This window comes from Ruegeria sp. A5 (assembly GCF_056543005.1).
The window spans coordinates 1-114,294 of sequence record NZ_JBQGAV010000002.1 but is presented as its reverse complement, the minus strand read 5'-3'; the positions used below and the strand labels follow the sequence as shown (position 1 = coordinate 114,294).

The 114,294-nt window shown below is 57.4% G+C and carries 104 protein-coding genes, 2 tRNA genes and 1 riboswitch (1 of these 107 only partly in view); of the genes, 49 read left to right on the top strand and 57 right to left on the bottom strand.

All coding sequences use genetic code 11. The features are described 5' to 3' along the window. Positions 1–71 carry the start of an acyl-CoA dehydrogenase family protein gene (locus ACR0AY_RS06320; RefSeq protein WP_170424353.1) on the bottom strand. 1,165 nt of this gene lie to the left of the window's left edge, so only the first 71 of its 1,236 coding nucleotides appear in the window; the start codon lies at positions 69–71; the stop codon falls past the left edge of the window. Positions 72–293: 222 nt separating this feature from the next. Continuing rightward, complete coding sequence (locus ACR0AY_RS06315; protein ID WP_170397453.1) at positions 294–650, bottom strand: hypothetical protein; 357 nt, start codon at positions 648–650, stop codon at positions 294–296. Positions 651–826: 176 nt separating this feature from the next. On the opposite strand from ACR0AY_RS06315, the gene ACR0AY_RS06310 reads away from it, so the two are divergent. From ACR0AY_RS06310 to ACR0AY_RS06300, 3 genes are all read left to right on the top strand, one after another. After that, positions 827–1,660: a bifunctional allantoicase/(S)-ureidoglycine aminohydrolase gene (locus ACR0AY_RS06310; RefSeq protein ID WP_170397455.1), complete on the top strand. Its 834-nt coding sequence runs from the start codon at positions 827–829 to the stop codon at positions 1,658–1,660. Positions 1,661–1,762: 102 nt separating this feature from the next. Continuing rightward, a complete protein-coding gene (locus tag ACR0AY_RS06305; protein ID WP_170511442.1) occupies positions 1,763–2,086 on the top strand; it encodes a hypothetical protein in 324 nt (107 codons plus the stop codon). 54 nt (positions 2,087–2,140) lie between these two features. Continuing rightward, positions 2,141–3,130, top strand: coding sequence for a glyceraldehyde 3-phosphate dehydrogenase NAD-binding domain-containing protein (locus tag ACR0AY_RS06300; protein ID WP_170511444.1), 990 nt, complete (start codon positions 2,141–2,143; stop codon positions 3,128–3,130). A 39-nt stretch (positions 3,131–3,169) separates the two neighbouring features. Here the strand turns inward: ACR0AY_RS06300 and ACR0AY_RS06295 are convergent, their stop codons facing one another. The 3 genes from ACR0AY_RS06295 to puuE all read right to left on the bottom strand — a co-directional run bounded on the left by ACR0AY_RS06295 (position 3,170) and on the right by puuE (position 6,565). Then, positions 3,170–4,597: a nucleobase:cation symporter-2 family protein gene (locus tag ACR0AY_RS06295; RefSeq protein ID WP_170424357.1), complete on the bottom strand. Its 1,428-nt coding sequence runs from the start codon at positions 4,595–4,597 to the stop codon at positions 3,170–3,172. A 67-nt stretch (positions 4,598–4,664) separates the two neighbouring features. Next, positions 4,665–5,150: an ureidoglycolate lyase gene (locus ACR0AY_RS06290; RefSeq protein WP_170511445.1), complete on the bottom strand. Its 486-nt coding sequence runs from the start codon at positions 5,148–5,150 to the stop codon at positions 4,665–4,667. Then, the gene (gene puuE / locus ACR0AY_RS06285) at positions 5,147–6,565 is read right to left on the bottom strand and encodes an allantoinase PuuE (RefSeq protein ID WP_170511447.1); all 1,419 of its coding nucleotides are present in this window, start codon (positions 6,563–6,565) and stop codon (positions 5,147–5,149) included. The genes ACR0AY_RS06290 and puuE overlap by 4 nt, the downstream gene beginning before the upstream one ends. A gap of 163 nt (positions 6,566–6,728) precedes the next feature. Here puuE and uraH point away from each other — a divergent pair, with 163 nt between their 5' ends. Beyond that, complete coding sequence (uraH, locus tag ACR0AY_RS06280) at positions 6,729–7,085, top strand: hydroxyisourate hydrolase (RefSeq protein ID WP_170404478.1); 357 nt, start codon at positions 6,729–6,731, stop codon at positions 7,083–7,085. Positions 7,086–7,087: 2 nt separating this feature from the next. Here uraH and ACR0AY_RS06275 read toward each other — a convergent pair whose 3' ends face one another. Continuing rightward, complete coding sequence (locus ACR0AY_RS06275; protein WP_170511345.1) at positions 7,088–8,002, bottom strand: LysR family transcriptional regulator; 915 nt, start codon at positions 8,000–8,002, stop codon at positions 7,088–7,090. Between the two features lie 95 nt (positions 8,003–8,097). Between ACR0AY_RS06275 and ACR0AY_RS06270 the strand changes: the two genes are divergently transcribed. The 3 genes from ACR0AY_RS06270 to ACR0AY_RS06260 all read left to right on the top strand — a co-directional run bounded on the left by ACR0AY_RS06270 (position 8,098) and on the right by ACR0AY_RS06260 (position 15,362). Next, the gene (locus ACR0AY_RS06270) at positions 8,098–9,321 is read left to right on the top strand and encodes a urate hydroxylase PuuD (RefSeq protein ID WP_170511449.1); all 1,224 of its coding nucleotides are present in this window, start codon (positions 8,098–8,100) and stop codon (positions 9,319–9,321) included. A 153-nt stretch (positions 9,322–9,474) separates the two neighbouring features. Continuing rightward, positions 9,475–11,280: an autotransporter assembly complex protein TamA gene (locus ACR0AY_RS06265; protein ID WP_170626495.1), complete on the top strand. Its 1,806-nt coding sequence runs from the start codon at positions 9,475–9,477 to the stop codon at positions 11,278–11,280. Next, positions 11,280–15,362, top strand: coding sequence for a translocation/assembly module TamB domain-containing protein (locus tag ACR0AY_RS06260; protein ID WP_170511453.1), 4,083 nt, complete (start codon positions 11,280–11,282; stop codon positions 15,360–15,362). The genes ACR0AY_RS06265 and ACR0AY_RS06260 overlap by 1 nt, the downstream gene beginning before the upstream one ends. A 47-nt stretch (positions 15,363–15,409) precedes the next feature. On the opposite strand, the gene fdhF is transcribed toward ACR0AY_RS06260, so the two are convergent. The 3 genes from fdhF to ACR0AY_RS06245 all read right to left on the bottom strand — a co-directional run bounded on the left by fdhF (position 15,410) and on the right by ACR0AY_RS06245 (position 20,878). Continuing rightward, positions 15,410–18,196: a formate dehydrogenase subunit alpha gene (gene fdhF / locus ACR0AY_RS06255; protein ID WP_170511454.1), complete on the bottom strand. Its 2,787-nt coding sequence runs from the start codon at positions 18,194–18,196 to the stop codon at positions 15,410–15,412. A gap of 11 nt (positions 18,197–18,207) precedes the next feature. Beyond that, positions 18,208–19,911 carry an NAD(P)H-dependent oxidoreductase subunit E gene (locus tag ACR0AY_RS06250; protein WP_170511456.1) on the bottom strand — a complete coding sequence of 568 codons (1,704 nt, stop codon included), beginning with the start codon at positions 19,909–19,911 and terminating at the stop codon, positions 18,208–18,210. Positions 19,912–19,996: 85 nt separating this feature from the next. Continuing rightward, positions 19,997–20,878, bottom strand: coding sequence for a LysR family transcriptional regulator (locus tag ACR0AY_RS06245; protein WP_170404498.1), 882 nt, complete (start codon positions 20,876–20,878; stop codon positions 19,997–19,999). Between the two features lie 269 nt (positions 20,879–21,147). Here ACR0AY_RS06245 and ACR0AY_RS06240 point away from each other — a divergent pair, with 269 nt between their 5' ends. Continuing rightward, positions 21,148–21,576 carry a DUF4275 family protein gene (locus ACR0AY_RS06240; RefSeq protein WP_170511458.1) on the top strand — a complete coding sequence of 143 codons (429 nt, stop codon included), beginning with the start codon at positions 21,148–21,150 and terminating at the stop codon, positions 21,574–21,576. A gap of 28 nt (positions 21,577–21,604) precedes the next feature. On the opposite strand, the gene ychF is transcribed toward ACR0AY_RS06240, so the two are convergent. Then, positions 21,605–22,702, bottom strand: a complete 1,098-nt coding sequence (gene ychF, locus ACR0AY_RS06235; RefSeq protein ID WP_170511460.1) for a redox-regulated ATPase YchF — start codon at positions 22,700–22,702, stop codon at positions 21,605–21,607. A 202-nt stretch (positions 22,703–22,904) separates the two neighbouring features. Here ychF and ACR0AY_RS06230 point away from each other — a divergent pair, with 202 nt between their 5' ends. The 7 genes from ACR0AY_RS06230 (at position 22,905) to ACR0AY_RS06200 (ending at position 28,939) form a co-directional block, all read left to right on the top strand. Continuing rightward, positions 22,905–23,390 carry an acyloxyacyl hydrolase gene (locus ACR0AY_RS06230; RefSeq protein WP_170511462.1) on the top strand — a complete coding sequence of 162 codons (486 nt, stop codon included), beginning with the start codon at positions 22,905–22,907 and terminating at the stop codon, positions 23,388–23,390. A 79-nt stretch (positions 23,391–23,469) separates the two neighbouring features. Further along, positions 23,470–24,261: a tryptophan synthase subunit alpha gene (gene trpA / locus ACR0AY_RS06225; protein WP_170511464.1), complete on the top strand. Its 792-nt coding sequence runs from the start codon at positions 23,470–23,472 to the stop codon at positions 24,259–24,261. A gap of 164 nt (positions 24,262–24,425) precedes the next feature. Then, positions 24,426–25,592, top strand: a complete 1,167-nt coding sequence (locus tag ACR0AY_RS06220; RefSeq protein WP_170511465.1) for an alpha-hydroxy acid oxidase — start codon at positions 24,426–24,428, stop codon at positions 25,590–25,592. Positions 25,593–25,846: 254 nt separating this feature from the next. Further along, on the top strand, positions 25,847–26,500 hold the full coding sequence (locus ACR0AY_RS06215) for a 50S ribosomal protein L25/general stress protein Ctc (protein WP_170397494.1): 654 nt from the start codon (positions 25,847–25,849) through the stop codon (positions 26,498–26,500). Between the two features lie 129 nt (positions 26,501–26,629). Next, a complete protein-coding gene (pth, locus tag ACR0AY_RS06210) occupies positions 26,630–27,313 on the top strand; it encodes an aminoacyl-tRNA hydrolase (RefSeq protein ID WP_170511466.1) in 684 nt (227 codons plus the stop codon). Positions 27,314–27,385: 72 nt separating this feature from the next. Continuing rightward, complete coding sequence (locus ACR0AY_RS06205; RefSeq protein ID WP_170511468.1) at positions 27,386–28,549, top strand: serine hydrolase domain-containing protein; 1,164 nt, start codon at positions 27,386–27,388, stop codon at positions 28,547–28,549. A 9-nt stretch (positions 28,550–28,558) separates the two neighbouring features. Beyond that, positions 28,559–28,939, top strand: coding sequence for a DUF2237 domain-containing protein (locus ACR0AY_RS06200; protein ID WP_170511469.1), 381 nt, complete (start codon positions 28,559–28,561; stop codon positions 28,937–28,939). Here the strand turns inward: ACR0AY_RS06200 and ACR0AY_RS06195 are convergent. The 9 genes from ACR0AY_RS06195 to ACR0AY_RS06155 form a co-directional block, all read right to left on the bottom strand. After that, positions 28,936–29,568: a class I SAM-dependent methyltransferase gene (locus ACR0AY_RS06195; RefSeq protein WP_170404514.1), complete on the bottom strand. Its 633-nt coding sequence runs from the start codon at positions 29,566–29,568 to the stop codon at positions 28,936–28,938. The two genes, ACR0AY_RS06200 and ACR0AY_RS06195, sit on opposite strands and share 4 nt — an antisense overlap. Before the next feature lie 51 nt (positions 29,569–29,619). After that, on the bottom strand, positions 29,620–30,867 hold the full coding sequence (gene trpB, locus ACR0AY_RS06190; protein WP_170397508.1) for a tryptophan synthase subunit beta: 1,248 nt from the start codon (positions 30,865–30,867) through the stop codon (positions 29,620–29,622). A 67-nt stretch (positions 30,868–30,934) separates the two neighbouring features. Continuing rightward, the gene (locus ACR0AY_RS06185; RefSeq protein WP_170397511.1) at positions 30,935–31,270 is read right to left on the bottom strand and encodes a hypothetical protein; all 336 of its coding nucleotides are present in this window, start codon (positions 31,268–31,270) and stop codon (positions 30,935–30,937) included. Positions 31,271–31,315: 45 nt separating this feature from the next. After that, positions 31,316–31,960, bottom strand: coding sequence for a phosphoribosylanthranilate isomerase (locus ACR0AY_RS06180; RefSeq protein ID WP_170424387.1), 645 nt, complete (start codon positions 31,958–31,960; stop codon positions 31,316–31,318). Positions 31,961–31,969: 9 nt separating this feature from the next. Then, positions 31,970–32,320, bottom strand: coding sequence for a LapA family protein (locus ACR0AY_RS06175; RefSeq protein ID WP_170397774.1), 351 nt, complete (start codon positions 32,318–32,320; stop codon positions 31,970–31,972). A 7-nt stretch (positions 32,321–32,327) separates the two neighbouring features. Then, the gene (gene ihfB / locus ACR0AY_RS06170; protein WP_050603110.1) at positions 32,328–32,612 is read right to left on the bottom strand and encodes an integration host factor subunit beta; all 285 of its coding nucleotides are present in this window, start codon (positions 32,610–32,612) and stop codon (positions 32,328–32,330) included. A 270-nt stretch (positions 32,613–32,882) separates the two neighbouring features. Continuing rightward, the gene (rpsA, locus tag ACR0AY_RS06165; RefSeq protein WP_039532111.1) at positions 32,883–34,559 is read right to left on the bottom strand and encodes a 30S ribosomal protein S1; all 1,677 of its coding nucleotides are present in this window, start codon (positions 34,557–34,559) and stop codon (positions 32,883–32,885) included. Between the two features lie 336 nt (positions 34,560–34,895). Then, positions 34,896–36,581 (bottom strand): tryptophan halogenase family protein, encoded by a 1,686-nt coding sequence (locus tag ACR0AY_RS06160; protein ID WP_170404526.1) that lies wholly within the window; start codon positions 36,579–36,581, stop codon positions 34,896–34,898. A gap of 200 nt (positions 36,582–36,781) precedes the next feature. After that, entirely contained in the window at positions 36,782–37,318 is a 537-nt protein-coding gene (locus tag ACR0AY_RS06155; RefSeq protein WP_170511471.1) for a hypothetical protein, read from the bottom strand. 219 nt (positions 37,319–37,537) lie between these two features. Here ACR0AY_RS06155 and ACR0AY_RS06150 point away from each other — a divergent pair, with 219 nt between their 5' ends. Further along, positions 37,538–38,014, top strand: a complete 477-nt coding sequence (locus tag ACR0AY_RS06150) for a YHS domain-containing (seleno)protein (RefSeq protein ID WP_170511473.1) — start codon at positions 37,538–37,540, stop codon at positions 38,012–38,014. Positions 38,015–38,040: 26 nt separating this feature from the next. Here ACR0AY_RS06150 and cmk read toward each other — a convergent pair whose 3' ends face one another. The 10 genes from cmk to miaB form a co-directional block, all read right to left on the bottom strand. Continuing rightward, a complete protein-coding gene (gene cmk / locus ACR0AY_RS06145; RefSeq protein WP_170404536.1) occupies positions 38,041–38,655 on the bottom strand; it encodes a (d)CMP kinase in 615 nt (204 codons plus the stop codon). Further along, positions 38,652–39,998: a 3-phosphoshikimate 1-carboxyvinyltransferase gene (gene aroA / locus ACR0AY_RS06140; protein ID WP_170511475.1), complete on the bottom strand. Its 1,347-nt coding sequence runs from the start codon at positions 39,996–39,998 to the stop codon at positions 38,652–38,654. Before aroA ends, cmk begins: the two co-directional genes overlap by 4 nt. A gap of 69 nt (positions 39,999–40,067) precedes the next feature. Beyond that, positions 40,068–40,778 carry a tRNA (guanosine(46)-N7)-methyltransferase TrmB gene (gene trmB / locus ACR0AY_RS06135; protein ID WP_170511477.1) on the bottom strand — a complete coding sequence of 237 codons (711 nt, stop codon included), beginning with the start codon at positions 40,776–40,778 and terminating at the stop codon, positions 40,068–40,070. 92 nt (positions 40,779–40,870) lie between these two features. Beyond that, a complete protein-coding gene (metK, locus tag ACR0AY_RS06130) occupies positions 40,871–42,052 on the bottom strand; it encodes a methionine adenosyltransferase (protein ID WP_170511479.1) in 1,182 nt (393 codons plus the stop codon). A 5-nt stretch (positions 42,053–42,057) separates the two neighbouring features. Next, a riboswitch (SAM-SAH riboswitch) is annotated at positions 42,058–42,106 on the bottom strand. Between the two features lie 15 nt (positions 42,107–42,121). After that, positions 42,122–43,654, bottom strand: coding sequence for an apolipoprotein N-acyltransferase (lnt, locus tag ACR0AY_RS06125; protein ID WP_170511481.1), 1,533 nt, complete (start codon positions 43,652–43,654; stop codon positions 42,122–42,124). Further along, entirely contained in the window at positions 43,651–44,535 is an 885-nt protein-coding gene (locus tag ACR0AY_RS06120) for a hemolysin family protein (protein WP_170397541.1), read from the bottom strand. Before ACR0AY_RS06120 ends, lnt begins: the two co-directional genes overlap by 4 nt. Positions 44,536–44,571: 36 nt before the next feature. After that, positions 44,572–45,066, bottom strand: coding sequence for an rRNA maturation RNase YbeY (gene ybeY / locus ACR0AY_RS06115; RefSeq protein ID WP_170511482.1), 495 nt, complete (start codon positions 45,064–45,066; stop codon positions 44,572–44,574). Positions 45,067–45,107: 41 nt separating this feature from the next. Then, a complete protein-coding gene (locus ACR0AY_RS06110) occupies positions 45,108–46,130 on the bottom strand; it encodes a PhoH family protein (protein ID WP_170404555.1) in 1,023 nt (340 codons plus the stop codon). Positions 46,131–46,276: 146 nt separating this feature from the next. Continuing rightward, the gene (locus ACR0AY_RS06105; protein WP_170511305.1) at positions 46,277–47,041 is read right to left on the bottom strand and encodes an outer membrane protein; all 765 of its coding nucleotides are present in this window, start codon (positions 47,039–47,041) and stop codon (positions 46,277–46,279) included. A gap of 165 nt (positions 47,042–47,206) precedes the next feature. Next, entirely contained in the window at positions 47,207–48,526 is a 1,320-nt protein-coding gene (miaB, locus tag ACR0AY_RS06100) for a tRNA (N6-isopentenyl adenosine(37)-C2)-methylthiotransferase MiaB (protein WP_170511484.1), read from the bottom strand. Positions 48,527–48,646: 120 nt separating this feature from the next. On the opposite strand from miaB, the gene ACR0AY_RS06095 reads away from it, so the two are divergent. Continuing rightward, on the top strand, positions 48,647–49,510 hold the full coding sequence (locus tag ACR0AY_RS06095) for a hypothetical protein (protein ID WP_170511486.1): 864 nt from the start codon (positions 48,647–48,649) through the stop codon (positions 49,508–49,510). Between the two features lie 3 nt (positions 49,511–49,513). On the opposite strand, the gene ACR0AY_RS06090 is transcribed toward ACR0AY_RS06095, so the two are convergent. After that, complete coding sequence (locus ACR0AY_RS06090; protein WP_170511488.1) at positions 49,514–50,311, bottom strand: phytanoyl-CoA dioxygenase family protein; 798 nt, start codon at positions 50,309–50,311, stop codon at positions 49,514–49,516. Positions 50,312–50,396: 85 nt separating this feature from the next. Here ACR0AY_RS06090 and ACR0AY_RS06085 point away from each other — a divergent pair, with 85 nt between their 5' ends. Then, positions 50,397–51,293 carry a LysR family transcriptional regulator gene (locus tag ACR0AY_RS06085; protein WP_170511490.1) on the top strand — a complete coding sequence of 299 codons (897 nt, stop codon included), beginning with the start codon at positions 50,397–50,399 and terminating at the stop codon, positions 51,291–51,293. A 3-nt stretch (positions 51,294–51,296) separates the two neighbouring features. Here the strand turns inward: ACR0AY_RS06085 and irrA are convergent, their stop codons facing one another. Next, entirely contained in the window at positions 51,297–51,713 is a 417-nt protein-coding gene (gene irrA, locus ACR0AY_RS06080; protein ID WP_170397577.1) for an iron response transcriptional regulator IrrA, read from the bottom strand. A gap of 187 nt (positions 51,714–51,900) precedes the next feature. Between irrA and fabA the strand changes: the two genes are divergently transcribed. The 4 genes from fabA to ACR0AY_RS06060 are packed head-to-tail and all read left to right on the top strand — an operon-like array spanning position 51,901 to position 54,715. Continuing rightward, positions 51,901–52,410, top strand: coding sequence for a bifunctional 3-hydroxydecanoyl-ACP dehydratase/trans-2-decenoyl-ACP isomerase (gene fabA, locus ACR0AY_RS06075; protein WP_170397581.1), 510 nt, complete (start codon positions 51,901–51,903; stop codon positions 52,408–52,410). Positions 52,411–52,440: 30 nt separating this feature from the next. Next, the gene (gene fabB / locus ACR0AY_RS06070) at positions 52,441–53,670 is read left to right on the top strand and encodes a beta-ketoacyl-ACP synthase I (protein WP_170397584.1); all 1,230 of its coding nucleotides are present in this window, start codon (positions 52,441–52,443) and stop codon (positions 53,668–53,670) included. A 5-nt stretch (positions 53,671–53,675) separates the two neighbouring features. Continuing rightward, positions 53,676–54,467: an enoyl-ACP reductase FabI gene (locus tag ACR0AY_RS06065; protein ID WP_170397587.1), complete on the top strand. Its 792-nt coding sequence runs from the start codon at positions 53,676–53,678 to the stop codon at positions 54,465–54,467. A 59-nt stretch (positions 54,468–54,526) separates the two neighbouring features. Further along, positions 54,527–54,715, top strand: a complete 189-nt coding sequence (locus ACR0AY_RS06060) for a hypothetical protein (RefSeq protein ID WP_170397589.1) — start codon at positions 54,527–54,529, stop codon at positions 54,713–54,715. Positions 54,716–54,726: 11 nt separating this feature from the next. Here the strand turns inward: ACR0AY_RS06060 and ACR0AY_RS06055 are convergent, their stop codons facing one another. Beyond that, positions 54,727–55,155, bottom strand: a complete 429-nt coding sequence (locus ACR0AY_RS06055; protein ID WP_170397592.1) for an FKBP-type peptidyl-prolyl cis-trans isomerase — start codon at positions 55,153–55,155, stop codon at positions 54,727–54,729. A 124-nt stretch (positions 55,156–55,279) separates the two neighbouring features. On the opposite strand from ACR0AY_RS06055, the gene ACR0AY_RS06050 reads away from it, so the two are divergent. The 7 genes from ACR0AY_RS06050 (at position 55,280) to ACR0AY_RS06020 (ending at position 61,915) form a co-directional block, all read left to right on the top strand. Then, a complete protein-coding gene (locus ACR0AY_RS06050; protein WP_170511492.1) occupies positions 55,280–55,966 on the top strand; it encodes a haloacid dehalogenase type II in 687 nt (228 codons plus the stop codon). Further along, positions 55,966–56,793 carry an alpha/beta fold hydrolase gene (locus ACR0AY_RS06045; protein ID WP_170511494.1) on the top strand — a complete coding sequence of 276 codons (828 nt, stop codon included), beginning with the start codon at positions 55,966–55,968 and terminating at the stop codon, positions 56,791–56,793. The genes ACR0AY_RS06050 and ACR0AY_RS06045 overlap by 1 nt, the downstream gene beginning before the upstream one ends. Continuing rightward, entirely contained in the window at positions 56,790–57,764 is a 975-nt protein-coding gene (locus ACR0AY_RS06040; RefSeq protein ID WP_170424423.1) for a threonine/serine dehydratase family protein, read from the top strand. The genes ACR0AY_RS06045 and ACR0AY_RS06040 overlap by 4 nt, the downstream gene beginning before the upstream one ends. A 75-nt stretch (positions 57,765–57,839) precedes the next feature. Next, positions 57,840–58,628: a 3-oxoadipate enol-lactonase gene (pcaD, locus tag ACR0AY_RS06035; protein WP_170511495.1), complete on the top strand. Its 789-nt coding sequence runs from the start codon at positions 57,840–57,842 to the stop codon at positions 58,626–58,628. A gap of 11 nt (positions 58,629–58,639) precedes the next feature. Continuing rightward, positions 58,640–59,353, top strand: coding sequence for an alpha/beta fold hydrolase (locus ACR0AY_RS06030; protein ID WP_480453861.1), 714 nt, complete (start codon positions 58,640–58,642; stop codon positions 59,351–59,353). Positions 59,354–59,567: 214 nt separating this feature from the next. After that, entirely contained in the window at positions 59,568–60,662 is a 1,095-nt protein-coding gene (locus tag ACR0AY_RS06025; RefSeq protein ID WP_170511497.1) for a Zn-dependent alcohol dehydrogenase, read from the top strand. Positions 60,663–60,682: 20 nt separating this feature from the next. Beyond that, positions 60,683–61,915, top strand: coding sequence for a mandelate racemase/muconate lactonizing enzyme family protein (locus ACR0AY_RS06020; protein ID WP_480453859.1), 1,233 nt, complete (start codon positions 60,683–60,685; stop codon positions 61,913–61,915). Between the two features lie 23 nt (positions 61,916–61,938). Here ACR0AY_RS06020 and ACR0AY_RS06015 read toward each other — a convergent pair whose 3' ends face one another. Further along, positions 61,939–64,980 (bottom strand): ABC transporter transmembrane domain-containing protein, encoded by a 3,042-nt coding sequence (locus tag ACR0AY_RS06015; RefSeq protein WP_170511501.1) that lies wholly within the window; start codon positions 64,978–64,980, stop codon positions 61,939–61,941. Between the two features lie 169 nt (positions 64,981–65,149). Between ACR0AY_RS06015 and ACR0AY_RS06010 the strand changes: the two genes are divergently transcribed. Next, on the top strand, positions 65,150–65,539 hold the full coding sequence (locus ACR0AY_RS06010) for a DUF3307 domain-containing protein (RefSeq protein ID WP_170397621.1): 390 nt from the start codon (positions 65,150–65,152) through the stop codon (positions 65,537–65,539). A 3-nt stretch (positions 65,540–65,542) separates the two neighbouring features. On the opposite strand, the gene ACR0AY_RS06005 is transcribed toward ACR0AY_RS06010, so the two are convergent. Further along, entirely contained in the window at positions 65,543–66,004 is a 462-nt protein-coding gene (locus tag ACR0AY_RS06005) for an Lrp/AsnC family transcriptional regulator (RefSeq protein WP_170511503.1), read from the bottom strand. A 146-nt stretch (positions 66,005–66,150) separates the two neighbouring features. On the opposite strand from ACR0AY_RS06005, the gene ACR0AY_RS06000 reads away from it, so the two are divergent. Next, positions 66,151–69,546 (top strand): indolepyruvate ferredoxin oxidoreductase family protein, encoded by a 3,396-nt coding sequence (locus tag ACR0AY_RS06000; protein ID WP_170511504.1) that lies wholly within the window; start codon positions 66,151–66,153, stop codon positions 69,544–69,546. Here the strand turns inward: ACR0AY_RS06000 and ACR0AY_RS05995 are convergent. The 6 genes from ACR0AY_RS05995 to ACR0AY_RS05970 all read right to left on the bottom strand — a co-directional run bounded on the left by ACR0AY_RS05995 (position 69,543) and on the right by ACR0AY_RS05970 (position 76,786). Further along, entirely contained in the window at positions 69,543–70,847 is a 1,305-nt protein-coding gene (locus tag ACR0AY_RS05995) for an FAD-dependent oxidoreductase (protein WP_170511506.1), read from the bottom strand. The genes ACR0AY_RS06000 and ACR0AY_RS05995 overlap by 4 nt on opposite strands. Beyond that, positions 70,834–71,517 carry a TetR/AcrR family transcriptional regulator gene (locus ACR0AY_RS05990; protein WP_170404600.1) on the bottom strand — a complete coding sequence of 228 codons (684 nt, stop codon included), beginning with the start codon at positions 71,515–71,517 and terminating at the stop codon, positions 70,834–70,836. Before ACR0AY_RS05990 ends, ACR0AY_RS05995 begins: the two co-directional genes overlap by 14 nt. Then, a complete protein-coding gene (locus tag ACR0AY_RS05985; protein ID WP_170511508.1) occupies positions 71,518–73,062 on the bottom strand; it encodes a trimethylamine methyltransferase family protein in 1,545 nt (514 codons plus the stop codon). Between the two features lie 2 nt (positions 73,063–73,064). Then, positions 73,065–75,467 (bottom strand): GcvT family protein, encoded by a 2,403-nt coding sequence (locus ACR0AY_RS05980; protein WP_170511510.1) that lies wholly within the window; start codon positions 75,465–75,467, stop codon positions 73,065–73,067. Between the two features lie 98 nt (positions 75,468–75,565). Continuing rightward, positions 75,566–76,195 (bottom strand): glutathione S-transferase, encoded by a 630-nt coding sequence (locus ACR0AY_RS05975; protein ID WP_170511511.1) that lies wholly within the window; start codon positions 76,193–76,195, stop codon positions 75,566–75,568. 93 nt (positions 76,196–76,288) lie between these two features. After that, the gene (locus ACR0AY_RS05970; RefSeq protein ID WP_170424445.1) at positions 76,289–76,786 is read right to left on the bottom strand and encodes a class I SAM-dependent methyltransferase; all 498 of its coding nucleotides are present in this window, start codon (positions 76,784–76,786) and stop codon (positions 76,289–76,291) included. Positions 76,787–77,014: 228 nt separating this feature from the next. On the opposite strand from ACR0AY_RS05970, the gene ACR0AY_RS05965 reads away from it, so the two are divergent. Genes ACR0AY_RS05965 through ACR0AY_RS05945 form a run of 5 tightly spaced genes read left to right on the top strand, consistent with a single transcriptional unit; the run spans position 77,015 to position 84,240 of the window. Continuing rightward, positions 77,015–78,787 carry an ABC transporter ATP-binding protein gene (locus tag ACR0AY_RS05965; protein ID WP_170397648.1) on the top strand — a complete coding sequence of 591 codons (1,773 nt, stop codon included), beginning with the start codon at positions 77,015–77,017 and terminating at the stop codon, positions 78,785–78,787. After that, positions 78,780–80,693, top strand: a complete 1,914-nt coding sequence (locus ACR0AY_RS05960; RefSeq protein ID WP_170511513.1) for an ABC transporter substrate-binding protein — start codon at positions 78,780–78,782, stop codon at positions 80,691–80,693. The genes ACR0AY_RS05965 and ACR0AY_RS05960 overlap by 8 nt, the downstream gene beginning before the upstream one ends. Positions 80,694–80,708: 15 nt before the next feature. After that, on the top strand, positions 80,709–81,737 hold the full coding sequence (locus tag ACR0AY_RS05955; RefSeq protein WP_170397654.1) for an ABC transporter permease: 1,029 nt from the start codon (positions 80,709–80,711) through the stop codon (positions 81,735–81,737). Beyond that, on the top strand, positions 81,734–82,888 hold the full coding sequence (locus ACR0AY_RS05950) for an ABC transporter permease (RefSeq protein ID WP_170397657.1): 1,155 nt from the start codon (positions 81,734–81,736) through the stop codon (positions 82,886–82,888). The genes ACR0AY_RS05955 and ACR0AY_RS05950 overlap by 4 nt, the downstream gene beginning before the upstream one ends. Next, complete coding sequence (locus ACR0AY_RS05945) at positions 82,885–84,240, top strand: CoA transferase (RefSeq protein ID WP_170511515.1); 1,356 nt, start codon at positions 82,885–82,887, stop codon at positions 84,238–84,240. Before ACR0AY_RS05950 ends, ACR0AY_RS05945 begins: the two co-directional genes overlap by 4 nt. A gap of 87 nt (positions 84,241–84,327) precedes the next feature. Here ACR0AY_RS05945 and ACR0AY_RS05940 read toward each other — a convergent pair whose 3' ends face one another. Then, positions 84,328–86,724: a mechanosensitive ion channel family protein gene (locus tag ACR0AY_RS05940; RefSeq protein WP_170397663.1), complete on the bottom strand. Its 2,397-nt coding sequence runs from the start codon at positions 86,722–86,724 to the stop codon at positions 84,328–84,330. Between the two features lie 382 nt (positions 86,725–87,106). On the opposite strand from ACR0AY_RS05940, the gene ACR0AY_RS05935 reads away from it, so the two are divergent. The 8 genes from ACR0AY_RS05935 (at position 87,107) to rpe (ending at position 94,421) form a co-directional block, all read left to right on the top strand. Beyond that, positions 87,107–88,321 (top strand): hypothetical protein, encoded by a 1,215-nt coding sequence (locus tag ACR0AY_RS05935; RefSeq protein WP_170424455.1) that lies wholly within the window; start codon positions 87,107–87,109, stop codon positions 88,319–88,321. Continuing rightward, positions 88,318–89,565: a glycosyltransferase gene (locus ACR0AY_RS05930; protein WP_170511516.1), complete on the top strand. Its 1,248-nt coding sequence runs from the start codon at positions 88,318–88,320 to the stop codon at positions 89,563–89,565. The genes ACR0AY_RS05935 and ACR0AY_RS05930 overlap by 4 nt, the downstream gene beginning before the upstream one ends. Continuing rightward, a complete protein-coding gene (locus tag ACR0AY_RS05925; protein WP_170511518.1) occupies positions 89,565–90,638 on the top strand; it encodes a glycosyltransferase in 1,074 nt (357 codons plus the stop codon). Before ACR0AY_RS05930 ends, ACR0AY_RS05925 begins: the two co-directional genes overlap by 1 nt. Then, positions 90,638–91,216 (top strand): histidine phosphatase family protein, encoded by a 579-nt coding sequence (locus ACR0AY_RS05920; protein ID WP_170511520.1) that lies wholly within the window; start codon positions 90,638–90,640, stop codon positions 91,214–91,216. The genes ACR0AY_RS05925 and ACR0AY_RS05920 overlap by 1 nt, the downstream gene beginning before the upstream one ends. Positions 91,217–91,218: 2 nt before the next feature. Further along, positions 91,219–92,361 carry a glycosyltransferase gene (locus tag ACR0AY_RS05915; RefSeq protein ID WP_170511522.1) on the top strand — a complete coding sequence of 381 codons (1,143 nt, stop codon included), beginning with the start codon at positions 91,219–91,221 and terminating at the stop codon, positions 92,359–92,361. After that, the gene (locus tag ACR0AY_RS05910; protein WP_170511524.1) at positions 92,358–93,110 is read left to right on the top strand and encodes a polysaccharide deacetylase family protein; all 753 of its coding nucleotides are present in this window, start codon (positions 92,358–92,360) and stop codon (positions 93,108–93,110) included. The genes ACR0AY_RS05915 and ACR0AY_RS05910 overlap by 4 nt, the downstream gene beginning before the upstream one ends. Before the next feature lie 19 nt (positions 93,111–93,129). Continuing rightward, entirely contained in the window at positions 93,130–93,606 is a 477-nt protein-coding gene (locus ACR0AY_RS05905; RefSeq protein WP_170397683.1) for a class I SAM-dependent methyltransferase, read from the top strand. Between the two features lie 125 nt (positions 93,607–93,731). Then, entirely contained in the window at positions 93,732–94,421 is a 690-nt protein-coding gene (rpe, locus tag ACR0AY_RS05900; RefSeq protein WP_480453853.1) for a ribulose-phosphate 3-epimerase, read from the top strand. A gap of 153 nt (positions 94,422–94,574) precedes the next feature. On the opposite strand, the gene ACR0AY_RS05895 is transcribed toward rpe, so the two are convergent. From ACR0AY_RS05895 to ACR0AY_RS05860, 8 genes are all read right to left on the bottom strand, one after another. Beyond that, positions 94,575–96,668, bottom strand: coding sequence for a 3-hydroxyacyl-CoA dehydrogenase NAD-binding domain-containing protein (locus ACR0AY_RS05895; RefSeq protein ID WP_170511526.1), 2,094 nt, complete (start codon positions 96,666–96,668; stop codon positions 94,575–94,577). A gap of 331 nt (positions 96,669–96,999) precedes the next feature. After that, a tRNA-Met gene (locus tag ACR0AY_RS05890) sits at positions 97,000–97,076 on the bottom strand. Positions 97,077–97,158: 82 nt separating this feature from the next. Continuing rightward, positions 97,159–98,130 (bottom strand): alpha/beta fold hydrolase, encoded by a 972-nt coding sequence (locus ACR0AY_RS05885; protein WP_480453850.1) that lies wholly within the window; start codon positions 98,128–98,130, stop codon positions 97,159–97,161. 202 nt (positions 98,131–98,332) lie between these two features. Then, positions 98,333–99,136, bottom strand: a complete 804-nt coding sequence (locus ACR0AY_RS05880) for a PaaX family transcriptional regulator C-terminal domain-containing protein (RefSeq protein WP_170511530.1) — start codon at positions 99,134–99,136, stop codon at positions 98,333–98,335. Positions 99,137–99,188: 52 nt separating this feature from the next. After that, on the bottom strand, positions 99,189–101,213 hold the full coding sequence (gene paaZ, locus ACR0AY_RS05875; RefSeq protein ID WP_170511532.1) for a phenylacetic acid degradation bifunctional protein PaaZ: 2,025 nt from the start codon (positions 101,211–101,213) through the stop codon (positions 99,189–99,191). A 27-nt stretch (positions 101,214–101,240) separates the two neighbouring features. After that, positions 101,241–102,593, bottom strand: coding sequence for a TRAP transporter large permease (locus ACR0AY_RS05870; RefSeq protein WP_170397698.1), 1,353 nt, complete (start codon positions 102,591–102,593; stop codon positions 101,241–101,243). After that, positions 102,593–103,096: a TRAP transporter small permease gene (locus ACR0AY_RS05865; protein WP_170397701.1), complete on the bottom strand. Its 504-nt coding sequence runs from the start codon at positions 103,094–103,096 to the stop codon at positions 102,593–102,595. Before ACR0AY_RS05865 ends, ACR0AY_RS05870 begins: the two co-directional genes overlap by 1 nt. Positions 103,097–103,150: 54 nt before the next feature. Beyond that, complete coding sequence (locus ACR0AY_RS05860; protein WP_170511534.1) at positions 103,151–104,170, bottom strand: TRAP transporter substrate-binding protein; 1,020 nt, start codon at positions 104,168–104,170, stop codon at positions 103,151–103,153. A gap of 200 nt (positions 104,171–104,370) precedes the next feature. Here ACR0AY_RS05860 and paaG point away from each other — a divergent pair, with 200 nt between their 5' ends. The 5 genes from paaG (at position 104,371) to ACR0AY_RS05835 (ending at position 107,813) form a co-directional block, all read left to right on the top strand. Further along, the gene (gene paaG / locus ACR0AY_RS05855) at positions 104,371–105,156 is read left to right on the top strand and encodes a 2-(1,2-epoxy-1,2-dihydrophenyl)acetyl-CoA isomerase PaaG (protein WP_170511536.1); all 786 of its coding nucleotides are present in this window, start codon (positions 104,371–104,373) and stop codon (positions 105,154–105,156) included. 1 nt (position 105,157) lies between these two features. After that, on the top strand, positions 105,158–105,586 hold the full coding sequence (gene paaI / locus ACR0AY_RS05850) for a hydroxyphenylacetyl-CoA thioesterase PaaI (protein ID WP_170397710.1): 429 nt from the start codon (positions 105,158–105,160) through the stop codon (positions 105,584–105,586). Positions 105,587–105,601: 15 nt separating this feature from the next. Continuing rightward, complete coding sequence (paaK, locus tag ACR0AY_RS05845) at positions 105,602–106,909, top strand: phenylacetate--CoA ligase PaaK (RefSeq protein ID WP_170511538.1); 1,308 nt, start codon at positions 105,602–105,604, stop codon at positions 106,907–106,909. A gap of 22 nt (positions 106,910–106,931) precedes the next feature. Beyond that, positions 106,932–107,528 (top strand): TetR/AcrR family transcriptional regulator, encoded by a 597-nt coding sequence (locus ACR0AY_RS05840; protein WP_170397716.1) that lies wholly within the window; start codon positions 106,932–106,934, stop codon positions 107,526–107,528. A gap of 69 nt (positions 107,529–107,597) precedes the next feature. Continuing rightward, the gene (locus tag ACR0AY_RS05835) at positions 107,598–107,813 is read left to right on the top strand and encodes a hypothetical protein (RefSeq protein ID WP_170511540.1); all 216 of its coding nucleotides are present in this window, start codon (positions 107,598–107,600) and stop codon (positions 107,811–107,813) included. 3 nt (positions 107,814–107,816) lie between these two features. On the opposite strand, the gene ACR0AY_RS05830 is transcribed toward ACR0AY_RS05835, so the two are convergent. The 8 genes from ACR0AY_RS05830 to ACR0AY_RS05795 form a co-directional block, all read right to left on the bottom strand. Then, on the bottom strand, positions 107,817–108,575 hold the full coding sequence (locus ACR0AY_RS05830; RefSeq protein ID WP_170511542.1) for a Phenylacetic acid catabolic protein: 759 nt from the start codon (positions 108,573–108,575) through the stop codon (positions 107,817–107,819). Between the two features lie 12 nt (positions 108,576–108,587). Then, on the bottom strand, positions 108,588–109,661 hold the full coding sequence (locus ACR0AY_RS05825) for a 2Fe-2S iron-sulfur cluster-binding protein (RefSeq protein ID WP_170511544.1): 1,074 nt from the start codon (positions 109,659–109,661) through the stop codon (positions 108,588–108,590). 14 nt (positions 109,662–109,675) lie between these two features. After that, entirely contained in the window at positions 109,676–110,134 is a 459-nt protein-coding gene (gene paaD / locus ACR0AY_RS05820; RefSeq protein WP_170404686.1) for a 1,2-phenylacetyl-CoA epoxidase subunit PaaD, read from the bottom strand. A gap of 6 nt (positions 110,135–110,140) precedes the next feature. Then, positions 110,141–110,908, bottom strand: coding sequence for a 1,2-phenylacetyl-CoA epoxidase subunit PaaC (paaC, locus tag ACR0AY_RS05815; protein ID WP_170397730.1), 768 nt, complete (start codon positions 110,906–110,908; stop codon positions 110,141–110,143). Further along, positions 110,908–111,192, bottom strand: coding sequence for a 1,2-phenylacetyl-CoA epoxidase subunit PaaB (gene paaB / locus ACR0AY_RS05810; RefSeq protein ID WP_170404692.1), 285 nt, complete (start codon positions 111,190–111,192; stop codon positions 110,908–110,910). The genes paaC and paaB overlap by 1 nt, the downstream gene beginning before the upstream one ends. 23 nt (positions 111,193–111,215) lie before the next feature. Then, positions 111,216–112,208, bottom strand: coding sequence for a 1,2-phenylacetyl-CoA epoxidase subunit PaaA (paaA, locus tag ACR0AY_RS05805; protein WP_170404695.1), 993 nt, complete (start codon positions 112,206–112,208; stop codon positions 111,216–111,218). 15 nt (positions 112,209–112,223) lie between these two features. Continuing rightward, on the bottom strand, positions 112,224–113,426 hold the full coding sequence (pcaF, locus tag ACR0AY_RS05800) for a 3-oxoadipyl-CoA thiolase (RefSeq protein WP_170511547.1): 1,203 nt from the start codon (positions 113,424–113,426) through the stop codon (positions 112,224–112,226). Between the two features lie 777 nt (positions 113,427–114,203). Next, positions 114,204–114,280 (bottom strand) — tRNA-Met (locus ACR0AY_RS05795). Positions 114,281–114,294 lie beyond the last annotated feature (14 nt).

The window sequence follows — 114,294 nt, the reverse complement described above, 5'->3', positions numbered from 1 at the left end:
TCGTGAATCATATCTCTCACCCGCTGTAACAGGGCGCGGTTTTCCTCACGCAATCCGAAAGTCATGGTCATGTCTATTCCTTCCCTGTGGCGCAATGCGGGTCTTTGGCTTTGGTCCGAGGATGGCTTAGTGTCCATGAGCGTGTCCAGCTAAGTGACGGAACGTCATTCACGCAAATTGAGCCCGGTCCAGCATCAATGCGATGCCCAGCAGGGGGCCTGCGGTCAAATTAGCTGGAGCAAATCACAAGGGTGCAGCTGTGCAAGTTCGGGTGCTGGCCAAGGCACCGACCTTTAAGGTGTCAGGATCCAGTTCCCATCAGCGGTCTTGCAGCGGCGTGTTCTGATATCGCGGGCCTGTGCAGCGCCTTCAGGCTGCACAAAGTGCTGAAGTATCACACAATTGCCCTGAACACTTTGCACGCGGATTGTCCCCTTCGAGCCGGTGTCCTGATTGAGCCAAGCCCTCTCCTGCCCCACGGATGGAGTGCCCGTCGACAGCAACGCGTTTGAGGTGTCGTTCAACACCTCAAAGTCAGCGGGGCTCAACCCCATTTCCGCGATGATTCGGGAAAGTGGTTTAGCCTGTGCGATTCCACCCATCCCCAGAAAAAGTGCAGCAACCAGCGCTGTGTAAACAAAGGCTTTCATCAAAGGGCCTCGCCGATTTGAATGACTTTCACGTCCATAGATATACCTCTATGCGTGTGCGGCCAAGCCCCACTTGGCCACCTTCAAATTATCCCGAACAAACCTTTCGCAAGGCAGGCGCTAGGTCCGCCCGTGAGATCGCCTCATATTGTCCCCAGACGAAGCAGAGGCATTTGATGACACATCCTAAATATTATGCACCGACAGGCGGACATCCGGGGCAAGAGCAACTGTTGACCGACCGTGCCATGTTCACCGATGCCTATGCGGTAATCCCCAAGGGCACGATGCGCGACATCGTCACCAGCTTTCTGCCTTTCTGGGAGAATACACGTCTTTGGGTCTTATCCCGGCCTCTGAGTGGTTTTGCCGAGACATTCTCGCAATACATAATGGAGGTGCAGCCCGGTGGTGGCAGCGATACGCCCGAAACCGATCCAAATGCGCAAGGGGTAATCTTCGTGGTCGAGGGCAGCGTCACGCTGACCCTGAACGAAGCGGATCATGTTCTTGAGATCGGTGGATATGCCTATATCCCCCCGGGCAGCGACTGGACGCTGCACAACCATGGCGATTCAGTTGCCCGGTTCCATTGGGTGCGCAAGGCTTATGATGCAGTGCCCGGCCTGCCCGCCCCTGACCCGATCATCACCAATGAACGCGACGTGGTACCCAACGAAATGCCCGGCACCGAAGGCCGCTGGTCTACCACCCGCTTCACCGATCCGCAGGACCTGCGTCACGACATGCATGTCAATATCGTCAATTTCGAACCCGGTGGTGTGATTCCCTTTGCCGAAACCCATGTGATGGAACATGGCCTTTATGTGCTTGAAGGCAAGGCTGTTTACCGGCTCAATCAGGATTGGGTTGAGGTCGAGGCCGGTGACTACATGTGGCTGCGCGCTTTCTGCCCGCAGGCCTGTTACGCAGGCGGACCGGGACGGTTTCGCTATCTGTTGTACAAGGATGTGAATAGGCACATGCCGTTGTCTGTACCGTCTAGGTAGCTGACGATCGGGGCTTTACCGGGTCAAGTTCTGGTAAAGGGGTTCACAGAATCGCTGGAATCTGATGAAATCAAATGAGTTTTCAGCACTGGAGATTGTTCGATGTTACTGCGCGGTACGATGATTGCACTGGTTGCCACCCTTGGCCTTTCGGCGTTCAACGCCGCCCCGGTCGCAGCCAAGGAAGAAACCAAATCCGTTTTCGTCATGAGCCGCACATGGGCGGTGACGCAGGTCTCGGACGCGCCTGTGGTTTATCGGGCGACGCGGGATAATAACAATCTGAACCCCTTTGGCCCGCCGCCAGGTCTTCGCACCATCCAGGCAATGGCCGCGATACAGAAGGCGACTGGCTGCAAGGCGATCTATTCCAGCATGTATCAGAACATTTCGGGCCAGTTCTTTTCGCAGGTCAGCTGCAACTGAAATTGGTACAATACTTTGATTGAGATCGCCTGATCTGCCTGCCATAGCTTGCGCATGAAACTCGCGATCAACGGATTCGGCCGTATCGGCCGCACCATTCTGCGTCAGGTCTTAAGCCTGCCGCAGCATTCGGATGTAGAACTGGTGCTGATCAACGATATCGCACCGCTGGAAACATGCGCATACCTGTTCAAATATGACAGCACGTTTGGCCCCTATCAGGGTTCGGTCACGACCGAAGGTGAAGCACTGAATATCGATGGCCGCGTTATTCTGATGTCTCACAGCGCCGATTTGGCACAGGTCGATCTGTCCGGCGTCGATGTCATGCTCGATTGCACCGGCATCGCGCGGACATCCGACGTGGCCAGCCGGGGCTTGACTGCTGGGGCGGATAAAGTGTTGATTTCCGGCCCTTCACCCGCTGCCGAAGTCACACTGGTGCTGGGGGCAAACGAAGATCAATTGGGCAGCGCACGGATCGTTTCAAATGCATCCTGCACCACCAATGGTCTGGCACCGCTCGTCAAGCTGATTGATGAAATCGGCGGGCTTGTGTCCGGGCACATGACCACCATCCACTGCTATACAAACAGCCAGCCGATGGTCGATGCGCCACGCGGGGATTTGGCCCGATCGCGCGCTGGGGCATTGTCGATGGTGCCCACGACCTCGAGCGCGACGCATTTGATTGATATCGTCTTGCCAGACCTGGCCGGTCGTATGTCGGGGGCCGCGGTGCGTGTTCCGACGGCCAGCGTATCTGCCGTTGATCTTGTCGCCTCGCTTGAACGTGGCATGAGCGCAGATCAATTCGAACAAGCGTTTCGCGACGCGGTCGCAGCTTCTGCCGTGCTGGGATGGACCGATCTGCCCTTGGTGTCATCTGATTTGCGGTCCCGCCCTGAGTCACTGGTAGTGGCGGGGCCCGAGACGCGCATGATTGGAGAGAGGCAGATCAGGGTCTTTGGCTGGTACGACAATGAATGGGGGTTTTCAGCCCGCATGCTGGATGTCGCACGCCTGATGGCGAAAGCAGTGTGATCCGCAGCGCTGAAGCACGCTGCGGATTACTTCAAGACTTCAATCGTGAGGTAGGCTACCCGCCCCGTGACCGGCCATACCCCCTGAAACCTCTTCAGTCGATTCTTCGGCCAATTCTTCTGGCAGGACCAAATTCAGTACAATGGCGATCAGCGCTGCGGGCAGCAGGCCGCTGGTCATCAGGATACGAAGTGTATCAGGTAGGTGCTGAACCGCGCCGGGTTCCAGTTGCAACCCAAGACCGATCGACAGCGAAATCGCAAAGATCACCATGTTGCGACGGTTCCAATCCACGTCTGACAGCATCGAGATACCTGCCGCGACCACCATGCCGAACATGACGATCACACCACCGCCCAGCACTTCGATAGGCACGGTGCGGATAATTGCCCCGACTTTTGGCACAAGGCCACACAGGATCAGGAAGATAGCTCCACAGGTCACGACATGGCGGCTCATGACGCCCGTCATCGCAATCAAACCGACATTCTGGCTGAAGGACGTATTGGGAAACCCGCCAAACATACCGGCAATCGCTGTTCCGAAACCATCGGCATAGGTCGCGCCAGCGATTTCCTTGTCGGTTGCTTCGCGACCTGCACCACCTTTGGTGATACCCGATACGTCTCCGACGGTCTCGATGGCCGAGACAAAAGACATCAGACAAAAGCCGATCACGGCGGCCAGAGAGAACTCAAACCCATATTTGAACGGTACGGGCAGAGCAAAAGCTGAGGCGCGTGACCAACTTGTGCCAATGGCCTCGAACGTCACCATCCCGACCATCAGGGCATAGACGTAGCCGATGGCCAAACCAACCAGTACGGCAGACACCGACAGCATACCGCGTGCAAAGAACTTGAGGCCAAGCGTCACAACAACCACAACCAGTGCAGCCGACCAGTTGAGCAGCGATCCATACTCAGGAGTTCCAATCGCAGGCACACCACCAGCGGCGTATTGTATGCCGACCTTGACCAGCGCCAAACCGATCATTGTTACGACAAGTCCAGTGACCAGCGGCGGAAGCGCAAACCGTATCTTGCCTATGAAGAGGCCAAGAAAGGCATGAAACAAGCCGCCAACCAGGACACCGCAAAACAGCGCCCCTAAGGCATCCACGCCTTTTCCGGCGACCAGAGGGATCATGATGGGCAAAAACGCAAAGCTCGTTCCCTGTACAATCGGCAGAGCCGCTCCAACCGGGCCAATCGTGATAGTCTGCAGCAGTGTCGCCAGCCCTGCAAACAGCATCGACATCTGGATCAGGTACAGCAGTTCGGGAAAATCCGGGGAGTTCGACCCAAATCCAAACCCGGCAGCACCCGCCACGATTATGGCCGGTGTCACGTTCGAGACGAACATCGCCAAAACGTGCTGAATGCCCAGCGGTATCGCCTTGTGCAAGGCGGGTGTGAAGTTTGGGTCCCGAAGCTGTTCGGGCGTCCCTATCGAAGTTTCAGCCATGATCTCATTGTCCTCCCTAAGATCCAATGGGGTTCTTACCGCTTCTCCGGCGGCTTCGGTTCTGGTTTCAGCGGTTGACCACCTCGTACGGTGTGCTGAACCAGTATTCCTCCAAGTTCGGGCCTTCCCCGATCCGATCAACGACTGCGAACAGACCGGGCCCATGCAAAGGTGTCAGAACTCCGTGCCATGTTCCCCGGTGATAGTTCACCGCCTGTCCTGGCTGTGTAATGAACGCGCGAGGACGACCCGGTTGCCCCTCCTCATCCGGGGCGACGATCACGAGAAAGGGCTGGTGAGTCATCGGAATGAACGCCTGGCTGCCGTCGGGATGGCGCTCGACCATGTCCAGCTGATAAGGCAGTTCGCGCGGGTTGGCGTTGAACAGGCTGATGCCCGCTTGGGCATCACCGAAATCCAGCCTTGCCCGATCATGATACCGCCCGCACTGGCCCTGGTTGATGATCTTGTCGGCCTCACCTGACACATCAATCAGATCACCAAACGGTGCGAAAGCTTCGGCCGAGATCGGTTCAGCGACAATCCGTGTCATGAGGGCAGCACATCGCGCAAACGGAACTCGGCAATCCGCTCGACCTGTCGGCAGGCCTCGGCGAACTCGGTTTCGCGATCCTGTTCGATGCGCCGTTCGAATGCGTTTAGGATCGAAGCCTTGTTGTGGTCCCGTACAGCAATGATGAACGGAAAGCCGAAATTTTTCGTATAGCGTTGGTTCAGTTCGGTGAAGGTGGCGCGTTCCTTATCCGTCAGCGCATCAAGCCCTGCCGAGGCTTGCTCGGACGTACTTTCCTGTGTCAGCCGCTTTGCCTGCGCCAGTTTGCCTGCCAGATCAGGGTGGGCTGTCAAAACACCGAGCCGTTCATCGGTTGAGGCGGACCGGAACATGCGGGTCAAAGCACTGTGTAATCCGACTGCCGTGTCATGCGCCGCGCCCAATTCCAGATCATAGGCGCGCTCGGCGATCCAAGCGGAATGCTCGAAGATACCTCCATACGCAGAGACGAATTCTTCGCGGCCCATTTGCGAGGGTTGTGGACGCTCAGCCGCCGGGTGCTTTTCGGCCCAATGCTCGGCAATCTGCAATCGCGTTGCGAACCACACGTCCGAGAACCCACGCGCGTAATCCAGAAACCGTTTCAGCGCCATAACGCGTCCCGGTCGCCCGATCAGGCGACAGTGCAAACCGATCGACAGCATCTTGGGTGCACCGGCCTCGCCTTCCGCATAAAGCGCGTCGAAACTGTCTTTCAGATACGAATAGAACTGATCCCCGGCGTTGAACCCCTGTGGCGTCGCAAAGCGCATGTCATTGCAATCCAGCGTGTAGGGAACAATCAACTGATCCCGACCACCGGTTTGCATCCAGTAGGGTAGATCGTCTGCATAGGTATCGGCAACATAAGCAAAGCCACCTTCCTCGGCGACCAGACGCACGGTATTGTCCGAACAGCGCCCAGTGTACCAGCCTCGCGGGCGATCCCCTACAACTTCGGCATGCAAACGGATCGCTTCGGCGATCTGGGCCCGTTCTTCTGCCTCGGGCATATCCTTGTGCTCGACCCATTTCAGGCCATGGCTGGCAATCTCCCACCCTGCCGATTTCATCGCCGCAACCTGATCTGGCGAACGCGCTAACGCGGTAGCCACACCATAAACGGTGATCGGTAGGTCTTTCATCAAGCGATGCAGGCGCCAGAACCCCGACCGCGAGCCGTATTCATAGATCGATTCCATGTTCCAATGACGCTGGCCCGGCCACTGCGCCGCCCCAACGATCTCGGACAAGAACGCCTCGGACGCAGCGTCCCCGTGCAGGACACAGTTCTCGCCGCCTTCTTCGTAGTTCAACACAATCTGCACAGCCAGTTTTGCACCGCCGGGCCATGCGGCGTCAGGTGGGTTGGCTCCGTATCCGATCATATCGCGGGGGTAACGAGGCGGCTGCATAGGGTCTTCCAGTCCGATTAGGTGTTTTGACAGCTTTACCGCAGAAACGGTCTATTGATTATCAAATCAATCCGAACACTGTTTCCACTTCTTTCGGCATTTCAACCATTTTGCGGTTTGGCCCAGACTGTGGCACACCAAAAGAAACACATAGGAGAGACCCTTGGCTGGTTATCTGACAACCCACGTTCTCGACACGGCGCGCGGCTGCCCCGCTGAGGGGTTGAAAATCGCGCTCTACAAAGTGTCAGGGAACTCGCACCGTAAACTGGTCGAGATGGAAACCAACGCGGATGGCCGAACCAATAGCCCGATCTTACCGCAGGACGACTTTAAAACCGGCACTTATGAGCTGATATTCTTCGCCGGAGATTACCTGCGCGCGACAGGTCAGGATGGCGATGATCCTCTGTTTCTGGATCAGGTGCCGATCCGCTTTGGCATGTCCGATGCGGACGCGCACTACCACGTTCCGCTGCTGTTGTCCCCCTACGGCTACTCGACCTACCGGGGCAGCTAGTCCTAGACTTCGGCGCTTCGAACCACTTTGCCGATCCGGTCAATCATGAAATCCATAAACAGCCGAGCCTTCGGGTCCTGATGGCGGCGATGCGTATACAGGCAGGCCATTTGCACGGGAACCGGAGGCGTCTTCATCGCCACCGGGATCAGCCTCCCCGCCTTCAAATGCTCTGACACTTCAAAAACGGGTTTCATGGCAATACCTTGCCCAGACAGCGCCCAATCGGTCAAAACATCACCATCGTCACATTCATACCTGCCCGAGACAGCAAATCGTTTCGGGCCATCGGGAGTTTCCAGCATCCACTGAAACTCTGCCGCGCCAGGGAAGCGCAGGTTCAAGCATTCATGCTTGCCTGAAATCAGATCGGATCCAGCTTCTGGCATCCCACATCGGCTCACGTAATCAGGGGCTGCACATAGCACACGCTGGCAATCCGCAATCTTGCGAATGCGCAATGTACTGTCTTCGGGCTGACCGATGAAAAAAGCCAGATCCAAGCCTTCGGTGGTCAGATCAACCGAGCGGTCTGTCAGTCTTAGACGCACATCAATCTCAGGGTATTCTGACAGAAAATCAGGCACATGAGGCGCCAATAACCGGCGCCCGACACCCAAGGGCGCAGCAACAAACAGAGACCCGCGGGGGGCTTCGGTCAGATGCGTGACTTGGGCTTCTGCCTCATCAACTGCATCCAGAACCGCAACCGCGCCGGGGTAGAACGCCCGCCCCTGTTCCGTTGGTGTCAGGTTCCGGGTTGTGCGCTGAAACAGGCGCACTCCCAGATGATCCTCCAACTGCGATATTCGCGCCGACGTCACCGCAGGTGAAATTCTCATATCCCGCCCGGCGGCTGACATGCTGCCCAAGTCATAGACCCGGACAAAGGTTCGAATGTTGTCGAGATAGGACATCTTATCGTTTTTTTTGATACAGTTTGACAATATACGGGAATACCGAAGAAAAGCCCGTTTGCCTAGTGTGGCGCAACGCAATCGGAGACATAAGCATGTACGACTTCGCCGTGTTCTGGGATTGGATTGGTTTTGGCGTGCGCTGGTTGCACGTTATCACCGCGATTGCCTGGATCGGATCATCCTTCTACTTCATCGCGCTGGATCTTGGTTTGAACCGCGATATCCCCGGACCGGCGGACGGCGAGGAATGGCAAGTCCATGGCGGAGGATTCTATCACATCCAGAAATATCTCGTCGCTCCGGAGCGTATGCCCGACCACCTGACCTGGTTTAAATGGGAAAGCTACGCCACATGGCTCAGCGGTGCCGCGCTACTGATGATCGTCTACTGGGTAGGCGGAGAGCTCTATCTGATCGATGCCCAAAAGGCGGATCTGGCGCTATGGCAAGGCATATTGATCTCGGCTGCCTCGCTGACTGTCGGTTGGCTGGTCTACGATTTTCTTTGCAAGTCGGGATTGGGCGAGCGTCCGACATTGCTGATGGTTCTTCTGTTCGTGCTGCTGGTGATTATGGGCTGGGGTTATAACCAGATATTCACCGGTCGCGCGATGATGCTGCATCTGGGGGCCTTCACGGCCACAATCATGACCGCAAATGTGTTTTTCATCATCATGCCAAACCAGCGCATTGTGGTGGACGATCTAAAGAACGGGCGCACACCTGATCCGAAATTCGGCAAGATCGCCAAGCTGCGTTCGACCCACAACAACTATCTGACATTGCCGGTCGTGTTTCTGATGTTGTCGAACCACTATCCGCTGGCTTTTGCGACCGAGTACAATTGGATCATCGCCGCGCTGGTCTTCCTGATGGGTGTCACGATCCGGCACTATTTCAACACCCGCCATGCGCGCGCTGGAAACCCAACCTGGACCTGGTTGGTAACGGCTTTGCTGTTCATGACCATCATGTGGTTGTCGACTGCTTCGATGAACGACCCGTTGGAAGAGGCCGAAGCACGGCAACTAACTCCCTACGAACAGAAATTCGCATCAGCGGATGGCTTTGAAGAAGCACAGGACATAGTTCTGGGTCGCTGTTCTATGTGCCACGCGCGCGAGCCTGTCTGGGAAGGCATCCTGTGGGCACCCAAAGGTGTCCTGCTGGAAACAAAAGCTGACATTGCTCAGAACGCGCAGCAGATTTATCTGCAATCCGGCGTCACACATGCCATGCCTCCCGCGAACGTGACCTATATGGAACCTGAAGACCGGGATGCGATTGTTCGCTGGTTCCGAAATGCCGGTCTGTAGCGGATTGGCACACGAGTTTGCCAATAAAAACACCTGAACTTTGTTTAGTTCTTCCCCTAAGCGCCGTCAGATGTTCTAAATGAATTCAACACGCCGCATTCGTTTTGTTTCGCGGCCATAGCGATTTCGACTTGGGGCAGTTGGAGCCAGACAATGACAGGGAGCAGACCGCGCAGCGATCTGAGAGGCTGGCTTTTTGGTGCGTTTGTGGCCTTGTCCCCCAATCTTGCTACCGCGCTAGAAACGACCCTATCCGCCCCTGGTGCATCTGAAGATCTGGTCGACCGCTTGGAAGAGACTTCATCCATCTTCACCTCGGAATCGCGTGGTCTTGATACGTCACTGGAAATACTGTCGGCAGCTTTGTCCGACTACCGCACCATCGTTCAGATCATGTACGACGAAGGCTATTTCAGCCCCGTCGTCAGCATCAAGCTTGACGGGCAGGAAGCCGCCAAAATCAATTCGCTGAACGTTCCAGCCCAATTCAAACGGGCGACTATCCTTGTCACACCGGGACGGAAGTTCAAGTTCGGAACGGCTGTCGTGCAACCGCTGGCACCGGGCACAGAACTGCCCGAAGAGTTCGCCACGGGTAAGACCGCGACCACCGGAGCGATCCAACAGGCGGCTTCGGCCGGGGTGCAGGGCTGGCGCGATACAGGCCATGCCAAGGCGGAAGTGGAAGATCAGAAAGTAATAGCGCGCCATGCGCAGGCACGGCTGGACGCGACAATTGATCTGGCTCCGGGGCCAAGGTTGCGGTTCGGCAAAATGATCATTCAGGGCGATACAAATGTCCGCCATCGGTCGATCGAGAAAGTCGCAGGCTTCCCGTCGGGTGAGGTTTATTCGCCTGAACAGGTCCAAAAGGTTGGCACCCGCCTGCGGCGCACCGGCACATTCGCTACGGTTTCGCTCAAGGAACATGAAGAACCCAACCCGGATGGCACGCTTGATTTCGACGCGACGTTTGAAGACCTGCCACCGCGCCGCCTGACCTTTGGGGCCGAGATTGCCTCGCGCGACGGGGTTGATCTTACAGCTACGTGGACCCATCGAAACGTTTTCCGGCGAGCCGAAAGGCTGCGGTTCGAGGCGGCAATCCGCAATATCGGCGGTGCCGAGGATATCGATGGACGCATTGGTCTGCGGCTGGATCAACCTGATCGTCTGGGCCCTGACGACAATACATTCTGGAGCGCGCTGTTGGAGCGGCGCAATACCGAAAACTACAACGTCACCGTCGCCTCGCTTGCCTATGGTGCACGCCGCACATTCTCTGACCGCCTCTACGCCGAAGCCTCGGCAGGTTTCCAATGGTCGGACGCAGATGACGCCTATGGCGATGGGCGCAAGTTTCGATACTTCATTCTTCCGTTCCGGTCAGAATGGGATGAACGCGACAGCAAGGTCAGCGCGACGCGCGGTTATTATCTAGACTCGCAAGTCATGCCCTTTGTCGGGTTCTCCGGGTCGGATACCGGCCTGAGAATGTTCTTTGACGGTCGCGCCTATAACGATCTGGGCACCGCCGGTCGGCTGGTGTTGGCAGGCCGGGTGCAGTTGGGATCGGTCCTCGGACCTCCGGCAGATGGTGTGACTCCAGATTTCCTGTTCTTCTCGGGTGGTGCCGGTACAGTACGGGGTCAGCCATTTGAAAGCCTAGGTATCCCCGTCGGAGATGGTGTCGCCGGTGGCAAATCCTTTCTGGGGCTCTCAGCCGAGGTCCGAGGCAAAGTCACTGACGCAATCTCGTTGGTTGGGTTTTATGACTACGGTGTGGTCGACACGTCCTCATTCATCGGCAGCGGCGCGGAAGAGCATTCTGGCGCGGGCCTTGGAATCCGTTATGATCTGGGCGGCTTCGGGCCCTTGCGCTTTGACCTTGCGGTGCCGGTTCAGGGCGATACGGGTGACGGGCTGCAATTCTACCTCGGGATCGGGCAGGCCTTTTGATGCGTCGCGTTGTATATCCCCTGTTGCTAAGTTCAGCAGCGATCACCGTTCCCATCGCGGCGACCGCTCAGGACGAGGGCGGCAGCATGATCGAGCAGTTTCTGCAAGATACCCTGTCCGGTGATGATCAGAATGTGCGGGTGATCGGCCTTGAAGGAGCTCTGAGTTCGCGTGCGACGATTCAAGAAATCACAGTCGCCGATGACGACGGCGTCTGGCTCACCATTAAAAACGCTGAATTGGACTGGAACCGATTGGCACTGCTGCGCGGTCGGTTCTCGGTCAACACACTATCGGCGCAGGAAATCGATATCGCCCGCGCACCCGGTACAACAACTAAGGACGCACCGCCCCCTTCAGCCGAAACCCAACCCTTCCAACTACCTGAGCTTCCGGTTTCGATCGAAATCGGAGAGCTGCGCGTCGATGACCTGTCTTTAGGTGAGCCGCTGATCGGCATCGCTGCCGAGCTTGCCGTGAACGGCAACCTATCGCTGGCTGATGGAACACTGGATACTACGCTGGATATCGACCGACTGGACCGCGCCGGGGACACGATTGATCTGAAAGCAGGCTTTCAGAACGACAGCCGCCAGATCGATCTGGACTTGACCGTAGCCGAAGCCTCAGGCGGTCTGATCGCAACGGCCCTGTCCATCCCCGATGCCCCGCCGCTCGAGCTGACTGCAAAAGGCTCGGGGCCGATAACGGATTTTAATGCTGATATCGGTCTAAGCAGTGATCAGCAGCTTCGCGTGTCCGGTCAGGTACGACTGCGCACAGCCGAAGAGAGTGGCAACGCTTCCGATGGAATCGCGTTTACTGCCGATGTCGGAGGCGACCTGACGCCGTTTCTGGCCGAAGAGATGGACACGTTCTTCGGTACCGACACACGGCTGTTTGTAGATGGGCGCACCCATTCTGACGGGGCGCTGGATATATCGGATATCGAGATTACCTCGGAAGCGCTGGACCTCAAAAGCGAACTCAGCCTTGCTTCGGGTGGTGTTCTGAAACTGGTCGCCCTGCAAGGTCGTATCACACCGCCGGAAGGTGACAAGGTCGTTCTGCCCGTCAGCGGCGGCGATACGTCAATCGGCGCGGCTCAGATTTCGGCCTTGTACAATACCGAGAATGGCAATCTCTGGGACCTGAGCCTGACGACCAACAAGATTGAAACCCCTAACCTGAACCTCGATCATGCACGGATCAGCGGGCAAGGCACGCTAGATCAATCCAGCGGGCTGTCGGTCGATGGCGATCTGCAGGCTGTGCTCGATGGCATTGATCTGACAGATGTCGCACTGAATGCCGCCGTCGGAAATCAGATCACACTGGATGGACAGTTCGAGTACGGCAGCGACCAGACATTGCAATTGTCCGGGGTCGAACTGGTCGGCAGCGACTATACTCTAGACGCTGATGCGTTGATCAGCGGGCTTGCGACCGGGTTGCAGGTTGATGGCACGGCACTGCTGCAGGCGACCGACCTGTCGCGGTTCTCGGACCTGGCACAGCTTCAGCTTGGTGGCGAGGCTTCGGTCCAGGTGGCTGGAAAGGGCTCGCCACTGGAACGCAGCTTTGACGGCAAGGTCACGGTGAATGGGCGTGATCTGGTGACCGGGCGTGACGATATTGATCCAATGATCACGGGTGAAACCGAAATCGTTCTGGATGCCAAACGCGACACCGATGGGGTAACAATTCGCGAATTCACCGTGAATGGCGACGCTCTGACAGCGCAGGCCAGCGGCACGGTCACGACGCCAAATGGCAATCTTACAATTGACGGTCAGGCCAGCGTGAACGCCCCCGATCTGGCGGTGTTCTCAGGCATCGCACAGCGTGATCTGGCGGGCGCATTACAGGCCCGGCTGGATGGCAAAGGCACCGTACAGACGTTGGAATTCGACGGCCAAGCCAGCGTGATCGGAACAAATATCGAAACCGGGATGAGCGAGTTCGACCCGCTGTTGAAAGGCCGGACATCAATCAATCTGGACGGTGCGCATTCGGGCAACCAAATCGTTATTCGAAACGCCACGGTCAAAAGTGCTGCTCTTACTGCCGAGGTGGGCGCAACCATCGATGACCCCACCGGAAACATCACGGTGGATGGAAGCGCCAAGCTGAACGCCCCCGACCTGTCTTTGTTCTCCGGCCTCGCCGGGCTTGATCTGGCCGGGTCGATTGATGCCGACGTCACCGGTCGGGCCGCGCAAAGCAGCAAGGCCTTTGATATCAAAGGCAACCTGAGCGCAGACGACCTTGCCACGGGTATCCAAGCCGTAGATGCGTTGGTACAGGGACGAACCACGCTGAACGTGGATGCCGCCAACGATGATCAGGGGCTGAACATCCGCACTTTCAGTCTGAACGGAACCGCGCTGACCGCAGATGCATCGGGCCGATTGGATCGGGAGGCCGGTGGCCTCGATTTCTCGGCCATGCTGGACGACATCGGCCGTCTATCTTCGACATTGTCCGGGCCGCTCACGCTGGATGGCAACGTCGCCCCTACAGGGTCCGGTTTGGAAGGCAATGCGCGCCTGCAGGGACCAGATAGCTCGTACGCCAATTTAACCGGAACTGTAGAAACCGGTGGCACCGCGGATCTAAACTTTGACGCCCGCCTGAATCGGGTCGAACGTTTTGTGCCCGATTTCCCCGGAACCGTCGCCGCCAGTGGTACCGCCCGCCGCGACGCCGGGATGTGGACCATCGACGCAAAGGCTAATGGCCCCGCCGATATCAATACAACGGTTGCCGGGACCTTTAACGAAACCAGCGGCGAAGCGGACCTGAAGATGCAGGGCGGTGTCAACATCGGTATCGCCAATGCATTTATCTCTCCCAACAATCTGGCCGGTACTGCCCGGTTCGATCTGGCCTTGAAAGGGGCACCTGCGCTGGATGCGCTTAGCGGAACGATTTCAACATCCGGCGCGTCGATGGCCTTGCCCGATGTGGGACAGACAATCACTGGCATCGGGGGTTCCGTAAACATCGCGCAAAGCCGCGCCACGATTGCACTGCAGGGTGGGTTACGAGCGGGCGGAGGGTTTACCGTCAACGGCCCGATTGATCTGACGCCACCCTTCAACGCCCAGATAACCACAGCGCTCAACAATCTCGTGCTGACAGACAAGCTGCTCTATGAAACCACATTGAACGGTCAGATCGCCCTGACCGGGGCATTGGCCGGGAACAGTTCGCTGGCCGGGCAGATCAACTTTGGCGAAACCAACATCAATCTTGCAGCCGCCGCAGGAGCAGTCGGCGCAGCACCAATTCCGACGATCCAACACCTGAACGAAAGCCGTGCCGGTTTCGTAACGCGGGAACGCGCCAATCTGGTGGAAACCGAGGATGAGACTAAAAGCAACTCGCGCATGTCGCTCGACATCGGATTGCTTGCACCCAAGGCAGTCTTTGTCCGAGGACGCGGCGTGAACGCGGAACTGGGCGGTCGCATACAGATTGGTGGAACTACAACTTCTGTTGTGCCGTCAGGCCAGATTGAGCTTATCCGCGGTAATATCGATATCCTTGGTCGCCGCCTTGCGCTGACTAAGGGTGTGGTCACCCTGCAGGGTGACCTGACGCCATATATCGAGTTTGAATCGTCCTCCAGCACCTCGGACGGCACCGCAACGATCGAGATCGCCGGGCCGCTGGACTCACCCGAGGTCGACGTATTCTCCGATCCAGAGCGCCCGACCGAGGAAGCGCTGGCCATGTTGTTATTCGGCAACCGCTTCTCGGAGCTGTCGCCTTTTGTGATCGCCCAGATGGCGGCCTCACTTGCCCAACTCAGCGGCGCGGGCGGGGATACTACCAAAGGGGTGCGCGAGGCCACGGGCCTGGACACTATCGACCTAGGCGCGACTGAGGGCGGTGGGGGCAGCCTTGGTGCGGGCGCATATCTAAGCGACAATCTCTACACCGATTTCACCGTCAATACCGAAGGTGACACCGAGGTGAATTTGAACCTCGACGTCACCGACAGCTTCACGGTGCGCGGCACGGTGGATGGCCGGGGCGAGACGGGTTTGGGTATCTTTTTCGAACGCGACTACTGAAAATAAAGGCGACCCCAAAGGGCCGCCTTTTTTCAGTTGATTGAAGACTATTCCGCCGCGACGGCGTCTACGATCTTTTCGACGCGAATTGCCGAGAACTTGAATTCGGGGATCTTGCCATAAGGATCGATGGCCGAGTTGGTCAGGATATTCGCCGCCGCCTCGACATAGGCGAACGGGATGAACACCATATCTTCGGCAATCGCCCGGTCGGCCCGCACCATGATTTCAATCGAACCGCGGCGAGTAGTCAGACGAATCATATCGCCCGGCTCAATCCCCATCAGTTTCAATGTACGCGGGTTCATCGAGCAGTTCGCTTCAGGTTCCACGGCATCCAGAACGTTGGACCGGCGCGTCATCGACCCGGTATGCCAATGCTCCAGCTGGCGCCCAGTGGTGGCGATCATCGGGTATTCATCATCCGGGGCCTCATCCGGTGGGATGACACTGGCTGGCGTGAACCGGGCGCGACCGTCCGCACGTGGGAAACCATCGCCGAACACAATCGCCTGACCTGGGTCTGTCTCGGACAGTGACGGGTAAGTGATCGTCTCCGTCTCAAGCCGTTCCCACGTGATGTTGTCGAGCGAATTCATCGTCAGCTTCATCTCAGCAAAGACCTGAGAAACATCGGAATAATCCCAGTTCAAACCGATCCGCTGCGCCAGCTCAACGGTGATCTTCCAATCCTCGCGCGCCTCACCCGGAGGGGTCACGGCGGGCCGCACACGCTGTACCTGACGGTTGGTGTTCGACACGGTGCCGTTCTTCTCATAGAGCGCCGAGGCGGGCAGAATTATGTCGGCATAGTTCGCCGTTTCGGTCAGGAAGATATCCTGCACGATCATCAGTTCCAGCTTGGCCAGCGCGTCGCGCGCGTGACTCACATCGGGGTCGGACATGGCGGGGTTTTCCCCCTGGATGTACATACCCTTGATGTTGCCCGCATAAGCCTGATCGATGATCTCGGTGACGGTCAGCCCCTTCTCGTTCGAGAAGTCGCGGTCGTCATTCCAGACGTTGGTGAACTTGGCCCGAATGCCGTCGTCGGTAACGGACTGATAGTCCGGCAGGAACATCGGGATCAGGCCCGCATCTGAGGCACCTTGCACGTTGTTCTGACCGCGCAACGGGTGAAGTCCCGCACCGGGTTTACCAACATTGCCGGTCATCAGAGCCAACGAGATCAGGCAGCGCGAGTTGTCGGTGCCGTGGATGTGCTGGCTGACACCCATACCCCAGAAAACCAGACCGGCCTTGGCTTGTGCAAAGGTGCGCGCCACTCGGCGCAGTTGATCCGGTTCGATGCCACAGATCGGCGACATAGCCTCAGGCGTGAACTGGCGCAGGTGTTCTTTTTCGGCTTCCCAGTTTTCGGTCCAGCGGTGGATGTACTGGCTGTCATAGAGCTCTTCTTCCACGATCACGTTCATGATCGCGTTCAGCATCGAAACATCCGCACCGGGACGGAATTGAAGCATCTCATCAGCAAACTTACGCATCCCAACGCCGCGCGGGTCCATAACTATCAGCTTGCCACCACGTTTGGTGAACTGCTTGAAGTAGGTCGCAGCGACAGGGTGGTTTTCAATCGGGTTGGCCCCGATGATGATCGCCACATCCGCGTTTTCGATCTCGTTGAAGGTCGCGGTCACAGCACCCGAGCCCACATTCTCAATCAGGGCCGCAACAGATGACGCGTGGCACAGACGGGTGCAGTGGTCGACATTGTTGTGGCGGAAGCCCTGACGGATGAACTTCTGGAACAGATAGGCTTCTTCGTTGGTGCACTTGGCCGAGCCGAAGCCTGCAACGCTGCGCGGGTCTTTGTCGCGCAAGTCCATCAGCTTGGTCGCGGCCAAATCCATCGCCTCTTCCCACGTTGCTTCACGGAAATGGGTATTCAGGTTGCCGGGATCGACGTTCAATCCCTTGGCTGGAGCATCCTCGCGACGGATCAGCGGCTTGGTCAGGCGATGCGGATGGTGAATGTAGTCAAAGCCAAAGCGGCCTTTGACGCACAGACGACCTTCGTTTGCAGGGCCGTTGATGCCCTCGACATACTTCACCTTGCCGTCTTTGACCTTGAGCGAAACCTTACAGCCCACGCCGCAGAACGGGCAGACGCTTTCCGTTTCGCTATCGTAATCCTTGCTGTCGCCTCGCTGCTGGTCATCCAGTACGGTTGCTGGCATCAAAGCACCGGTCGGGCAGGCCTGCACGCATTCACCACAAGCCACACAGGTCGAAGCACCCATCGGGTCGTTCTGGTCGAACACCACCTGCGCTGTGTGGCCACGACCGGCCATACCAATCACGTCGTTGACCTGCACGTCGCGGCAGGCCCGGACGCAAAGGTTGCAGTTGATGCAGGCGTCCAGATTGACGCGCATCGCAACGTGGCTGTCATCCAACAGCGGGATTTTCTCGGCCTCTTTCGCCGGGAAACGGCTGTCAATGACATGGTTCAGCTTGGCCATATCCCAGAAGTGGCTGGAGGTGTCGTGCGCTTCCTCAGGCTGATCCGCAACCAACAGCTCCATGACCATCGCGCGCGATTTCTCGGCCCGGTCGCTGTCGGTCTTAACCACCATGCCGTCGGCTGCCGGACGGATGCACGAGGCGACCAGCGTGCGCTCGCCTTCCACCTCGACCATACAGGCGCGGCAGTTGCCGTCAGGGCGATAGCCCGGTTGCGGCTTGTGGCACAGGTGCGGAATAGTGAACCCCTGCCCCTTTGCGGCTTCCCAGATGGTCCAGCCCTCGGGCACGGTGACATCTTCGCCATTCAGGTTGAAGGTGACGGTCTTGTTTGGGCTTGCATCAAGCATGGCTGTCTCCCTCAGATTTCGTCAGCGAAATGTTTCATGACCAGGCGGATCGGGTTCGGGGCCGCCTGCCCCAGACCGCAGATCGAAGCATCGCCCATGACCTGACACAGGTCTTTCAGCAGGTCCTGATCCCACTTGTCAGCTTGCATCAGCTTCACGGCCTTTTCGCAACCCGCCCGGCAGGGCGTACACTGGCCGCAGCTTTCGTCTTCGAAGAAGCGCAGCATGTTCAGTGCCGCATCGCGGGCGGTGTCCTGATCGGACAGAACCACAACCGCAGCGGACCCGATGAAGGTGCCATGTGGTTGCAACGTGTCGAAATCCAGCGGGATGTCATCCATCGATGCAGGCAACAGACCCGAGGATGGACCACCCGGCTGATAAGCCTTGAAGGTCTGGCCCCCGGCCATGCCTCCGGCAGCCTCGATCACATCCAGAATGGTGGAGCCAGCGGGCAGAAGGTAAACGCCCGGCTTTGCGACACGACCCGAGACCGAATAGCTACGCAAACCCTTGCGACCGTTCTTTTCGGTGCTGTTAAGGCATTCAGGCCCTTCACGGCAAACTTTGGTCACCCAATAGAGCGTCTCGACATTGTGCACCAAGGTCGGACGGTTAAAGACCCCAACTTGCGCCACGAATGGAGGACGGTGACGCGGCAGTCCTTTTTTGCCTTCGATCGACTCGATCATCGCGGATTCTTCACCGCAGATGTAAGCGCCAGCACCACGGCGCAGGTCGATATAGCCTTCTTCGACGATCCCGGCTTGTTCGAGCGCGGTAATCTCACGACGCAGGATTTCCAGAACTGCCGGGTATTCGTCGCGCATATAGATAAAGCAGGTCTCTGCCTCGACGGCCCAAGCGGCGATCAGCATCCCTTCGAGGAAGACATGCGGCGTGCGCTCAAGATAGTAGCGGTCCTTGAATGTGCCGGGCTCGCCCTCATCGCCGTTGACAGCCAGATAACGCGGGCCTTCATTCATGCGAACAAAGCCCCATTTCTTGCCCGACGGGAAGCCAGCGCCGCCCAGACCACGCAGGCCCGAGGACAGTACGTCTTCCTGCACCTTCTCCCAATCGCCGCCCTCGCGCAGCTCTTTCAATTTGGCGTAGCCACCTTCGGCCTCATAGGCCGCGAAGGTTTCGTAGTCGGGCAGGTGCGCATGGGTGTCATCGGCAACAATAGCGGCCCGCACTTTTTCGGGGGTTGCGTGGTCGATGTGGTTGTGACCGATCTCCAGCACTGGAGCGGTGTCGCAGCGTCCCATGCAGGGCGCACGGACAACGCGGACCTGCGAGGCATCCAAACCGTCTTCCAGCGCTTTTTGCAGCTGCTGGGCACCTGCCATTTCGCAGGACAGCGAATCGCACACACGGATCGTCAACGCCGGAGGAGGCGTTTCACCCTCTTTCACTACATCGAAATGGGCATAGAAGGTTGCGGTTTCGTAAATCTCAGCCTGCCCGATCCGCATCTCAACCGCCAGAGCGGCGATGTGGTCGGCGCTGATATGGCCGTGTGCGTCCTGAATCAAATGCAGAAATTCAATCAGCAGATCGCGACGTCGCGGGCGGTCACCCAACAGACGTGCAATTTCCGCTTGTGCCTCGTCCGAGAATTGACGGCCTTTGGGCGTGTGCCGCCCCTTGCCTTTACCTGACTTCCAGACGCCCTTTGGCGCGCCTGATGGCTTGGTGTCTAATGGTGCCATGATGCCCTCCGATTGAGGCCCCGTGTCTCATCAGACTAGCATATCGTCAAATCGCATATTTCAATCGCACGATAACGACAGTTTATCACCGCAAAGACGCCATCACTGTGCGTAAGGCCGCGACCGTGGGCAATTCCGGGTCACGAGTGAGCGTGGCCAGACAAATCGGCTTGCTCACCACGGGTTCGATCAGGGACAGGACCCTTGTGTCCTTCAGGTCGCCCAGCGCCCGCACCAGCACGCGTGGAATCACGGTGGCCGCTAGCCCCTCGCGTGCCATGACCATCGAGGCAGTGAATCCGCTTGTCTCGGCCACAATATCCGGGTGCAAGCCCTGTTCGGCGAATATCCGATCCAGAATCCGCCGGTTCTGCATCTGTGGTTCCAGCAGGCTCAGGGGAAACTCGGCCACGCGGGCCCATGGGATCGGGCCTGTCTCATCGGTCATATGCGAGGGGACCAATAGGACATAAGTTTCTTCGTACAAGCGCTGCACTTGCCGTAGATCGGTACCGATACTGTCGCCATAAGTGATGCCAGCATCCAGACTTCCTTCGTCCAACCGGTGCTGAATGGCCGTTGCAGACATTGTTTCAATCCGGGTCACGATACGTGGATGCGCATCGCGCAACCGCTTCGTCAGACGCCCGGTGAAGGCAATCGCTGTAGGGATCACACCCAAAATAAGCGTGCCGGTGATCTCACCCTTTGCAGCGAGCACCTGTTGTTCCAAAGCCTTGGTGTCGTCGAGAATGCGCCGCGCGCGCTGGACAATCATCTCGCCCTCTTCGGTTAGCCCCTGAAATCGGTTTGCGCGGCGAACGATGGAGACACCCAGCCGATCCTCCAGGTTTCGGATTCGCATCGAGAACGCAGGCTGTGAAATCCCGCATTCCTCAGCTGCCTTAGCGAAATGACGATGCCGCGCCAATGCGCTGAGCAATTGCAGGTCGCGGATTTCGATCATCTAGAGCTGTCTCAAGTATCAGGTCAAAATCCAAACTAACCACATTTCTGCACGAGAGAAATGTGTGAGATGCGAGCATCGTCAATTTGTTGGCTGCCACAGGATCAGCGCTTCAGATACATGCAATACTCGGGTGGTTGAGCCTGCCGAACTGCTGTTCCAGCCCAAATGAAACTAACAGGATCGCATCTTGCCACCTGAGCGGTTTTGACACTTCGCCATAACGCGCGATATGCCGGTTTAACAACAACATAGAACCGAATTATTCCATGAACCTTACGAGAAACCAAATTGAGGACTTCTTGGTGCGTGAATGCGTCGATTTTGATCCTCTCAATTCCAAAGAAGGTGGTGAGGTTGTTCAATGCTGGCATCAGACATTCGCCGGGAACGTAAAGAAATCAACCGGTTCCTGGATTCACAATCGCTTTCGCTGGCATGGTTTCAGTTACGGGTTTCAAATCGCGCGGGCGGGCGATGACGCTTTAAATGCCTATAAGAACCAGTGGCCTGCCGCGTATGTTATCTTTGATGAAGATATCAAATGGTCGTATCGCTGCGTCTCAGAAACATATCCAGATTTCACATCTTTTGGCGCGGATATCTACGTAGCCCACCACAACATGAAGTGGACAATGGCATTCACACACGAGCAACCCGATATCGGCCCGTTCTTCGCAGAAAATCCGAGGTTATAAGCTGAGCAGTGGCTGCTTTGGTGGCTTCTCAGGTGTTGAACAAAAAGTGCATCACATCGCCATCCTTGACGATGTAGCCTTTCCCTTCGGCCCGCATCTTACCCGCCTCTTTGGCACCTTGTTCGCCATTGGCAGCGATGTAGTCGTTATAGGCGATAGTCTCGGCGCGGATGAAGCCCTTCTCAAAGTCTCCGTGGATGACACCTGCGGCCTGTGGTGCGGCGGTGCCGGTGCGGATGGTCCAGGCCCGGGCCTCTTTCGGGCCGACGGTGAAATAGGTTTCCAGCTTAAGCAAGTCGTAGCCCGCGCGGATCAGACGGTCGAGGCCGGGCTCTTCCAGACCCATTTCCTCTAAGAACATCTGTGCCTCGTCGTCTTCCAGAAGGCTGATCTCCTCCTCGATCTTGGCACTGATAATGACATGAGCATTACCTTGCGCGGCAGCCATCTCAGCGACTTTGGCAGAGTACTCGTTGCCTTCGGCGGCCTCTTCTTCGGACACGTTGCAGACATAAAGCACCGGCTTGGTGGTCAGAAGTTGCAGCATTTTCCATGCCTTGGCGTCTTCATCAGACACTTCAACCAGACGCGCTGGCTTGCCGTTTCCCAGCATCTCCTGCGCCTCGGCCAGCAGGCGGTCCTGCTGTTGCGCTTCTTTGTCATTGCCCTTCAGCTTGCGCACCAGATTGGCGCGACGCTTTTCGATGCTTTCCAGATCGGCCAGCATCAGCTCGGTCTCGATCGTATCGGCATCGGCCACCGGATCAACGCGGCCATCCACATGGGTCACGTCACCATCTTCGAAACAACGCAGCACATGGGCAATCGCGTCGGTCTCGCGAATGTTTGCCAGAAACTGGTTGCCCAGCCCCTCGCCTTTCGAAGCGCCCTTCACCAGACCAGCGATATCCACAAAGGTCATGCGCGTCGGGATGATCTGTTTCGAGGACGCAATCGCCGCCAGTTTATCCAGCCGGTCATCAGGAACGGCGACATCCCCCACATTGGGTTCGATGGTGCAGAACGGGAAATTCGCCGCCTGAGCTGCCGCAGTTTTGGTCAGTGCGTTGAAGAGAGTCGACTTGCCAACATTCGGCAAACCCACGATTCCCATTTTAAAGCCCATGACGGCCTCCTGATACCATTCGAGCGCCGCTTCTAGGCAGGTCCGGTGCAATGCGCAAGGCAAAGTGCCTGAACACTGCCGCGAGTCTATTCTGCCACATCACAAAATCGACATCGATTTGTGTTCTTGCGTCCATTGAAAACATGCACCTACATTCCTCAATAAAACCAATACCAACGAACGACGGACATAGTAGGTAAAAATGAAATCCCTTGTTATTCTGGCTTTTGCGCTGACAGCCGCTACTGCAGCACAAGCCCAATCCATCATTTTCGGAGCAGGCTACGCAGATTATTCCAGCGCTGAGAGCGAAGATCAGGCGATTGTTTCGCTGGAATACCAGCATCGCTCTTTCTACGAAGCGACCCGGTTCAGCGCCACCTGGGGTGCGGCCCTGTCTGTTGATACCGACGGTGACACGCATGTTGGCGCGGGCCTGATCGGGCTTTACACTTTTGCGGACCGTTGGTTCATCGAGGGCAGTGTCATGCCGGGATACTATAGTGAATCCAACGAACTGAATGATCTGGGCGGCAGTTTTCAGATACGTAGCTTACTGGGCCTTGGCTATACGCTGGAAAGCGGCAACAAACTGTCTGCCGCTATCACTCATATATCCAACGCCAGCACGCAGGAAGACAACCCAGGCGTAAACGCACTTTTGCTGAGATACCATTACGCCTTCTGATCGGAAGCCCACCAAGCGGGATTGATTTTCAGCGAAAGTTTCTGCACATCAGGTCCAAACCCGAGTGCAAGGACTTCCGATGACCCGTATCGACGCCAAATTCGCCGCCCTGAAGGAACAGGGCAAAAAGGCATTTGTAGCTTATGTCATGGCCGGAGATCCCGACTATGACACTTCGCTGGAGGTCGTGAAGGGTTTGCCCGGCGCAGGTGTCGACGTCATCGAGTTGGGCCTGCCCTTTACCGATCCGATGGCCGATGGCCCGACCATTCAGGCTGCTGGCCAACGGGCGTTGGATGGTGGAATGACATTGCAACGCACTCTGGATTTGGCCCGCGCCTTTCGTGAATCCGATGACACCACACCGATCGTGCTGATGGGATATTACAATCCGATCTACAGCCGAGGTGTCGAGAAGTTCCTAGCAGATGCAAAATCAGCGGGGATCGACGGGCTGATCGTCGTCGACCTGCCCCCCGAAGAGGACGAAGAGCTTTGTCTGCCCGCGCAAGCTGCCGGGCTGAACTTCATCCGCTTGGCGACGCCGACGACCGATGACCAACGCTTGCCTCGCGTACTGCAAAACACATCCGGCTTTGTGTATTATGTATCGATTACCGGCATAACCGGTGCTGCCGAAGCGCAGGCAACCGATGTTGGGCCCGAGGTCGCTCGGATCAAAGCTGCAACTGATTTGCCCGTGATCGTCGGTTTCGGCATCAATACACCAGAAAAGTCTCGCAACATCGCGAGTGTATCCGATGGCGCGGTAGTTGGATCTGCCATTGTCAGCCAGATCGGTTCCGGAAAACCGGTGACCGAGGTTCTGGATTTTGTCAAAACACTGTCAGATGGCGCGCACTCCGCCTAACAATTTCTTTCCATTTTCAGATGGTTCTTCACCGCAGCAGGCGCGCCGCCCACTGCGGTGTATTTTTGTTTTGACCACGCGGCAACCAACCGCAGCAAGCGGGCATTGCAGTGTTTCATAATAATTGGTAAAGAAACTTAACCAATCCTGCGAGAACCTGATCAATGCCAGTCATTACCAATATCGAAGACCTCAAACGGATCTATGAGCGTCGCGTTCCGCGCATGTTTTTTGACTATGCAGAAAGCGGCAGCTGGACCGAACAAACCTTCCGCGAGAATACGTCGGATTTCGAAGATATCCGCCTGCGCCAACGGGTCGCCGTAGACATGACAGGGCGCTCGACCGCATCGCAGATGATCGGGCAGGATGTATCCATGCCCGTTGCATTGGCTCCGGTAGGCCTGACAGGAATGCAGCACGCGGATGGCGAGATCAAAGCGGCCAAAGCCGCCGAAGCCTTTGGTGTACCCTTCACACTGTCGACCATGTCGATCAATTCGATCGAAGATGTCGCTGAAAACACTTCGGCCCCTTTCTGGTTTCAGCTCTACACTATGAAAGATCAGGACTATGTCGGGCGACTTATCCAGCGCGCGAAGGATGCGAAATGCTCGGCCCTTGTCATTACGCTTGATCTGCAAATCCTTGGCCAACGACACAAGGACCTGAAGAATGGCCTATCTGCGCCGCCAAAGCTGACCCCCAAGACCATCGCCAACCTGATGACGAAATGGGCCTGGGGCATCGAGATGCTAGGTGCCAAGCGCCGAGAATTCGGGAATATCGTCGGTCATGTCGATAGCATCACAGATACACGCTCGCTCGGCACATGGACCGCCGAGCAATTCGATCCCAGCCTCGACTGGGGCAAAGTCGAGAAGCTGATGGAACAATGGGGCGGCAAGGTGATCCTTAAGGGCATACTCGATGCCGAGGATGCCAAAATGGCTGCCAAGCTGGGCGTAGATGCAATTGTTGTCTCAAACCATGGTGGACGGCAGCTGGATGGTGCGCTCAGCTCGATCCGGGTTCTGCCCGAGATCATGGATGCCGTCGGCAGTGATGTCGAAGTGCATCTGGATAGCGGCATCCGTTCAGGGCAAGACGTGCTGAAAGCTCTGGCGCTTGGGGCCAAGGGCACCTTTATTGGTCGCGCCTTTGTCTATGGGCTGGGTGCAATGGGTCAGAAAGGCGTGACAACAGCATTGGAAGTGATCCAGAAAGAGCTCGATACAACGATGGCACTTTGCGGTGAACGCAACGTAGCCGATCTTGGGCGCCACAATCTTCTAGTCCCCGAAGACTTTGGCGGTCGCTGGCAGGCTTGATCCTACGCCTCCCAAGTAGATGGAGACGCCGCATGGCCGCCCATTGAGCGTCTCGTTCAAGGTACTTGCAGCCAGATGAAGCAGAGGATCCGTCCTTCATCTGGCCGTAAATACCTCGGAGCGCGAGGCAGAGCCTCGCAAAATTTCTCGGGCTACAAAAAGCCCTTTCCAAACCAACTGAATCAAGCTAAGGACGCGGCTTCACGCGGGCATACAGCCTTGGAGGATGCCCGCCCTAACATTGGAGAATTATCATGGCTGGAGAGATTCCTGATCTCGTAGCTCTGGAACGGACGGGGACAGGCAAGGGCGCCGCTCGTCAAGCACGCCGCGATGGCATGGTTCCGGGCATTGTTTTTGGTGGCGACAAAGAGCCGCTGCCGATCCAGATCCCGTTCAACGTACTGTTCAAGCGCCTTAAAGCAGGCCGGTTCAAGTCGACCCTGTGGAACCTGAAAGTCGAAGGTCACGAAGACGTGCGCGTCATCTGCCGCGATGTCCAGCGTGACGTTGTCAAAGACCTGCCGACCCACCTGGACCTGATGCGCCTGCGTCGGACCACCAAGATCGCGCTGTTCATCCCCGTTGAATTCATCAACGAAGAAGAAGCCCCCGGTATCAAAAAAGGTGGCGTTCTGACCGTTGTCCGCCCCGAGGTTGAACTGCTCTGCACAGCCGGTGACATTCCTGAGAAGATCACTGTTGATCTTACTGGCATGGAAATCAACGACGTTGTCACCATCTCTTCGGTTGTGCTGCCCGAAGGCACCAAGCCCACCATCGATCGTGACTTCGTGATCGCCAACGTCTCGGCACCCACCGGTCTGTCGACCAGCGACGACGAAGAGGGTGATGAGGAAGAAGTGGCTGCAGATGAAGTTGAAGTCATCGGCCAGGAAGAAGAATAAATCCGGATCAAATCCAGATTTGAAACGGGGCGCCTTCTGGGCCCCGTTTTCTTTTGCGTGTACGGGGCTGGAAAACATCCCCTGATCCATGCAATGAGATAACGACGCGAGACTGTAAGGGACAAAGCGATGAAACTGTTTGTCGGTTTGGGAAATCCGGGATCAAAATACGCTCGCAACCGGCACAATATCGGCTTCATGGCGTTAGAGCGAATTGCCCAAGATCACGGGTTTGGTCCATGGAAGTCCAAGTTCCAGGCGGAAATTGCCGAAGGACGTCTAGGCGGCCAGAAAGTGCTGCTAGTCAAGCCGCAAACCTTCATGAACCGCTCTGGCCAGTCAGTGGGAGAGGCAATGCGCTTCTACAAGCTCGACTCGACGGACGTGACCGTCTTCCATGATGAGCTGGACTTGGCACCCGGTAAAGTGCGCGTTAAGGCAGGCGGTGGCCACGCAGGCCATAACGGGTTGCGGTCGATCCACGACCATATCAGCCCGGCCTATGATCGCGTGCGGCTGGGTATCGGTCATCCGGGCCGCAAAGAAATGGTCTCGCCTTATGTTCTAAGCGACTTTGCAAAGGCGGATGCGGACTGGCTGGATGACGTGCTGCGCGGCGTCTCGGACGGTGCCACTTATCTTGCCGATGACGAAAGCGGGAAATTCATGAATGCCGTTGCACTGCGCACTGCTCCACCCAGATCATCGAAGCAGCCCACTAAACCTGAAACGCCCCCCAAAGCTGCCGCCGAAGCCGTTTCAGCGCCCGATGAGCGTTCGGCCATGCAAAAGCTGCTGGATAAATTCAGATAATCATTCCGCAACATTGCGCTTGCGCAAAGCCTCAGGCCAAAGTCCAATGTCAGAGGCAAAGGGAGGTGACGAATGAAAACAGCGCTCAGATGGCTGCTGCGTATCCTTTTGACCTTGGCATTGGCAGCGGCGGTTGTCGGATTTTGGAAACGCGAGGAAATCCAGCGCCTGATGGCGGTGAATTCGCTGTTTTCAGAAGAAAAGATCGTCCACAACTTTTCGAATATGGACGAAGCCTTTCTGACGGTCACTCTGCCGCGTGGCAATGGCCCGACCTGGGAGCTGCCGTATGGGCCTGGCTTCGATCTTCCCGATGGAACAGACCAGTGGATCGAAGATCGCTCGGTAACATCCCTGTTGGTGATGCAGGACGGAGAAATTCGTTTCGAAGAATACTATCTGGGCACCGGGCCGGATGATCGCAGGATCTCCTGGTCAATTGCTAAAAGCTATTTGTCTGCCTTGTTCGGTATTTTGCTGGATGAAGGCGCGATCAATTCGCTCGACGATCCGGTCGTGCAATACGCACCCGACCTCAAGGGCAGCGCCTATGAGACCGCCACGATCCGCAACGTGTTGAACATGGCCAGCGGCGTGACCTTTGACGAGGATTATCTGGACTATAATTCCGACATCAATCGCATGGGCCGCGTCGTGGCGCTGGGAGGTGAACTGGACGACTTCGCGGCTTCGTTGAAGGACAGTTTCGTCGCGCCGGGTGAAACGTGGCAATATGTGTCGATCGATACTCATGTGATCGGAATGGTCATCCGGGGGGCAACAGGACGCAGCGTTGCAGAGTTACTGACCGAGAAAGTGATCACACCGCTGGGATTGGAGCGAGAAGGCTACTACATCACCGATGGAGCAGGCGTTGCATTTGTTCTGGGTGGTCTCAACTTCACAACGCGCGATTTTGCCCGGTTCGGGCAGTTGATTTTGCAGGATGGCGAACGCGATGGACGGCAGATTGTACCCGCGGATTGGATCGACGCCGCTACTTGGCCAAGCGCACCGACCGAACCGGGCAAGATAGGGTATGGCTATCAATGGTGGATCCCGATCGGTGCCCATGAAGGTGAATTCATGGCGCGGGGCGTGTATGGGCAGTACATTTACTTCGACCAGCCACGTGGTGTTCTGATTGTCACGACGGGCGCAGACCGGAAGTTCCGCGATCCCGGTGTCGGTGAGCAAAACATAGAAATGTTCCGCAAAATTGCGCGAAGCCTGTAAGATACCATCATGCAGAAGCAAGACAGCATCAATGTTCTGGGCGGCGTGCTCGCGCCTTGCTCGCGCACACCGTTAACCGGTTTCTTTCGCGATGGCGCCTGCAACACCTGCCCCGAGGATCAGGGAAGCCATACGGTTTGCGCCGTGATGACGGCCGAATTTCTGGCCTATTCAAAATATGTCGGAAACGACCTTAGCACGCCCCGGCCCGAATTCGATTTTCCCGGGCTCAAACCCGGTGATCGCTGGTGCTTGTGTGCGGGGCGCTTTTTGCAAGCCCATGACGAGGGATGCGCGCCCAAGGTGCACCTTGAAGCCACGCACCAGAGGGCGCTGGATATCGTACCTCTCCATATTCTAAAAATGCAGCGCGCTGAAGACGAGCACTAGATGGCGATCGCCCGATATCCGCGAGACGTGCGCGACGGCGGCCCGGTTGGAAAGCCATGCTCGGCCTGCAGATCCCAGCCCGAACGCGCGAGCATCTCCGCCACAATATCCGGTCGATAGGTTCGGTGCCGCCATTGGAACCAGATGATCGCATTACACCAATGTGGCTTGCTGACTACCAACCAAAGCGTTGCACCCGGTTCAGCCAGATCGCGCATGCGGCGCAAAGCATCTATCGGATCAACGCAATGCTCCAGAACATGCGCAGCCAACAGGCAGTCAAAACGGGATGCCGGATGGAACTCTTCCAAGCGCGATTGGACAGTCTCGGCGTTTCCACCGCGCCGTTGCAACGCTGACCCTGCCAGTTGCAGCATTCGGGCCGAAGGTTCCAAAAGCGTCACATGCCCTTCGCGCCGGATCACGGCGCGTGCTTCGGCAAAGGCTCCCGTACCGCACCCGATATCCAGTGCGTTACGGCCCAATTCGACCTGCGGGTCCGAGGACAAAAAACCCAGATAGGCATCGAAATACCCCAGCAGACGCATCTTGTCTGCCCAGCTCGGGGCGGCCTGATCGTATTTCTGGTCAAGTCGGTCGGGTCCGGCCTTTGAGGAAACACTGCACATGCAATGCAAACTGGCACAGTTCCTCAAAGGCGCAAAGCCTGTTAGGCCTAATCAGTCCGCTGCGCGACCTTCGGTATCCGACATATCAAAGTTCAGGTACCGTGCGACGGTCTGCACATCTTTATCCCCCCGGCCACACATATTCATGCAGATCAGGTGGTCCTTGGGCAATTCCGGCGCGATTTTCATAACATGCGCCAGCGCATGGCAGGGCTCCAGCGCAGGGATGATTCCCTCGGTGGCGCAGCACAACTGGAACGCTTCAAGCGCTTCTTTATCCGTGATCGAGACGTAGTTCGCGCGACCGATGTCGTGCAGCCAGGAATGCTCGGGGCCAATGCCCGGATAGTCCAGACCGGCCGAGATCGAATAGCCTTCGAGAATCTGCCCGTCATCATCCTGCAGCAGATAGGTGCGGTTGCCGTGCAGCACGCCCGGACGACCTCCAGTCAATGAGGCGCAATGCTCCATCTTCTCGTTCACGCCCTTGCCGCCCGCTTCAACACCGATGATATTCACATCCTTGTCGTCGAGGAACGGGTAGAACAGGCCCATCGCATTCGAACCACCTCCGATGGCGGCGATGATGGTGTCGGGCAGACGGCCCTCGGCCTTTTGCATCTGTTCCTTGGCCTCCTTGCCGATGATCGACTGGAAGTCGCGTACCATCGCCGGGTAAGGATGCGGGCCAGCAACGGTGCCGATGCAGTAAAAGGTATCGCGCACATTGGTCACCCAGTCGCGCAGCGCGTCGTTCATCGCATCTTTCAGCGTACCCCTGCCGGATGTCACCGGGATCACTTCGGCTCCCAGCAGGCGCATACGGAACACGTTCGGGGCCTGACGCTGAACGTCATGGGCACCCATGTAGACAATGCACTTCAGGCCGAACTTGGCGCAGACGGTGGCGGTGGCCACGCCGTGCTGCCCTGCCCCGGTCTCGGCGATGATCCGGGTCTTTCCCATGCGCCGCGCCAGAATGATCTGGCCCAGCACATTGTTGATCTTATGCGCGCCGGTGTGGTTCAGTTCGTCACGCTTCAAGTAAATCTTTGCGCCGCCCAGATGTTCGGTCAGGCGTTCCGCGTAGTAGAGCGGCGAAGGGCGGCCCACGTAGTTTGCCCACAGATCGTCCATCTCGGCCCAAAATGTGGGGTCATCCTTGGCTTTGTCATATTCCTCTTCCAGTGACAGGATCAGCGGCATCAGCGTTTCGCTGACAAAGCGCCCGCCGAAGATGCCAAAGCGGCCTTGTTCATCGGGGCCGGACATGAAGGAATTAAAAAGATCGTTGGCCATGGAAGTCTCCCTCGTCGTACCCGATGTTCATAGGAGGTGATGGAGTGATTTGCCATCGCAAAACGTATCATTCCGCCGCCTGAGCGCGCTGTTCCCATACCTGAAGTGCCTGAACTCGACTTGGAACAGCAATGCAGGGAAATTGACAGAACACATTGATATCTGCCAGACGGGTCGACGCGCGTACTACACGACGATGAGGGCCGGAATGTGCGAATGTCAGCATAGCTTCGACATCATGCCAGACTGTGTATGAAAAATAACAGCCTTGACGCACAAATACCTCGGCATGCAGGCACAGCGCGTCACCGCGTGCCTGCCGCAAGGATTGATGAGCGCGCCAGAAGAACTCGGGCCCGTGATACCATCGTTTAAGTGAAACTCCGCCGATCACTGCCAGCATGCTCTCCCCCATTTTGAGGAGATACGCAGGTTCGTGCAGATCAGATCAACTTGCCGCGTCGATAAAGGCGCGGATCAGCCCGGCATCCTTGACACCCGGAGAGCTTTCGACGCCGGATGAGACATCCACCTGCTGTGCGCCGGTCATTCGCACCGCTTCTGCGACATTGTCAGGGGTCAGACCTCCGGCCAGCATCCATGGCCTACGCCAGTATTTACGACCTGCCAGCAGGCGCCAATCAAAAGACAAACCGTTACCACCAGGCAGCTCCGCGTTTCGCGGTGGCTTTGCGTCGATCAACAGCTGATCCGCCACATCTGAATAGAGATCGATGGCCGCGAGGTCTTCGGCCTCGGCCACACCAATGGCCTTCATTACTGGCAGGCCGAAGTGGTCTCGCACTTGCTGCACACGCTCAGGACTTTCTTTGCCATGCAGTTGCAACATATCCAGAGGCACGATCGAAAGAATGTGATCCAAATCCTCGTCCGTCGCATTCACTGTCAGCGCCACCTTGGCGACGCCCGCAGGCACCTCCTGTGCCAATGTCGCAGCTGTCTGGGGCTCAACATGCCGCGGGGATTTGGGGAAAAACACAAAACCAACATAACCCGCGCCCGCATCCACAGCAGCGCGCACGTGGTCAGGGGCGGTCAGGCCGCAGATTTTAACTCGGATATCAGCGGGCATCGTAGGGCCTCAGCTTGCCTCATCCAGAATGGCCAGCACATCATCCTGACCTTCATTCTGCTTTTTCTTGAGCTTCTTAACTTCACGCTCAAGCTTGCGCACTTCGCCTTGCTTCACGGTCACATCCTTGCGGTGCTTGTGCTCGCGTAGCCATTCCCACAGGAAGCCGATGACCAGGCCGGCAACAACCCCACCCAGCACGACCAGAAACAGCGGCAAGGAGGTTGACAGGTTGAACCCCAGCAACTCGGACAAAGCATCCGGCATAAGCTTAAGTTCAACAATTTGGCGATTGGCCAGCGAAACCGAGACCAGAACGATCCCCAATGCAGCCAGAAAAGCATAACGAATGTAGCGCATCATGAGGCTAGGCTTTACCGTTCAAACGGTCCCTTAGCAACTTGCCAGTTTTGAAAAATGGAACACATTTTTCTTCAACCTGCACAGTCTCACCAGTGCGAGGATTGCGGCCTACACGTGCGTCACGCTTTTTCACCGAAAACGCGCCGAAACCGCGCAGCTCTACACGGTCGCCGCGTGCCATGGCGTCGGTCACTTCTTCAAAAACGGTATTCACGATCCGCTCGACGTCGCGTTGATAGAGATGCGGGTTTTCGTCGGCAATTTTCTGAATCAATTCTGAACGGATCATACGCAATACCCTCCCAGGCGGACGATGTGACAAGCCTATAGTTCTGACAGTATAGGAAAAAACCCGGATCGGGGGAACGGATACTCTGCCAGCAAAGGCGGCATTTTGCGACAATCTCACGCGAATTTTTGCCCATTGGCCTGATTTCCACACTTCATGCGCGAACGATAGGCAAATTAAGCCGACTATTTGGAAGATATTGATTCGCAACAAAAACGGCCCCGCACCATGGTGCGAGGCCGAATTTCATGTTTGGGATACGCCCCGGACTTAGTCGCCCGACTTCAGTGCTGCACCCAGGATATCACCCAGCGACGCGCCCGAGTCGGAAGAACCGTACTGTTCCACGGCCTCTTTCTCTTCGGCGATCTCACGTGCCTTGATCGACAGGCCCAGACGGCGGGTCTTGCTGTCGACGTTGGTGACGCGGACGTCGACCTTGTCGCCGACCGAGAAACGCTCGGGGCGCTGCTCAGCACGATCACGCGACAGGTCCGAACGACGGATGAACGACTTCATGCCTTCGTACTCGACCTCGATGCCGCCATCTTCGATCGCGGTCACTTCGACGGTGATGACCGAACCACGCTTCACGCCGCCCACGGCTTCGGCGAACTTGTCACCGCCCAGGGCTTTGATCGACAGCGAGATACGCTCTTTCTCAACGTCAACTTCCGAGACGACGGCCGAAACCATGTCGCCTTTGCGGTAGTTCTGGATCGCATCTTCGCCACGCTCGTCCCAGGACAGGTCGGACAGGTGAACCATGCCGTCGATGTCGCCTTCGAGGCCAATGAACAGACCGAATTCGGTGATGTTCTTGACTTCGCCTTCGACCTCGGTGCCCTCGGGGTGCGTTTCTGCAAACACTTCCCATGGGTTGCGCTGGGTCTGCTTCAGGCCCAGAGACACGCGACGCTTGGCGCCGTCGATTTCCAGAACCATGACGTCGACTTCCTGGCTGGTCGAAACGATCTTGCCGGGGTGGACGTTTTTCTTGGTCCAGGACATCTCGGACACGTGCACCAGACCTTCGACACCGGCTTCCAGCTCGACGAACGCGCCGTAGTCGGTGATGTTGGTGACGCGACCCTGATGGACCGAGCCCAGCGGGTATTTCGCAGCAACCAGATCCCACGGATCTTCCTGCAGCTGCTTCATGCCCAGGCTGATGCGGTGGGTCTCTTTGTTGATCTTGATGACCTGAACCTTGATGGTTTCGCCGATCGTCAGGATCTCAGACGGGTGGTTCACACGGCGCCATGCCATGTCGGTGACGTGCAGCAGGCCGTCAACGCCGCCCAGGTCAACAAATGCACCGTATTCGGTGATGTTTTTGACAACACCCTCGACGGTCTGACCTTCGGACAGGTTGCCGATGACTTCGGCACGCTGTTCGGCACGCGATTCTTCCAGGATAGCGCGACGCGAAACAACGATGTTGCCACGGCGGCGGTCCATTTTCAGAATCTGGAACGGCTGCTTCAGACCCATCAGCGGGCCAGCGTCGCGCACGGGGCGAACGTCAACCTGCGAGCCGGGCAGGAACGCAACTGCGCCACCCAGATCGACGGTGAAGCCACCTTTGACGCGACCAAAGATTGCACCTTCGACGCGCTGGTCGTCGGCATATGCTTTTTCCAGACGGTCCCATGCCTCTTCACGGCGGGCCATCTCGCGCGAGATGACGGCTTCGCCACGAGCGTTTTCTGCGGCGCGCAGGTACACTTCGACCTCGTCGCCTACAGCGATTTCAGGGGCTTCGCCGGGATTTGCAAATTCTTTCAGATCAACGCGGCCTTCCATTTTGTAGCCTACGTCGATGATGGCTTGGCCGGCTTCGATCGCCAGAACCTTGCCTTTGACAACAGAACCCTCTTCGGGCGTGTCCATTTCGAAGCTTTCATTCAGGAGGGCTTCGAATTCCTCCATGGATGCGTTAGCCATGTGGCGTTGTTTTCCTTTACATAACGTTTTTGCTGGCCGAGCGGTTGTCTCCGCCGGTCTTGTTTCATGATGCCTGAATGCGTGATCCAGAACGCGCCCGAGCTAACAAACACAAAGGGCCGAGGTAACCCGGCCCTGCTCAGATACGTCATCCGGACGTTAACCGCCCTTGTTCAGACAGCGCGCGTATAGGCGGATTCCCTGTCATGTGCAAGAGCAAAGCCCTTAAACACTGGCCAATCCCACAAAATCCGAACATCAGGTCCGGGCATCGAAGCAAACGCGATCCGATCCCCAGCCTTCTTTGTCAGTCCTGCCGAATGATACCATGCGGCGCTAGAACAGTTGCAGATCCTTCTTGCCGCTTTGAATCTCAGCCAGGTTTGGCATGTTCTCGATCACCACGGGTGCCGGTTTCGCGCCCGGCATTGCGACAGTCGGCTGCCCCATTGCGGCCTTGCCAAAGGCAGGCTTCTCCAACTCGCCCCGGATATCTCGCAGCAGGGTTTTGTGATCCGGCATGGTCTTGAGGATCTGCGCAAGGTCCATTTTTGCCCCCTTCCACCACTGGAACCAAATCGGTTTCTTCAGCGGTCGCAGACGATCACGGATACCTTCGCCATACCCCGTATCATACACCTGTTTGCCCAGAAGAACCGTCTGATAGACGCGGAAATTGAACAGCGTCGCAAACTCGATATCGTGTTCCATCGGCAGACGATGCTGCCACAGCTCAAGGTTCTCGGCCAACCGATCCGGAATCTTCATCTCGGTGCGGGCGTCGATCCAATACTGATCATCGGTGCGGTTACCCAATCGGTAGTGCAGGCAGATAAAATCCAAAACCTCGTCATAGAGCTTGTTCATCTGCCGGTTATATCGGTTCCGCAGCGCAGGCTCGATGTCTCGCGTCGGCAGATGTTCGGCAAACCAGCGGATCGCGTGATCGATCATGTGGATCGCAGTACTTTCTAGCGGTTCGATAAATCCACCAGACAAACCGATCGCCAAGCAGTTCTTAACCCAGGCATTGCGGACACGACCAACACGCATGGGGATCACGCGCGGAGTCAGCCCCTTGCCGCTGTCGCCCAACCACTCAAGATATTCGTCCGCCGCCTGATCATCGGTCCGATGCGCGGATGAATACACATATCCCGTACCTACGCGATTGTAGAGCGGCACACGCCACGTCCAACCCGCACCAAGCGCGGTCGAGCGTGTAACGCTTTCGATCTTTTCGGGGTTAGGGTGCTCGATCTGCAAGGCCATGGCACGGTCGTTGGGCAAGTAGTCCGAGTAATCCATGAACGGCTCGCCCAACGCTTGATTGATGATCAACCCCCGGAAACCGGTGCAATCTATGACCATCTCAATGTCATGGCGTCCCTTGCGCTCTAACATCAGGTGGCTGACATTGCCCTGCTCGTCCAGTTCGACCGATTGCACCTCATCCTGAATATGCTCGACGCCGCGCTTGGCGCAGACCTTTGTCAGCATGCCCGCAAATTTCACGGCATCCAGATGATAGGCATAGCCAAACCGCTGTTCGAACTCAGGTGCACCCAACGGGCGCGCACCCTTGCACAACCGGGCCAGATCATCATGCGGTGAGATTGACTGCGTGAAATCCCGATCCCCGTTACCAAAACGCAGAAAATACTCGGCAGCCTCCAATCCCTCCAGCAATTGACCATGGGCAAACGGGTTTACGTAGTCGATCCGATTGCCCTTGGCGTCGTTGTTCCAATTGCAGAACTTAACTCCCAACTTGAACGATGCGTTGGTTTCGCGGAAGAAATCCCGCTCTGATATGCCCGCCTGACGGAGCGTGACCGGCATACGCGGCACCGTCGCTTCACCGACACCCACAGTCGAGATGTTGGGGCTTTCGATCAAGCAAATGCGTGGGCGATCCTTGGGTGCTGACGTGCGGGAGAACACCATGTCCAGGATGAGCGCAGTCATCCAACCCGCCGTACCACCACCCACGATGGTGATCTTACGCAAACGATTATTCATATTTTTTGTCCCTGTTGGCTTGGGATTTTGTAGCTGCCTCCCCTTTTTTTTGAGTGATGGGGATTTAACAGCAGCTTTCCCTTATTTAGCTGTGGGAAGACTATAACAGCTTTCAAGCATCCAGCTAGAGCCTATGACACCCATGGTCGCAGGCACATTCGTCATCAGAATTCAGGCTATGCGCCAACTTTGGACAAGTGTCAGATTTCCTCACTCTTCTTCAGAAGTTCTTCGATCAGCTCACGCTGCAGATCATGGCTGTCACCCCCTCCGAATTCCGCCGCACCACCGGTGTACAATGTGCCATAGGTGTTGGCGATATTCACAGTCTGGGCCAGCCCCGAGATCAACTGATCCCTTTGCAACAGCGAAAGCGGGTGAATGAACGCAGCCCATAAGGTGCCATTTGCAATCGCATAGCGCGCATCCAGCGTGCTGTCGAAATTTGCCTGCATCATCCGTTGCAAATCGGCTGGCGACAAATCCGCAGCACTGCCAATCGCGACCATCGCCCGCATGCGATCAGCATTGGTATCGGTGACAACCAGCACCGTCACATCAGATATCGTCAACTCAAACCCCGGCCCGATCGGTTGCGCCTCGGGATCTAGCGCAAAGATGATTTTTCCCAGACGCTCGTAAGTCATCGGAGGTTCGGCCTCGGGCACCGGCGTATCTGATTGCTGCGCAGCTACGCTACCTGCAAGAAAGAACAAAAACAGGGCTAGTCTGATCATGGGCCACTCCTACGGTTGTCCAGCAAGCTTAGGCGGCCATCGGACAGGTGGCCAAACAAAGCTATGTGAACAGTTTTTGCAAAACGCACTGATCTTTGGACGATCTGCAAAATCTCATGACCTATCTGCGATTACCCGTCCGAATAACCTTTTCTAACTTAGTTACATCGGCTTGGGGCGGACCCGAGCCTTGAACCAAAAAGGGAAAGGACCCCTACTATGAAATCGCTCGCACTTACTGCATTAGCCGCAACTCTGGCCCTGGCAGCTCCTGCTTTTGCCGCAGACGAAATCAACGTCTCCAAAGGCCTGTCGGCGGCTGGTGCACCCCTGGCAGCCCATGGCGTCGATCTGGTCGCGCTTGTCAACAATGGCAATCCGGTAGAAGGCTTCGCCAATCATTCGGCGACTTATGACGGCGCATCCTATTACTTCACCAGCGCGGAAAACCTTGAAGCGTTCGAGGCCAATCCGGCGGCTTACTTGCCCCAGCACGGTGGCTATTGTTCGTTCGGGGTGTCTGTTGGCAAAAAGTTCGACGGCGACCCGGATCAGTACCTGATCGCAGACGGCAAGCTGTATCTGTTCCTGAATGCTGATACCCGCGCTGCTTTCCTGAAAGACGTCACCAGCACCGCTAAAACCGCAGATGACCAGTGGGCCAATATCAAGAGCATCGCAGTTGGTGAATTGTAACTGACGGACCCTTGTCCGCAGCCACTTCAGGCTGCGGGCAGGTTCTGTTCTATCGTTTCGAGCGCCCGTGCCAACGCGGCCTCGATGCTCAGGTTTGACGTATCAAGCTGCACGGCGTCATCTGCAGGTTTCATCGGTGCAGTGCTGCGATCCGCGTCACGTGAGTCACGCTCTTTGACATCCGCAAGCACCTGTTCGCGTGACACGTCCGAACCTTTGGCCGAAAGCTCAAGATATCGCCGTTCCGCCCGGACTTCGGGACTGGCGGTGACAAACAGTTTGACCTCAGCGTTTGGGCAAATCACGGTTCCAATATCGCGCCCGTCCAGCACGGCGCCTCCGGCGCGACGGGCAAACGCCCGCTGAAAATCAACGAGTGCGCTTCGGACTTCAGGAATGACCGCAACTTTCGAGGCCGCCTGTGCGATCTCAGCCGTACGCAGATCGCCCTGCTGCAATTCTTCTGCTGTCAGGGACCCAGCCGCTGCAACCGGTTCGTCACCTTGCAGCATACGACGCCCCACTGCGCGATAGAGAAGACCGGTATCCAGATGCGCAAACCCGAAATGCGCAGCAACGCCCTTGGAAATCGTCCCCTTGCCCGCCGCCGCAGGGCCGTCGATAGCTACGGTGAATCTCATGTACGCTCGACCTTGGCACCGAGCGCGGCCATCAAAGGCTCAAAAATCGGGAACGACGTTGCGATCGGTCCGCCGTCATCCACCGAAACCACCTTTTTAGCCCCCATCCCCATGACCATGAACGACATGGCAATGCGGTGGTCCAAGAAGCTTTCGCAGGTCCCACCACCGGGCACACCGCCGATGCCGAGACCGTCGACTGACCACCATTCGTCACCCTCGTTCACGGTCACACCGTTGGCGCGCAGGCCACGGGCCATTGCGTCGATCCGGTCACTTTCCTTGACGCGCAGTTCTTTCACGCCGCCCATCATTGTTGTGCCCGTCGCATTTGCGGCCACAACAGACAGCACCGGGTATTCATCGATCATCGACGCCGCGCGCTCGGGCGGGACATTGATCCCCTTCATGTTGGGCGAGTATTTTGCACGCAGATCGGCAACCGGTTCACCCCCCTCTTCGCGCTCGTTTTCGTAGGTCAGATCGGCACCCATTTCGCGCAGCGTGGTGAACAGGCCTGCGCGGGTCGGGTTCAGGCCGATACCGGGGACCAACACGTCCGAGCCCGGTGTGATCAGTGCGGCACAGACGGGGAAGGCCGCACTGGACGGGTCGCGCGGCACGGCGATGACTTGTGGCTTCAGCTCGGGCCGACCGGTCAGCGTGATAACGCGCCCTTCATCCGTGTCCTCGACCGTGATTTCGGCACCAAAGCCCGCAAGCATCCGTTCGGAATGATCGCGGGTCGCTTCCTTCTCGATCACGATGGTCTTGCCGGGAGCGTTCAGCCCTGCCAGCAGAACGGCGGATTTCACCTGCGCCGAAGGCACAGGCACCTCATAGCGCACCGGGGTGGGGTCCGCAGCTCCGACAATGGTCATCGGCAGACGTCCACCGTCTCGGCCGACAGATTGCGTTCCGAACAGCGCCAGCGGATCGGTGACCCGTGCCATCGGACGTTTGTTCAGGCTCGCATCTCCGGTGAAGGTCGCTGTGATCGGAGAAGTCGCCATCGCCCCCATGATCAGGCGCACGCCAGTGCCCGAATTGCCACAATCGATTACCTGATCTGGTTCGGAAAAACCACCAACGCCTACGCCATGCACCGACCATTCGCCACCGCCATGATCTGTTACTTCGGCTCCAAAGGCACGCATGGCCTTAGCGGTGTCCAATACGTCCTCGCCTTCCAGCAGGCCCGATATCTTGGTTTCTCCCACAGCCATTGCCCCCAGGATCAGGGACCGGTGCGAGATCGACTTGTCCCCGGGCACCTCTGCGGTGCCTGTCAGCGGGCCGCAAGGCTGCGACGTCATCGGGATGGGCGTGCCGTGTCCGGACATGGGGGCTCCTGTTTTCGCTATCAGTCCTCAGGCCGATTAGCGAATTGGGGCCGGTTGGTCCAGCGACAATCAGTCTTTGCGGCGGAAGGTCAGGTAATGGGGTGTACGGCCTTCGCGCAGCGCCTTCTGTTCGTAGCGCGTGGAAATCCAGTCATCCCACGGCTCACGCCAGTCGGCGGGGCGCTCGGCCAGCCATTCGAAGCCCGCCCGCGGCACCTCTTCCAGCGTTTGGCGCACATAGTCAGGGATGTCTGTGGCAACGCGAAAGATCGACCCTGGCTTTAACGCGCGCGCCAAGGGCTCCAGGTGTTCAGGTGTGACAAACCGACGGCGGTGATGCCGTGTTTTGGGCCATGGATCGGGATAGAGCAGAAAAGCGCGCGATATGCTGGCTTCTGGCAAAACGTCGAACAAGTCTCGCGCGTCCCCGGGATGTACGGCAAGGTTTTCAACACCGGCCTGACGGATTTTACCCAACAGCATCGCAACACCATTGATATAGGGTTCGGCTCCGATGATGCCGATATCCGGGTTTTGCTGAGCCTGATGCACCAGATGCTCACCGCCGCCAAAGCCGACCTCAAGCCAAACAGGCTTGCCTCTGAATAGACCGTCGAGATCAAGCGGATCGCGTTCAGGATTACCGTCCCAATCCACCGCACCGGGGGACAAGGCAGCAAGATCTTCCGACAGATAAGTCTTTTGACTGGGCTTCAGGGTTTTGCCCTTAAAGCGGCCATAAAAATTTCTGCGCGGGCGTTGTGGGGTCTTTGTACTCATGGCGCAGCCCTTACTGCGGGGCTGAAATTGTTGCAAGTGGTCGCCGACTTGCAAAAAACGCGCCGAAACCGGCGCGTTTTTCTAATTGTTGATTAGACCGCCTGTTTCAGCGCGTCCACCAGATCGGTGCGCTCCCAGCTAAATCCGCCGTCCGCATCGGGTTCACGACCAAAGTGGCCATAAGCAGCGGTCCTCTGATAAATCGGCTTGTTGAGTTGCAGATGTTGGCGAATTCCGCGCGGAGTCAGGTCCATCACCTGCCCAACCGCCCTTTCGATCACTGCATCTGCAATCTGGCCGGTTCCGTGCGTGTCGGCGTAGATCGACAACGGTTTGGATACACCAATCGCATAGCTCAGCTGGATGGTGCAGCGCTCAGCCATGCCTGCGGCCACAACATTTTTAGCCAGATACCGCGCCGCATAAGCCGCCGAGCGGTCCACTTTGGTTGGGTCTTTGCCCGAGAATGCGCCACCACCGTGAGGTGCTGCACCGCCATAAGTGTCGACGATGATCTTGCGACCGGTCAGACCCGCATCACCATCCGGACCGCCGATGACGAACTTGCCGGTGGGATTCACGTGCCATTCGGTTTCGGCGGTCAGCCAGCCGTCAGGGAGGGTTTCACGGATATAGGGTTCGACAATGGCGCGAATATCACCCGAGGTCAGCGCCTCATCCATGTGCTGCGTCGACAGCACGATAGAGCTGACACCGACTGGCGTGCCGTCGCGATAGATAACAGACAACTGTGATTTTGCATCCGGGCCAAGGGCGGGTTCACTGCCATTTTTGCGAACTTCAGCGAGACGGCGAAGGATAGCATGCGAGTATTGGATCGGCGCAGGCATAAGCGCTGGCGTCTCGGTCGTGGCATAGCCGAACATGATGCCCTGATCGCCTGCACCTTCGTCTTTGTTATCGGCAGCATCCACGCCTTGCGCGATATGGGCCGACTGCTCGTGCAACAGGTTCGTCACTTCGACGGTTTCGTGGTGAAACTTGTCCTGCTCGTAGCCGATATCTTTGATACATGCCCGCGCGATATCGTCGATATGCGCCATATAATCATGCAGCTTGTCCTGATCCGACAGACCCACTTCTCCGCCAATAACCACACGATCGGTAGTGGCAAATGTTTCACAGGCCACGCGGGCCTCGGGTTCTTCGCGCAGGAATGCGTCTAGTACTGCATCGGAAATACGATCGCAGACCTTATCCGGGTGCCCTTCGGAAACGGATTCCGAAGTAAAAATATAATTCTGTCGGGACATGAAAGTGCTCCATTAAGATTTCCCCACCACGTCAGGAAGCCGTTGTGGCAGGCGTGTGATCGAATACGCTTAGCGTTTGACAGGGTCAATCGGAAATTGGTCGTTTACGCGCCGGGCGTGCCGACATAGCAGCGCAAATAGCACCAACAAAGCTAAAAATACCGGACTGTCTCCAATTCGAGAATAAACGGTAGGGGCATGAGGACGCGGCAATTCGGCGTCGATAAACCCCGCCTGCCCAAGCGCCAGCGCCTCGGTGATCCGCCCCAATGGGCCAATCATTGCCGAAACTCCGGTATTGGCCGAGCGCAACATCGGTAGGCCTTGTTCGATTGCACGCATCTGCGCCTGGGCGAGGTGCTGATACGGGCCGGAACGCGTTCCGAACCAAGCGTCGTTTGTAATCTGCAAAAGAAAATCCGCACGATCCGGCGCGGATAAAATATCCTGCGTGAATACCGCCTCGTAGCAGATCAGCGGCAGCGCCTTGCCAAGCACGCCTACATCCATCAATGCGGCACCTGGCCCCGCGCTAAAGCCATTCCCTGTGGTTGCGGCCATCCCGTAGATACCGAACCGTGCCATCACTTCACCAAATGGCACATATTCCCCAAAGGGCACCAGGTGATGTTTATCGTATAGCCCGCCTTGCTGACCCTCCTCATTTAGATAGATCATCGAGTTATAGATCTGCTGCCCATCGGCACGCTGAATGCCCAGGACTACCGGGGCGCCCTGTGCCGCTTCGCCAATTGCTGAAAGATAGGGCTGCGCGCTGCCCAACCATGCCGGGACCGAGGTTTCTGGCCAGACGATTAGGTCCGGGCGGGGCTCGGCCGCTGTGAATTCAAGTTGGCGTGCGAAAAACACAGACGCATAGGCAGGATCCCATTTCTGGTCCTGGGGTGCATTGGGTTGAATCAGCCGCACGATATGACCAGAGGGCATGACAGGAGGTCGGTTCGCTGCATAGATCAAAGCCAATACCGCACAGCCTGCGGTCAACGCGATCGGTACAACGATGCCGCTTCGGGTACGATTGCTGAACAAGGCTGCGCCCAATGGCACTGTGGCAAGCAGTGTCAGCGCTCCCAATCCATAAGGGCCGACAAGTGACAGAGTCTGGGCAAATGGCGTATCCACCCAAATCTGCGCGATGCCTGCCCAAGGAAATCCGGTCAGAATGTAGCCACGCGCAAACTCGACCAGCGCCAGCGTTACAGACAGCAAAGCCCCCTGCAAGACGGGCGCTCCACCGATGCGTTTCGAAACTCCGAAGGCCAACGCCCAGAACAAGGCCAACCCGCCCGACAAGAAGATCAGAGCAAAAGGGGCCATCCACGCATGGCGTTGGACATCAACCAGAAACGGCTCGATAATCCAGCTTAATGCGTGCGCAAAATAGCCCGTTGCGAAGACCCAACCCAGCAAAACCGCTCGACGATTTGTCTCAGTGCTCAGATACAACGGCGCTATCAGCACCAGCGACAGCAAGCTTATTGGCCAATATCCCAATGGTGCCTGACCACTGGCCGCTGCGACACCCAACAGCGCCGCCAGCACCAACCGCAGCCAAAAGGGCCACCCCTCGGCAGGGTTCATGCAACAATATCCGGCAGCATGACACGCAACCGTTTTATGCGGCGCGGGTCTGCGTCAATGACCTCGAACTCGGGCCCTTCGGGGTGGCATACAACCTCACCACGCGCCGGAACCCGCCCCGAGAGCATGAAGACCAAACCGCCCAATGTGTCGATCTCTTCTTCGTCTACATCTTCGTGGCTGGTCAGAGAGCGGCCAATCTCGGCCTCGAACTCTTCAAGTGGTACACGCGCCTGAACCACGTAGCAGCCGGGTTTCTCTTGTATCCATAGCTGATCTTCGTCGGCATCATGTTCGTCGGCGATTTCTCCGACAACCTGTTCAATCAGATCTTCGATAGTCAGCAAACCATCGACTCCACCGTATTCATCAATCACCAGAGCCATATGGCGACGCTCTGTCTGCATCTTGGTCAGCAAAACGCCAATTGGCATCGATGGTGGCACGAACAGCAATGTCCGCAGCATCGACCTCAGATCGAACTCGGAGGAGTTGCCGTTAAAGCCATGAGTCAGCGCAAAGTCCCTGAGATGCACAAACCCCAAGGGCGTATCCAAAGTGCCATCGTAAACCGGAATGCGTGACAAGCCGCTGTCGCGGAAAATCTGGACAAGTTCGTCTTTCGGGGTTGTCGAGGGGACCGATACGATTTCGGCTGTTGGGATCGCAACATCTTCGACCCGCATTCTGCGCAGGTTGATCATGCCCCTTGGCTGAGCGCTGACGACCTCTGCCCCGTTTAGCTGGCTGGTCTCTTCGCCCTGAGAAGAAAATACGTCGATGAGTCGAGAAAAAAGCCCGCCTCTTTCGTCGCTGTCATTGCTGCTGTTCTGAGAATGCGCGCCATGCGCCGCCCTAGAACTGCCGTCTGTTTCGCCCATTATCCTGTTCCAAATGATCGGGCAAAGGTGCCCATGTCATACATTATATGGGTCATCTATACCCAGTTTGCCAAGTATCTCGACCTCGACCCTTTCCATCAAAGTGGCGTCGAGGTCACGAATGTGATCATACCCCAGCAAATGTAGTGTACCGTGAACGATCAGATGCGTCACGTGATCGTCGGTGCTTTTGCCGGCTTCAGCTGCTTCGCGCGCGCAGGTGTCAAAAGAGATCGCAATGTCGCCCAGCACGATTTCGCCAGTAAAGTCAGGTTGCGGAGCCGGCGGAGTGTCTCCCGCCCGATCCGGGGCCAGCTCTTCGGCAGGCCAGCTGAGGACGTTGGTCGGCGTGGATTTTTCACGAAATTCAGCATTCAATTCAGCGATCCGTGCATCATCGCAGCCCAGCAAGCTGATTTCGCATTGATCCGCCTCAAGATCGCAATACTCCAGAACAGCAGCAATTGCGCGCGTGGCCAAAGGCTCCAGCCCGCGCCAGCGATCATCCTCAAGCGTGATTTCCAGATTCATACCTTTGGCTCCGAGCCCAGCTTCAATCGGCGCCTTGAAAGTTAACCGGTTTCGCGCCCCGCATCGGCCTCATACGCCTCGATAATGGCGGCGACAAGCGGATGGCGGACGACATCTTTCGAGGTGAAATAGTTGAAGCTGATATTCGGGATCGTTTTCAGCAACCGTTCGGCATCCTTGAGACCCGACTGCACACCGCGCGGCAGATCAACCTGAGACCGGTCGCCGGTGATAACCATCCGGCTACCTTCACCAAGCCGAGTCAGGAACATCTTCATCTGCATCGTTGTGGCATTCTGCGCCTCGTCCAGCACCACAAATGCATTTGCCAGCGTACGACCGCGCATGAAGGCAAGCGGAGCAATCTCGATCCGCTTTTCTTCGATCAGCTTGGCAAGTTGTTTTCCGGGCAGGAAATCATTCAGCGCGTCATAAAGCGGCTGCATGTAGGGATCGACCTTATCCTTCATGTCACCGGGCAGGTAACCGAGCTTTTCACCGGCCTCGACCGCCGGACGGCTGAGAATGATGCGGTCAACGTGCCCGCCAATGAACATGGACACCCCGACCGCAACGGCCAGATAGGTTTTGCCGGTGCCAGCGGGACCAATGCCAAAGGCCAGTTCGTTGTTGAACAGCGACTGCACATAGGCCTTCTGGGCGTCGGTGCGCGGCTCGACCAGTTTTTTGCGTGTCTTGATCTCGACCGTGCCACCCTTGAACATCTCAAGCTGGTCACCATCGCGCGTGCCAGTTCCGACCTCGGAATTGCCCATGCGCAACTCGCGGTCGACATCTGCGGCTTCCACATCACGCCCACCTTCGAGCCGTGTATAGAGGGCCTGTAGAACCTCAATCGCCTGCTTTTGCGAATCCTCGTCGCCCAGCACGACAAGCTGATTGCCGCGTCGCACAATCTGCACCGAGAGCTTCTGTTCGATATCGGTCAAGTTGCGGTCATACTCTCCGCACAAATCGATCAATAATCTGTTGTCTGGAAATTCAACAAGCGCCTCACGCTGGGGCATGTCATCTTGCGGTGGGGTCAGGGCACCGATGGCCAATCCGTTCTCCTGTCTTGGCGGTTCACCTTGAGCGTAGACAAACTGAAGAGGTAGACGCAAGCGGCAGTTTCAAAATTTGCACACCTCATGACAAATGCGCCGATGAACGCTGAAACAGCCAACTTTAAACGCCAATCGCGCGGATATCAGAATGTATAGTTCAACCCGATCCGCAGTCCGCGATAGCTTGGCGTCGATTTGGTCGAGAATGACGGACCCAGTTCGACCGTTTTTGATTCGAACTGCAGATACTCGATCTCGCCGGTGATCGACCAATTTTCGTTCAGTTTGTGTTCAGCGCCCAAGCTGGCCGAGAAACCTTGTCGGCGGTCCTCGCTCTCAAATCGGCTTGTCCCGCTTGCATCAGTTAGTGAGCCTGACGTGGTGATATCGCCGCGGACATAACCCACAGTCACGAAATAGAGGACACTGCCGCTGCGGTTGGTAAGCCCGTTCCGCAGGCGGATGGACAATACATCCGAGATCGCGGATCTGCCGCTGACCTCTGCCCCACCGGATCGGGACGAGGTGATGTCATCGAGCGTGCCAAAGTCATAGCCGACTTCCAGCCCATACACATAGTCGCGCCCACCTCTGGCTGGCAGAATGCCGCGCCAGCCACCGCGAAAACCTGCGAAATTTCCGCTTGGCTTAAGGTCGCCCGCAGCAAACGTGTCTCCGTCGTTCACGCGCAGGCCAAACTCGTCCGAACCGCCCGAGGCATGTCCGGCGCTGACCCCCAGATAGAACGCATTGACGTCGCGCGCGAAACGCTGAGACGAGATTACGTCGGGCTCAGTGACTTCCCCGACGACATCGCCGGCCAAAGTCGGGGCAGCGCAAGATAGAAACACGACAGTCGCCGACAAAACACGGGAAAGGTTTACACTCGGAAAACGTATCCAGCTCACTACTCGTACCCTCCGCAAAGGCGGGCCGTCAGGCGGGGTCGGTGCGTTTGTCGACACCCAAAATTCGGCCCAGAAAAATCTAGCCTTCCTCGGAACATAGTTCCAAGCCATAAATCAAGGGTTAAATTTCAAGGCGAAAACCCTTTGCGGGCAAGCCACAAGGGATCAGACCAACTCACCACCCAGCGAGTTCGCGCCAGACGATTTTATCCTTACCTTACGTAAGTCGCCGCTCGCGATATCAGCGTCCGCGACGTGAACCGCATGCAGATACTCGGATTTTCCAACCATCTGGCCCGGTTGCCGCCCAGGTTTTTCAAACAGGACATTAACTGTCTTTCCGACCATCGAGTCCTGAATCTCGCGCTGGTGGCGCGTGATCAACCCTTGCAAGCGCTGCAGGCGTGCATCCGCCACTTCGGCCTCGACCTGTGGCCGTTCTGCTGCAGGTGTGCCGGGTCGCGTCGAGTATTTGAAGGAATAGGCGTAGCCGTATTTGACCTCTTCGACCAAATCCAGAGTGGCCTGAAAATCCTCTTCCGTCTCTTCCGGGAAGCCCACGATGAAATCGCCGGACATCAGAATATCGGGGCGCGCTTTTCGGATACGCTCGATCAATCGCAGATAGCTTTCAGCCGTATGGCTGCGGTTCATCCGCTTTAGAATTTTGTCCGACCCCGACTGCACCGGCAAATGCAGATATGGCATCAACTTCTCACAGGTGCCATGCGCTTCGATCAGCGCATCATCCATGTCGTTCGGGTGCGAGGTGGTAAAGCGTATGCGCTCTAGCCCGTCGACCTTGTTCAATTCCCAGATCAGACCGGCAAGGGTCATGTCTCCGTCCGGTCCAGCCCCGTGATAGGCATTTACGTTCTGCCCCAGCAGCGTGATCTCACGCACACCGCGCTCAACCAGATCGCGGGCCTCACGCAGGATGCGATCTGCCGGGCGGCTGACCTCGGCCCCGCGTGTATAGGGCACAACGCAGAAGGCACAGAACTTGTCACACCCCTCCTGCACGGTCAGAAATGCCGTCGGTCCGCGCTTGGCCTTGGGGCGGTTCTTGAGCTTTTCGAATTTGTCTTCTTCGGGGAACTCGGTATCCAGCGCCTTTTCACCCGCGCGCGTCTTCGCCTCCATCTCGGGCAAGCGATGATAGCTTTGCGGCCCCACCACCAGATCGACAAGCGGCTGGCGGCGGATGATTTCCTCGCCTTCGGCCTGAGCGACGCAACCTGCGACTCCGATTTTAAGGTCCGGCTTTTCCGCCTTGAGGCCCTTGAAACGGCCCAGTTCGGAATAGACTTTCTCAGCTGCCTTTTCTCGAATGTGGCAGGTATTGAGCAGGATCATATCCGCATCATCGGGCGATTTGGTCTCGACATAGCCCTGTCCGCCCAGCGCTTCGGCCATGCGTTCGCTGTCATAGACGTTCATCTGACAGCCATAGGTCTTGATAAACAGCTTTTTCGGTTCAGACATGGGTTGGCCTTTGCAGTCGCTGGATCGGCGTCGTCTATACGTATCGAACGCCGCTTGCAATGCTGGCGCAATTACCCGAATTTGGCGGGAATTTCCAGCAAGGCGGCAACGAAACCAACGATGCAGTACGAATCCCTTGATCACCTTCTGAAATCCGATCGGTCGATCCTGAGCAAGGGACCCGTGGCACTGATATTTACTGAAGATGATGTCGAGCTAGAAGGGACGCTGCTCCATCATTTGAAGCTGGGGTTCAAATCCGTGATCACATTCCTGCCCCAGGAATTCACGCTGGATGAAGCGCTGGAAGAAAGGGTTCATCGAGTGACGATGACCTGCGCGCCCAGAACCGTCGTATTTGAGGCCGTCAATCGGATCATTCAGGCGGCTCAAGGCACGTGGGTATACTACTGCTACAACTCTGAATATCTGTTCTACCCTTTCTGCGAGACCCGCTCGGTCGGAGAGTTACTGGCCTTCCATTCTGAAGAACGGCGCCAGGCCATGCTGACCCATGTGATCGATCTTTATGCGAATGATCTGACGGCCTATCCAAACGGAGTGGCCCCCGATCACGCAATGCTGGACAAGACCGGATACTACGCCCACACGCGGCATGACGCATCTGGCAAGCCGCTAGAGCGGCAACTGGATATGTCCGGTGGTCTGCGTTGGCGGTTCGAAGATCATATCCCGTATGAACGACGCCGTATCGATCGGATTTCGCTGTTCAAAGCAAAAGCCGATCTGAAACTTCTGCCTGATCACACTTTCAATGAGCCGGAATACAATACCTATGCCTGCCCGTGGCACAACAACCTGACCGCCGCGATCTGTTCGTTCCGGGCGGCCAAAGCATTGAAGACGAACGCCGGATCGACGTTTGATATCTCCAACTTCTGCTGGAACCATTCAACTCCGTTCGAGTGGGATTCGCGCCAATTGCTGGATCTGGGCCTGATCGAATCGGGCCAGTGGTTCTAGGTTCTAACGCTGTAACAGAACTGGGAACCAGTCCTCGCGCAGCCGCTGCCCCGGCACCATTTCATGTCCCGGAAATGGCGGCGAAGTCCGGCCTGGACGCTCGACATAACGTGCATCATCACCAACCAATCGCAGCGAAAATGCCCTGCGTCGGCCATCGGAAGTATTGCCTCGGGCCCCGTGTAGCGTGCGATAGTTGAAGGCCACTGCGTCACCGGGCTCCATTTCAAATTCTACAATCTTCATCCCTTCGGCATCTGGGTCCGGAATCGGCATGTACTGCCCCTCGTCGGGGAAGAAACCTTCTTCCGAGACCCAGCGGGTAGGCAGCACTTCTTTTTCCCAGCGGTGCGAACCGGCAACGCAGCGCAAGGTCGCTTGTTTCACCGGGTCCAACGGTGACCAGAAGCTGATATTCTGTTGACCATCAACAAAATAGTACGGCCCATCCTGATGCCACGGCGTTGCCATCGAGGTTCCGGGTTCCTTCACCAGAACATGGTCATGGAACATTTGCACGGATTGCGACTGCATGAGATCGGCCGCTACTTCAGCAGCAGGAGATTTTTCGATCACTTCACGAAACTGCGGGATACGGGACCAGTTGCAATAGTCGTCAAAAAAACGGCCGGTTTCGCCATCTTTCCTGTTCTCCGAAGCATAAGGACCCGGCTCGGCCATATTCGCGGCAACCCCGGCCCGCAGGGTTTCAATATGATCGGCGAACAGGCCTTTGACCAACACAACGCCGTCCGTCTGGAAGTTGTCGATCATGGCCTGAGAAACAAGAGGGTGAGTCATTGCGGTCTCCTTAGATTTGTCGCCCGATCTGCGCATGAATAAGACATCTGTTCAAATCATATCTTTCAATTTAGGTATTAACTCTATGTTATACCTCACTCTGCGCCAGTACGAATATGTTTGCGCCATCGGTCGGCATGGCAGCCTGTCTGCTGCGGCACAACGCCTAAATGTATCGCAACCTGCCTTGTCCAATGCGCTGACCCGGGTCGAATCACGTTTGGGATATCCACTGTTTGCCCGAAGACGGGGTGCCGCGATGGCGCTGACCCCGCAGGGCCGCAAATTCATCGAAGAGGCCGAGACCTTGTTGAAGCGAGCAGCGCTTTTGGAACAGTCAAAGCAGCCGATAACCGGCGAGCGCCGATTGCGCCTGGGATGCTTTGTCGATCTGGCACCCTTTCTTCTGGCCCAATCTCTGCACCGCCTGCAAGAAGCTTTGCCCGACGTCGTCCTGACACACGGGGTTGAGACGTTCGAAGGCCTGATTTCCGGCCTGATCGATGGCAGATACGATTTTGCACTCACCTATGACCTCGGCATGGATGCCGGTTTTTCCTGCAAGAAGTTGTTCGACAGCACCCCACACGCACTGCTTTCACCTGATCATACACTGGCGGCGGCCAATCAGGTCACCCTGACCGAGCTAGCGTCATATCCACTGATTCTGTCTAAAGAGGGTTTGTCTGCACAGCATGTACTCGCGCTTTTTAGACGCAAAGGTCTGAACCCCACAATCTCGCACCGAGCGGAATCATTGGAGCTTTCGCGCAGTCTGGCCGCTCATGGGGAAGGCATCGGGATAAGCTATACCAGCCCTAAAAACGGCTTCAGTTATGATCAGGTCCGCGTGATAAGCCTGCCGATCACCGATCCAGATGCAACCGAATCTGTTGTATTGGCACGGCATGGCACGGGGCCGACAGATCCGATGATCACGCAGGCTGAGCATGCGTTGGTTACGTTGTTATGTAAGGATTAGAGGTTACTTCTTCCGCAGGCGGATCACCACATCGACCGATGCGATTTCGACGCCTTCAGGAGCTTCCGGCAATTGTTGGATCACCAATTGGTCGGATGGTGCATCGCTCAGACGGCTTTCGTCTTCCCAATAGAAATGCGGATGGTCATGCGTGTTGGTGTCGAAATAGCTTTTGGACCCGTCAACAGTGATCTCTTGAAGCACCCCGGCATCGCAAAACGCCCGCAATGTGTTGTATACGGTCGCCAGCGAAACCGCATCACCTTTGGCTTTTGCGGATTCAAACAGGCTTTCCGCTGTCACATGACGATGCAGACCGTCGCCCACAAGCAATTCGGCCAAAGCAACCCTTTGGCGCGTGGGGCGCAAACCTGCGTCAACCAACCAATTTGCAGCGATCTCACGGCTCTGAGGTGTCATGAATCCGATACCTGTGTTTTGCTGCCCTTAATATAAGTGCGCCCTGCCTGCAATTTCAAATGAAATTCATTCGCAAAGAATATTGTAGTCACAACAAGATATGGAGTGCTGGTCTTGCAGGACCTTGCATACGGGTGATAGACGAGGCCAGATGTAATAAACGGACCCAGGCAGGAGAGGCGGCAGAATGGCCCAATTCCCGAGCAGTTTTGACAAGGACGATCTGCTGAAATGCGCCCGCGGCGAACTATTTGGCCCTGGCAACGCGCAGTTGCCGGCTCCGCCGATGTTGATGATGGACCGCATTACCGAGATTTCCGGCGACGGTGGAGCGCATGGCAAGGGTCATGTGCTGGCCGAATTCGATATCACACCTGAGCTTTGGTTCTTTGACTGCCATTTCCCTGGCAATCCGATCATGCCCGGCTGTCTGGGCCTGGACGGTTTGTGGCAACTGACCGGCTTCAACCTCGGCTGGCGCGGCTGGCAAGGACGTGGCATGGCCGTTGGCGTCGGAGAGGTCAAGTTGACCGGCATGGTGCGCCCGGACCGGAAGATGCTGACCTATAAGATTGATTTCAAAAAGGCGATCCAGACGCGCCGCCTGACCATGGGTGTGGCAGATGGCATCGTCGAAGCCGATGGCGAATTGATATACGACGTCAAGGATATGAAGGTCGTTCTGTCAGACGCCTGAGCCTGACCGGCCGCAATAAGGAGTACGCACATGCGTCGAGTAGTCGTCACCGGTCTGGGGGTTGTGTCCTCGATCGGGAACAATGCCGAAGAGGTGCTCGCCTCGCTCAAAGCAGGCAAATCCGGCATCGTAGCAAGCGAACAGATGGTCGAGCACGGCTTTCGCAGCCAGATCGCCGGTTCGCTGAAAATCGATGTGGCCGATCACGTGGACAAGCGGACCCTGCGGTTCATGGGTCCGGGTGCTGCCTATGCCCATATCGCGATGAATCAGGCCATCGCGGACGCCGGGCTGACCGAAGATCAGGTGGTCAATCCGCGCACAGGTCTGGTGGCAGGTTCGGGTGGACCATCGACCAGCGCGATGTTGACTGCGCACCAAACCGTGCTGAAAACCGGCGCAACCAAACGGATCGGCCCGTTTGCAGTGCCAAAGTGCATGTGTTCGACGATTTCTGCGAACTTGGCGACCGCGTTCAAAATCAAAGGTATCAACTACTCGATCACCTCGGCCTGCTCGACCTCGCTGCACTGCATCGGCAATGCGGCTGAACAGATCATGCTGGGAAAGCAGGATGTGATGTTCGCAGGTGGAGGAGAAGAGCTGGACTGGACCCTGTCCTGCCTGTTCGACGCGATGGGTGCGATGTCGTCCAAGTACAACGACACACCTGATAAAGCCTCGCGCGCATTCGATCAGAACCGCGACGGATTTGTGATTTCCGGCGGTGGCGGCATCGTGGTTCTGGAAGACCTCGAGCATGCGCTCGCGCGCGGTGCGAAAATCTATGCCGAAGTAACCGGCTATGCCGCGACATCTGATGGGCACGACATGGTGGCACCATCCGGCGAAGGCGGCGAGCGCGCGATGCGTCTGGCGCTGTCGACCGTGCCCGAAGGCCGCAAGGTCGGCTATATCAATGCCCACGGCACCTCGACCCCAGTGGGCGACGTCGGAGAAGTCGAAGCCGTACGCCGTATCTTTGGTGAAGGCAGTGTGCCTCCGATTTCATCGACAAAATCGATGACCGGTCACGCGCAAGGCGCAGCGGGGGCGCTTGAGGCGATCTTCTGCCTGCTCATGCTGGAACATGATTTCATTACTCCGTCGATCAATGTCGACACACTTGCCGACGGCATCCTGCCCGGTGAAATTGCAACTCAAGTGGTTGAAAACGCAGGCTTGGACAGCGTGATGACCAATAGCTTCGGCTTTGGCGGCACCAACGGATCCATGGTTCTGTCGAAGTATAACGGGTGAACAAGATGTCGGATATTCTCAAGGGTAAACGCGGCCTGATCATGGGCGTGGCTAATGACCGCTCTATCGCGTGGGGCATCGCCAAAGCCATGCACGAAGCGGGCGCTGAGCTGGCTTTCACCTATCAGGGCGAGGCGTTTGGCAAACGGCTTGAACCGCTGGCCCAAAGCTTGGGCAGCGACTTCATGGTCGATGCGGATGTGACCGATGATGATTCATTGGATCGCGCGTTTGGCGAGTTGTCCGCCCGCTGGCCAACAATAGATTTTGTTGTCCACGCTATCGCTTATTCGGACAAGTCCGAACTGACCGGTCGATTCTTGAACACCACGCGGGCAAACTTCAAACACTCGCTGGATGTGTCGGCCTATTCGTTCATCGAAGTTGCCCGTCGCGCCTATCCGCTGATGAAGGACAATGGCGGCACATTGTTGACACTGACCTATCAGGGATCGAACAAGGTTGTACCAAACTACAATGTCATGGGCGTCGCCAAGGCTGCGCTGGAATCGGCGACGCGCTATCTGGCGAACGATCTGGGCCCTGAGGGTATTCGCGTGAACGCCATCTCGCCCGGCCCGATGAAAACATTGGCGGGTGCGGCTATTGGTGGTGCACGCAAGACCTACAAGTTCTGCGACCAGAACGCACCGATGCGTTCGAATGCCACGCTGGAGGCCGTCGGAGGCACCGCCGTTTATCTTGCGTCCGACGCCGGCAGCTATACTTCGGGTGAGATCATCCGCGTCGACGGCGGGTATCATATTCTGGGCATGCCCCAGCCAGAGGCCATGTGACTATATCTTTCCCTGCGGGTGCCAAGATTTGAACATCTTTGCCCCGCAGGGATTACGATATGAGCAAACTTGAACAGATCCTTGCGAGCAACACGCGCTCGCCAGCTTTGAAACGCAAATCAGGAAGCGGACGTGCGCGTCTTTTGCTGCTGATTCTCACATCGCTGCTGATTGCCTTTGTGTTTCTGACCCAACCGCCCGTGCGCGATGCGATTGAGCCGTTGTTGTCACATATCCCGGGCCTTTGATCCAATCAGCATCAGTTGATCGAAACGATTTCGATATCGAAGACCAGATCTTGCCCCGCTAGTGGATGATTTGCATCCAAGGTCACTGTCGCCTCATCTACCTCGACGACAGTCACTGGCAATGCCTGACCGTCAGGAGTTTGCATCTGTAACTGCGTGCCGGGTTCAAGCGGAATGTCATCCGGGATGCCTTCACGCGGGATCTGCTGCCGCATGCCCGGATTGATCGGGCCATAGGCGTCAACGCAATCGATCTCGACACGCTTCTTCTCGCCAATCTCCATGCCCGGCAGGGCAGCGTCCAGACCGGGTATGATCTGCCCGGAACCAACCGCAAACTCCAACGGATCGCGCCCCTCGGAACTGTCGAAGACTTTGCCGTCCAGCAGAGTTCCGGTGTAGTGGATGCGAACCGTGTCGCCTTGTTTGATTGCGGTCATGATGGCCTCCGGCCTGAAAAGAAATGAACGGCGCAGCCTAGAGGCTGACACAGCATTGTAAACCCTGCCCTCTTTAACCCCGGAACCGGTTGTGATTACCTGCGCCCGATCAGGGGAGGATCGGATGGCTATCACCACGTGTGTATTCGACGCTTATGGTACTCTGTTTGACGTGGCCGCCGCCGCCAGGCAGGCCGCAACAGAGCCCGGATTTGAAGCGTTGGCTAGCAAATGGCCCGAGTTGGCCAATCACTGGCGTCTGAAGCAACTGCAATATACATGGTTGCGTGCTGTCGCTGATGCGCATTGTGACTTTTGGGATGTCACGCAAGATGGGCTGGATTGGGCCTTGGAAGCGGTAGGCCTTCAGGGGGATAACACCCTTCGGCAGCGTCTGCTCGATTTGTATTGGGAGTTGCAGGCCTATCCCGAGGTCCCCGATATGTTGAAGGCGCTGAAGGCCGGTGGGTTGCAGACCGCCATCTTGTCCAACGGTTCACCCCCGATGCTGAACGGGGCGGTGCAGTCTGCCGGGATCGGTGATGTGCTGAATGATGTTCTGTCGGTCGAAAGCGTGGGGGTCTTCAAACCCCATGCCAGCGTATACGATCTGGTGCAGAACCGCTTCGGCTGCGCGCGCGATGAAGTGCTGTTCGTCAGCTCAAACGGGTGGGACGCTGCCGGGGCAAGCGGCTATGGATTTGTCACAGCTTGGGTCAACCGCGCTGGCGAACCAATGGATCGCCTGCCGTGGAAACCTGCACATGTGCTGCCGGACCTGACGACGATCCCGCAATTGGCAGGACTTTGATGGCATATTTCACCACCTCGGACGGCAAACGCCTGTACTATGAAGATACTGGCACGGGCCATCCTCTGCTTTGCTTGGCTGGCTTGACGCGCAACTGCCGCGACTTTTCATTTCTTGCGCCACATATGCGTGATCTTCGTATGATTGCGATGGATTATCGCGGGCGCGGCAAGTCCGATTTTGATGCGAACTACATGAATTACAACATCCTGCGCGAGGGGCTGGATGCGATTGAACTGCTGGATCATCTGGGCTTGGAAAAGGTGACCCTGTTGGGCACGTCACGCGGGGGGCTGGTCGCGATGGCCTTGGCCGCCAGCCATCCTGACCGTCTGGCAGGTGTGATATTAAATGACGTTGGTCCGGTAATCGAACCCGCCGGCATTGCCAAGATCATGGACTATGTCGGCAATTCCCCAAGTTCACAAACCTATGATGAGGCTGCGCAGGTCCTGCACGCGATGATGGCACCACAGTTCCCCGGCGTCGCTCAAGATGTCTGGAGACAGCAGGTAGAACATCAGTACATCCAGACGGATACCGGGTTAGAACTGCGTTATGACCCGGCGCTAAGACAAGCGTTGATCGAGCAGGCTGCCATCACCCCGGCACCGGACCTGTGGCCTTTGTTCGACGCCCTGCGTACGATCCCCACCGGTGTGATCAGCGGCGCAAACTCTGACCTTTTAAGCGCGGCCACAGTGCAAATGATGCACGCACACCACCCCGAATTGATCTCGACCGAAGTGCCGGGCCGAGGACATGTCCCGTTCCTGAACGAGCCTCAATCCCTAGACCTGATCCGCAAGATACTGGACGCCAAATGAGCAACATAGACATGATCGAAGCCGCCGCCGAGCGGCTGAAAGGTCACGTGCGCGAGACGCCACTTCTGTCATCGCCTTTCCTGGATGAAATCGCGGGTCGCCGCGTGCTGATCAAACCCGAATGCCTGCAACACACCGGCAGCTTCAAATTTCGCGGCGCGTGGTCAGCTATTTCGGCATTGGATGAGGCGGCGCGCAACCGGGGCGTCATCGCCTATTCCTCGGGCAATCACGCACAGGGTGTTGCCTATGCAGCGGCTCAACATGGAATCTCGTCCGTCATCGTCATGCCCTCGGATGCGCCGAAGCTGAAGATTGAAAACACCCGCGCGCTGGGCGGTGAGGTCGTCCTTTATGACCGCGCCAGCGAAAGCCGCGAAGACATCGGCGAGGCATTGGCTGCCGAGCGCGGTTTGACCTTGATCCGGCCTTATGACGAACCGCAAGTGATCGCTGGCCAGGGAACAACGGGACTGGAGCTGGCACGTCAGGCACGGGCGCTGGGCGTGACCGAAGGTGACGTTCTGATCTGCTGTGGCGGCGGCGGGCTGACATCTGGTATCGCGCTGGCGTTAGAGCGTCACGCGCCCGGTCTGCGCCCTCGTCCATGCGAGCCTGAAGGGTTCGAAGACGTGAAACGCTCGCTGGCAAGCGGGACGATCCAAAGCAACGACGCTACTTCGGGAAACATCTGCGACGCAATCCTGACGCCACAGCCGGGGCAGATAACCTTTCCCATCCTGCAGCGGCTTTGCGGCCCTGGTCTGTCGGTATCTGAACAGGAATCCCTACGCGCCATGGCCTTTGCGTTTCTGCGTCTGAAGATCGTGCTGGAACCCGGAGGAGCGGTTTCGCTGGCCTCTGCCCTGTTTCGCAAGGATCAGATTGATGGGAATGCGGTGATCGTAGTCGCCTCGGGCGGCAACGTGGATCCGCAGATCTTTGAACGGGCGTTGGAATTCCTTACCTGACAATCGCTTACAGCCGGTGCAAAATCCGATTGTAGTCGTTTTAACGGAAACCCTGAGCAGACGGGGACGCTAAACATGCATATCGCTGACCTCAAAGATGTTCGGATACATTACCGAATTGATGGCGACGACGCTGGCGCCCCCATCGTGTTTGCTAATTCACTGGGCACAGATATGCGGCTGTGGGACCCGATATTGCCGCTACTGCCCAAAGGCCTGCGCATCATTAGGTACGACAAACGCGGGCACGGATTGTCATCAGCACCCTCAGCGCCCTATTCCATGGGAAATCTGGTGCGCGACGCCGAGCAATTGCTGGATTATCTAGAGGTCAAGGATTGCGTATTCGTGGGTCTGTCCGTCGGTGGCATGATTGCGCAGGGCCTGGCGGTCAAGCGTATGGATCAGATCCGCGCGCTGGTGCTGTCGAATACGGCCGCCAAGATCGGCACTCCCAAGATGTGGCAGCAGCGTATGGATGCTGTCCGTACCGGCGGGATCGAGGCACTGGCGGATGCCACCATGGATCGGTGGTTCTCGAAATCATTTCGCGCCAGCGCCGAGATGACGCTTTGGCGCAACATGATGGTCCGACAACCGGTCGAAGGCTATCTGGGCTGCTGCGCTGCAATCTCGGGCACCGATTTCTATACGCCAACCAGCGGATTGCGCCTGCCGACCTTGGGGATTGCGGGCAGCGAAGACGGCTCAACCCCGCCCGATCTGGTGCGCGAAACGGTCGATCTGATCCCTGGTTCACGCTTTGCGCTGATCCGAAAGGCAGGCCACCTGCCCTGCGTCGAGCGCCCTCAGGACTTTGCCCAATTGATTGGTGATTTTCTGACCGAGATCGGACATATTTGAAGGAGGGATTGTTGGCAGATTTCTTGCTTGTACATGGCTCTTGGCACGGTGCCTGGTGCTGGCGCGATCTGATCCCGGAACTGACCACTTTCGGACATACCGCCCGCGCCATCGATATGCCAAGCCACGGCTCGGACCCGACGCCTATCCGCGATGTCACCCTTGGAACGTGCAGAGATGCCGTGCTGAAGGCTTCGACACCAAAGACCATCATCTTAGGGCACTCGTGGGGTGGATATCCCGTAAGTGCGGCTGCCGAGACCGACCCGAACGCCATGCGAGGTGTGATTTATCTAAGTGCCTATGTTCCGAAATCCGGGCTATCTATGGTCGAAATGCGCAAACGAGCCCCACGCCAACTGATCGGAAATGCCGTCGAAGTATCCGGCGACGGGTTGTCGTATTCGGTGGTACCGGATCAGGTGCACGACCTGCTTTATCACGACTGCGCGCGCGAGGTGGTTGCCTATGCATTCGCGCGCCTGTGCCCCCAGGCGATTGCACCGCAGACTACCCCCCTAGACGTCGGAGATAACTTCGCGCGCGTTCCAAAAGGGTACATCAGAACTACCGATGACCGAATCGTTACGACCGAATATCAGGCCGAGATGGCGGGCTGCGCGGACCCTGATATGCACCTTACGATAGACAGCTCTCACTCGCCGTTTTTTTCGCATCCTGAGCATCTTGCCGGGTTGATGCACCAGATCTCGCAACGAATGTAGCCAGCCACCGTCGATGTCCCGACCCCGATACGCCGTGCGCCGATCTGTTTGGTTGTCGCACACTGAACCGATGACCCACACAATGCTTATCAATAGGTGGATTCTTTTGCGTCTACCCCACTTTGGCAGAACAACGACACATCCGTGACGGTTTCCACCTTGCAGGTCCCGCCGGGACGGGTCACCGTGATCCCGTTAGGGAGCGGGAAAACACATGCAAACCATCAAAGCAGCCGTATGCCGAGCCTTCGGCGAACCTCTGGTCATCGAAGACATCCTGATTGCACCGCCCGGCATGGGCGAGGTCGAGGTCACGCTGGATGCGGTCGCGATTTGTCATTCGGACATTTCCTTTGCAAGCGGCGCGTGGGGCGGCCACTTGCCCGCGGTTTATGGGCACGAGGCGGCAGGCTTCGTTTCTGCCGTTGGCGAGGGCGCAGGGGATTTCAAACTTGGTGATCCCGTCGTGGTCACGTTGATCCGCGCCTGCGGAAGCTGTCCGTCCTGTGCCGGTGGCAAGCCCACCATTTGTGAGACACCGTATGACACGGTCAAAGGCCCGCTGCAGACTGCCGAAGGTGATGCGCTGGAACAGGCCATGGCGTGCGGGGCCTTTGCCGAAAAGGTAGTTGTCAGCCACCGACAGATCGTCCGCATACCTGAGACCCTGCCCAAGGACCTTGCCAGCCTGCTGTCTTGCGGGGTGATCACCGGTGTTGGCGCAGCGGTCAACGCCGCCCAGCTTCGCCCCGGGCAGGACGTGGTTGTCATCGGCGCCGGGGGCGTCGGCTTGAACGCAATCCAAGGCGCACGTATTGCCGGAGCTCGCCGTATCGTTGCGGTCGATATGACACAGGATAAGCTGGATATCGCAATGGAGTTCGGCGCGACCCATGGTGTTTTGGCCAACCAGAAAGAGCCGTGGAAAGCCGCCTACAAGGCGCTGGGCGGACGTGGCGCAGACGCCGTCTTGATTACAGTTGGTGCAATCCCGGCCTATGATCAGGCCCCGCGTTACCTTGGTCGGGGCGGCAAGGCGATCATGATCGGGATGCCCCATTCTGGTGACATGTCCAGCTACGAACCCGTCGTGCTAGCCGCGCTTGGCCAGGGCATGGTGGGCTCAAAAATGGGCGATGTAGTGATCCAGCGCGACATCCCGTGGATGATCGATCTGTATGAACAGGGGCGGCTGAAACTGGACGAGTTGATCTCGGGTCGCTGGACCCTGTCACAGATCAATGAGGCCATCGAAGACACCAAGTCCGGTGCGGCCAAACGCAACGTGATCTTGTTCGATCGCGACTGAACCCGCAAAAGGAACGCCCGATGAAACTGCAAGATCTCGATGTCATCGTTACTGCCCCTCCGGCCCCGGGTTGGGGTGGGCGCTATTGGATTTTGGTCAAGGTCACCACGGATACGGGCGTGATCGGTTGGGGGGAATGCTACGCGTCCTCGGTTGGTCCCGAGGCCATGACCCATGTCATTCGCGATGTATTCGAACGGCATATGCAGGGCGAAAACCCCGAGAATATCGAGTTGATGTTCCGCCGCGCCTATTCCAGCGGCTTCACTCAGCGACCAGACCTGACCGTCATGGGTGCGTTCTCAGGGCTCGAAATCGCCTGCTGGGACATTTTGGGCAAGGATCGTGATCGTCCGGTCTATGCGCTGCTGGGTGGGCGGATGAACGACCGTATCCGGGCGTACACCTATCTCTACCCACTTCCTCAGCATAACCTGACGGACTTCTGGACTTCACCTGAGCAGGCCGGAGAAAGTGCTGCTGAAATGGTCCGGCGCGGCTATACCGCCGTCAAGTTTGATCCCGCCGGGCCTTATACGATCCGCGGTGGACACATGCCCGCGATGTCCGATATCTCAATGTCGATAGCGTTTTGCAAAGCGATCCGTGAGGCAGTTGGAGACAAGGCCGATCTGCTGTTCGGTACTCATGGCCAGTTCAACACAGCCGGAGCTATACGTCTGGGCCAAGCGCTGGAACCCTTTTCGCCGCTGTGGTTCGAAGAACCCACACCCCCCGACATGATCGAGGATATGGCCCGTGTGGCGCGCACTGTCCGTATCCCTGTCGCGACCGGTGAACGGATGACAACCAAAGCGGAATTTGGCACGGTCCTGCGCGCCGGGGCCGCCGAAATCCTTCAGCCTGCGTTGGGACGCGCTGGTGGTATCTGGGAGATGAAGAAAGTCGCCGCGATGGCCGAGGTTTTCAACGCCCAGATGGCACCCCATCTGTATGCGGGACCGATCGAGTGGGCGGCGAATATTCATCTGGCGGCGTCGATCCCGAACCTGCTGCTGCTTGAAAGCATCGAGACCCCATTCCACGATCAACTGATAAAGGGAAGCATCCGCGTCGAGAACGGATTCGTCACTCCTCCGACCGAGCCCGGCCTTGGTATCGAGGTCGATGAAGGCCTTGCCCGAGCCCATCCCTACAAAGGTGACGGGCTGCACCTACAGATGCAGGAAACACCATGTGACTATGCAAATGGGAATGCGTTTCAAGGCGGTGCACCCGCAACCGAAGGGTAACAATCGACAGGCGAGCAAGCCGATCAGTTCGAGACATACCCCGCGATGACCTGCAACAGTTTAAAGGCTGTGGCTGCATCGTTCTCGACGACCGCCAGAAATTCCTCCTCACCGATCCGTAGGCAGGACAGTTCCGTTTCAGCCACCATGCTCAACGCCCGAGGCTCTTTTCGGATCAACCCCAGCTCTCCCACCAACGCGCCCGCACCAACCGTTGTGATCAGTTGATCGGCCTCGCCCGAACGCGGCAGGTACAATCCTGCCTCGCCCTCAAGGATGACATAGGCGCCATCGGTTGGCTGATCATCCTTCAGAAACACCACCTGGCCAGGTTTCGCTTCGAACCAGCGCGCACCAAAGGCCAGCAGTCGAAGCTGGCGACGGTCGAGCCCAGAGAACAACGGAGTCTGCTCAAGCGCACGCAATTTGCGTACCAGATCGGCAGACGCCGCACCGTCGCCGTCGACGTCGGTTGGGCCTTCACCCGTCACGACCCGGCCCTGACGGATTTCGACATACATGTCGAAAACATCTGGATTTTCGAACGCATCATTTAGATAGATTACAGTAGTTTCGGGCAGCAATTCACGCAGATTTTTATAAACTGCGACCTGTGTCTCCATATCATAGCTGGCAAGCGCGGTTTCCAGGATCAGAATATCTGGCTTTTTGATCGCAGCGCGCGTAAAGGCCAGCGGTTCAGCAAATACGGCAGGCAAGTTCTGGCCGCCAATCGAGACCGGCACATCATAGATCAGTTCCACCACCATCGGTCGCGCCCCGTTCTCGGCCAGAACATCGACGATCAGTTTGCGCGCCTCGTCGGTCCGCGCACCGCCGATCTGGCTGACCTTGCCAAACAGTGCGTTTTCCATGACCGTCAAACCGGGTGCAAAGGCATCTTCATCCAACGGGACGAATACATCGTGCAAGGGTTCCAGCAATTTGGCCGAGTGGCTGTGGCGAAGCTCAAGAATGCGGTTCTTCAGCTCATCCGAAAACGCCGGGCCAATCTGCTCGGCCGAGATCACAAATGGCACCGAAAGCAAGCTAGCCAATTGCTCGTCATCCAGCCCGTTTGCGCCTTCTTTGCGGGTTTGCTCGACCAATTCAACCGCGGCCTCGTAGGTCTGGGCCTCAAGCCCCAGCTTGCGGAACAGAGGGTGATCCGTTCCATCAAGCCCAAAGATCTGGCGCAGCATCTCAATTACGTCGCGTGTCAGGCTGATCAGGGTTTCATCCAACCCCAACTCGCGCAACTGGCCCAGAAACACGGTCTGCTGTGCCAGCAATTGCCGTGTCACTGGAACACAAGGGGTGGCAAACAACAGGTTTTCAGCAACGGGTAGCGCAGGGTTATACGCGCAGCGATCGAAAATCAGCGCCTGCTGATCAAGCCCGGCCTCGCGCACCGCCTTCTGCACCCGAGGGCGCAATTCGACCAGCTTCGCTGCCAGTTCCGGGCGCTCATTCGCATCAAACACCTGCTCGGCACCGCGCTGAAACAACGCAGCGCCCGAGCCCATGCCATCGATCAGTTTCAGCCACCAATCGCGCAGCCGCGCCGTATCGTCAAAACCCGCCATTCCGGGGTCAAGCCATTCGGCGTTGAATGGATCAGCACTATTGCCTGCCCTCAGCGTCTCGGGGAAATCCGGATCCTCGGTGGACTTGGACAATGGATGTGACCGCATCGGCATCATCACATTTTCACCCAACGTGCCCTGAAACATTATGGGGCGCGAGGTTGCTAGACCTATTCGTTGGGCAACAACGCTTTGATGCAGGCCAGCCATATTGATGCCGCCGATTTCAATACGGCCAGAGGTTGGCAGTATCTCGCGGGTCAGCAACTCGGTCAGCGCATGGCGATCTTCCTCGCTGGTGGCCGAAATGCCGACCGTTTTACCTGCTGGGAACGTCAGGTCCAGATCATCCAAAACCTGATTGCCGTCGATATCACGAACCGAGACCTGATTCAGTACGATATCGCCATTCAGATGCGGACGATCCGCTGGCTCTCCGTCAAACAGGGCCTCATCAATCATTCCATCCGGTGCGAAACGATCAATCACAACATCCCATCGCAGCGACATGTCCTGCGTTTGATTATAATAGGTCAGCAGTTCCTTCCAGGGCGAACTCAAGTCTTTGTAAGCCGCCAGCGCAGCCACCAGAGCACCCAGCGAAACAGATCCCTGCAACACCAGCAGGCCACCGACAAGGTAGAACATGAATGGCGTCAGCTGCGATATGAAGTTGTTGATGAACTTCATAAAGAACTTCTTCTGATAGATCTCAAAGCGGATGGCGAACAGCCGCCCCAGTTGGTCCGAGATCATCGCCCTCCGATATCGCCAACCGCCATTGGCCCGTAGGGTCGAGGCTCCGGCAGCGTTCTCGCCGATCTGGGCAGCCAAAACGCGGACCTCTTGAATGCGCTTCTTGTTCAGAAGATTGATCTGGCGTTGCAATCGCGGGATCAGCCAGGCCTGCAGCGGGATCAACGCCACCGCGGCCAGTCCGAACCAAACGCTTTGGAGGAACAGAAAGGACAGGATCGTGATCATTTGTCCGGCCTGCAGCACGGGCTGACTGATCGCATCCCCCATCAGCCCACCCATCGGTTCGCTTTCAGCGGTTATCATCGAGACCATTTCGCCCTGACTGACCCGCTCAAAATATGGTTGTGGGAAGCGAAGCGCGCGGTTGATCAACTGATAGCGAAAGCGACGCAGCATACGCTCGCTCAGTACACCCTTCATGGTGTTGATACGCATCTTCATGAGCCCGTGCGCCAGCACCGCAGCCAGAAAGGCAAAGCACAGGATCATCAGAAAAGTGGTCTGCGTCAGGCTATAACCCCAGACATCGACAATCTGACTTGTCGCGCCGATTGCGTCATTGATTATGCGCTTGGGCAGCTCTAACGTCAGGTAAAGCAAAGGAAACAAGGTCGACGTCACGGCCAGCAAAATCAACTGGTCGCGCTTCGAGTATTTCCAGATGAACTGAAAGATCGATCGTTCTATTGAACCCGCCCCTACTAACGATCCGCCGCTCAAATCACTGATTTTGGCGTGAATACAACGGGCCGAATTTACCGCAATCGTATCCTCGGACGCAAATGAATTTCCGATTTGCGCCTAATTTGCGTTGTGTGAACAAGTTCATTTGCGCGTTTCGCGTTTACCCCCTAATCTCCTGATTCAGGACGATATCGGGAGGATTCATTTGCCTGCCAGCTTTGGCGCTGTGTTTCTGTTGCTGTGCCTGCTTCAGATCAAACACATGTTCGCCGACTATTATTTACAGACGCCCAAGATGCTTTCCGGGCGAGGCACGTATTTCCACATGGGGCGCGCGCAACATGCTGCTGTGCATGTTGTGGGTTCGGTCGTGATTTTCGCGCTCTTTCGCGCCCCGATTGAATTCATACTGATCATCGCTGCGTTGGAATGGATCGTGCATTTCCACATCGACTTTGCCAAAGCCAACTATTCTGACCGCAAACAGCTGCAACCCAATCAGGCCGCTTTTTGGCGTGCCGCTGGTCTGGATCAGTTGTTTCACAACCTTACTTATATTGGCATGGCCTGGGCTTGGGTGGCTTTCGCGGCTTAAGCTTCAGGGTACCACCGGTCGGTTCCGCTTGATCGTCCGCAGTACGACATTCGTTTGCGCGCTGGCGACGGCGGGCAATCGAAACAAGAAATCTTCCAGAAACGTGTTGTAAGCCGACAGATTCCTGCACAAGACACGCAGATGATAATCCGCCTGACCTGTCGTGGCGTAGCATTCCTGCACTTCGGGGCTGATCTCGACGGCCCGGATGAAGTCGACAATCTTGTCCGGGTCATGCCGGGTCAGGTGAACATGCACTATTGCTTCGAACGTCAACCCCATCTCGGCAGGGTTCACCAAAGCGCCGTACCGTTCGATCACCCCAACCTCTTCCAGCGCGCGCACCCGGCGCCATAGCGCGGAGGCTGACATGCCGACTGCATCTGCCAATTCGGCGTTTGAAACCCGGCTGTCATTTTGAAGCAGCGTCAGAATGCGGTGGTCCCGATCATCAAGAGTAGTCATCTTGGAAAGATTCATCCGTAAATATAACTAAATCTGGTGAATCCTATCATATTTTGCAGAACTCGCACAAAATCTGAAACAGAAATTCATCTGTGGGGGGTTAAAATAACCGAACACCAAAGACAAAAACCCATGGACGCGCAGCAATGAGCCACCACGAACCCTCCCCCCGCACCTATCGGCTTGAAGACCGCTATACCCTGACGCAGGGCCGGGTTTTTCTAACAGGCACGCAAGCCTTGGCGCGGATTATGATGGACCAGGCCCGACGCGACCGTCAGGCCGGGCTGAACACGGCGGGGTTTGTCTCGGGCTATCGCGGATCGCCACTGGGCGGGCTGGATCTTGAGCTATGGCGCGCAAAGGACCGACTGAAGACGGATCGCATCACGTTCATGCCCGCCGTGAACGAAGACCTCGGCGCAACGGCGGTTCTTGGTGCGCAACAGGCCATTTTGGACCCGCATTGCGAGGTCGAGGGCATCTTTTCGATGTGGTACGGTAAAGGCCCCGGTGTCGACCGATCAGGCGATGCATTGAAACATGGAAACGCATATGGGTCTGCGCCAAAAGGTGGCGTGCTGGTCGTGGCAGGCGATGATCATGGTTGCGTCAGTTCTTCGATGCCGCATCAGTCGGATGTGGCCTTCATGTCGTGGTTCATGCCGACATTGAACCCAGCCTCGGTCGAGGAATATTTGGAATTCGGCGAGTACGGGTTCGCTCTGTCCCGTTTCTCAGGCACCTGGGTCGGGTTCAAGGCGGTCTCGGAAACGGTCGAAAGCGCACGGTCCGTCGATCTGCACCCGGATCGCAGCTTTTCCCTGCCGCAGATCGACTTGCCCGAACGCGGCTTGCACGTCCGCACCGCCGATTTGCCCTCGCCCGAGATCGAGACCCGCATCCAACACAAGTTGCGCGCCGTTCGGGCCTTTGCCGAAGAAAACCCCATCGACCGGCGTATTTATGACATCGACAACGCGAAGTTCGGCTTCGTGACCACCGGCAAGGGGCACCTCGATCTCATGGAGGCGCTGCGTTTGCTGGACCTTGATGAAGCCGCCTGTCGCCGCTTGGGGATCGACATCTACAAGGTTGGCATGGTCTGGCCCCTGGCCCGTCGCAACGCGTTGCGCTTTGTGAAAGGCAAGGCCGAGGTTCTGGTCGTCGAGGAAAAGCGCGGCATCATCGAAAGCCAGTTCAAAGAATATTTCTATGACTGGCCCGGCGACAAACCCCATAAAATGGTAGGTAAATATGACAGCCATGGCGAACCGCTGATCCCATGGACCGGGGAACTCAGCCCTTTGATGCTGGCCCCTATTGTTGCCGCCCGACTTAACACGTTCTTCCCTGAAGAAAACCTGCCTGCCAAAGCGCGTGCACTGACTGAGACAGAACCGCCCGTGATCAACGTCCCGGGCGCAACACGGACACCCTATTTCTGCTCGGGCTGCCCGCACAATACATCAACTAAAGTTCCCGAAGGTTCTACCGCTGCCAGCGGCATCGGTTGTCATGTAATGGCATCTTGGATGGATCGCGAGACGGTCGGCTATGCACAGATGGGAGGCGAAGGCGTACCCCATGTGGTGGCCTCACAATTCAATGGCGGCAAGCATATCTTCCAGAACCTTGGCGAAGGAACGTGGTACCATTCGGGTTCGCTCGCGATCCGTCAGGCCGTCGCGGCAGGGACAAATATCACCTATAAAATCCTCTACAATGATGCGGTCGCAATGACCGGAGGGCAGCCGGTGGATGGGCCCGTCAGCGTGGCAGGCATTGCGCAAACCTGCCGGGCCGAGGGGGTTGAGCGGATCGCGCTGGTCTCGGACGACATTGCCAAGTTCAGCCGATCCGATTTCCCGGCAGGCACTACGTTCCACGACCGGGCAAAGATGGACAGCCTGCAACGCGAATTGCGCGACATTCCCGGTGTTACGGTCCTGATCTACGAACAGACCTGCGCCACCGAGAAACGCCGCCGCCGCAAGCGCGGTACGATGGAGGACCCCTCGACCTTCGTCTGGATCAACGATCTGGTCTGCGAAGGCTGCGGCGACTGCTCGGTCGCGTCGAATTGCCTGAGCGTTGAGCCGCGAGAAACCCCGCTGGGGCGCAAGCGCAAGATCAACTTAAGTTCGTGCAACAAGGATTTTTCGTGCCTGAACGGATTCTGCCCAAGTTTCGTGACCGTTGCAGGCGCAACCCGGCGAAAGCGGGCCATAGATCTGGACCTCGACGCGCTTGAGGCAGACCTGCCAGGCCCAAAGCTTCCGTCTTTGGACACACCGTTTGATCTGCTTGTGACAGGCGTGGGTGGCACTGGGGTTGTCACGGTTGGGGCCCTGATCACTATGGCCGCGCACCTGGAAGGCAAAGGTGCCTCGGTCCTGGATTTCACCGGATTTGCGCAGAAATTCGGCACGGTACTCAGTTACATCCGCCTTGGCGCAGCTCCGGATGCGCTTAACCAAGTACGCATAGATCGTGGCGCTGCGGATGCGGTGATCGGCTGTGATGTGGTGGTGAGTTCGGCCCCCAAAGCCTCGACTCATTATGCCCGCGGGACACGCGTTGTGCTGAACAGGGCTGAGATGCCCACCGGCGATCTTGTCCTGCGCCGCGATGCCCAATTGCGGGTCGATAAGCGGGAACAGGCGATTGCAGATGTGGTTGGGGCGGACAATCTCGCCAGCCTTGACGCAAATGCAATAGCTGAGGCGCTACTGGGGGATTCCGTCTTCGCCAACGTCATTTTGCTGGGTTATGCATGGCAAAACGAGCTGGTTCCGGTGTCGCATCTTGCATTGGCTCAGGCCATCTTGCTGAACGGTGTTGCCGTCGAAAAAAACCGGCTGGCCTTTGCTCTTGGGCGTTGTCTGGCGGCTGGCCCCGACCGCATTCACGGGCTGGCACTACCCGAAGAGGCAAACGGCACCTTGGATCAGGTGATTGCGCGTCGGGTGGCGTTTTTGACAGATTATCAGGATGCCGCATATGCGGATCGCTATGCGCAACAGATTGAAGCACTCCGCGCGTCGAACCCGAAAATATCCGACGATATTCTAGAATCCGTAGCCCGTAACCTGTTCCGCTTCATGGCCTATAAGGACGAGTTCGAAGTGGCCCGGCTGCAAACGTCCCAAAACTTCGACAACGAACTGAAGCAACAGTTCGAGGGAGATTTCAAAACCAGTTACCACTTCGCCCCGCCAATGCTCAGCTGGCGCAAGGACGAACGGGGCCGCCCCCTCAAGTTTGCACTGGGTCCATGGATGCGCCCGGTTCTGCGGGGACTGTCCCGTCTACGTGGTTTGCGTGGCTCGGTCCTGAACCCCTTCGGCTATCACTCCGAAGCGCGACTGCATCGAGATATCCTAAACTGGTACCAATCGCTGTTGGGCATGTATCTGACAAACCCCTCCGCCCATTCCGAGGCCGAGTGGCTGGACGTGCTGTCAGCTGCGGACCAGATACGCGGCTTCGGTCCAGTACGGGAAGAAAGCTATGAGAACGCGCGCGCGATGGCGCGTTAACCAAGCACCGAGAAACTGCTATCGGTATTGACCGGTCGCTTGCGGGAATAAAAACCGGTGTCGATTGTGCGTCCAATGTAAGGCAGTTCAAACTGCATCGGCTTGTCGTCATGATCCGCACCGCCTTCGACGTAGTCGATCAGTTCAGCCATCATTTTGCCTGCAATCGGCGCGTTCTTGTATTGGTTACCGCTGGTGCCGCAGGCCATGTAAAACCCCGGCAGGCTGGACTTGTCATAGATCGGAATCCAGTCGGTCGAGGCATCATACAAATCCACCACCCCACGGGTTCTGGAGGGTATCCCCAGGCTAGGGACCCGTTGGGCATAACGCATGGCCTGCGTGGTCCATTGATCCGTAAAATCGTGGTTATAGCTTACATCATCTTCGCACCATTGATGCGGATCACAAGCCGGATCCTCGGAACCGATCAGAATATGATTGCCATGTTCTGGACGGCAATACAGCGCGATATCACTATCCGAGACAATTGTTCCTTGCGATTCGAAATCAAATCCTTCGGGCGCGGGTACATGCACCACCTCCTGCCGCAGCGGGCGGGTCCGAATTGTCATGTCGCCCAGAACCCCGGCCATTTCGTTGACAAGCGCTGACCCGGGACCGGCAACATTCACCACCACTTTGGCGTGGATTTCTTCACCAGAGGCAAGTCTGACACCTGCGACGCGCCCCTGCTGCGACAGGATTTCGCGCACGTCTGCGCCCGTTCGCACTTCGGCACCATGCAGCTTGGCGGCATCCATCAGGTTTTGCGCCGACAAGGCCGGATCGGTCACATAACCTGCTTTCGGCCAGAACACTGCGCCCTGAATCCGATCTCCGTTCGGTTGGCCGAACTCCGGATCATCCATGCGACGCGCCGGGGCAAAGCTGTCCAGAGAATAGATCGGCAGACGTTCGGTAATCCGCTCAGGTGTCCATTCTTCAAACGGACAATCCAGTTCGGCGCTGTATTTCTTATGTTTCTCAAGAAACCCATTGGCCTCGGTCTTGACGACCAAACAACCGGTCTCACGAAACTGCGCCAAATCGGCTGTGTCGGGCAAGCCCAGATAGTTCGCCCAATCACGCCAATAGTGATAGCCTTCCCAAGCGAACGCGGTTCCATCGAGGGTCGAATAATGCATCCGAATTATCGCGCAAGAGCCTGCGGTCGAGCCATGCCCAACCTGCGCATTGCGATCCAACGACAGAGTTTTCCATCCGGCCTTGGACATCTCGAACGCGATGGCGGCTCCGATCACCCCGGTGCCAATGATGATTGCGTCAGGTTGGTTCATGTCCTGCCCCTTCCCAGAAACGTTTCGCATACGCGCTGAATTCGGTGATTTCCTCGGGTCGCGGTTCGACCCCTGTAAAAACATAAAGGTAGTGTGGAACCATCGACAGCCTGATCGCCAATGGTTCGTTTAACTGCGCCAGATCATATCCGATCTGCATATAATATAGCACCCGCGCCCGCGTCTCTGCCTCGGTCTCATCATAGTTAAACCGGATGAACATCGCGCGCAGCGCGGCCAGGCGACGGGCATCGGACTGGTCCAGCATACGCCGCACCTTTCCCGATCTTCGTGCCCAATCCCGCACAGCAAAATCAAGAGCCGTATCAAATAGTTCGGTATTCACAACGCAGCGCTGAACATTGCACACCGCAGCCGTGATCGTTTCAGCAGGCAATTCGGATTGCGCGATCAAGGCCGCCGTATTTGTCGCCTGCCATCGCGCCAGCAGCGCATCCAGTAATTCCTGCCGCGACTTGAAGTACCAGTAGAATGATGAGCGCGAGACCGCCATCCGCTCGGCAAGGTTCATGACTTTCACCTGCTCGACCCCGTCCGAAATCAGGACGTCCATGGCCACGTTCAGCCAATCATCGCGCGTGACCTTGACGTTACCAATCAGTGGCTCAGCTTCGGGATCGTCCCTGTGCAGGATGGGTTTGGTGCTCATTCAACTCTCCGGCGGTGCGCCGCCCTCTTCTGTACGGCGCGCTATGAAATCCTTCAACGCACCAAGGCGATCCGTATCTGATGCCGGTGCTTTGAAATTTGCCAGGATTTCCTTCCATACACCGGTCGCGCGATGGTTGGCGTCGATCGCGCCACGCTCGGTCCAGGTGCCAAAATTTGCGTAATCATGCAGGTGCGGCTCATAAAATGCGGTATTATAGCGCTCCATTGTCTGGCTCGTGGCGAAGAAATGTCCGCTGGGTTCAACCTCGCTCAGCGCAGTATCAAACCCGATCTCTGCACCATTGGCCTGTGCCCCTGCACAAAGCTCGGCCACCATGTTCAACACTTCGGCATCGCAGATCATCTTCTCGAAAGATACGGTCAGGCCACCTTCGAGCCATCCGGCCGAATGAATGATCACCGTCGCCCCGGCCATCAGGCAGCCCCACAGGCCGAACTGGTTTTCATTGGCGGCCTGAACGTCGTTGATATTTGCCGCAGACCCCGCCGCAGACCGCCAGGGCAGGCCCAGATACCGGGCCAACTGGCCCGCCGCCAAAGACGCCTGAAAATGCGAGGGTGTCCCGAATGCAGGCGCCCCTGATTTCATGTCGACATTGCTGGTAAAGGTCCCATAGCACACCGGCGCACCGGGGTTGGTAAGCTGGGTCAGCGTCAAGGCCGCAAGCGCCTCGGCATGGGACAGCGTGATGGCCCCGGCCACCGTGATCGGAGCCATTGCGCCCATCAGGGTAAAGGGTGTGATGATCGACATCTGACCATGGCGCGCAAAGTCGATCAGCCCCTGAGCCATTGGAATATCCAGCGTCCGCGGGCTGTTGGTGTTGATAATCGTGTAACAATGGGCGTTAGCGCGGAACTCCTTGTCAGACAGACCTCGCGCCGTCGAGAGCATCTCGAAGCAGTCCATCACTTGCGGCGTGCCTCGCGAGAAGAAGAACGGGAACTTATCCGTCAGCTCCATCTGCGCTTGTGTGGTGAAATAGTGCCGCACATTGGTTGGCACGTCCTGCGGTTCGACCTGCGGTGAGATCATCTGGAAGACATCAAAGTGATGAGTGAGCTTTAGGAACTCCAGATAATCCTGCCCACTCGCTGGCCGCCGACCGCGTTCCAGATCGGTCGCGTTTGGAGCGCCAGCCCCGGGTTGGAACACCAAAGAGCCCAGCTCCAAAGTGAAACCCCGGTGCCGCGCGCCCGCCCGGCAGCCGATGGATTTCGGAGCTGAGGCCACCGCAGCCTCAACCATATCCCGCCCGATGAAGACCATTTCGCTGTCTTCATCCACGCGGGCGCCACCCTGCGCGTAGATTCGCCGCGCTTCGGGCAATAGAACTTTCACGCCCAACTCTTCCAGTGTGCGCAATGCGGTGTCGTGCATATCTGCAATCTGATCCGTCGGGAACACTTCCATCTGTGGAAACGGATTGCGCAACTGGCGATAATTCACCTCGCGACTAGATTGCGGGGCGGCATCGGTCCCGCGCCCGCGCCGTCGGCGTCTTTGGCCCAAGTCCGACATGGTCAACCTCGCATCGCTTTGCCAAGCGGGTCATAGGGCGACGGCGCAATCACGCGGGCCGGGCGTTCGACACCGACCACATGCACCGACAACTCGGTGCCTGGTTCAGCCTTGTCGCGGTCGACCAAAGCCATGGCCAGCGACTTGCCCGTGTAGTGGCCATAGCCACCCGAAGTCACAAATCCAACGCGCTCTTCCCCGGCCCAAATCGGTTCATACCCGCTGGCATCGGCATCCAGCGCGTCAACCTCAAGCGTCACTTGAACTTGCGCCGGACCGTTGCCATCGCGTTCAGCCAGCGCAGCCTCTTTGCCAACGAAATCCTTGTTCCAGTCGATCCAGCGATCCATTCCGGTCATGCCTGGCGTGTAAAGCTGAGTGAATTCTGCAGACCAGATACCAAAGCTCTTCTCAAGCCGCGTCGACTGCATCGCGTTGAATCCGCATTCGCGGATACCGTCCCCGGCCCCGGCCTCTAGCAGCATCCGGCGCAGTTTGATGTGGTCGCCATAGCGGCAGTTTATCTCATACCCTTTTTCGCCCGTCACAGACATACGCGCCACACGGGCACGCACCAGACCGATATCAAAGTCGCCACAGCCCATGAATTTCAGGCCCGAGATATCCTGTTCGGCCAGTTTCTCGACCACAGCCTGCGATTTCGGCCCAACCACGGCAAAACCGCAATATTCCTCGCCCAGATCGCGGATATTCACGGCGTCCATCATGTGATCATTGAACCAGCGCATATGCCATGCGCGTAGATAATAGCTACCCATGATCCACCAGGTCCCGTCGCCCCAGTTCAGCACGGTCAGATCACCCTTGAGGCGACCGTTTTCACCCAGCATTGGAGCCAGTTTGGCACGCCCCGGTGCAGGCAGTTTCGACGCCATGATCCTGTCCAGCCAAGCCTCGGCATTTGGCCCAGTGACCTCAAAGCGCGAAAAGCCCGAGATATCCAGTAGTCCCACGCCTTCGCGGATGGTTTTGCACTCCTCAGCCACGATGTCGTGCGCATTCGAGCGTTTCAGCGTCGGCGTCTCTTCAAAGCCTTCGGGCGCAAAGTAAAGCGGCACTTCCAGATCCCAACTGACGCCCCATTTGCACCCCGCCTCGGTCATTGCATCATGGGCTGGGGCCATCTTCAGCGGGCGACCTGCGGGCAGTTGCTCGTTCGGGTAAGTCATCACGAAACGACGGGAATAGAACTGACCGGTTGTTTCGCGGATGTAGCGTTTGTTCTGAGCGAAATCGCCATAGCGCGCCACGTCCATAGGCCATGCGTCGGCCTCAGGCTCGCCATGGATCATCCATTCGGCCAGCGTCTTACCAACGCCGCCACCCTGCAGGAATCCGGCCATCACCGCACAAGCTGACCAATAACCGCGCTTGCCTGGGACCGGACCGACCAGCGGGTTGCCATCGGGTGAGAAGGTGAACGCGCCGTTCACCCATGTTTTGATGCCAACATTCTGGATCGACGGGTACCGTTCAAAGCCCAGCGTCAGCTCGTTCTCGATCCGGTCGAGCTGTTCCTGGAACAACTCTTCACAGTAGTTCCACGGCGCACCGTCCATAGCCCAGTGCTCGTGATCGACCTCGTAGATGCCCACCAGAACGCCCTTCTGGTCCTGTCGCATATAGGTGAAGCCTTCAAGATCAACCGTCATCGGCATCTCGAAATCCGCCTCGGCCACCTCAGGCACCGTATCGGTGATCAGATAGTGGTGTTTCAGCGGCGAAACCGGCAGCTCCACTCCGGCCATGCGCCCCACCTGTTTGGCCCAGAGGCCAGCAGCGTTGACCACATGTTCACAAGTGATAGTGCCTTTGTCGGTCACAACTTCCCAACCATCCGCAGTCTGTGTCAGGCTTTCGACCTTGGTTTCTTCGTAGTATTCCGCGCCACGTTTCTTGGCCGCAGTTGCATAAGCCTGAACCGTACCGGTTGTATCGATGTAACCTTCGCGATCCGCCCACATCGCGCCCAGCATGCCGTCGGTGGACATGATCGGGCAGCGTTTCTGCGCCTCCTCTGGCGACAACAACTCACAGTCGTCAATGCCGATGGACTGAAAAATGCGGTAGTTGGCCTGCAGCCACTCCCACCGTTCGGGCGTGCCCGCCAGCGTCAGGCCGCCGGTCATGTGCAGGCCGATATTCTGGCCCGACTCTTTTTCAATCTCGCTGAGCAGATCAATCGTATAGGCCTGCAGCGACGCCATGTTCGGATCTGCGTTCAGCGCATGGATGCCTCCCGCCGCGTGCCACGAAGACCCCGAGGCCAAACGCCGCCTCTCCAGCATGACCACATCTGACCAGCCAAACTTGGCGAGATGGTACAGAACCGAGGCGCCGACAACGCCGCCACCGATGACTACGACACGATACTGAGATTTCATCCTGCGCTCCCCTGCATGACTCGCAGAGGACGCTAGAGGCACTGTTCACTTCTGTCTAGACATTTCTGTACAGTTCGAGGGACAGCACCCGGATCAGCTTAAAGCCGGGCGCTCGGGCGTGTCTGAACGGCATCAAACCAGGCGCGTGTGGCCGTGTTCTTTTCTGGGATACGCATCTTGATGACACGTGCGAAATCGACAAACACAAATGTGGTGATGTCGGCCAGAGAGAACATATCACCCGCAACGAAACCGCTGACTTGCAGACGGGCTTCTAGCAAATCGAAGAAGGCGCGCACCCGCTCAGCCCCCCGCTGCGCTAGTTCAGGGATTTGGGCGTGGTTTGCAGGCCCGGTAATCGCGCGGTCTCTGAACGAAGGATGGGTGTTGCGCAAAGTTTCCGCGATTGGTGCGCCACATTGCTGTTCGGCGATGGCATTCCACATCAGAATTTCGCCTTTTTCATCCGGCGTATGCCCCATCAAGGCAGGTTCCGGAAAGCGCGCTTCGAGATAGGCGGCGATGCCAAGATTTTCGGTCAGCGTGGTGCCTTCATCCGTGACAAGAACAGGGATCGTTGCACCGGGGTTCACGGCCCGGAAGGCATCGCTAAACTGTTCACCTTTGGCGATTGAGATATCGCGGGTTTCAATCTCCAGCCCCTTTTCCGCAATAAACATCCGGGCACGGCGCGGGCTTGGCGCGGTTGAGCAATCGTAGAACAACATATTTGACGGTCCCCTCCAAAGCATCACACCTCAGACGTTAGACCGGCCCGGCACTACAGCGCGAGTCGGATCACACAGTGACCCTACGGCAGATCAACGCCGGTAGATGAAACAGCGCCCCTCCACCGCGCCTGCAGGCAGCGGCACTTCGGTCAGCGTTTCAAAATACATGCGATCGCTGGATACCATCAGCCCGCCCTGCGCCAGAAGCGGTTCGATCAAAGGTGAGACGAGGCGGGCAAAAGCATCATTCTTTTGCCGGTTGTGTCCCCCAAGATCGGCATGGATCAGACTGGCTGACGCGCCAAATCGCGTAACCGAAGCAGGCAATGTTTCGCGCACATCACCGAGAATCACCAGATCATCGGGCGGTGTCGAATCGGGATGAGACGCAACGGCCCGTTCAAAAACATAAACAGGACGGTCCTGAATGTGCTTAACCATGTGGTGATATGTGCGCCCATTTCCCAATCCCAGCTCAAAAACCGGACCGGGCTGCCCCGTGGTCTGCGCGATGGCAAAGTCCAGACAAGCACGTTGCGAGACCATTCGGTCAATGAACAGATCCAATCGGCTTTGTTGCTCGGACACGGGGCACCTCTTTCAAAATCATTCGACACCAGTCGGGGGGCGATTGCGCCTTTGATGGCAAAAACTCAAGACTTTGTGTAGCCATACGGCCCGAGTTTCACGATTCCGCGACAATTCGGGTGAAGAAGGTGTTTGACTACGCCGCCCCAACCGCGCGAAACTGCTCAAAAAAGACAGGGAGTTCACAAAGCCGATGTTTTTTAGCCGCCAGACGGGTGGAAAACCCGCATGAGTGCGTTGTTGTCCGTTCGGGATCTCAGCATCGGCTTTGGCACGGGTCCATCCGTTGTCCAAGATGTCAGCTTCGAGGTCGAACCCGGGCAGACACTTGCATTGGTTGGAGAATCCGGTTCGGGCAAAACGATTTCCTGTCGCGCTGCACTGCGTATTCTGCCGCGTACCGCCCAGATCCGTAGCGGAACGATCACGCTGAACGATTCCAAAGGCACCGCTAATCTGATCGAACTGAGTGAAAGACAGATGCGTGGTATTCGCGGCAATCGGGTTTCTATGATTTTTCAGGAACCGATGCGATCTCTGTCACCGCTTCACAAAATCGGAAATCAGGTCAGCGAAGTTCTTTGGTTGCATCGCGGCGCATCCGATGCACAGGCCCGCAAAGAAGTTCTGACCCAGTTTGAGAGGGTTGGTTTCCCCGACCCTGCCCGCGCCTACGACAGCTATCCGTTCGAGCTGTCCGGCGGCATGCGCCAGCGTGCCATGATTGCCATGGCCATGGTGTCCAAGCCTGAATTGCTCATCGCGGACGAGCCGACAACAGCGCTGGATGTTACCACCCAAGCGCAGGTTCTTGGGCTGATCAAAGAGCTGCAGCGCGAGACCGGTATGGCGCTGATCCTTGTCACCCATGACCTGGGTGTAGTTGCTAACATGGCCGAGCGGGTGGTCGTCATGCACAAAGGCCGCGTGATGGAAGCTGGCCCGGCAGCACCAATTCTGAACGATCCGGCGCACCCCTATACGCAGCAGCTGTTCGACGCTGCGCCTGAGATACCCGATCAGGATGCCGTCGGCATACCGATGCCCGACGAGGACCTAATTCTGCAGATGACCGGGGTCTCAAAGACCTACACGATGCGATCGAGCAAAGGTTGGAAAGCCGACAAACTGATCCATGCCTGCCGGGGCGTAGATATGAAGCTGGCGCGCGGCAAGACGCTTGCAATCGTTGGCGAAAGCGGGTCTGGCAAAACAACCGCCGCCAGAATCGCTCTGGGCGCTGAACTGCCCGACCCGGGCGGCGAAGTTCTGTTCAGAACAACAAGGGATTCCGAACCGATAACGGTTCACAGTATGACACGGACCGAACGCACCGCGTTTCAGCGCAAGGCGCAAATGGTGTTTCAGGATCCCTATAGCTCTCTTAGCCCCCGTATGCGCATTCAGGATGCCATGACCGAGCCGTTGGAGATACACCGCCTCGGCACTGTGGCAGAGCAGCGCGACAAAGCGGCCGCGATGTTGCAGCGGGTCGGGCTGAATGCCGATATGCTCAAACGCTATCCGCATGCGTTTTCTGGTGGACAACGACAGCGCCTATCTATCGCCCGCGCGATGATGCTGGACCCGGCGCTGATTGTTTGTGACGAGCCAACCTCGGCGCTGGATGTATCCGTTCAAGAGCAAATTTTGACCCTGCTCGAAGAACTGCAGGACAGTCTGAACCTGTCTTACCTGTTCATCTCACATGATCTGGCCGTCGTCGCGCGCATTGCCGACGAGGTCGCCGTCATGCGCCGGGGTCTTGTGGTGGAACAAGCCCCACCCGAAACTCTGTTCTACAATCCACGTCATCCCTATACCAAGGCACTGATTGCCGCCCAGCCGGAACCAGATATCAATCGCCCGATTGATCTGAAACTGGTTGCGTTAGGTGCCGGTTCTCCCGACAGTTGGGATGACGCCTTTCGATTTTCCGACTCCGTGATACCTTCTTTGGTAGAGTTGGAGCCCGGCCATAAGGTACGTTGCCATGTTTAAGACCACTCACCGATTGATTCTGGCCGCGTCGCTGGCCATCGCAGGAATGCTGCCCGCTGTGGCAGAAATTCCGTCTAATCTTCAGGAAAACGCGTTCTGGCAAACCGAGGTTGAAAGCGGCGACCTGCCACCGGTTGCTGAACGTATTCCGCAAGAACCGCTGATCGTGGACTTAGCCGCCAAAGGTCGCGAATTCGGCGTACCCGGCGGTACACTGCGCACGATGGTCACCCGGTCCAAAGATATTCGGCAAATGGTGGTCTATGGCTACGCAAGGCTTGTGGGCTTCGATCAGGATTACAACATCGTCCCGGATTTGCTGGCTTCTTTCGAAAACGAAGACAATCGCAAATTTACTTTGAACCTGCGACCCGGCCACAAATGGTCAAACGGATCCGCGTTCACATCCGAAGACTTCCGGTATTGGTGGGAGGATGTGGCCAACAACGAATTGCTCAGCCCTTCAGGCCCACCAGATTTCCTGCTGGTTGAAGGCAAAACACCCACCGTCACCTTCCCCGACGAAACAACGGTTGTATTCGAATGGGATGACCCCAACCCGAATTTCCTGCAATCACTTGCTCAGGCGCGGCCGCCCTTTATCTATCGACCGTCTGAGTTCCTTAAGCAGTATCACGAGAAGTTTGCAGACCCCGAAGAACTGGCATTCAAGGTCGAAGATGCGCGGGTAAAAAGCTGGGCGGCGCTGCATAACAAGTTGGACAATCTATATAAGTACGACAATCATGAACTGCCGACGTTGCAGCCATGGCTCAACGCAAGTTCGGGCAAGAAAATCCGGCACAACTTTGTCCGTAACCCTTATTACCATCGGGTGGATTCAAATGGGGTTCAGCTGCCCTATATCGACGTAGTCGAAATGGAAATCGTCGCACCGGGTTTGGTTGCGGCCAAAGCAAATGCGGGTGAAACTGACTTGCAAGGTCGCGGATTGGCATTCCGCGATGCCTCGATCTTGAAAAAGGGCGAGGCTGAAGGTGGATACAAGACGCTTTTGTGGAAAACAGGCGTCGCGTCGCAGATCGCGATTTATCCAAATTTGAATTACACTGACGATGCATGGCGCGAGGTTCTGCGCGATGTACGTGTACGCAGGGCGCTGTCGCTCGCCATTGATCGCAAGACGATCAATCAGGCGCTCTATTTCAAGCTGGCCCAACCCGGCGCGATGTCGGTTCTGCCCGCATCGCCCTTCTACGACGAAGCGAATGCGCAGGCTTGGGCACAGTATGACGTCGACAAGGCGAATGCTCTGCTTGATGAGGCTGGGCTGACCGAGCGTGACAAAGATGGTATCCGACTGTTGCCCGACGGGCGTCCGATGGAGCTGATCATCGAAACCGCAGGTGAGCGGCAAGAGGTTGAAAATGCCCTGCAGATCGTCACGGATACCTGGCGTGAGATCGGAGTCGAACTGGTCATGCGTCCATTAGATCGAGACATTCTGCGCAACCGGGTCTTCTCGGGCAATACAATGGCGTCGGTCTGGTTCGGCTGGGATGACGGCATTCCGCAAAGCCACACATCGCCGGCCTATCTCGCCCCGACCGATCAGGTCTTTCTGGCGTGGCCTAAATGGGGCCAATACTATCAGACAAATGGAGGGTCGGGCGAACCACCAGACATGCCCGAGGCCGAACTTCTCATGAAGCTTGCCCACGATTGGGAAATCGCCTCCACGGATGAAGAACGCGGCGCAGTCTGGTCTGAGATGCTGAAAATTCACGCCGACCAGCTTTATGCGATCGGCATCCTGAACGGCGCACCGCAGCCTATTGTCGTGTCGAACCGCCTGCGCAATGTGCCTGAGCAGGCCATGTGGGCATGGGAACCCGGCGCACACTTCGGCATTCACCGTCCCGACGAGTTCTTCTTCGCCGACTAATTCAGGAGCAGCTAAATGGTCATGCTGCGCTACGCGGTGTATCGCTTTTTCACGATGCTGCTGACATTGCTGGTGGTGTCGGTTCTGATTTTCGTGATCATCAACCTGCCCCCCGGCGACTATCTCAGCAACCAGATCGCCGAACTGCAGGCTTCAGGACAGTCCGCCGGTGTCGCCAAGGCCGAGTTTCTGCGCAAGGAATACTCATTGGACCGGTCGTTGCCCGAGCAGTACCTGATCTGGATGGGCTTCTGGCCCGGACCGCATGGGTTCGAGGGCCTGTTACAGGGCAATTATGGCTGGTCCTTCGAATTTGACCGCCCCGTGCGCGAGATCGTGGGCGATACGCTCTGGTTGACGGTTGTGGTCAATCTGGCTGCCATTTTATTCGTCTATGCCGTTGCTCTACCATTGGGGGTCATCGCTGCGGCCAGATCACGGACGTGGATCGACTATACCTCTGCCTTTGTAGGCTATCTGGGTCTTGCGACCCCGAACTTCCTGTTGGCGCTGATCCTATTCTACTATGGCCATCGCTATTTCAACCTGCCCATCGGCGGCCTGATGGACCCTTCCTTTGAGGGACAACCGATGAGTTGGGACAAGCTGAAATCCATCCTTGTCCACCTGATCGTTCCAACCTTCGTCATCGGAACCTCGGGTGCTTCGGCCATGATGCAGCGCCTGCGCGCCAATATGTTGGATGAACTAGGGAAACCTTATGTCGAAACAGCAATCGCCAAGGGCATGTCCCCATCGCGGATGCTGACGAAATACCCATTGCGCGTGGCCTTCAACCCGTTTGTCGCCGACATTGGAAACCTGCTGCCCTCGATGGTTTCCGGGTCGGTTTTGGTCTCGGTGGTTCTGGGTCTGCAAACAATCGGCCCGACCCTGCTGACTGCCTTGAAAACGCAGGACCAGTTCCTGTCGGCCTTCATTCTTATGTTCGTGGCTCTGCTGACGCTGATCGGCACCATGATTTCCGATATCCTGCTGGTCATGCTTGATCCGCGCATTCGTTACGAGGGGCGCGAAGCATGACCGATAAACCCGATGGTCGCTATGTCGACGACGCACCATTTGACCCGCAGGCCTCTATTCAGCAGCTTGAGCGCGCAGATCTCGATGCCCCTAATTGGGTGCTGGTCTGGCGCAAGTTCAGGACCCACAAGCTGGGTCTGATTTCTGGCCTCTTCTTACTGCTCTGCTACTTGATGCTGCCTTTTGCGGGCTTTATTGCCCCCTACGGCCCCAATGATCGGAACGGAGAGCACCTGTATGCTCCACCCCAGTCGGTCAACTGGTTTCATGAGGGGAAGTTCATCGGCCCCTACGTTTATCCAATAGTTGCAGAGGCGGACCTTGAAACTTTCCAGTGGAAATTCGTCGCTGACACGGAAGACCCGCGCCCAATCCGGTTCTTCTGCGAAGGGTCAGAATACAAACTCGCAGGCCTGATAAAATCCGATACGCACCTGTTTTGCGCACCCGAAGGGGCCACGCTGTTTCTGTGGGGCTCGGACCGTCTGGGCCGCGATGTATTCAGCCGCATCCTATATGGCGCGCAACTGTCGCTGACAGTGGGCCTGATCGGCATTTCGGTATCCTTCTTCCTCGGCATCCTGTTCGGGTCAATGGCCGGGTATTTCGGAGGGCGCATCGACTGGACCATCAACCGTGTGATCGAAATCCTGCGCTCGCTGCCGGAACTTCCCCTCTGGCTGGCCTTATCCGCCGCGGTGCCATCAAATTGGAGCCCGGTCGCGGTATTCTTCATCATCTCGATCATCCTCGGTATTCTCGATTGGCCAGGCCTTGCCCGATCTGTCCGCGCAAAATTCCTGTCTCTCAGGGAAGAGGAATACGTACGTGCGGCCGAGATGATGGGCGCAAGTTCCGGTCGTGTGATCCGAAAGCACCTGCTACCCAATTTCATGTCGCATCTGATTGCCTCGGCCACGCTATCAATCCCTGCGATGATCTTGGGCGAAACCGCCCTCAGCTTCCTTGGCCTTGGACTGCGGGCCCCGGCGGTCAGTTGGGGCGTGATGCTGAACGATGCGCAGAACCTCGCCTCAATCGAAATCTATCCATGGACCGCAATTCCGATGCTACCGATCATCGTCGTGGTGCTGGCCTTCAACTTCCTTGGCGACGGGCTGCGCGACAGCCTTGATCCCTATCAGCAATGAGCTTGCTGTCCGCCCTCCCCTCACCTGACACCTATAGGGTCAATGGGGCGGGTGCGCGGCCCAGCGCCTTTGCGGTCTCGGAACTGGCGACGGCCAGTTTTGCGGCAGTCGGGCAGGAGCTGTCGCGCCTTATGACAGCCTTGAACCTGGCGCCTGCACCTCCGGAGGTGGCCGTAGATCATCGACTGGCCTCCTTGTGGTATGGCTTTTCCTTCAAACCCGAAGGGTGGGATATGCCTAGCCTTTGGGACGCGATTGCTGGCGACTATCAGGCCTCTGATGGGTGGATCAGGCTGCACACTAACTTGCCCAGTCATCGCGCCGCCGCCCTGAACGTTTTGCAAGTCGCGTCGGACCGTGCGCTGGTATCGCGCGCGATTCGGGATTGGAGCATCTCTGAACTGGAAGCCGCGATTGTCGCCGAGGGCGGCGTCGCTGCCGCAATGCGCAGCCGCCCTGAGTGGCATGACCATCCGCAAGGACGCATATTGGCCCGCGAGCCGTTGATCGGATGGCAGGGGCCACGCAATATTCAGCTACGTGATCGGCCTCAGGCGACTGCCGCGCGACCTCTTGCTGGGCTGCGTGTGCTCGATCTGACCCGCATTCTGGCCGGGCCCGTCTCAACACGAACACTCGCGGGATTCGGCGCCGAGGTCCTGAGGATCGATCCACCCGGCTGGGATGAACCTGGCGTCATTCCTGACATCTCTCTCGGCAAGCATTGCGCCTATCTGAACCTAAAATCACCCGATGGAAAAGGAAAACTGCAAGAGCTGCTGGCCCAAGCGGACATATTTGTCCACGGGTATCGGCCCGGCGCTTTGGACGCACTCGGCCTGGGTAAAAACACGCGGGATCAGCTCTCCCCCAACAGGGTTGAGGTCACGCTAGACGCCTATGGCTGGCAAGGACCTTGGGCAGCGCGCCGCGGTTTTGACAGCCTTGTACAGATGAGTTCCGGAATCGCACATGCAGGGATGGGTTGGGCGGGGGCCGACAAGCCAACTCCGTTGCCTGTTCAGGCACTGGATCACGCAACTGGTTACTTGATGGCAGCCGCCCTGCTCTCGGCGCTCGCCGAAGCCGCATCTGGACACGCTGTTATGGATGCCAGGCTCTCGCTGGCGCGCACCGCCGAATTGCTGGCCACCCTGGCCAAGAGCGACACTGACGATGAAATCACCGAAGCGCTACCGACCGATTATGCGGACGAACCCGAACCTTCCGGCTGGGGGCCCGGCCATCGCTTGAAGCCGGCGCTAACCGTTGGATCCGCAAAGATGCACTGGGCTTTGCCTGCGTCCAAACTGGGAACTTCGCAGCCCACTTGGCCGTCACTTACCGCTTAAAGCTGCCGCCGCGCGGGACGCGCGGCCCGGCCCAACGTTTTGGTTGACGTCTCGCCACAGACGCAAACCAAAGGGGCGGGAGCCCTCCTAGCGATCATCGCCACCGCCGGGGCCGATATCGTCCAGATAGTCTTCGTCAATCGCGGCCTGAACGGCCCCTGTGACAGCCTCGCGTTGTTTGGGAGTCAGGTCCTCGGCCTCTTTGTCATCCGCCAGTCGCACGGTGACTTCCCGATGCGCAAACCGGATGCCTTCACGGGCAAACAGCTCACGAATATCCTGATAGACTTTCTTGCGCACCAGCCACTGATCACCCGGTTTGGTCATGAACTTGACCCGGATAATCATCGCCGAATCCTGCATCTCGATCACACCCTGCGATTTCAGCGGCTGAATGAAGTTATCACCAATCACCGGATCGCTCAGCAGCTCTTGACCCAGCTTCTTGATCAGCTTCCGCACCTTTTCGACATCGGTGTCATAGGTCACCCGCAACGGCAGCTTCATGATTACCCAGTCGCGGGAATAGTTTGTCAGAACCTTGATCTCTCCAAATGGGATCGTGTTGAGCGCACCAAGGTGGTGGCGCAGTTGGAAGGACCGGACCGATATCTTTTCGACCGTCCCTTTCACATCACCAATGTCGATGTATTCACCCTTTCGGAAAGCATCATCCATCAGGAAGAACGCACCCGAGAAGATGTCGCGGACCAAGGTTTGCGACCCGAAACCAACGGCCAGACCCACAACACCTGCACCGGCAAACAGCGGGCTGACATTGATCCCCAGTTCCATCAATACAATCAGCGCGATGGTCACAACGACCACAGCCAGAATGGCCCCGCGGAACAGAGGCAACAAAGTTGCAAGACGGCTCTGCCCACCTTCGCCTCCTTCGTCGCCCAGCTCGGCTTCAGCACCGCCGTCATCCGTCTCTTCCGCGATCTTGCTATCGATCCAGACGCGGAAGAAGTGAAACAGAATGTAACCCATAAACAGGATCACCATCACATCCAGCGCCCGCTCGATCGGCAAGTCATCCGACCAATTGGCTTGCGGGTTCCAGATCACTACCAGCGCATAGAGACCCACCACAAAGGCCAGAATGCCTGCCACACGACGGGCAAGGTCTTCGTACGTCAGAATGGCGTGTTTGCGCTTTTCGGCCTGCGGCGTATCAGCCACCAGCTCATCCTCGATCTGCTCAGCCGCTTCTGCGTCGGCATTCATCACCTCAATTCTGCGATTGCGATCAAAATACCTTTCAAGCAGATAGTTCATCGCGCCGTAGGCCACTACGACGGACATAAAGATGGCATAGCTGCTGGCCACGATCGGGATCGAATCCTGAACCTCGAGCACCAGATCAACGGCCAGTTTGAACCAGCTGAACACCATATAAAGCACCAGAACCGGCGCCCAGGCGAAAGAGATGAACTTCAGTATCCAAGACACCTGATCCGGAGCACGCCCGCCACGAATAGCGTTCGAGATCGCGCGTGCATTGAACAGGATCATCAGTATGTTGCCCAGCGCCCCGATCAGCGTCAGGCTACCATAGACCATGGCATAGACGTTATAGTTCAGCCCAAAATCCGCGACCCATGTCGAGAACAGAACAACCGAGATGTCATAGGTCGCCAGTGCTGACGCCCAAACATACAGGCGCTTGGCGTCCCGGTCTGAAAAAGGCGGCAAGCGATACTGGCTGAGGTAAGGCGACAGAACCATCCGCCACAAGTCCGAGACGGTGCGCGAGAGGAAGAATGCGGTAAAGATTGCCGTAACGGTAAACTGGATTGATATGTCTTCCGCTTCACCAAAGAACAGATAGCCAACGATCAGCGCCATGAGCATGGCAAAGATCGTTCCGCCAATGCCCATCACGAAACGATACACAAGGAAAGGCATCTTCTCACGATAGCCAACCGGGTTTTCCTTGATGCGCGCAACCACCAAACGCTTCGCGATGCGCTTGCCGTAGATTTCGATCGACAACCAACGCCCCAGCAAAAGGAACAACACGTTCAGGACCAACACCTCGACATAGGTCTGAATCCGCCCGTCCGGACTGGTCTGTCTGAGGATGTATTGGACCTCAAAGACCGAATAGGGCAGCGCCTCCATCCGCGAGCGTACGGAATCCCGGAACTTTGAGAACCGCTCTTGCGCCTTCATCAGCTGAGAACCCTCAGCCATGTGATCAATGCTATCTGCCTCTGGCGTCGCGTCGGCGCTATTGCCCGCTGCCGATACAACCTGCCCGGCGCTGTCGATTACGATTACGCTTGCGCCCGCCTCGGAAGCGGATCGAATGGCCGCCGCCAGATCGCTGTCAGCGGCAGAGCTTGAAGAACCGGTTTCCTCGCTTGATCCTATTGGGTATCCCGGAATAAGCGAAGTTTGCGCAACCGCGTCGGTTGCACTGGCCAGCATCGCCGCCCAAATCACCAAAATCAGCCCGGCCAGAACATTCATTTTCATCGTATATCGCATCCAATTCGTAGCTGCGTCCAAGACTATAGAACCTCAGAAGGCTGTTCAAATCATCCGCACACGCGGTGTCAACATCGTGAGAGCCCGTGTTCCTGACGCAATGGAGGGGATAAAGTGTTTCCAAGACAACAAAAATTGAATATGACCACCTGAGGCGTCCAGCCTCCGAATTGGCTTGTGCATGAAGAACCATCGGCCTGCATATCGCAAGGTGCGCCTGTTGCCGGCGGTGGCATTATGCTGTTGCCAATTCGCAATGTTTGGCGCATTTGGACGGCGGAATCTGTGCCTTTGGCAAGAAGGTCTGGCAGAATTACGATAATCAGGTGCAGACGCGCGGAGTTGCACCGGAACCGAAACAGGCGAAGGCATGAGCCTAGGGATCAAAAACGAAAATCACGGCCGCGCACCGCGCATCCTGCTATATAGTCACGACACGTTCGGCCTGGGTCACCTGCGCCGGTCACGCGCGCTGGCTGCGGCCATAACACAAGCCGATCAACGCGCTTCGGCCCTCATATTGACCGGTTCACCCATTGCCGGACGGTTTACTTTTCCGCGTCGGGTTGACCATGTCCGTCTACCCGGGGTCACCAAACGCGCCGACGGCTCGTATGCTTCGCAGACCATCGGCATGGGCATCGATGATGTGACCGAGTTGCGCGCAAGCCTGATCCAGACATCTGTCGAACAGTTCGACCCCGATGTGCTGATCGTCGACAAAGAGCCTACCGGTTTTCGCGGTGAGCTGCTGCCGACGCTTGAGTATCTTGAAAACTCCTGCTCAACCAAATTGGTTCTGGGCCTGCGCGACGTTCTGGATGAGCCCGAAGTACTGGCCGCCGAATGGGAGCGTAAGGACGCGATCTCGGCGACTGAACGATTCTATGATGAGATCTGGGTATATGGGTTGCGATCGGTCTACGATCCTACACAAGGCCTTCCCCTCAGCCCGGCGACGCAACAGCGCATTCATTGGACAGGGTATCTACGTCGCGATCTTGGGCCGGTTGGTGAGCCACCAGAACAACCGTATATCCTGATCACCCCTGGTGGTGGCGGGGATGGCAAGGCGATGGTCAATTTGGTGCTGTCCGCATATGAAAAAGACCCGGATCTGTCACCCCGCGCTGTGCTGGTCTATGGGCCCTTCCTGTCAGGCGAACTACGCGAAGATTTTGAAACCCGTGTCGCCGCCCTAAATGGCCGTGTGACCGCCGTTGGCTTTGAATCGCAGATCGAAACGCTGTTCGCGGGCGCTGCCGGTGTGGTCTGCATGGGCGGGTACAATACCTTCTGCGAGGTTTTGTCCTTCGACAAACGCGCCGTCATTGTTCCGCGCACGACGCCGCGGCTGGAGCAATGGATTCGTGCCTCGCGCGCCGAGGATCTGGGTCTGGTACGCATGCTGGATGAAAACCGTGACGGTCTGACGGCGGATGCAATGATCCGCGCGATCCGCGCCTTGCCCCATCAGCCGCTGCCTTCGCAGGCCATTCGCGCAGGGTTGTTGGACGGGCTAAGCTACGTCACTCATCGCATAAACGCGCTGCTAGGCGCGGAACAAGAGCGCGCCACCGGATGACGCGCGAACCCCCCAAGCTGGCGGTGCTGGTCAAAGGCTGGCCGCGCCTGTCCGAGACGTTCATCGCGCAAGAATTGGTGGCCTTGCAGGAGGCAGGGCACAGCTTCGATATCTGGTCGTTGCGCCACCCGACCGATACCAAGCGCCATCCTCTGCACGATCGCTTCAAGGGGCAGGTGCATTACCTGCCGGAATACCTTTATGAAGAGCCTGAGCGGCTGGCGACTGCGCGAGACAATGCAGCTCGTCTGCCCGGATACGCACAAGCTTACCAGGTCTGGCGGCAAGACCTTCGCCGAGACCCGACTCACAACCGAATTCGCCGGTTTGGTCAGGCCTGCGTATTGGCCGCTGAGCTGCCCGATCAAACGCGGGCGCTGTATGCGCATTTCATGCACACTCCGTCTTCGGTCGCCCGCTATGCGTCTATCATGCGCAGCCTGCCCTGGAGTTTTTCGGCGCATGCCAAAGATATCTGGACCTCACCAGACTGGGAAAAGCGGGAAAAGCTGCAACTGGCCTCTCACGGCGCCATCTTCGGGGCAACCTGTACCGCCATTGGTGCCGCACATCTGCGCGAACTGGCTGATGATCCTGCGCGGGTAGAACTGATCTATCATGGGCTGGACCTGTCGCGGTTTCCTGCACCTCCCCAGCAGTGTTCGCGTGCAGAGGATGCACCCTTTCACATGCTGTCAGTCGGGCGTCTTGTCGAAAAGAAGGGCTTTGACCGGCTTCTCCAAGCTTTCGCGCTACTCCCCAGATCGCTGAATTGGCATTGGACCCATATCGGCGGCGGAAATCTGGGCGATGAGTTGAGCGCACAAGCCGATGCCGCAGGGATTTCCGATCGGATCACGTGGATGGGGGCTTGCGATCAACCGGAAGTCATTGCCGAGATGCGCCGCTCTGATCTGTTTGTCCTGCCCAGCAGAATTGCTGCCGACGGCGACCGCGATGGTTTACCCAATGTTTTGATGGAAGCCGCGTCCCAGCGCCTCCCGATCCTGTCAACGCCGGTGTCAGCCATCCCGGAGTTCATTGAATCCGGTGTTCACGGTCAGCTGTCAGCAGATGACCCGACCTCTCTGGCCTCGGCTATTGTGGATCTCGCCCAGAACCCGGCGAGAACGGCCGAGATGGCTAAGGCCGCGTATAACCGGTTGATCGCCGACTTCCGGATGGACCCGGGCATACGTCGCTTGTCCGAGCGGCTCAGCGCCTTGTGCGCGGACGGACCCTGATGGCGCGGGTGGCTTTCTATGCACCGATGAAGTCCCCCGACAGTCCCAAGCCCTCGGGTGATCGCGAAATGGCCCGCAACCTGATGCAGGCCCTCGGCGCTCAGGGAGACATTGTTGAGCTGGCCTCGCATTTGCGGATTTACGACAAAGCAGGCGACCGCGCGCTTCAGGACGAATTACACCGCAAGGCAACGACCGAGGCTGCACGACTGGCTGAGGAACTGCCACCTGACACGAACCTGTGGGTGACTTATCACAACTACTACAAGGCCCCCGACCTGCTCGGCCCGGCCGTGAGCCGCGCAAGAGACATCCCGTATGTGCAGCTGGAAAGTACCCGCGCTACCAGCCGGCTTGCAGGCCCATGGGCTGATTTTGCGCAAGCGGCGCACGACGCGTGCGATTCTGCGCAGGTGATTTTTTACCACACTGCCAACGATCTGATTACGTTAGAACGGGAAAGGTTCGGTACGCAGGCGCTCGTCGAGCTGCCTCCGTTTCTTCCCATCACGGAATTACCCCCTGTTTCGACCCGTGATGGGCCGATGCTGACTGTGGGAATGATGCGGTCGGGGGACAAGCTGGCCTCGTACACCATTCTGGCCGACACGCTGGAACATCTGACAGGGGATTGGGCGTTGGACGTGGTAGGCGATGGCCCGGCCCGATTGGAAGTCGAGGCGCTGATGGCGCGGTTCGGACCTCGTGTCCGGTTTCTGGGTCAGCTGGATCGGTACGCGTTGCAGGCCCGGTACCGCCAGGCCTCCTTGTTCGTTTGGCCCGGCGTCAATGAAGCCTATGGAATGGTCTATCTGGAGGCTCAGGCCTGCGGCGTTCCCGTCGCAGCACAAGATCGCCCCGGTGTTCGTGATGTGCTGATACCTTCCGATCATCCCGATACCGGATCGGGTGCCAAAGGGTTGGCCGCGCGTATACAGAGGTTTCTGGACCATCCCGACCTGAGCCAGTCTGAGGGCAATCGGGCCCGCGCCTATGTCGCGCACCGCCATCTGATGCCATCCGCCACCGAGCGGTTCTGGACCACTGTGCGCCCCTTGTTGGAGAAAAGTTGATGACCCGTCTCGCCCTTCTGCGCCATGGACACACGGATTGGAATCGCGCGGGTCGCATTCAGGGGCGCAGCGACATTCCGCTGGATGCCGACGCCCGGGCTGAACTTGCGGGGTATAGCCTGCCATCGCCATGGAACGCAGCATCAATCTGGTCCAGCCCGCTAAGCCGCGCGTCTGAAACAGCGCAGTTGGTATCGGGTAAAGCGCCCAAAACATCTCAGGCCCTGACCGAGATGAATTGGGGCGAATGGGAGGGACAGCGCGGTGCTGAGCTGATCGAGACACCCGATAGCGGTTACCGCCACATCGAAGACTGGGGCTGGGATTATCGGCCTCCGGGCGGCGAAAGCCCAGCCGAATTATGGGCGCGTATCGCGCCGTGGCTGGCGGGCTTGGACGGCGACAATCTCGCGGTCTGCCATATCGGCATCATGAGGGTGATCTTGGCCAAGGCGTGGGGCTGGAATTTTGCCGGCCCCGCGCCGTTCAAGATCAAGCGCAACAGACTGTTTATCGTAGACTTGGACGAAATGCGGCCTGAACCCGAACCCGTTCGATTGATTGCGCGTGAGGTTTGACCATGAAGGTGATGATCGTTGTTACCCATCTGCTGGGCACCGGGCATCTGAGCCGAGCCCTCACATTGGGGCGCGCATTCGCCGAACAGGACCATGAAGTGTTTATGGTCTCGGGCGGAATGCCTGCGCCACAGCTTGACACACGTGGGTTGTCATTTCTGAACTTACCGCCGCTGCGGTCTGACGGCACCGATTTCACCCGCCTGCTTGATCAGAGTGGTACCGTTGCTGACCCGGCCTATTTCGCTGCGCGCACCAACGCTCTGACGCAGGCGGTCCGCAGCTTTGGGCCACAAATATTGATCACCGAGCTTTATCCGTTCGGGCGGCGCTCCTTGGCCGCAGAATTCCGTTCTGCGTTGGAAGCCGCGCGGAACCTACCTCAGCCGCCCATCATCCTGGGTTCGATCCGTGACATTCTTGCACCGCCATCGAAGTCTGCAAAAGTAACCCAAACGGATGAGGTTATCGCAGAGTTTTACGACGGTGTTCTGGTCCATTCCGACCCCAAGATCACCGAGCTGGAGGTCAGTTGGCCTGTCTCGGCTCAACTGGCATCGCGCCTTCATTACACCGGTTTCGTCGCCCCAAGTGCTGCCCCAAGTCATCCAGATGGCATAGGCCTAGGCGAGATCGTGGTCAGCGCGGGTGGCGGATCTGTCGGCCAGCCAATCTTTCAGGCGGCCGTAGAGGCCGCCCAAAAGATGCCCAACAGGCGCTGGCGATTGTTGGTGGGCGGGCAGGATGCAAAAGCGCGGATTTCCGAGCTTTCGCAAATTACCCAGAGTACCTCGGTTCTTCTTGAATCCGTCCGCCCTGATTTTCGCCAAATGCTGCCGCTTGCCGCCGCCTCGGTCAGCATGTGCGGTTACAATACTGCTATGGACCTGCTGCAAAGCGGTACCCCGGCGGTTCTGATCCCCTTCGATGATGGAAAAGAGGTTGAGCAATCTTTGCGCGCGCGATCTCTGTCTCAGTTGAACGGGATCGAGGTGCTTAACAGTTCTGACCTGACCGCCGGCTCGCTGGCCAATGCGCTGGAGCATGTCATTTCGAGTGTTGAACGCCCCCCGATGACCGAAGGGTTTGATGGCGCGCGCCGGTCAGTGGATATTGCAGTGAGCTTGTACGAGGCCAGCCGATGAGGCCTGATTGGCGCCCCTTGCAGTCAGAGTTGCGGCGCTGGCAGGATGCAGGATTGACCCTGCCCTTGTGGTGGCGTGATGACGATGCGGTTGCAGTGACACCACAGATAGAAAAGCTATCGGCCATGTCAGACCAGCTCGGCCTGCCAGTCCATCTGGCGGTAATCCCGCGTGAGGCGCAGACGGTACTTGCAGAGTATGTGTCAGATCAGTCTGTTTTGATCCCGGTTGTGCATGGCTGGGCGCATCAGAACCACGCGCCTGCAGACGAGAAGAAAGCCGAATTTCGCCTGCACCGGCCCCTTGAAGCGGTAGTTGCAGATGCCGAGGCTGGATTGTCCCGGCTGCGAGGTTTGTTCGGTGACAACTTGCGTCCGATGTTTGTGCCCCCGTGGAATCGGATCGACTCCAAAGTCGCCATGCAGCTTCACGGGCTGGGCTATCGGATACTGTCGACGGCGACCCCCCGAAAGATACCGCTCGCGGCGCCCGGCCTCGCGCAGATAAACACACATCTCGATCCAATCGATTGGCGCGGGACGCGCGGTTTAATCGACCCTGACAGACTGATCGCACAGACAGTTGAGCTGCTGCATGACCGACGCACCGGTCGCGCAGACAATGCCGAAGCATTTGGGGTGTTGACGCATCATCTGGTCCATGATCAGGACATCTGGACGTTTACACAGGATCTGTTGCACAGGCTGCTTGATGGACCGGGCACACCCTGGACCGCACCACGCAACTGAACTCGCAAGGAGAGCCCGAATGAGCCGACTGGATTCCATGCTGCGCCGCCTGACGGCGCAACGCGACGGGCTAAACTGGGCCGCCGCACAGATCGGCACCATGGAAGGGGACGTTCTGGACCTGGGGCTAGGTAACGGACGTACCTATGATCATCTGCGTGAAATCCTGCCCTCTCGGCGTATATGGGTGATGGATCGCGTCTTGCAGTGTCATCCCGACAGCACGCCACCGGCACAGGATTTCCTGCAGGGTGAGGCCGAGCCGATGTTGCGTAAACTGGCGGACGCAGGCCAAACAATCGCGCTGGCGCACTACGATTTCGGCCGCGGGATCAAGTCCGAAGATGTTGCGGAAGCGGCGCGCCTCAGCCCTCTGATCAAACAGGTCATGCGACCCGGTGGGTTGTTGATTTCAGGGCAACCGTTGACGGGTTTTGCTCAGATTGAAGGCCCCGAGACCATCGCGCCAGATCGATATCTTTTCTATCGCGCCTGAGCAGGCTTTGAACTGGCGGGTTTGTATATTGAATCTATCGATCAGATTCACCGCAGTCAGGCCTATGCATTGACGCGAGTCGAGGGTATACGCCACCGCAACAGCACACCCACATGAGGCCAGTCATGAGCTTTGACCGTTCCATCAAGATCGCTCCCTCGATCCTGTCAGCCGATTTCGCAAATTTCGGACAGGAGATTCAGGCCATCGAAGCGCAAGGGGCGGATTGGGTTCATGTGGACGTGATGGACGGCCACTTTGTCCCAAACCTCACTTTTGGTCCCCCAGCGGTCAAAGCGTTTCGCCCACATGTTAAGACCGTCATGGATGTGCATTTGATGATCACTCCGGTCGATCCTTATATTCAAGCCTATGCCGATGCGGGCGCTGATGTGCTGACCGCGCACGTCGAAGCGGGGCCGCATTCGCACCGCACGCTGCAGGCGATACGCGCTGCGGGAATGAAAGCAGGGATCGCGTTGAATCCCGGGACGCCCGCCGAGGCCGTCGAACATCTGTTGGACCTGACTGATCTGGTGTGCGTCATGACCGTCAACCCCGGCTTCGGGGGGCAAATATTCATCGACATGACCGCAAAAGTGCAACGTTTGCGCGAGATGATCGGCGACCGGCCGGTGCATATCGAAATCGACGGCGGTGTTGATCCCAAAACAGCGCCTCTGGTGGCCGCTGCAGGCGCTGACGTGTTGGTCGCCGGATCAGCAGTTTTTAAAGGCGGGTCAGTTTCAAACCCGTCAGTCTATGGCGACAATATTCGCGCTGTGCGGACTGCTGCCGAAGGTGCACTGGGTTAACAACAAACCCTCCCGCCAGTCGTCTACATTTCTTACGAAACGCCTCCTCCTGTTGGGCCCGGCATTGCGCTTTGCGCGATGCCGGGCCCAAGGCGGCTAGCAATATTGGCGCAGCCAATGTTGCGCAGGCACGGGAGCCTTTGCCCCGAGACTTCAGGCATCTTTGTTGAGATCATCAAAGCAGCGGTTCTCGGCCACCAGTTGTTCGAGCAGGGGTGCAGGTTGCCAGAAATAGGCATCTTCTTCAGCCCACTTGCGGATATCGTTCAATACGCCCGGCAAACCTTGCAAATCTGCCCATTTCAGCGGCCCACCCCAGTAGCGCGGAAAACCGTAGCCATAGAGCAGCGTAACGTCCACATCCAGCGGTCTACGCGCGATGCCGTCGCCTACCACCTTCGCCGCCTCATTCACCATCGCGACCATATTGCGACGTATGATCTCCTCATCCGTAAACGCGCGTGGAGTTATGTTCTGAGCCGCACGCTCGGCTTCGATCAATGATGTCAGCTCGGGGTTCGGCTCTCCACCCCGCTTGCCATTTTCATATATGTAATAGCCTTTGCCGGTTTTCTGGCCGAAATGTCCGGCCTCGCACAGCTTGTCGGCATAGAAACTGTCGCGAACGCGTGGATCCTGGCCTGCGGCCCGTTTCCGCTTGCGCGCCGCCCAGCCAATGTCCAATCCGGCCAAATCTGACACTGCATAGGGTCCCATCGCAAAGCCAAACCCTGTTAGCGCTTTATCGATCTGGAACGGGCTCGCTCCATCCAGCACCATGTGATCAGCACAGGCCCGATATGTGCCCAAAATCCGATTTCCTATGAACCCGTCGCACACACCTGCCCGAACGGCCACCTTGCCCAACCTCTTGCCCAACGCGAAACCCGTTGCCACAACTTCGGGCGCGGTGTGATCCGCCACCACGATCTCAAGCAGTTTCATCACATGTGCTGGGGAGAAGAAATGCAGACCGATGACATCCCGTGACCTTTCGGTCGATCCGGCAATTTCGTTGATATCAAGGTATGAGGTATTGGTCGCCAATACCGCACCGCTTTTGCAGACCGCATCCAGTTGCGCAAAAACCTTTTTCTTCACTGCCATGTCTTCAAACACGGCTTCGATCACCAGATCGACGCCACTCAGTGCGTTGTAGTCCGTGGCCAGGGTCAGCCGGTTCTGCAGAATATCATCATGTTTGTCCTGGCTCAGCTTTCCGCGCCTCACGGCGCCAGCCAGATTTGCCGCGATACGATCTTTAGCGGACCGCGCTGCCTCGTGTGACATCTCAAGCAGCACGACAGGAAGCCCCGCCAGCAGAACTGAGGTGGCAATCCCTGCGCCCATCGTGCCGCCGCCGATGACGCCGACCTGTTGCAGGTCCCGCGGCTCGACCCCATTCAATTCGGGCAATTTTGCAATCGCACGTTCCGCAAAGAATGCGTGGATCAACCCTTTGCGCTGATCCGAGCCCATCAGGTCCATGAACAATTCCCGTTCGCGAGCCAAACCGGATGCAAAATCCTCGGCCTCGCAACTGGCTTGTATTGCCCGCACTGCAATCGCAGGCGACAATTGGCCCCGGGCCTTCTTCAGCACCGCGTTATAGGCCGCATCAAAATCGATTGGGGCGGGCCGGTCCATATCGAAAACAGGACGCCGAGGTGCATCAGTTGCAAGCAGCTCTCTGACATAGGCCAGGCCGATCTCGCGCGGATCACCATCCTGAACTCTGTCCAGCACACCCATCTCAAGCGCTTCTGGAGCTCGGACGTGCCGCCCCGTCGTGATCATGTCCAATGCAGCCTCGACTCCGGCAACACGCGGCAAGCGCTGGGTGCCGCCAGCGCCAGGAATGATACCAAGATTAACCTCGGGCAACCCCACCTTCGCAGACGGCACGGCAACGCGATAATGACAGGATAAAGCAACCTCAAGCCCACCACCAAGCGCGGTTCCATGCAACGCAGAAACCACCAGCAAGGGTGACGCCTCAATCCGATCACAGAGTGCGGGCAGCCACGGATCCTGTGGCGGCTTGCCAAACTCGCGAATGTCTGCGCCTGCGAAATAAGTCCGCCCCTCACCATAGATCAAAACCGCGCGCGCGCCCTCTGTTTCGGCGCGTTCGATCGCCGACAACAAACCCCGGCGCACATCCACGCCCAGCGCGTTAACGGGTGGGTTCTCAGCCGACAAAACGGCGATATCGCCCACTTTCTCATACCCGATGACTTGGGTCATATGATCGTGCCTCCTCAGACGAAATGCGATGCCAGTAGTAAATCGGGGAATCCCCGGACACGGCGCGATCAAAGACTGGCCCGGTCTGCGTTCGTATTCAACTATATTTTCGACCGATCGTTCGGTTTATTTGATTTTCTCGGATTTAGTACCATAATCACGCGGTTCATGCCCGAAACTAACTTTTTCGTTGCGGTAGAACTCGCTTCGCGGCCTCAGCCCAACGAAGCGCAAAGAACTGCAGTGCTTGGTCTGAATTCGCACGGAACCCGAGGGCGCGATCCAAATGGAAACGCAGCTAACAGGGCCTTAGCACTTGTTTGGGAAGTTCTGGTAGCGGAGGAGGGACTTGAACCCCCGACACGCGGATTATGATTCCGCTGCTCTAACCAACTGAGCTACTCCGCCACGAGTGAGAGGCGATTTAAGCGAGGGGCCGGGGAGGGTCAAGAGGGAAAAGCGTGCCTGCCGAGATTCTTTATTGCGTTATTCAATGCGCGTCCTGCTCTGCCAGCCGGGTGCGGGAATTCTCGGCGATCTGGCGGATGAAACGCGCGCAGACTTCGGGTTCTGTGATGAGTATCATGTGACCCCGGTGTTCCATGACCTCAAAGGTCAGGCCGAATTTCGTCATTGTGGCACCGTGTAGCTCGGCGGACAGGATCGGGTCCTCTGTGCCGAACAGGATGCCTCCGGGCACGCGCAGATCGTTATAGCGTGAAATCAGGGCACCCATGCTGGCCTCTACCCCAACAACATCCTGTGAGGCGGTGATAAAGGCCGAGGGGCGAAGACCAAGGGCACCCCCAGCACGGTTCAGGAAGTCTGAGGGCGCGGGCTCGGGTGCGAAGACGTCTTTCAGCACGAGGGGCGCGGTTTTTCGGGCCATCGGGACGGCGATTGTATTGCCAATAAGGTTGCGCAGCCACTCGGTACGGATTTCAAGTGGTTTGAAAACGGCGGGCGGTTCCGGCATTTGTTGCGTCAAGGGGGCCAGAAGCGCCAATGCCGCCGTGTTGTCGGGATAATCCAGTGCCATCGCAAGAGACACGGCGCCACCTAGAGAATGACCGACCAGTGTGGCTTGATCGACGTTCATTATTTCCAGAAACTCGTGGATCATGCGGGCTTGTTCGGGCAATTCCGCCAACTGGGCAGCATCGCGCGTGGAATAGCCACAGCCCGGACGGTCAACCGCGAGAACGTGATAATCCTGAGCAAGATCATCCACTAACGCATACGTAAAATGCTGCAATTGGCCTGATAGGCCATGGATCATGACAATTGTCGGGTTGGAAGGGTCGCCTTTTTCGACATAGTGAATGCTGCCACCGTGAACGGGCACGATCCGCCCCAGTTGCGGCACCACTTCGGTGCCCTGCCGCGTTAGGCGACGAGTCCAGATGTGCATCCCCAGCAAAAGGGACATCAGAAACAAGACAATCGTTAGCAAAATCGACATCACGGATCTCCGGTAGGTTTGCTCAGGCGATGGTATTGCCCGGGGCCCGATTGCACCATGCGTTTTCTGAACGGCTGAATTGGCAGGCAGATAACCGCAACCTAATTATTGGTGTGTAAATTGGTATGACTTGGTCAGAAAAGCTCCCAGCACCCGGTATGTGCGCCGCACTGATAATATGGTTGAACAGACCGCTCAGCGGTCAACTACTACCGCTCAGTACGTCAGCCGAGGGGCGTGGCAGCAGATCAAGCAGCCCGAACACGCTATCGCGACAAGCCGGACCAGCCCAATCCACGGGATAAAAAGCCGGAGGCAAGTCCGGCTGGCGTAGCACGACGCGCCGCCACCGATGCACCAACAGGGTGCGCAGTGTTGCGCTCTGCAAGGGTGTAGGCGCCCAGCCTTCGGGACGGGACTTCGCGGCGCGTTCGACCGCGCCCAGAAGAGCCTTGCAAGAGGCGCGCAATTCGGGTGGACACAACCGATCCTGCACCCACTTGGGGGCTGCGTGCGGAGAGATGTCCAAGGCCAGCAAACCGTCCGACTGATCTGGAACGGGACCCGCACCCATCGCTACGTTGCGCCCAATGGGGATGTAGTCATCGCTGAGCATCACGTCCTCAAGCACCTGAGTGCCCGACCCGTCTTCGGCGATCAGAAGATGCCAATTTTCAATGGGCGAAGGAACGCGCGCATATATGCGCGGCGTGACGGCGGCGGATTGCGTCCGGCCGAATTCCGAGAGGACATGGCGCGAGACGCGTCCAATCCGGTCACTTTCAATCCAGCCGTCCTTGCGCAGCCGGTGCAGAGCGACGCGGATCGCTTCGGGTTTGATGCCCATCGGCTCAATTATCCGGGTCAGAACACCGCCCGAGATTTGCGCGCCGGGCTCTTGTGCCATGTCACCAAACAGCGAGACGATAATCGACCAGACCCGCTGGTCTTGCGGGTCCGCCAGTTCGGCCACAGCCGTTTCGAACCACGAGCTCTTTTCGGTCATGGACCCAGTTTAACCCATTAGGCCCAATAAGAAAAACAGGTAGTATAGCGGCTCAGCGGGCGTTCATGGTTAAAAGTTCGTATTCTGCGACCGGTTCGTCATCCTGATTGGTCAGGGACACATGCCAGCGGACCTCGCCATAATCGTCATTGCGTGGGGTTTTCTGCTTTACCGTCAGGCGCACCTTGATGCTGTCGCCAGCAACAACGGGCTTCATGAACCGCAGCCCGTCCAGCCCGGTATTGGCCAGCACCGGCCCCTCGTTCGGCTCGACAAACAGGCCCGCCGCAAAGCTGAGCAACAAATAACCATGCGCCACACGACCGGGGAAGAACGGGTTCCGCGCCGCCGCGTCCTCGTCCATATGCGCATAAAAGGTATCGCCGGTGAAATTGGCGAAGTGTTCGATATCCTCCAGCGTGATGGTTCGCGAGGCTGTGTGCAGCGTCTCTCCGACCTGCAACTCACCAAATTTACGGGTGAACGGATGTGCCGGACCTTGGATTTCGGGCGCTCCTGGCACCCATTTGGTGCTGATACCACTAAGCATGCGCGGGGAGCCCTGAATGGCCGTGCGCTGCATATAGTGTTTCACTCCGCGCACGCCGCCCATTTCCTCACCGCCGCCCGCACGGCCCGGCCCACCATGCACCATATGGGGCAGCGGAGATCCGTGGCCGGTCGATTCAGCCATCGAGTCGCGGTCGTTGATGTAAATCCGCCCGTTATAGGCTGCGGTCCCCATCACTACGTTGTGCGCGACGTTTGTGTCGTGAGTGATCAGCGACGTGACCAGAGATCCCTGCCCGCGATTGGCAAGTGCCACCGCATGATCCAGATCGCGGTAGCCCATGAGGGTCGAAACTGGGCCGAAGGCCTCGGTATCGTGCACGCGCTGCGCTTTGTCGGGGTTAGCACAGTAAAACAGCATCGGGGGAACGAATGCGCCGGTTTCAGGGCCGTGCAGGTCGAACGCGTCGGGGTTGCCATAAACCCTTTCAGCCTCTTGCCCGATCAGAGCTGCCTTTTCCAGAACGTCGGCTTTCTGCCCGTTCGACACCAGCGCGCCCATGCGAGTGGTGTCGGAACGGGGGTCGCCGATGGTGATCCTTGCCAATCGGTCAGACAGCGCGGCAATTATGGCGTCGACCTGCGGCTGGGGCGCGATGATGCGTCGGATGGCAGTGCATTTCTGGCCCGCCTTTGTGGTCATCTCGCGCGAGACTTCCTTGACGAACAGGTCAAATTCGGGCGTGCCGGGCGTGGCATCGGGCCCGAGGATGGAAGCGTTCAAGCTGTCCTGCTCGGCCACAAACCGGACCGAGTTCTGCAAGATCGCAGGCGTCTGCCGCAGCTTCAACGCGGTGTTCGCCGAGCCTGTGAAGCTGACCACATCCTGACAATCCAAGTGATCGAGCATGTCGCCCAACCCGCCCGAGACCAGCTGTAGCGCACCGGCAGGCAGGATGCCGCTATCCAGCATGATCCGCACTGCCAGTTCGGTGACGTAGCAACTGTTGGTAGCCGGCTTGACGATTGCAGGCACGCCAGCCAGCAGCGTCGGGGCCAGCTTTTCCAGCATCCCCCAGACCGGGAAGTTGAAGGCGTTGATATGAACCGCGACCCCTTGCAAGGGCGTGCAGATATGCTGCCCCAAAAAGGTGCCATTGCGTGACAACTGCTCGATTTCGCCGTCCAGATAAACCTGCGCATCCGGCATCTCGCGCCGGCCTTTTGAGGCAAAGACAAACATCGTGCCGATGCCACCATCGATATCGATCAGGTGGTCCTTCTGCGTGGCTCCGGTTTCGAAACTCAGGTCGTAAAGGGTTTGTTTATGCGCCGAAAGCTCTTGCGCCAGCGCCTTGAGCATCCGGGCACGATCGTGGAACGTTAACTTGCGCAGCGCGGGGCCACCGGTATTGCGCGCATAGTCAAGCATCGCCTGTACGTCGAGCGCGGCATTGCCAGCGCTGGCAAATGGTGCGCCGGTGATGGCGGATGCGATGGTGCGTGCGCCTTCTCCAGGCGCGACCCAAGTACCAGCGGCGAAGCTGGAAATCTGATGCAGGGACATGGTGTTCTCCTGTTTGATGCGGTGGGACTAGTGTCCCAAAGCGCCCATTTGCTGCGGCAGATACAGCACCACGATGGGCACCAGCACGATCAGCGCGAGGCGGAAGATATCGGCGATCCAGAACGGAGTGACGCCACGAAATATGGTGCCGGTCGAGACGTCACCCACCACGCCTTTCAGAATGAAGACGTTCAGGCCTACGGGTGGAGTGATCAGCGAGATTTCGGTGACAACCACGACGACGATGCCAAACCAGATTGGGTCATAGCCCAGAGACGTGACCAACGGGAAGAAGATCGGAACCGTCAGCAACAGCATCGAGAGAGATTCGAAGACGCAACCCAGAATGATGTAGATACCAAGGATCATCAGGATCACGACAAACGGAGCCACATCATAGGCGGTCACCATCGCGATCAGGGCTTCGGGCAAACCGGCCAGATTGATGAAATTTGAGAATATCTGCGCACCAATCAACACCGCGAACAAGGCAGACGCGGTAAAGCAGGTCTCTTTCAGCACCTCGAATGTCGAGCCAACCGTGAGACCCCCACGAAAGAGTGCAATCAGAAAGGCCCCAGCGGCCCCCATACCTGCGGCCTCGGTGGGTGAGAATGTCAGGTTTAGGGGCTCAAAATCGAAGGCTCCATAAAGCCCGCCAATCACTAGGAAGAACAACAACAGCACCGCCCAAACCGAACCCAGCGCACGGATGCGTTCGGACCATGTAGCACGCTCTCCGGCTGGGCCGGCCTCGGGGTTGCGCCAGACGGTCCAGCGCACGGCGAAGAGGTAGAACAGAATGCCGAGGATGCCAGGGATGATGCCCGCCATGAACAGTTTCCCGATCGAGGTCTCGGTCAGCAACCCGTAGATGACCAGAATGACCGATGGTGGGATCAGAATGCCCAATGTACCACCGGCGGCAATCGAGGCGGTCGAGAGTTCATCGGAATAGCCGTAACGCCGCATCTGCGGCATCGCGACCTTTGACATCGTGGCGGCGGTCGCCAGCGACGATCCGCAGATAGCCGAAAATCCGCCACAGGCCGCAACCGTTGCCATGGCAATACCACCGCGCATGTGGCCAAGAAAGGCGTTGGACACCGCATAAAGCTCGCGCGCCATGCCGCCCTTATTCACGAACAGGCCCATCAGGATGAACAGCGGCACAACCGACAGACCATAGTCCTGCGCAGTGTCGGTGATCTGTCGGCCCACCATGGACATGGCAGCCTTCATCCCGCGCTCATCAAAGATTGAGCCGCCACGCTCATAGGCAAAGCCCAATGTGCCGACCAGACCCATGGCAAAGACGATAGGAAGGCGCACCAGCACCAAGATCAATACAATCGCAAATCCGATTAGCGCTGCGGTCATTACATAGGCTCCGACAGTGTATTTGGGGCGAAGGCCTTTAGCAGCCCAGTGGCGATCATCACCAGTGCAGTGATGGCAACAGACAGGGTAATGAACCAGCCGATCAGGTAGGTGGGGATTGAAAGATATTCGGTTACATCCCCATAATCCCGCGCTCGCTCGGCCAGGACCCAAACGCGCTGGACCGGCCAGAACAGCATGATGCCGCTGACCACATAGATCACAACGTCCCGCGCACGCGACAGATGCAGACGGTGGAAGAACCCGTCTGTCAGATCGACCGCGATATGGCCATTGGTGGTGGAGACGATCGGGAGGACAGAAAACACCAGAATTGCCATCAGAATGCGCGTCAGCTCGGTGGCGGCCTCAATGGGCGCATTGAAGACCGAACGCAGGATCACGTCGCAAAAGGTCATTACCATCAGGATAAACAGTGCAATGCAGGCCACGATCACGGGAAGGGCGCTGGCACGGCGCACAAGCTGAATAATAGGGGTCATGGGAAACTCGCGCAGGGTAAGTCAGGGCGGCGCAAGAGCCGCCCTGCAGTCGGATCAGTTCGAGGACATTTCCGATTTGATCATGTCATATGCGGCCTGTGCGTCGACTCCTGTTGCGTCAACCTCGGCGATGACCTTACCGCGGATGTCTTCGGCGATGGCCGAGAACTTCTCCATATCCGCATCTGTGGCAGCGTTGATGGCATTGCCTTCTGCCGCCTCGGTTGCCTCACGTCCAGTGGCGTCGATCTCATCCCAGATTTTACCGATCTCACGGCTCAGCGGTTCACCGAATACGTTTTCTTCCAGCGCCGTCTGCAGCTCGGGTGGCAGATCTGCGAAGGTGTCTTCGTTCATGATGAATGCAAACGAACCACGATAGAGGCCGCCGGGCATCTCATAGACGTTCTGCGCAACCTCGGTCAGCTTGAAACCCTTGCGCGATTCCAGTGGCATGACCACGCCGTCGGCGGCTTTCGATGCCAGTGTTTCATAGACTTTCGGAGCGGGCACCTGAATGCCGGTCGCGCCAAGCGCCGCACCAACGTCTCCGCCAACGCCACCCGGGATACGTACTTTTAGGCCCGAAACCTCATCCAGAGTGGTTACTGGCGCGCTGGAATGCAGCTGCGCGGGTCCATGCGTGTGCAAGGCGATGACTTTGACACCACGATGCTCGTCAGCAGCTTTCAAGTACTTGTCGTAGGCGCGCCAGTAGGCAACCGAAGCGTCCTCGGCCGAGCCTTCGTAACCAGGCAGTTCGATCAGCTTGGTGGTGACGAAGCGTCCCGGTTGATAGCCGTGAAAGATAATCGAGGCATCGGCCGCGCCATCCATAATCAGGTCCATCTGCGCAGGCGGTGGAGCGATACCCAGCTTAAGCTCTGCGGTGACCTGCCCGTCAGTGGCCTCCTCTACCATTTCGACGAATTTGGGCCACATCTTTGCGTTGATGCCGTGGGTGGGTGGGGCCCAGCTGGAAATTGTCAGGGTGTAGTCAGCCGCAAAAGCAATGGTGCCGGACACCGCCATGGTTGCAGACGCCAACAATGTGGTGAGCTTGGTGAATTTCATGACCGGGTCTCCTCCTCAAAATCGCAAGTCGTGAATGTGTTAATGGTACGTTTTGTAACTATCAACGACGAGAAATGCTGTTCCGCCCGCTGGCCAAAGTGCATTTCCGATCGCCGAGTCACAAACGGCTATAGAATTTATTGACCAACCGTTCGGTTTATGCAAGAAGTTTGTTGTAACTTATGAAAAGCGAACCGGGCATGTCCGACACGATTATTTCGCAGAATATGGGTCAATGGGTTGAAATTACACTCAATCGCCCTGATCGCCTGAACAGTTTCACGGATGAGATGCACTATGCCCTGCGCGCTGCACTTGAGGCCGCGCGTGACGGTGGTACCCGAGCGGTGCTGTTAACCGGCGCGGGGCGCGGGTTCTGCGCAGGGCAGGATTTGGGCGATCGAAACCCTGCCACGATGAAGGGTCCGCCGGATTTGGGCTATACGGTTCGCACCTTCTACGCGCCTTTGGTCCGCCTGATCAGGTCTTTGGAATTACCTGTTGTCTGCGCCGTCAATGGCGTTGCCGCCGGGGCGGGTGCGAATCTCGCCCTGGCTTGTGATGTGGTACTTGCCGCTGACTCTGCCAAGTTTATCCAATCATTTTCCAAAGTGGGCCTGATACCTGATACCGGCGGCAGTTGGCATCTGCCACGTTTGCTGGGTGAAGCGCGAGCCAAAGGGCTGGCCCTGACTGGGCAACCCCTGCCAGCAAAGCAGGCTGCGGATTGGGGGCTGATCTGGAAAGCAATTCCAGACGCTGAACTAATGACCGAGGCGCGCGCACTAACGGAACAGTTCGCCAATGGTCCAACGCTGGGACTTGGCCTGACGAAACAGACGATACAGGCGGCTGCCACGAATACCCTGACCGATCATCTCGAGATTGAGGCGGACGCAATGAAAACCTCCGGCGAAAGCGTCGACTATGCCGAGGGCGTTACTGCGTTTCTGGAAAAGCGCGCGCCAGTATTTCGGGGAGAATGAGATGACGCCGAAGGAACGCGCCCAGAAAGCCGCTGCTGCCATGTGGGGGCGGGACAATGCCTCGAAATGGGCAGGCATGGAACTGGTCGAGATGGATGAAGGCGCTGCGACGCTGGCGTTGCAGGTGGCTGACCATCACTGCAACGGGCACGGGATCTGCCATGGCGGTGTGACATTCATGTTGGCCGACAGCGCCTTTGCCTTTGCCTGCAATAGTCGCAACCAGTCCACGGTCGCCCAGCACAATGTGATCAGCTACGTCGCGCCCGCGCGATCCGGTGATCTGCTGACGGCCCGCGCAACGGAACTGAGCCTGACAGGGCGCAGCGGTATCTATGACGTATCCATAACCAACCAAGCCGGACAAAAGATCGCAGAATTTCGGGGCTTTTCCCGCGCGGTCAAAGGTCCGGTGTTTGACGAGACCTGAGATGAGGGGGATGGCATGAAGGATCTTACTCCGAACAAGGCGGATCTTGATCCGATCGAGATCGCCTCGATTGATGAAATCCGCAACCTACAGTTGGATCGGCTGAAATGGTCGCTGCGCCATGCTTATGACAACGTGCCTATGTACCGGCAGCGGTTTGATGAGGCCGGTGTGCATCCTGACGACCTTCAGTCCCTCAGTGATCTGGCACGGTTTCCGTTTACCTACAAAAACGATCTGAGGGAAAACTATCCCTTTGGTCTGTTTGCAGTCCCGCGTGAGCAGATCATTCGTGTTCATGCCTCGTCGGGAACCACGGGCAAGCCAACCGTCGTGGGGTATACGCAAGGCGATATCGATAATTGGGCGGATCTGGTGGCGCGGTCGTTGCGTGCCAGCGGTTTGCGCCGGGGCGACATGGTGCACAACGCCTATGGCTATGGCCTGTTCACCGGCGGTCTGGGCGCGCATTATGGAATCGAACGTCTGGGGGCCACGGTCGTCCCGATGAGCGGTGGGCAGACCGGCAAGCAGGTCGACCTGATCACTGACTTCAAACCTGACGGGATTATGGTAACACCATCCTATATGCTGAACATTCTTGAGCAGTATCACAAGATTGGACTCGATCCGCGCGAAAGTTCCTTGGCTGTCGGCGTCTTTGGCGCTGAACCTTGGACGGATTCGATGCGCTCCGAGGTTGAACAAGCATTCGATATGCATGCCGTCGATATCTACGGCCTGTCCGAGATCATGGGACCGGGCGTCGCCAATGAGTGCGTCGAAACCAAAGACGGGCCCGTGATCTGGGAAGACCACTTCTACCCCGAAATCATCGACCCGCAGACCGGCGAGGTCATGCCTGATGGTGAGATTGGTGAACTGGTGTTCACCACGCTGACCAAAGAAGGTCTTCCGATGATCCGCTATCGCACCCGTGACCTGACGCGGCTTTTGCCCGGTACGGCTCGGTCGATGCGTCGGATGGAAAAGATCACGGGCCGCTCGGATGACATGATCATTCTGCGGGGTGTCAACGTCTTCCCCAGTCAGATCGAGGAGCAGGTTCTGGCAACCGGCGGTCTGGCGCCCTACTACCAGATCGAACTTTACAAAGCTGGCCGGATGGACGCGATGCGCGTGCATGTCGAAGCAACGCCGGATGCAGCCGATGAGCTGAGCAAAACCGCTGCTGCTCGGATGCTATCTCGCCGGATTAAAGAGGTGGTTGGCATCTCGACCGAGATCGATATAGGCGAGCCGGGCGAGGTAGAACGCTCACAAGGCAAGGCCCGGCGCGTGATTGACAATCGGGACATCTAAGCGACAGACGGAGGGTCAGGATTTGGCGCGCACGATAGCAAAAGACCACGACCATAAACGAACTCGCATCCTAAAATGCGCCGCCCGCGTCTTCGCGCAGGAAGGATTTGATCGGGCGTCAATGTCTCAGCTGGCGCGGGAGTGCGGGATATCCAAGGCCAATATCTATCACTACTACGACAGCAAGGACGCCATTCTGTTCGATATTCTCGACAGTTACCTGCTGCAATTGCGTGACCAGGTTTGCGGCTTGGACCTTGATGGGATGGAACCCGCGGATCGCTTGAAACGGGTGGTGCGGGAAATCCTACTGGCCTATCAAGGCGTGGATGATGAGCATCGCGTGCAAACCAGCGGCATGTCCGCATTGCCCGAAGAGCAGCAGAATCTGCTGCGTGGCTATCAGAGGGATCTGGTGGTGTTCGTCAGTGACATCATCGCCAGCATCTCGCCTGCAACTTTCAAGGATGATGCGGCCAAGCTTCGGGCCACGACCATGTCCGTTTTCGGAATGTTGAACTGGTTCTACATGTGGAATGCCGGGGCGGATGCCAACGCGCGCAGCGATTACGCCGCGTTGGTAAGCAATCTGACATTATCAGGTGTTGATGGCCTTTGAACCCTTGTTGGCACAGAGTTGATTTGGCTCTGCGGTCAGGATGAGGTTCAATATGGGCGGAGGTTACCCATGCAACGCCCTGATCGTTTCGATAAATTCTATTTCGCCAAAGTAGGTCTGGGCGAAGCCTGTGGCTGCGCCGAGCGGGTGATTGACGTTTTTGAGTTCAATCGGAAATGTGGTGCTAAAGCCCAGCAGTCATTGAAGAAAGATCGGCGAAAGCGTCGCACGCTTCGCGGATTGGCCGTGAAGTATGGGTTGTTGAGCCGTAAACGCCAACCTTGAAAGCTAGGGTACTTCAAGTCCCAGCTTTTCGACCTGTTCGGTCGCTTTTACTGTCCACTGATCTTTCATCTCAATCCCGGTTAATTGCCGCAGCCCCAGCTTGCGGAGCGTTTCGGTTTTCTCGGCTGTGCCCGCCCCAAAACTTGCCGCGACCCGGGGCCACCAATAGTCGACCGACGCTTGCATTTCTGCAGCCTTTCCCTGTTCGATCAGCTTGCCCGCACCCTCAAGCGCAAGCTCCCCATGGCGCGCCTCGATCGGGGAAATCTCGCGGAAGGCCTCGGCCAGAGGCTGATAGGATATCTGCGAAAACTGAGCCAGTTGGACGTCAACCGCCAGGCTCATCAGCAGGTTCATAACCACGGCATCTTCCCATCCTTCGATCGGATAGTTGAATACAGCAAGGCGCATGTCGTGTTCGGACCGCGTAGCCCCGATATCCGCATCACGATCCAGACGTGTGGTCCAGGGATGGTGATTTGCATAGCGGTCAGTGTTGGCTCCGAACTCGCCCATGATTTTCAGGACACGATCTGCGTTGTCGGTCTTTTCCAGCACAATCTTGGCCGCCGCGATGCGTTCCTTGATGCCCGGGCCCAGATTTATGATGTCGGCAAAGCCCGCTGCGCCGGCCAGTTCGCTGTCCACGAAGGTCGCCATCAGTTTCATGAGCTCTGCACGATAGCGCGGAGGCACGTTGGTTGGATTACTCAGGACACCACCCGCTGCCAAATAGCTCTCGATTGTCATGTCTTCAGCCATCATTCCCTCCGTCTACTGATCGTAGTCCACGACTACAGTGTCGGTCAGCGGATAGGCCTGACAGCTCAGGACGTATCCTTTCTCGACTTCGTAGTCTTCCAATGCGTGATTGGCGACCATCTCGACCTCGCCCTCAAGCACCCGGCAGCGGCAGGTTGAACAGACCCCGGCCTTACAGGCGTAAGGCGCGTCCATCGCATTCTCCAACGCGGCATCGAGAATCGATTGATCCTTCGGCATGGTGATCGTTTGCGTTGCCCCGTCCATGGTGATTGATGTTTTGGTCTGGTTGTCCTGAGATGCCGTGTCCGCCCCGCTCACTTTGCGCTTGACCCGACCGGGTTGAGCGCTGGCGAAGAGTTCAAACTTGATCTGCCCGTCGTTCAGCCCATGCGCCCGCAGGGTTGAGGCAATGCCCAGCATCATCGGCTCGGGGCCGCAGATAAAAGCCGTGTCGACGTTCTCAATATCGATCCAGTGTTCAAAAAGTTCGGCACATTTGTCTTGCGTGACCAGACCTGTAAAAAGCTCGATTTCCTGCGCGTCTGTTTCCAGAATATGGATCACGTTCAGACGCCCCATATAGAGGTTCTTGAGGTCCTCAAGCTCCTCTCGGAACATGATCGTGTTCACGCCCTTGTTGGCATATATTAATGTGAACCGCGAATGTGGTTCTCGGGCAAGCGTCGTCTTCAGGATCGAGAGAACCGGCGTGATGCCCGACCCACCCGCAAAGCCCAGATAATGCTTTTCGGCGGAGGGATCGATTGCGGTGTAAAAGCTGCCCATCGGCGGCATCGCCTGCACCGTATCGCCCACCTTTAGATCGGAGTTGGCCCAGGTCGAGAATGCGCCGCCATCCACGCGCTTGATCCCCACCTGCAGAATGCCCTCATCCTTGCCCGCGCAGATCGAATAGGACCGGCGCAGTTCTTCCCCGTCGAAATCGCGGCGGAAGGTCAGGTACTGGCCTTGGGTAAAGTCGAATTCATCGGCTGAACCGTTTACAGGTTTCAGCGTCACGACCACCGCATCGCGGATGGTTTTGTGAACATCGGTAACTTCCAGATCATGAAAGCGTGCCATCCGGTGATCCTCCCTCAGATGCACTTGAAATAGTCAAAAGGTTCCAGGCAGTCGGTGCAGCGCCAATGGGCCTTGCAAGGGGTCGAGCCAAACTGGCTGACCTTTTCAACCGCCTTGCTACCGCAATGTGGGCAGCGTTCAGGTCCACCTGCAGGCTGCGGCGGGGCGATGCCGTAATCCTCGAGCCGAGCACGGCCCTTGTCGCTGAGCCAATCGGTGGTCCAAGCCGGTGCGATACTTGTCTCGATCCGCAGATCGTCGATTCCATGATCACGCAGCGCAGTTTCGATATCCATGCTGATGACCGAGGTCGCCGGGCAGCCCGAATAGGTCGGCGTGACGGTAACCGTCAGAGTGTCTTCATCCCATCGCACATCGCGTACAATGCCCAGATCGACGACCGAGATCACCGGAATCTCAGGGTCTGGTACAGCGTCCAGCCATTCCCACACCTGATCCGTTGAAGCCCGCATTGATCCTTACCACTTCGCGCCGGGATATGCGCGCTGCAACCACTGCATCTGTGTCAGAAGATGGCCCAGATGCTCGGTATGCATGCGACCGTCGCGCCCGCCCTTATGGGCAAAGCGGCTTTCGGGAATGGTTAGTGTCGCCTCGGACAGCACACGCTCGATCAGAGCGTCATATTCTGCGCGCAGATCTGCCGGGTTCGGGGCAATCCTCGCCGCAACCATTTCTGCATCAACATCGTCACTGGCAAACATCTCGCCGACATATGGCCAGAGATAGTCCAGCGCCTCTTGCATGCGGGCATGACTTTCCTCGGTCCCGTCGCCGAGGCCCACAACCGTGTCGCCCGAGCGTTCGAGGTGGTAGGTGACCTCTTTGCTGGCCTTGGCGGCAATCGCAGCGACCCGGTCGTCAGAGGATGTCATCAGACGCCCCAGCATGATCGAATGCCACGCATCGAACAGGAACTGACGCATCAGCGTGCGGCCGAAATCGCCGTTCGGCACTTCGACCAGCAGCACATTGCGGAAATCCCAGGCATCTCGCAGAAAGGCCAGATCATCGGCGGATTTGCCGCCGTCGATCTCACCCGCAAGACCCAGCCACATCTGAGTCTGACCGATCAGGTCCAGCGCGGTATTGGCCAGCGCGATGTCTTCCTCCAGCACAGGCGCATGGCCGCACCATTCGCTGACGCGATGGCCGAGGATCAGGGTATTGTCCCCCATCCGCAGCAGAAACTGCAGCAAAGCGTCATTGGAAACCGGAACACTCATTACATCGCCCCCACTTCTTCGGGAATATCGAAGAAGGTTGGATGGCGGTACACTTTGCTTTCGCTGGGCTCGTACAGCGGACCTTTGTCGCTGGGCGATGAGGCCGAGATGTTGTTGGCCTCAACCACCCAGATCGAAACGCCTTCGTTGCGGCGCGTGTAGACATCGCGCGCGTTCTTGATCGCCATTTCCGCGTCCGGGGCGTGTAACGACCCAACATGGCGGTGGCTCATGCCATGTTGTCCGCGGATGAAGATTTCCCACAGGGGCCATTCGTTGTTCATTTGGTATCCTCCTCAGGGCAGTCTTATTCTGCAGCCAGATTTGCGGCGCGTTTCTTGCGGGCATGAGCCAGCAGCCCGTCGCGAACCCATTTACCGTCGTCCCACGCCTTGTTACGCGCGGCCAGCCGGTCGACATTGCAGGGGCCGTTGCCCTTGATCACATCGAAAAACTCGGACCAGTCCGGGTCGGTGTAATCATAATGGCCCCGTTCTTCGTTCCATTTCAGGTCCGGGTCAGGGATACTCAGACCCAGATATTCGGCCTGAGGCACGGTCTGATCCACGAATTTCTGGCGCAGCTCGTCATTGGTGTTGATCTTGATCTTCCACGCCATGGATTGCGCCGAATGCACGCTTTCCTTGTCCGACGGCCCGAACATCATCAGCGACGGGTACCACAGTCGATTTATTGCATCCTGCGCCATCTTACGCTGCTCTGGCGTACCCTCTGCCATCTTGCGGATCGCATCATAGCCCTGGCGCTGGTGAAAGCTCTCTTCTTTGCAGATGCGGATCATTGCGCGCGAGTATGGTCCGAAGGACGTCCGCTGCAGCGGAACCTGGTTCATGATCGCAGCGCCATCGACCAGCCATCCGACCGCGCCGATATCAGCCCAGTTCAGGGTCGGATAGTTAAAGATCGACGAGTATTTCATGCGCCCGTCCAGCAGCATCTCGGTGATCTCATCCCGGCTGACACCCAGCGTTTCTGCCGCGCAATAGAGATACAGCCCATGCCCGGCCTCATCCTGCACCTTGGCCAGCAGGATCGCCTTGCGCTCCAGCGTTGGCGCTCGGGTGATCCAGTTTCCTTCGGGCAGCTGGCCTACGATTTCAGAATGTGCGTGCTGGCCAATTTGACGGATCAGTGTCGCGCGATAGTCGTCGGGCATCCAATCCTTGGGCTCGATCTTGATATCGGCGTCGATCTTGTCCTGAAACGCGCGTTCCTGCTCGGTCATCTCCTCGCGGGATTTCACGCCTGTTCCGGCTGTTTTGATCATCTGAGCGTACATGTGAGGTCTCCTCCCTTACACACGTTCAAGAATAAGTGCGGCACCCTGCCCTACCCCGACACACATGGTGCAGAGCGCGTAGCGGCCTCCGGTGCGGCGCAGTTGATAGGCAGCAGTCATCACTAGCCGCGCACCGCTCATTCCAAGCGGGTGGCCAATGGCGATCGCCCCGCCATTTGGGTTCACATGCGGCGCATCATCGGGCACCCCGAGTTCGCGCAGCGTGGCTAGGCCCTGCGAGGCAAACGCCTCGTTCAATTCTATCACATCCATCTGATCAATGCTGAGCCCAGCCCGTGCAAGCACCTTACGGCTGGCTGGAACCGGGCCGATGCCCATCACGCGCGGCTCCACCCCAGCAACGGACATGCCAACCACACGGGCAATCGGGATCAGATCGTTCTTTGCCGCAGCAGATTCATTCGCCATCAGGATCGCCGCCGCGCCGTCGTTAACACCCGAGGCGTTTCCAGCGGTCACAGTCTTGTCCACCCCGTTGATGCCCTTTAGGCCAGACAGTTTCTCTGCTGTAGTCCCCGGACGTGGATGCTCGTCCGTATCGACCACCACCGGGTCACCTTTGCGCTGTGGGATTGTGACCGGGGTGATCTCCTCCTGAAACACCCCGGTCTGGTGCGCCGCGGCCCAGCGGGCCTGGCTGCGTTCGGCAAACGCGTCCTGATCGGAGCGACTGATACCATAAGCTTCCGCTACGTTATCCGCTGTTTCGGGCATCGAGTCGATACCAAATTCCTTTTCCATTTTCGGGTTCACAAAGCGCCAGCCGATCGTGGTGTCGTAAACGGCATTGGCACGAGTAAAGGCGGATGTTGCCTTGGGCATCACAAATGGCGCACGCGACATGCTTTCGACCCCACCCGCGATCGCCATGTCATAATCCCCAGCCTTGATGGCGCGCGCAGCCATGCCCACCGCATCCATGCCAGACGCGCAGAGCCGATTGATTGTCGTTCCCGGTACATCCACAGGCAGCCCTGCCAGCAACGCCGCCATCCGCGCCACATTGCGGTTGCTTTCACCGGCTTGGTTCGCATCGCCATAAATCACGTCGTCCAGACTGGACCAATCCACCTGTGGGTTACGCGCTACAAGCGAAGCGATTGGCAGGGCGGCAAGATCATCTGTGCGCACCTGGCTTAGTCCACCACCATATCGTCCGATCGGGGTGCGCTGGGCGTCGCAGATAAAGGCGTCCATAGGTCGATTACTCCGAATTTGAATTCACATCATTAAGTGACCGATAGGTCGGTTAATAAGCCTCTCTTCGATTCGCAGCAAGCTTTATGTTACTTCATATACGTTTTCTTGCTTTTTCCGTAACGCTTTGGCTTGCTGCGAGTAACTTGGAAGTGTGAAACGTAGTCTTTGCCGGCTTACCATCTGCGCCGATGCCGTCTCAGACCTTTGGTAAGGGTTCCTGCAACACAAAATTTGACAAATCGAAAGCGTACTTAGACCGCTTCGAATAGGCAGTTTGAAATGTTGCCATTTTGAGATTGGAGTTCCGGTAAACGTTTGGATCTGCGGCAGACATCGCACCAGATTGGCAGGTTTTGACCTATAGCGTTTAATGAATGACACTTAACCGCTTTCGTCCCAACAGCTGCCTCCAGTCATCGCCAATCATCAAGTTAACTTTGAAAAGAAGCGTTGAATGATCTATACACAAAAGCCGAGGTGATGGCGATCATCCGCTGCCTTCTGTCGGAGACCCAGTAGGTCCCCAAAGAACGGAAGTATGCGATTAAACTTGTTGGGGAACTTGCGGATTTGCTTACTTTGGGGGCCTCCCAGAATGAACAAAACCGCCCTAGGGCGGCGCGTAAATATCTGATGTTGCACGGTGTTTTTTTTCAGCATTAGGAATTGAACCTACGGCCTTCATGTTATGAGCCTGACGAGCTGAAGACGTTAAGCAATTGATCCGGTGGACTGTTTGTAGTCTGCACGGGCTGCTCTGGGATTTTCTAAAGTTGGTTGCGGGAGCAGGATTTGAACCTGCGACCTTCAGGTTATGAGCCTGACGAGCTACCGGGCTGCTCCATCCCGCGACACTTTAAGTGAC

What these genes read in the sequence shown, in the direction of transcription:
- ACR0AY_RS06290 (WP_170511445.1), bottom strand. Translation starts at nt 5,150, where the DNA reads ATGACACGGATTGTCGCTGAACCGATCTCGGCCGAAGCTTTCGCACCG.
- paaB (WP_170404692.1), bottom strand. Translation starts at nt 111,192, where the DNA reads ATGAACAACGAATGGCCCCTGTGGGAAATCTTCATCCGCGGACAACAT.
- aroA (WP_170511475.1), bottom strand. Translation starts at nt 39,998, where the DNA reads ATGTCCGGACACGGCACGCCCATCCCGATGACGTCGCAGCCTTGCGGC.
- ACR0AY_RS06085 (WP_170511490.1), top strand. Translation starts at nt 50,397, where the DNA reads ATGTTATACCTCACTCTGCGCCAGTACGAATATGTTTGCGCCATCGGT.
- ACR0AY_RS06185 (WP_170397511.1), bottom strand. Translation starts at nt 31,270, where the DNA reads ATGCTGGCAGTGATCGGCGGAGTTTCACTTAAACGATGGTATCACGGG.
- ACR0AY_RS06205 (WP_170511468.1), top strand. Translation starts at nt 27,386, where the DNA reads ATGAAAACAGCGCTCAGATGGCTGCTGCGTATCCTTTTGACCTTGGCA.
- ACR0AY_RS05940 (WP_170397663.1), bottom strand. Translation starts at nt 86,724, where the DNA reads ATGAAAATGAATGTTCTGGCCGGGCTGATTTTGGTGATTTGGGCGGCG.
- paaK (WP_170511538.1), top strand. Translation starts at nt 105,602, where the DNA reads ATGAAGGATCTTACTCCGAACAAGGCGGATCTTGATCCGATCGAGATC.
- ACR0AY_RS06300 (WP_170511444.1), top strand. Translation starts at nt 2,141, where the DNA reads ATGAAACTCGCGATCAACGGATTCGGCCGTATCGGCCGCACCATTCTG.
- ACR0AY_RS05965 (WP_170397648.1), top strand. Translation starts at nt 77,015, where the DNA reads ATGAGTGCGTTGTTGTCCGTTCGGGATCTCAGCATCGGCTTTGGCACG.
- ACR0AY_RS05830 (WP_170511542.1), bottom strand. Translation starts at nt 108,575, where the DNA reads ATGGCTGAAGACATGACAATCGAGAGCTATTTGGCAGCGGGTGGTGTC.
- ACR0AY_RS06215 (WP_170397494.1), top strand. Translation starts at nt 25,847, where the DNA reads ATGGCTGGAGAGATTCCTGATCTCGTAGCTCTGGAACGGACGGGGACA.
- ACR0AY_RS06040 (WP_170424423.1), top strand. Translation starts at nt 56,790, where the DNA reads ATGAGCAACATAGACATGATCGAAGCCGCCGCCGAGCGGCTGAAAGGT.
- ACR0AY_RS05930 (WP_170511516.1), top strand. Translation starts at nt 88,318, where the DNA reads ATGACGCGCGAACCCCCCAAGCTGGCGGTGCTGGTCAAAGGCTGGCCG.
- ACR0AY_RS06060 (WP_170397589.1), top strand. Translation starts at nt 54,527, where the DNA reads ATGAGCAAACTTGAACAGATCCTTGCGAGCAACACGCGCTCGCCAGCT.
- ACR0AY_RS06045 (WP_170511494.1), top strand. Translation starts at nt 55,966, where the DNA reads ATGGCATATTTCACCACCTCGGACGGCAAACGCCTGTACTATGAAGAT.
- fabB (WP_170397584.1), top strand. Translation starts at nt 52,441, where the DNA reads ATGCGTCGAGTAGTCGTCACCGGTCTGGGGGTTGTGTCCTCGATCGGG.
- ACR0AY_RS06120 (WP_170397541.1), bottom strand. Translation starts at nt 44,535, where the DNA reads ATGGGCGAAACAGACGGCAGTTCTAGGGCGGCGCATGGCGCGCATTCT.
- ACR0AY_RS06295 (WP_170424357.1), bottom strand. Translation starts at nt 4,597, where the DNA reads ATGGCTGAAACTTCGATAGGGACGCCCGAACAGCTTCGGGACCCAAAC.
- ACR0AY_RS06050 (WP_170511492.1), top strand. Translation starts at nt 55,280, where the DNA reads ATGGCTATCACCACGTGTGTATTCGACGCTTATGGTACTCTGTTTGAC.
- pcaD (WP_170511495.1), top strand. Translation starts at nt 57,840, where the DNA reads ATGCATATCGCTGACCTCAAAGATGTTCGGATACATTACCGAATTGAT.
- paaZ (WP_170511532.1), bottom strand. Translation starts at nt 101,213, where the DNA reads ATGTCCCTGCATCAGATTTCCAGCTTCGCCGCTGGTACTTGGGTCGCG.
- ACR0AY_RS05995 (WP_170511506.1), bottom strand. Translation starts at nt 70,847, where the DNA reads ATGAACCAACCTGACGCAATCATCATTGGCACCGGGGTGATCGGAGCC.
- ACR0AY_RS06250 (WP_170511456.1), bottom strand. Translation starts at nt 19,911, where the DNA reads ATGGCACCATTAGACACCAAGCCATCAGGCGCGCCAAAGGGCGTCTGG.
- ybeY (WP_170511482.1), bottom strand. Translation starts at nt 45,066, where the DNA reads ATGAATCTGGAAATCACGCTTGAGGATGATCGCTGGCGCGGGCTGGAG.
- ACR0AY_RS05880 (WP_170511530.1), bottom strand. Translation starts at nt 99,136, where the DNA reads ATGACCGAAAAGAGCTCGTGGTTCGAAACGGCTGTGGCCGAACTGGCG.
- paaI (WP_170397710.1), top strand. Translation starts at nt 105,158, where the DNA reads ATGACGCCGAAGGAACGCGCCCAGAAAGCCGCTGCTGCCATGTGGGGG.
- ACR0AY_RS06005 (WP_170511503.1), bottom strand. Translation starts at nt 66,004, where the DNA reads ATGACTACTCTTGATGATCGGGACCACCGCATTCTGACGCTGCTTCAA.
- lnt (WP_170511481.1), bottom strand. Translation starts at nt 43,654, where the DNA reads ATGAACCCTGCCGAGGGGTGGCCCTTTTGGCTGCGGTTGGTGCTGGCG.
- ACR0AY_RS05960 (WP_170511513.1), top strand. Translation starts at nt 78,780, where the DNA reads ATGTTTAAGACCACTCACCGATTGATTCTGGCCGCGTCGCTGGCCATC.
- ACR0AY_RS06260 (WP_170511453.1), top strand. Translation starts at nt 11,280, where the DNA reads ATGCGTCGCGTTGTATATCCCCTGTTGCTAAGTTCAGCAGCGATCACC.
- ychF (WP_170511460.1), bottom strand. Translation starts at nt 22,702, where the DNA reads ATGGGCTTTAAAATGGGAATCGTGGGTTTGCCGAATGTTGGCAAGTCG.
- ihfB (WP_050603110.1), bottom strand. Translation starts at nt 32,612, where the DNA reads ATGATCCGTTCAGAATTGATTCAGAAAATTGCCGACGAAAACCCGCAT.
- paaD (WP_170404686.1), bottom strand. Translation starts at nt 110,134, where the DNA reads ATGCGGGCTTCAACGGATCAGGTGTGGGAATGGCTGGACGCTGTACCA.
- ACR0AY_RS05915 (WP_170511522.1), top strand. Translation starts at nt 91,219, where the DNA reads ATGAAGGTGATGATCGTTGTTACCCATCTGCTGGGCACCGGGCATCTG.
- ACR0AY_RS06065 (WP_170397587.1), top strand. Translation starts at nt 53,676, where the DNA reads ATGTCGGATATTCTCAAGGGTAAACGCGGCCTGATCATGGGCGTGGCT.
- ACR0AY_RS06245 (WP_170404498.1), bottom strand. Translation starts at nt 20,878, where the DNA reads ATGATCGAAATCCGCGACCTGCAATTGCTCAGCGCATTGGCGCGGCAT.
- ACR0AY_RS06025 (WP_170511497.1), top strand. Translation starts at nt 59,568, where the DNA reads ATGCAAACCATCAAAGCAGCCGTATGCCGAGCCTTCGGCGAACCTCTG.
- ACR0AY_RS06270 (WP_170511449.1), top strand. Translation starts at nt 8,098, where the DNA reads ATGTACGACTTCGCCGTGTTCTGGGATTGGATTGGTTTTGGCGTGCGC.
- rpsA (WP_039532111.1), bottom strand. Translation starts at nt 34,559, where the DNA reads ATGGCTAACGCATCCATGGAGGAATTCGAAGCCCTCCTGAATGAAAGC.
- ACR0AY_RS06310 (WP_170397455.1), top strand. Translation starts at nt 827, where the DNA reads ATGACACATCCTAAATATTATGCACCGACAGGCGGACATCCGGGGCAA.
- trpB (WP_170397508.1), bottom strand. Translation starts at nt 30,867, where the DNA reads ATGGCCAACGATCTTTTTAATTCCTTCATGTCCGGCCCCGATGAACAA.
- ACR0AY_RS06055 (WP_170397592.1), bottom strand. Translation starts at nt 55,155, where the DNA reads ATGACCGCAATCAAACAAGGCGACACGGTTCGCATCCACTACACCGGA.
- ACR0AY_RS05920 (WP_170511520.1), top strand. Translation starts at nt 90,638, where the DNA reads ATGACCCGTCTCGCCCTTCTGCGCCATGGACACACGGATTGGAATCGC.
- pth (WP_170511466.1), top strand. Translation starts at nt 26,630, where the DNA reads ATGAAACTGTTTGTCGGTTTGGGAAATCCGGGATCAAAATACGCTCGC.
- ACR0AY_RS06160 (WP_170404526.1), bottom strand. Translation starts at nt 36,581, where the DNA reads ATGAATAATCGTTTGCGTAAGATCACCATCGTGGGTGGTGGTACGGCG.
- ACR0AY_RS05980 (WP_170511510.1), bottom strand. Translation starts at nt 75,467, where the DNA reads ATGAAATCTCAGTATCGTGTCGTAGTCATCGGTGGCGGCGTTGTCGGC.
- rpe (WP_480453853.1), top strand. Translation starts at nt 93,732, where the DNA reads ATGAGCTTTGACCGTTCCATCAAGATCGCTCCCTCGATCCTGTCAGCC.
- ACR0AY_RS05910 (WP_170511524.1), top strand. Translation starts at nt 92,358, where the DNA reads ATGAGGCCTGATTGGCGCCCCTTGCAGTCAGAGTTGCGGCGCTGGCAG.
- ACR0AY_RS06220 (WP_170511465.1), top strand. Translation starts at nt 24,426, where the DNA reads ATGCCAGTCATTACCAATATCGAAGACCTCAAACGGATCTATGAGCGT.
- ACR0AY_RS05990 (WP_170404600.1), bottom strand. Translation starts at nt 71,517, where the DNA reads ATGAGCACCAAACCCATCCTGCACAGGGACGATCCCGAAGCTGAGCCA.
- ACR0AY_RS06315 (WP_170397453.1), bottom strand. Translation starts at nt 650, where the DNA reads ATGAAAGCCTTTGTTTACACAGCGCTGGTTGCTGCACTTTTTCTGGGG.
- paaG (WP_170511536.1), top strand. Translation starts at nt 104,371, where the DNA reads ATGTCCGACACGATTATTTCGCAGAATATGGGTCAATGGGTTGAAATT.
- ACR0AY_RS05935 (WP_170424455.1), top strand. Translation starts at nt 87,107, where the DNA reads ATGAGCCTAGGGATCAAAAACGAAAATCACGGCCGCGCACCGCGCATC.
- ACR0AY_RS06265 (WP_170626495.1), top strand. Translation starts at nt 9,475, where the DNA reads ATGACAGGGAGCAGACCGCGCAGCGATCTGAGAGGCTGGCTTTTTGGT.
- irrA (WP_170397577.1), bottom strand. Translation starts at nt 51,713, where the DNA reads ATGACACCTCAGAGCCGTGAGATCGCTGCAAATTGGTTGGTTGACGCA.
- metK (WP_170511479.1), bottom strand. Translation starts at nt 42,052, where the DNA reads ATGTCCCGACAGAATTATATTTTTACTTCGGAATCCGTTTCCGAAGGG.
- ACR0AY_RS05870 (WP_170397698.1), bottom strand. Translation starts at nt 102,593, where the DNA reads ATGACCGCAGCGCTAATCGGATTTGCGATTGTATTGATCTTGGTGCTG.
- ACR0AY_RS06000 (WP_170511504.1), top strand. Translation starts at nt 66,151, where the DNA reads ATGAGCCACCACGAACCCTCCCCCCGCACCTATCGGCTTGAAGACCGC.
- pcaF (WP_170511547.1), bottom strand. Translation starts at nt 113,426, where the DNA reads ATGGACGCCTTTATCTGCGACGCCCAGCGCACCCCGATCGGACGATAT.
- ACR0AY_RS06020 (WP_480453859.1), top strand. Translation starts at nt 60,683, where the DNA reads ATGAAACTGCAAGATCTCGATGTCATCGTTACTGCCCCTCCGGCCCCG.
- ACR0AY_RS06275 (WP_170511345.1), bottom strand. Translation starts at nt 8,002, where the DNA reads ATGTCCTATCTCGACAACATTCGAACCTTTGTCCGGGTCTATGACTTG.
- cmk (WP_170404536.1), bottom strand. Translation starts at nt 38,655, where the DNA reads ATGAGATTCACCGTAGCTATCGACGGCCCTGCGGCGGCGGGCAAGGGG.
- ACR0AY_RS05895 (WP_170511526.1), bottom strand. Translation starts at nt 96,668, where the DNA reads ATGACCCAAGTCATCGGGTATGAGAAAGTGGGCGATATCGCCGTTTTG.
- ACR0AY_RS06195 (WP_170404514.1), bottom strand. Translation starts at nt 29,568, where the DNA reads ATGTGCAGTGTTTCCTCAAAGGCCGGACCCGACCGACTTGACCAGAAA.
- ACR0AY_RS05885 (WP_480453850.1), bottom strand. Translation starts at nt 98,130, where the DNA reads ATGTCGATTTTGCTAACGATTGTCTTGTTTCTGATGTCCCTTTTGCTG.
- ACR0AY_RS05975 (WP_170511511.1), bottom strand. Translation starts at nt 76,195, where the DNA reads ATGTTGTTCTACGATTGCTCAACCGCGCCAAGCCCGCGCCGTGCCCGG.
- ACR0AY_RS06230 (WP_170511462.1), top strand. Translation starts at nt 22,905, where the DNA reads ATGAAATCCCTTGTTATTCTGGCTTTTGCGCTGACAGCCGCTACTGCA.
- ACR0AY_RS05925 (WP_170511518.1), top strand. Translation starts at nt 89,565, where the DNA reads ATGGCGCGGGTGGCTTTCTATGCACCGATGAAGTCCCCCGACAGTCCC.
- ACR0AY_RS05955 (WP_170397654.1), top strand. Translation starts at nt 80,709, where the DNA reads ATGGTCATGCTGCGCTACGCGGTGTATCGCTTTTTCACGATGCTGCTG.
- ACR0AY_RS05835 (WP_170511540.1), top strand. Translation starts at nt 107,598, where the DNA reads ATGCAACGCCCTGATCGTTTCGATAAATTCTATTTCGCCAAAGTAGGT.
- paaA (WP_170404695.1), bottom strand. Translation starts at nt 112,208, where the DNA reads ATGTACGCTCAGATGATCAAAACAGCCGGAACAGGCGTGAAATCCCGC.
- ACR0AY_RS06150 (WP_170511473.1), top strand. Translation starts at nt 37,538, where the DNA reads ATGAAATCGCTCGCACTTACTGCATTAGCCGCAACTCTGGCCCTGGCA.
- ACR0AY_RS06240 (WP_170511458.1), top strand. Translation starts at nt 21,148, where the DNA reads ATGAACCTTACGAGAAACCAAATTGAGGACTTCTTGGTGCGTGAATGC.
- ACR0AY_RS05825 (WP_170511544.1), bottom strand. Translation starts at nt 109,661, where the DNA reads ATGGCACGCTTTCATGATCTGGAAGTTACCGATGTTCACAAAACCATC.
- ACR0AY_RS06155 (WP_170511471.1), bottom strand. Translation starts at nt 37,318, where the DNA reads ATGATCAGACTAGCCCTGTTTTTGTTCTTTCTTGCAGGTAGCGTAGCT.
- paaC (WP_170397730.1), bottom strand. Translation starts at nt 110,908, where the DNA reads ATGAGTGTTCCGGTTTCCAATGACGCTTTGCTGCAGTTTCTGCTGCGG.
- ACR0AY_RS05865 (WP_170397701.1), bottom strand. Translation starts at nt 103,096, where the DNA reads ATGACCCCTATTATTCAGCTTGTGCGCCGTGCCAGCGCCCTTCCCGTG.
- ACR0AY_RS06175 (WP_170397774.1), bottom strand. Translation starts at nt 32,320, where the DNA reads ATGCGCTACATTCGTTATGCTTTTCTGGCTGCATTGGGGATCGTTCTG.
- ACR0AY_RS05950 (WP_170397657.1), top strand. Translation starts at nt 81,734, where the DNA reads ATGACCGATAAACCCGATGGTCGCTATGTCGACGACGCACCATTTGAC.
- miaB (WP_170511484.1), bottom strand. Translation starts at nt 48,526, where the DNA reads ATGTCTGAACCGAAAAAGCTGTTTATCAAGACCTATGGCTGTCAGATG.
- ACR0AY_RS06200 (WP_170511469.1), top strand. Translation starts at nt 28,559, where the DNA reads ATGCAGAAGCAAGACAGCATCAATGTTCTGGGCGGCGTGCTCGCGCCT.
- ACR0AY_RS05945 (WP_170511515.1), top strand. Translation starts at nt 82,885, where the DNA reads ATGAGCTTGCTGTCCGCCCTCCCCTCACCTGACACCTATAGGGTCAAT.
- ACR0AY_RS05905 (WP_170397683.1), top strand. Translation starts at nt 93,130, where the DNA reads ATGAGCCGACTGGATTCCATGCTGCGCCGCCTGACGGCGCAACGCGAC.
- fdhF (WP_170511454.1), bottom strand. Translation starts at nt 18,196, where the DNA reads ATGCTTGATGCAAGCCCAAACAAGACCGTCACCTTCAACCTGAATGGC.
- ACR0AY_RS06095 (WP_170511486.1), top strand. Translation starts at nt 48,647, where the DNA reads ATGCAGTACGAATCCCTTGATCACCTTCTGAAATCCGATCGGTCGATC.
- puuE (WP_170511447.1), bottom strand. Translation starts at nt 6,565, where the DNA reads ATGCAGCCGCCTCGTTACCCCCGCGATATGATCGGATACGGAGCCAAC.
- ACR0AY_RS05985 (WP_170511508.1), bottom strand. Translation starts at nt 73,062, where the DNA reads ATGTCGGACTTGGGCCAAAGACGCCGACGGCGCGGGCGCGGGACCGAT.
- trpA (WP_170511464.1), top strand. Translation starts at nt 23,470, where the DNA reads ATGACCCGTATCGACGCCAAATTCGCCGCCCTGAAGGAACAGGGCAAA.
- ACR0AY_RS06090 (WP_170511488.1), bottom strand. Translation starts at nt 50,311, where the DNA reads ATGACTCACCCTCTTGTTTCTCAGGCCATGATCGACAACTTCCAGACG.
- ACR0AY_RS06180 (WP_170424387.1), bottom strand. Translation starts at nt 31,960, where the DNA reads ATGCCCGCTGATATCCGAGTTAAAATCTGCGGCCTGACCGCCCCTGAC.
- trmB (WP_170511477.1), bottom strand. Translation starts at nt 40,778, where the DNA reads ATGAGTACAAAGACCCCACAACGCCCGCGCAGAAATTTTTATGGCCGC.
- fabA (WP_170397581.1), top strand. Translation starts at nt 51,901, where the DNA reads ATGGCCCAATTCCCGAGCAGTTTTGACAAGGACGATCTGCTGAAATGC.
- ACR0AY_RS05860 (WP_170511534.1), bottom strand. Translation starts at nt 104,170, where the DNA reads ATGAAATTCACCAAGCTCACCACATTGTTGGCGTCTGCAACCATGGCG.
- ACR0AY_RS06305 (WP_170511442.1), top strand. Translation starts at nt 1,763, where the DNA reads ATGTTACTGCGCGGTACGATGATTGCACTGGTTGCCACCCTTGGCCTT.